Source organism: Novosphingobium sp. DS6-6 (assembly GCF_057784975.1).
In genome coordinates, this window is record NZ_JBYNTS010000008.1 from 57672 (window position 1) to 173014 (window position 115343).

Genomic DNA, 115343 nt, shown 5'->3' on the forward strand with positions numbered 1-115343 from the left:
AGCCGGTGAAACGGATCAACGTGGCTCATGCCGGGCAGGTTCTGAGGTATGTGCGGCTGATGGACGTGCCGCTTGGCCTGTTGCTGAACTTTTCTGGCGAAACGATGAAGGAAGGCATGCGACTGTTGATCAACGAGCATCCGCGTAATGCCGAGAATCTCAGCGCCGCTGCGCCTCTGCGCGAATCCTGATAACTGGAGCCAAGATGATGGAAAACCGCCTTTTTGACCTGACCGGCATGACCGCGCTCGTAACCGGTGCGGCCGGTGGCATTGGTTCGGCGATCAGCCATGCGCTGGCAAGGCAGGGCGCGCGGCTGGCGTTGTCGGGCACCAACCCGGCCAAGCTGCGCACGTTCCGCGAGGAGCTGAACGATACCTATGGCCACGATCATGTCGAAGTGACGTGCGACCTTTCCAATGCCGAGCAAGTGGAAAAGCTGATCCCCGCCGCGCTCGACACGCTGGGCAAGATCGACATCCTCGTCAACAACGCCGGCATCACGCGTGACAATCTGGCGATGCGGATGAAGGACGAGGAATGGGACGCGGTGATCCGCGTCAATCTGGAAGCCGCATTCCGCCTGATGCGCGCGGCGGCGAAGCCGATGATGAAAGCGCGCTTTGGCCGCATCGTCACGATCACCAGCGTGGTCGGCGCCACCGGCAATCCCGGTCAGGTGAACTATGCCGCCGCCAAGGCAGGCCTTGTCGGCATGTCGAAAAGCCTCGCCCAGGAACTGGCCAGCCGCAACGTGACTGTCAATTGCGTCGCGCCCGGCTTCATCCGCACGGCGATGACCGACGTGCTGCCCGATGCGCAGAAGGAGGCGCTCAACGGCCGGATCCCGATGGGCCGCATGGGCGAGGGGCAGGACATCGGCGCGGCCGTCGCCTACCTGGCCAGCAAGGAGGCCGGCTATGTCACCGGCCAGACGCTGCACGTGAACGGCGGCATGGCAATGTTCGCTTGATGCGCTGGCACAGGCCTGCCGTGAACGGGTTCGCTGTCACGGGGATCATCGTGCAGGCCCTGATGCTGGGGCTGTGCGTTGCGGCGCCCGCCGCGGCGCGCCCGCCCGAAGCGCTCGCCTGTGCGATCAAGGCCGCGCCCGAGGGGCTGGACCAGCGCGTTGCCGAGGCGATCCTGGCACCGGGGACGCTCGCCGCCAACGCCACCCAGGCCGATCTGCGGGCCATTACCGATACCTGCGCCATAGACCAGTTGCTGGGCAAACGGCAGCGCGATGCCTATTTCAGCTATACCTGGGGGCGCATGGGGCGCGATGCGCTCGACGGGCAGATGGCCGCTCTGGGCATCCGGGCCGGCTTGATCGACCAGGCGCTCGACATCGGCCCGGGCAACGCCAACAATCCCGCCGAAAAGGTGACGCAAGGCGATCTGCGCATTGTCGGCGAAGCGCTCGACAAGGCCGGGAAACCGCCGGCGAGCGTGACGGCGCAGGGCTGGCAACTCATCACCGGCTGGATCGTCGCGACCGCGCTGATGTTCGACGGGCAGCGCGATCTGGACTGAAACCGCTCTTTTTTGCCCTTTCCGGGTCATTTATGCACAGTTTCACGGGGGCGGGGCATGCCGAGCCTTGCCCAAGGGGCACTCCACGCTAAGAAAGGTGGTCCGAAACGCAGCGCTACGGGCCGTGATTCCATGGCCTTTCGGCGTGCAGCCAACCCGGACGGCGCCTGCCCGTCCAGTCCGGCGTGCTTCAGCGCTTGCCTGAAGCGGCCGGGTTACGAGACTGGGGATCGAGACGAGAATGAAGGCAACCATCGAACGCGCGACCCTTTTGCGCTGCCTCTCCCATGTCCAGTCGGTTGTCGAACGCCGCAACACCATTCCCATCCTGTCAAACGTCCTGATCGAGGCTTCGCCCGACGATTCGGTGCGCCTGATGGCGACCGACCTCGATCTGCAGATCGTGGAATCGATGCCCGCCGTCGCGGTGGAAGGGGCGGGCGCCATCACCGTGTCGGCGCACCTGCTGTTCGATATCGCGCGCAAGCTGCCCGATGGCGCGCAGGTCAGCCTCGAAACGGCGGATAACCGCATGATCGTGAAAGCCGGGCGCACCCGGTTCCAGTTGCCCACGCTGCCGCGCGACGATTTCCCGATGATCGTCGAAGGCGATCTGCCGACCAGCTTCGAAATTTCCGCGCGCGTCCTGGCCGAACTGATCGACCGGACGCGGTTTGCCATTTCGACCGAGGAAACCCGCTATTACCTCAACGGGATATTCTTTCACGTCGCCGAAGAGGTGCTGAAAGCCGCGGCCACCGACGGCCACCGCCTGGCACGCTATACTCTGCCGCGCCCCGAAGGCGCCGAAGGCATGCCCGACGTGATCGTGCCGCGCAAATGCGTGGCCGAGTTGCGCAAGCTGCTGGAAGAAGTGCTCGATACCAACGTGCTGCTCGATCTTTCGGCCAGCAAGGTGCGGTTCACCCTGGGTGGCGAACATGGCGTGGTGCTGACCAGCAAGCTGATCGACGGCACGTTCCCCGATTACAGCCGGGTCATTCCCACCGCCAACGACAAGCTGCTGAAACTCGATCCGCGCAGTTTCTATGAAGGTGTGGATCGCGTGGCGACGATCGCCACCGAAAAGACCCGCGCCGTGAAAATGGCTTTGGAAACCGATCGCGTCACCTTGTCGGTAACCAGCCCCGACAACGGCACCGCAGCCGAGGAACTGCCTGCCGACTATACCGCGCAAGGGTTCGAGATCGGCTTCAATGCCAATTATCTCAAGGATATACTAAGCCAGATCGATGGCGATACGGTGGAACTGCACCTGGCCGATGCCGGCGCGCCGACCTTGATCCGCAAGGACGACAAGGCCCCTGCGCTCTATGTGCTGATGCCGATGCGGGTCTGATCCCGCCTCTTGGGTACGGCGCGCCCGCGACGGCGGCCGGCGGGCATCTCCGCGCGATCCCCTACGCGTGCTTCAGGCGCTCTTGATCCCGCATGGCTATGGCCTTGTCAGCCTATCCGACGAGGAACAGCCATGGCCCTTACCCAGCATGACATCGACAGCAAGCTGTCTTTCTTCAACATCACCGGCGAAGACGTTGCGCGCTTCGGTTTCATTGCCGCGGCCATGGAACGCACGGCGCCGCCGGCGCTGGACCGGCTTTACGATCGCATCGCCACAACGCCCGAAACCGCGCGGTTCTTTCCCTCGCGTGAGGCCATGCGGCATGCGCGGGACAAGCAGATGGCGCATTGGAGCGCCATGTTCAGCCGCGCGCCAGGCCTGCCCTATGTCGAGCGGGCTCAGCGGATCGGTGAAATCCACGCCCGCATCGGGTTGGCCCCTGCCTGGTACATCGGCGCCTATGCCACCGTTCTGGAAGACGTGATCGTGAAGTTTCTCGGGCGTGGCCCGGGCGCGCTGTCAAAACGCCGCGCCCGGGCCGTCGCCACGCTGGTCAAGATGGCGCTCGTCGACATGGACGTGGCGCTGTCTGCCTATTTCGAAGCGGAAGAGCGCAAGCGCGAGGTCGTGGTGGAGCAGGTGGGCCACACCGTGCGGATGATGACCGATGGCGATTTCACCGTGGCCCTTTCCGGCCTGCCAGAGGCCTATGCCGCCCTGGAACATGACCTTGAAACCATGCGCAAAAACGTGAGCGGGGCGCTGGCTGCCGTTTCCGAAACGTCGCGCGCGGTCGATACGGGGGCGCGGGAAATCCGCGAGGCTTCCGACGATCTGGCGCGGCGGACCGAACAACAGGCCGCCTCTCTCGAAGAGGCTTCGGCCGCGATCACCACTCTGTCGGCCACGGTCGGCACGACGGCCGACGAAGCAGCCGGGCTCCATTCCTCCGTCCAGCAGGCGCACGGCGATGCGCGCCAGGGCGGCCTGGTGGTGGAAGAGGCCGTGCGGGCGATGAACGACATTCACCGTTCGGCTGCGGAAATCGGCAAGATCATCGCGGTTATCGATGGCATTGCATTCCAGACCAACCTTCTGGCGCTCAATGCCGGGGTCGAGGCTGCGCGGGCCGGCGATGCCGGGCGCGGGTTTGCCGTGGTGGCCAACGAAGTGCGCGCCCTGGCGCAGCGGTCGGCCGACGCGGCGCGGGATATCAAGACGTTGATCGGCGAAAGTTCGGTACAGGTGGAACGCGGCGTCACGCTGGTGGGTCAGACAGGCGAGACCTTCGAACGGATCGTCAGCCGCGTGGGCGCGATTGCCGACGTGGCCAGCAACATTGCCGAGGGGGCGCAGGAACAGGCTGCCAACATCCGCCAGATTCAGGCCACGGTCAACGCTCTGGACGTGATGACCCAGCAGAACGCGGCGATGGTGGAACAGGCCACGGCCGCCTCGCGCAGTCTTGCCGAAGAGGCCGACCGCATGGCCGATCTGGTACGCCATTTCCGGGTGGAAGGCGCGGTTCTGCCCCAGGCCGCGCTGCCGCGCCGCGCCGCTTGACGGGTTCTGGCCTTGACTGGTCCTGTCGCTGTCTCAGGTCTCGTCGAAGAAGGCCCGCAGCCGGGCGGCAAAGCTTTCGGGATCGGCCAGCATGAACAGATGCCCGCCGCCGTCGAACATTTCCAGCCTGCTGCCGGGGATGGCGGCGTGCAGGAACTGCGCGTTGGCAGGCGGTATCAGCTGGTCTTCGCTGTCGTGCATGATCAGCGTCGGCACCGAAAGCAGCGGCAGGAAGGGCGCGCTGCTCCAGCTCGAAAAGGCGCCAAGCTGATAGGCCCAGCCGACCGCGGATGGCGGCATCGCCGCGTTCAACGAAACCGCCTGGCGTCCGCCGCCGTTGTACAGCGAGGCGAGGTTGCGCTGCAGCGTGCGCGCCAGGGTGTATTCGCGCGGATCGGCCATGTTGCTGATCATCGAAGGGCTGCCGGGTACCATGGCCGCCCCGGCGGCCGTGGCGGCCAGGGCAAGGCGGCCGATCCTGGCGCGATGCTGGAACGCGAACTGCTGCGCCACCGCGCCGCCCCAGCTGATGCCCAGCACGTCGACCCGGCCCAGATGCAGGCGATCTAGCAACGACGCGAGCGTGAGGGCCATGCTGGGCACGGTGTAGGGGATGATCGGATCGGGCGATTTGCCGGTTCCGGGCATATCGAAACTGATGATCCGGCGGCAGGGCAGAGCGCGGGCCACCGGCTCCACCAGTTCCATGTTCATGCCGATCCCGTTGAGCAGGACCAGCGGCCGCGGTCCGCTTGCACGCACGTGCCACTGTCCCAGTCGCAGCCGCCGCCCGGCCACGCCAACCATGGAAAAATCAGCGCTCGAACTTGCCACGATCCCGTCGTCTCCTGCCGGTTGCAGCATGATCCTGCCCGCGAAACGCCCGTTTCTCGCACGGTCACGGCTGATCCGGCCCCCGGACCGCGCGTAGCAGTTTCGCAAGGGCGGTAAAAGTGGGCAGATTTTAAGGTGTCTGGGCCCGGTTGTTTAACGCTTTTTTCAAAGCCGTTAGGCCACATCGGTAACCATGGTAGACGTATCCGGGGCAGAGCAGTTGGAAACCGAAGCACGGGGGCAGGATCGCCGTGACTTTGCACGCACGCAACGGCGGCGCGAACGTGTTCCGTCGAGCCATGCGCCGCTGCGGCACCGCAACCGTCTGATCGCCCGCGAATGGCCGCAGATGGCCGCGCCGATGGCCGTGGGCCTTGCCGGCCTGGCGCTGCTCAACGGCGCGCTGCCTGATGGAACCGTACTCTCGCTGGGCATAACCTCGGTGGTTCTGGCGCTTCTCGGCGTTCTTGCCGTGCGTGTGGAAAACGCCGGGGTAACGGGCACGGCACCGCGCATGATGCTGATGACCCTGGCGGTGGGCATGCCGATGTTCCTGTTCGGAGCGGCGCTCGGCCACTGGGCCGACCTTGGCACCGTGCCCTGGTTGCAGGTGCTGGCGCTGATCGTCACGCTGTCGCTGCTGGCGACGATGTTCGAAAGCGGGCAACTGGCGGGCATCCTGGTGGCGCAGGTGGCGATCTGGGCCGGCCTCGCTTGCGCGGCGAGCCGTCTGGGCGGGCTGGTTACGCTGGGCATCGGCCTGGCCGTGGCGGTGGCCGCCTATTTCCGCCAGCGTGAGATCGAGGCGCGTGCCCGCGAGCAGATGGAGATCGAAACCCGCATCCAGACGCGCGCGCAGGAAATCCTCGCCGATTACGAGGAAACCGGGCAGGGCTGGTTCTGGGAGACCGACCGCCGCGGCCAGATCACCTATCTTTCGCGCCCGGTGGCCCAGGTTTTGGGGCGCAGCGTCGAAGAGCTGATCGGGCGCCCGTTTTCCGAGCTGTTCAACCTGTCGGATCAGGCCGGCGAGGGGGAACGCACGCTGTCGTTCCACCTTTCGGCACGCTCCAGCTTCACCGAGCTGGCGGTACGCGCCGCCACCGATCTGGAAGAGCGCTGGTGGCAGATAAACGGCCGTCCCACCTATGATACGTTCAACAATTTCCAGGGCTTTCGCGGATCGGGCACCGATCTGACGGAAAAGCGCCGCTCGGCCGAATATGCCTCGCGCCTCGCGCAGTTCGATTCGCTGACCGGCCTGTCGAATCGCCTGCGCATGTCGCAGACGCTCGAAAAGATCCTGGTGGCACCGCAGGTTCAGCACCGCTGCTGTGCGGTGTTCCTGCTCGATCTCGACCGGTTCAAGCAGGTCAACGATACGCTGGGCCATCCGGCAGGCGATGCGCTGCTCAAGCAGGTGGCGCAGCGGCTGGAAAGGGCGGTGGGCAATATCGGGCGCGTGGGCCGGCTGGGCGGCGACGAATTCCAGGTGATCATTCCCGGGATGATCGAGCGTGACCATCTGGCCTTTCTGGCAGGCCAGGTGATCGAGCAGCTTTCGGCTCCCTATGTCATCGATGGCAGCCGGGTGATGATCGGCGCATCGGTGGGGATCGCCATCGCGCCCGACGACGGGGTGACGAGCGAAGCGCTGATCCGCAACGCCGATCTGGCGCTTTATGCCGCCAAGGATGGCGGCCGCGGGCGGTTTCATTTCTATGCGGCCGATCTGCACAGCGATGCCGAAGCGCGGCGGGAACTGGAGGAAGACCTGCGCGATGCCGTGGCCAATGGCGGGATCGCGCTGTTCTACCAGCCTGTCGTGCAGACGGCGACGGAACGGATCACCGGGTTCGAGGCGCTGCTGCGCTGGCAGCATCCCAAGCACGGCTACATATCGCCCGCCAAGTTCATTCCGATTGCCGAAGAAGCGGGCCTGATCGCCGCGATCGGCGAATGGGCACTGCGCACCGCGTGCCAGGATCTGGCGCGCTGGCCGGCAGAGGTGCGCGTGGCCGTCAACGTCTCGGCATTGCAGTTCGCCAATCCGGCCTTGCCCACGATCATCACCTCGGCACTGGCTCATGCCGGCGTTGCGGCAGAGCGACTGGAGCTGGAAATCACCGAAAGCGTGTTCCTCAACAACGATGAGGGCACCGACCAGATGTTCAAGCAGCTCAAGGCCATGGGCGTGCGCCTGGCGCTCGACGATTTCGGCACCGGCTATTCCAGCCTCGGCTATCTGCGCTCCGCCCCGTTCGACAAGATCAAGATCGATCAGTCGTTCGTGCGTGGCGCCACCCAGCCCGGCAGCCGCAACGGGGCGATCATCGCCTCGATTGTCAGCCTGGCCGAAGCGCTGGGCATGGAAACCACGGCCGAAGGCGTCGAGACACTGGACGAGCTGGACCTGGTGCGCATGCTCGGGTGCAGCCACGTGCAGGGTTACATCTATGAAAAACCACTCTCGGCGCTCGATGCGGCGGCCCGCCTGTCCACCGGGCTTGTCGCCGTGGCCCAGGGGCCGCGATCGGCCCGTGCCAGCCGGCAATCGATGCTGCGCAAAGTGGTGCTGGAAAGTGCCGGGCACAGCTATAACGGCATGGTGCGCAACATCTCGCAGACCGGCGCCCTCATCGAGGGGCTATGGAACGTGCCGCCGGGCACCCATTTCCAGATCCAGCTGGCCGATGGCCATGCCGTGAGCGGCACCTGCCGCTGGAGCAGCGACGATCGCATGGGCATCGAATTCTCCGCACCGCTCAAGGCGGACGACAACGGCCGCATCGCTGTCGTCCCGATGCGGGCCGCCGTGCCCGTGCCGGCTTCCGAGCGCGCGGTGCCGCGCAAAGTGGGATGATCTGCCGCGCCTCGTGCCCCTGATGACAGCGGCGCGGGGGCCTGCTAACGGCGGCGCATGACCGACCTTGCGCTGATCCGTAATTTTTCCATCATTGCCCATATCGACCATGGCAAGTCCACGCTGGCCGACCGGCTGATCCAGTTTACCGGTGCCCTGTCAGAGCGCGAAATGACCGCCCAGGTGCTGGACAACATGGATATCGAACGCGAGCGTGGGATCACGATCAAGGCGCAGACCGTGCGCCTTGATTACAAGGGAAAGGACGGCCGGACCTATCAGCTCAACCTGATGGACACGCCGGGCCATGTCGATTTCGCCTATGAGGTCAGCCGCAGCCTGGCGGCCTGCGAAGGCGCGCTGCTGGTGGTCGACGCGGCGCAAGGGGTTGAGGCGCAGACCCTCGCCAACGTCTATCAGTCGATCGAGCACGATCACGAGATCGTGCCGGTGATCAACAAGATCGATCTGCCGGCCGCCGAACCGGAAAAGGTCAAGGCCGAAATCGAGGAAGTGATCGGCATCGATGCCAGCAACGCCGTGCTGGCCAGCGCCAAGGCGGGCATCGGCATCGAGGAAGTGCTCGATGCCGTGGTCGCGCGGATTCCGGCACCCGGCGGGGATCGCGAAGCGCCGCTCAAAGCGATGCTGGTGGATTCCTGGTACGACCCATACCTCGGCGTCGTCATTCTGGTGCGGGTGATCGACGGGGTGATCCGGAAAGGTCTGCAGGTCAAGTTCATGGCCGGCGGCACCGAACACCTGATCGATCGGGTTGGCTGCATGCGTCCCAAGATCGAGCAACTGACCGAACTGGGCCCCGGCGAGATCGGCTTCATCACCGCGCAGATCAAGGAAGTGGCCCAGGCCCGCGTCGGCGATACGATCACCACGGTCAAGGCCGGTGCGGCCGAACCGCTGGCCGGGTTCAAGGAAGTGCAGCCTGTCGTGTTCTGCGGCCTCTTCCCCACCGACGCCGCCGATTTCGAAAAGCTGCGCGATTCCATCGGCAAGCTGCGGTTGAACGATGCTTCGTTCAGTTTCGAAATGGAAACCAGCGCGGCGCTCGGCTTCGGCTTCCGCTGCGGGTTCCTGGGCCTGCTGCACCTGGAAATCATTCAGGAACGCCTGAGCCGCGAATACGATCTCGACCTTATCACCACCGCGCCCTCGGTCGTCTATCGCCTGACGATGACCGACGGTTCGCACATGGAACTGCACAATCCGGCCGACATGCCCGATGTCGTCAAGATCGACACCATGGAAGAACCGTGGATCAAGGCGACGATCTACACCCCGGACGAGTATCTCGGCTCCATTCTCAAGCTTTGCCAGGATCGGCGCGGCATCCAGACGGGGCTTACCTATGTCGGCGGGCGGGCACAGGTGAACTACGAACTGCCGCTTAACGAGGTGGTGTTCGATTTCTACGATCGGCTCAAGTCGATAAGCCGCGGCTATGCCAGTTTCGATTACGAACAGATCGGCCTGCGCGAGGGCGATCTGGTCAAGATGAACATCCTCGTGAACAACGAGCCGGTCGACGCGCTGAGCATGATCGTCCATCGCAGCCAGGCCGAGGCGCGGGGCCGGGGGCTGTGCGAGCGTCTGAAGGACCTGATCCCCCGCCACCTGTTCAAGATCCCCATCCAGGCGGCGATCGGTGCCAAAGTGATCGCGCGCGAAACCATTGCCGCCATGCGCAAGGACGTGACGGCCAAATGCTATGGCGGGGACGTCACGCGCAAAAAGAAACTTCTTGAAAAACAGAAGGAAGGCAAAAAGCGGATGCGTGAATACGGCAACGTGCAGATCCCGCAGGAAGCTTTCATCGCCGCACTGCGCATGGGCGAGGAGTAACTCTGCACGGGCAGGCCCTGTACCCAGGTGCAGGGAACCGAACCGCGCGCCGTCCGGTTGACGTTGCAAGCCATGTTCGCTGCAGCAGCACGACCGGAGGACTCTTGCCCCTTTTCCGCCTGTTCCGCTTCGCCTTGCTGGCGCTGCTGTTATGCGCGGCGCCCGCGGTCCACGCTCAGCTCAAACCCGCGGCGCCGTCCAGCCCGGCCGCACCGAGCGATCCCTATAGCCGGGAAACGCCACGCTCGTCCGTCGCCGGGCTGATCCAGGCCTTGGCCGAGCGCGATTACGAACGCACCGCGCATTTCATGTCGGTGCGGCTGGAAAATCCCCGGTTGGCCAACGGCGCGCAGGAACTGGCGCGGCGGCTGCAGGTGCTGCTCGACAAGGGTGGTTCGCTGCGCCCGTTCGGTGCGTTATCCAACGATGCGGTGGGCGATCTGAACGACGATCTGCCGTTCAACCGCGAGCAGGTCGGCACGGTGAACCTGGGCAATCAGAAAGTGCCCGTCCTGCTCGCCAGCAGCCAGCAGGGGCCGGTCGTGGTCTGGCGCGTCGCGCCCGAAACCCTGCAGATCCTTGCGCGGACCGACGTTCCGCGCGAAGAGGGTGTGATCGGCAACGGCCCGGATACGTGGATGATTGGCGGCGCCCCGGTCAACGACTGGATACTGCTGCTCGGCCTTGCCGCGGTCAGCTTTGCGTTGCTCCGCATCGTGGCCGCGGTGATTCTCATGGTCGTGCGCCGCATCGTGCCCGATTGCCAGGATAGCCCGGTTTACCGGTTCCTCACTGCCGCGCTCCCGCCGCTCAGCTTGTTCCTGTCGACCACTATCTTCTTCATGTGGGCCAATCACTTGCCGGTAGGTATCGTCGCCCGACAGACGCTGATGCGGTATGGCGGCACGCTGGCGCTGGTCTCGCTGGTGTGGTTCGCCCTGCGCCTGATCGATACCGTGGCCGAACTGACCACGCGGCGCCTGCGCCTGCACCAGCGGCGCCAGGTCATTTCGGTCGTCAATCTGCTGCGCCGGGCGGCCAAGGTGCTGCTGCTGGTCTTCACTGTCGTCGGCGTGCTCGATACCTTCGGCATCAATGTCACGACCGGCATCGCCGCGCTGGGCATCGGCGGCATCGCGCTGGCGCTGGGCGCGCAGAAGACAGTCGAAAACCTGGTGGGCAGTGTCACGGTCATTGCCGATCAGCCGGTGCAGGTGGGCGATTTCTGCAAAGTCGGCGATGTTTCGGGCACGGTGGAGGACGTGGGCATCCGTTCCACCCGCATCCGCACCAACGATCGCACGCTGGTGACCATTCCCAACGGCGATTTCGCCGCGCGGCAGATCGAAAACTTTGCGACGCGCGATCGCTTCCTGTTCAATCCCACCATCGGCCTCGCCTATGGCCTGCCCGCCGCCAAAGTGCGCGAGGCAGTCGATATCGTGACGCAGGTGCTGCTCGGCCACGACGGTGTGCTTGACGAGGGCGTGCGGGCCACGTTCACCAACTTTGCCGAAAATGCCCTGACGATCGATGTCTGGTCCTATCTTGCCGGGCCGGACTATGACAAGGCGATGCGAGCGCGGCAGGACGTGCTGCTGACGATCATGAAACGGTTCGAGGCGGCCGGCATCGAACTGGCGCAGCCGGCGCGGACCGTGCTGACGCTGGAAGGCCTTCCCGCAGCCGATGCTGCCCCGGCCCGGGCGTCATCGGCGGCGGCCGCTTCCTGACCGCAATGACCCAACCGGCACTGCTTACGTCCGCGTCGCGGCCAGTTCGTCCCGGATCTGCCGTTTCAGCACTTTCCCGCTGGCGTTGCGAGGCAGGTGATCGGCATAGCTGAATTCCCGGGGGATCTTGTACCCCGCCAGCATGGCGCGGCAGGCCTCTACCAGCGTGTCGCTCGCGGGCAGTTCGCCCGCTTGCGCGGGAACGATAACGGCGTGGAGCGCTTCGCCCCATTGCGGATCGGGGCGCCCGACGACGGCCGCCTCGCGTACGCCGGGTATCGCCGCCAGCACGTTTTCGATCTCGCGCGGGTAGACGTTGATGCCGCCGGTCACCACCATGTCCTTCAGCCGGTCGACGATGCGGATAAAGCCGTCGGCATCGGCCGCGCCGACATCGCCCACTGTAATCCAGCCGTCGATCACGGCTTCCCCGGTCGCTTCCGGCTGTCTCCAGTAACCGTTGAATGCCGTCGGGCCACGGCAGAACAGCTCCCCGGGCTCGTCGCAATCGGCAAGGCTGCCGTCGCTTCGGCGGATCTCGATGGCCATGTTGGCAAAGGGCAGGCCCACGCTGCCGGGTTTGCGCAGAATACTGTCGGGGCGCAGATTGGTAACGATGCCCGCTTCGGTGGAACCATAGGTTTCGTGCAGCAGCCCCTCGCCGAAGACCGCGACCGTCTGTTCTTTCATCGCCTGCGGCAAAGCCGCGGCATTGGAAATGATCGCCTTGAGCCGGTGCCCCGCGGCCCGGGCAAGATCGGCGGGAGGAAGATCGAACAGGCGGGCAAAATGCGTGGGCACGAGGAACACGCCGCCGATGTCGCCGCCGCCCAGCCTGGCAGCCAGTTCCCCGGCATCGCCGTTCAGCAATTCCGTGGTGCCGCCGAAGAACAGCGGTGCGATGGCAAAGGCAAAACCCGCACCATGGCACAGCGGGGTAATGGCCAGAAAGCGGTCACCCTGGCCGAAACAGCCATATTCGGCCTGCATGGCAAGAGCCGTGAGTGCGCGGGAGCGGTGCGACAGCAGCACCCCCTTGGGCCGGCCCGTGGTGCCCGAGGTATAGGCAAGGCCGAACGGATCGCCTTCGGCCGGGCCGTGCGCGCCGCCAGTCGCCCGGGCCGTGGCCAGCAGTTCCTCGTAATCCGGGCCGAGCCACAGGATCGGGCGGCCATCGGCCACTTCGGCAAGCGGGGCGCAATCAGGATGAAGGATCACCAGCCGCGGGTCGCAATCGGCGATGATCGCTTTCATTTCCGCCGGTGTGAGCCGCGGGTTGAGCGTGGCGGCAATGGCGCCCAGATCGCCCGCGCCGATGACGATTTCGACATAGGCGGGGCAATTGGGGGCAACGAGCGCGACACGATCGCCGGCGCCGATGCCGAACCTGGCCTGGAGAGCATTGGCAACCCGCGCGATACGCTCCACCAGCGTGCCATAGCAGACGATTTGGCCCTCGTGGACCAGAGCCGGCCGGTCCCGTCCGCGCGCGGCGGCGGCGCGGATGCCCCGACCCAGTGTAAGCGGCTGGACGGCGCCCGTCACCCGGTCACGCCCATGCGCGCGGCCATGCGCGGAAAGACGCGCAGGGCATTGCCGCGCATGACGCGGGCGTGGCTTTCGGCGCGCAGGCCGTGCGCCTCGACTTCGGCAACCGCGCGACGCGGATCGATCACCGGCCAATCCGTGCCGAACAGCACCTTTTCGCTGCCGTAGCTGTTCATGTAATGCACCAGCGACGCCGGCAGATGCTTGGGCGCATAGGCATCGATGCCGATGTAGACATGCTCGTGCTTCCACGCCATCGCGATCATCTCGTCCGCCCACGGCGTCCCGACATGAATGCCGATCAGGCGAAGCGTCGGGAAATCGATGGCGACCTGATCCAGCGTGATTGGCCGGGCAACCGAAGGCAGCCTGACATCCTTCTGATAGATCAGGTTCTGCCCCACCTGCATCATGATCGGAACGCCGAGTTCCTCGCATGTGGCATAGATGGGATACCAGCGGGCGGCATCGGGCGGCAGGCGGAACCAGTGCGGATAGCTGTGCGCGCCGACAAAGCCCAGATCGTCGATCGCGTGGCGCAAGTCGGCCAGTTGCGAGATGCCGCGCGTGGGGTCGACCCCGGCCAGCCCGGAAAAGCGGTCGGGATGCGCATCGCACCAGCGCGCCACCTGGGCATAGGGAATTTCGAAACTGCCGCGCATTGCCGGGTCCCCGGCGCGGACCGCGATCAGCAGGCTGTGCTCGATCCCCGCTTCGTCCATGATGCGCAGGTAATCGTCCATGCCCACGCCGCCGCGCATGTGTTCGGGCATGCGGACCTGCGCCATGAACGCCGCGTCGAAACCGGTCTGCCCATCCCGCACTTCGTCGGGCCCGAACAGATTGACGACGATGTCGATCGCGCCCGTCATGCCGGCATGTCGACGCAAGTGGGCAGGGGTCGCCGGTCGATCTGCAACCGCAGCACGTCGGGGCGGGCGTAATGGCCGGTGGTATCGAGCCACAGCTTCACGTCCTTGAGATCGTCGAGGTCGATCCGGGCCACCACGAGCTGCTCCTCTTCCCCGCTTACCGGGCCGGCGAGCAGCGCGGTGAACGGATGGACGATCGCCGTCCAGCCGCCGCCCGCCCACAGCATTTCCTGAGGCCCCATTTCACGCTCGAGGAACGCGAGCAGATCGGCGGTCACCGGGCTCGACGCGGAAACGACGAAGCATTGCCCGGTCAGGGCATGGTTGCGCATCATCGCTTCGATCTGCTGATTGGCGACCTGGTCGAACCCCGCCATCGTCGAAAGCGACGGCCACAGTGCGGCGTGGATCTGCACGCCGTCTTCGATCAGGGCCTGCCGGGCCAGGTTCATCGTATGCTCCCAGCAGGCAAGCGCGCCGATCCGGCCGATCCGGCTGTCGGCCACGATCAGCCCCGATCCGTCACCCTGGCCCCAGACATAGCGTTCGGCATAAGTCGGCTTGAGCTTGCGATGCACGCCCAGCAGCGCGCCGTCCCCATCAATCAGGATGCTGCTGTTGTAACAGGTGCGGCCACCCTTTTCGCGCTCGCTGGCGCCCATCACCACGATCACGCCATGGTCCTTGGCCGCTTCGCGCACAAGCGTGATTTCCGGCCCGTCGATCTCGACCGACTGATCCTGGTAACGGCGGGTCAGCCCGGCCTGCACCAGCGGGGGATAGAGGTTGATCCAATAGGGAAAGCCGGGAAGGAACACTTCGGGAAAGACGATCATGTCCACCCCTTCGCGGCCGGCACGGGCAATCCATTGCGCCGCCTTTTCGGCCGATGCCATGGCGTCCATGAATACGGGGGCGACGTGGGCGGCCGCGACGGCCACGGGATGGGGCACAGGCGTCTCCTTGACAGGCGCTCGAACGGAGCCTCGCCGGCCGTTGTATGACCAGGCCGTGAAAGTGCAAGGGGGGCGTCCCTTGGGGCAAGCACAGCGTTGCGGAATTTGTCTACGCCGCCTTAGCGCCCGATCATGCCGCCCAGGCGCCGGGCAATGATCGCTTCGGCATCGGCCACGATGCGGCTGACCAGTTCGGCCACGGTCGGCACGTCGTGGATCAGGCCCTGCACCAGGCCGGCCGACCAGATGCCGTGTTCGGGATCGCCCGACAGCAGGCCCTCGCGCCCGCGCGCGCCCTTGACCAGGTGGGCGATCGCTTCGAACGGCTTCCCTTCGCGCTCGATCCGCACCGCTTCCAGGGCCACGCTGTTGCGCGCCACGCGGGCGGTGTTGCGATAGCTGCGAAACAAGAGCGTGGTGGCCCGCTCGTCGTTGGCGACGATCGCCTGCTTGATCCCATCGTGGATCGGCGCTTCCTGGGTGGCGCAGAAGCGCGTGCCCATGTTGATCCCTTCGGCGCCCAGTGCCAGGGCGGCGGCCAGCCCGCGACCATCGCCGAACCCGCCGGACGCGATGACCGGTATGGTGATCTTGTCGACCGCGGCGGGGATCAGCACCAGGCCCGGCACGTCATCCTCGCCGGGGTGGCCGGCGCATTCGAAGCCGTCGATCGAAATCGCGTCCACCCCCATCCGCTGCGCCGAAAGCGCATGGCGCACGGCCGTGCATTTGTGGATCACTTTCGCCCCCGCCGCCTTGAACGCGGCAACATGGTCGTCAGGGCGATAGCCGGCGGTTTCCACCACGGTAATCCCGCTTTCGATGATCGCCTGGCGATATTCGGCATAAGGCGGCGGGGCAATGGCCGGCAGGATCGTCAGATTGACGCCGAACGGCTTGTCGGTCATCGTGCGGCAACGCGCGATTTCGCGCGTCAGCGCCTCGGGCGTGGGCTGGGTCAGCGCGGTCAGGAACCCCAGCGCCCCGGCATTGGCCACCGCGGCCACCAGTTCGGCGGTGCCAACCCATTGCATGCCGCCCTGCGCGATCGGGTGTTCGACGCCGAACATCTGCGTAAAGCGGGTCTTGATCATGTTGGCCGGCGATCCTCGTTGTCCCGCGCCGCTGTGCCAGCGCCAAGGCAGGTCTGCAAGGCATTAACCATACTGAATCCTTTGCAGAACGTGGTGTGCATCCGGTTTAGAAGGAATGCCGAGGGTTTCCGCATTGACCGCCGCCGTGGGCGCGATAAGTGGATAGCTGATGGGCGGAAATGAATTGCAACATGACCTGACGCTGCACGGCTTTCTTGCCGCACCGGCGCGGCAATACCCCCGGTCCTGCGCCATTTTCGTACCCGCCGGCGAGGGCCGGGATTTCAACCAGTCGATCACCTATGCCGATCTGGCCGCGCAAAGCGATGCCCTGGCGCGTGCGATCCTGGCCCGCCTGGCCGATAGAGACCGCGTTGCCGAACCGGTGGTGGCGCTGCATCTGCCGCGCACGTCCCCGCTGCTTTATCTTGCGCAACTGGCGGTGCTCAAGGCCGGCGCCGCCTTTACCTGCCTCGATGCCGCTTTTCCCGATGGCCGGATCGCCGACATCCTCGACGATGCCAGGCCCGCGCTGATCCTGGCCGACGACGCGGCAAAAGCACGCCTTGCCCGGCTTGCCGGCGGCCTTTGCCAGGTGGACGATCCCGCTGCCCTGCTCGCGGCCGCGCCGGCAGAGGCGATCGCGCTGCCCAGCGTGGCGCCCGGGTCGCTGGCTTATCTGATCTATACCTCGGGCACGACGGGCAAGCCCAAGGGGGTGATGATCGAACACCGCCAGATCGCCAATCTGGTAGCATCGGATCTTGCCGAATTCAGGCTGGGACCCGGAGATCGCGTCGTCCAGGGCTCTTCGGTTGCCTATGACAGTTCGATCGAGGAAATCTGGCTGGCGCTGGCGGCGGGTGCCACGCTTCTGGTGATGGACGACGCGGCGGCGCGAGCCGGTCCCGATGTCATCGCCTGGCTCGCCAACCATCGGGCCAGCGTGTTCTGCCCGCCGCCGACACTGCTGCGCAGCAGTGCTTGCACCGATCCCGCGCAGGCCTTGCCCGATCTCAGGCTGCTCTACGTCGGCGGCGAAGCGCTGCCGGCCGATATCGCGGCGCTCTGGGCGCAGGGACGGCGAATGGTCAACGGCTATGGCCCTACCGAATGCGCCGTCACCTGCCTGCGCGGCGATATCGTACCCGGTGGGCCGATCGTCATCGGCCGTCCGATCCCGGGCATGCGGGCCTTTGTGCTGGATGACGCGCTTGACGACATGCCCGACGGCCGGCAGGGGGAACTTTACATCGGCGGCGCGGGCGTGGGCCGTGGCTATCGCAACCGCCCCGATCTCACCGCCGAACGCTTCATCGACCATCCGCGCCACGGGCGTCTTTACCGCACGGGTGATCTTGTTCATCGCGACGATCGTGGCAACCTGTTCTACCACGGCCGCATCGATGCCCAGGTCAAGATCCGCGGCTATCGCTTGGAACTCGGCGAAATCGAAGCGCATCTCGCGGCGCTGCCCGGCGTGCGCGCCGCAGGCGCCGCGGTACAGCATCGGGACGGGGTGCCCGAGCTGGTGGCCTATGTCGTGCCCACCGATCCGGCCGTACCCCCGCTCGGCGAAACCCTGCGCAGCGCGCTGCGGCGCAGCTTGCCGCCCTACATGGTTCCCCGGCAGATCGGCCTGATCGCCGCCTTGCCCACGAGCGTAGGGGGCAAGCTCGATCGCAATGCGCTGCCGCTCATGCACTTGGCCGCCCGGCGCGACGATCAGCCGCTGGTCCGCCCCGAAACCGAGCTGGAAACGATGGTGGCCAATGCCGTGGCCGACGTGCTCAGGCGCCCGGGCGGGGTTTCGGTCACTGCCGACTTTTTCGAACAACTGGGTGGCGATTCTCTTGCGGCCGCGATGCTGGTCACGCTGCTGCGCGAGGATCGACGGACCGACTGGGTGACGGTGAGCGACGTGTATGAAGCGCGCACCGTGCGCCAGCTGGCAGCTCGCGCTCCTGAATCGACCGCCTCCAGCGCCGACGCGGCCATGCCGCTGGTGCGCCATGGCGTGGCGCGGCCGTTGCTGGCCAATTTCGTGCAAGTCGCCTGGCTGAGCCTCGCTATCGTGATGACCGGGTGGCTATCCTGGATCGCGGGCGTTCACGTGGCGCCCCGGGTGTTTGCCCAACTGGGCCTGCCCGCGCTGCTGCTGGTGGCGCCACTGATCGCCCTTGCCGGCTTCCTGGTCTACCTGCCGGTTTCGGTGGCGTTCGCGGTGGCCGTCAAGTGGCTGGTCATCGGCCGTTATCGCCCGCTGCGTGCCCCGGTGTGGAGCCCTTACTATCTGCGCCACTGGGTGGTGATGCAGGCGGTGCGGCTGATCCCCTGGCCGATCCTGGCTGGAACGGAACTGAACAATGCGGTGCTGCGCTTGTTGGGCGCGCGGATCGGGCGGCGCGTGCATGTCCACCGCAATGTCGATCTGCGCCGGGGCGGATGGGATCTGCTCGACCTTGGCGATGATGTCACGCTGGGTCAGGGCGCGCACCTGGGCCTCGTCGAACTCGATCGCGGCGATATCGTGGTGGCGCCGATCGCCCTGGCGGCCGGCGCCACGCTGATGGTCCGCGCCGGCGTCGAAGGGCCGGCGCGCATGGGGGTCGGCAGTGTCCTCACGGCATTGTCGGTGCTCAATGCCGGGGGCGAAGTGCCGGCCGGCGAAATCTGGGATGGCGTGCCGGCGCGGCGCCTCGGCCCGGCACCGGCCGTGCCCGCCGTCACGCGCAAGGCCCTGCGGCTCGGCCCCTGGCGGCACGGGGCACTGCTGCTGCTGGCGCACGGCCTGTTCACAACGCTGACGGCGCTGCCGGGCGAACTGCTGTTCCTGGGCCTGTGCGTGGTCGGTGACGTCGACGCCGCGGACATCTGGCACTGGGCCGTGGCGCCCAGCCTGAACGTGCGGGTGCTCGGCGCCGTGCTGGGCGCGACCGTGCTGGCCGTGCCGCTCAACGTGTTCTGGTCGGCCCTGCTGCTGCAGGCGCTGGGGCGGGTGCAGCCTGGCGTGATCGACCGCTGGAGCGTGGGCTACATCCGCGTGTGGATCAAGGCGGGGGCGGTGTTCGCGGCGGGCGAATGGCTGTCGGGCACGTTGATGTTCAGGCACTGGCTGCGTCTGGCGGGCATGAACGTGGGCGAAAAGTGCGAGATCAGCACCATTTTCGACGTCACGCCCGAACTGGTCGCCATCGGGGCGGAGACCTTCTTTGCCGACGGCATCTATCTGGGCGGGCCGGAATTGCGCCAGGGCACGGCGCGCGTGGGGCCGGTTCAGCTGGGGCGCAACACGTTCCTTGGCAACCATGCCGTGATCCCGCCGGGGCAGGTCCTGCCTGACGACATCCTGATCGGCATTGCCACCGTTGCCGATGCCGGCCTGATCGCGCGCGGGCAATCGCGTTTTGGCCATCCCAGTTTCGATCTGCCGCGCCGCCAGGTGGTGGACGCCGATCGCAGCGTCACGCACGACCCATCGCCGATCCGGCTGGTCAACCGCTGGTTCTGGGAACTGGCGCGCTTTGCCCTGCCGGTGGTGCCGCTGCTGCTCGGCGCGCTATGGTTCACCGCGATCGGCACGGCGGCGGCACGCGGCGCGGGGCCGGCGCTCATGGCCTGGATCGTGGTGCCCGGCGCCACGCTGGCGACCACGGTGGCGCTGTGCCTTGTGGTGCTGGGGCTCAAGTGGGGTCTGATCGGGCGGGTCGAGCCCGGCCAGCACGCCTTGTGGTCATGCTGGTGCAGCCGCTGGGATTTCGTCTACGTGGCCTGGGCGCGCTATGCCAGTGTCCTGCTTCAGCAGCTCGAAGGCACGTTCATCCTGATAGCCTACCTGCGGCTGATGGGCCTTAGGATCGGGCGGCGGGCGGTGCTGGGGCCGCTGTTCGCGCAGGTGGTCGATCCCGACATGATCGAGATCGGCGACGGGGCCACGGTCCACGCCAATTTCCAGGCCCACACGTTCGAGGATCGCGTTCTCAAGATTGACAAAGTGCGCATCGGCGCTGGGGCCACGGTTCACGCCGGGACCGTGCCGCTCTATGGCGCGGTGATCGATGCCGGCACCCGCGTTCTGGGCGGCAGCGTCATCATGAAGCACGAGCATCTGCGGCCCGGCCTTGCCTATCAGGGCGTGCCGGTGCGGGTGGCGGGATAGCGGCACGCGCGCGACGGCCGGCTCCGCGCCTCTATGCCGATGGCATACGTTTGCATCCCCGGTGGCGGGGGATAGCGCTTGACGGGGGGCAGGGCGCACCGCAAGGCAAGGAAATGCATCGTTTCCCGCGCGATCGGGCAACAAGACGAGCGTGAGGAGAGAAACCAGCATGGCCCTTGCCCCCGATCCCGTTGCAGGCGCCCGTTCCGGTCGTCCGGCCGAAGATGCTGCCGCAGACTCATATGTCGATGCCCCGCAACTGCAGGTCTTCGTCATCGCACTGTTCTTCATTTTCGGAGGGATCACGTCGCTCAACGATGTGATCATTCCCAAGCTCAAGGAACTGTTCACGCTCAGCTACACCCAGGCCATGCTGGTGCAGTTCTGCTTTTTCACTGCCTATGCCGTGATCGGCATTCCCGGCGCGCGCCTGGTCAAGCGGATCGGCTACATGCGCGGGGCGGTGGTTGGCCTTCTGACCATGATGGCCGGCTGCCTGCTGTTCATCCCCGCCTCGCAAAGCGCGACCTATTCGGTGTTCCTGCTGGCCCTGTTCGTGCTGGCAAGCGGGGTGGTGATGGTGCAGGTCGTGGCCAACCCCTTGATCACCCTGCTCGGCCCGGCGCGGACGGCGTCCAGCCGGTTGACTTTCGCTCAGGCGTTCAATTCGCTGGGCACCACGGTCTTTCCCTGGTTCGGCGCGGCCTTGATTCTGGGCGGCCTTGCCAAGGTTTCGGCCGCCGATCTTTCCGGCCCCGCGCTCGATGCCTATCGCACGGCGGAAAGCGCCGCGATCGTCAATGGCTATATCGGCCTGGCCGTGGCGCTGGTCCTGGTCGCGGCAGTGGTCTGGGTGTTCCGCAACCGCCTGCCCGCCGAAAAGCATGTCGAAAGCGCCAGCCTGGCGGGCCTCGATCTGCTCGGGCGCCCCCGCTTCGGCTTCGGCGCCCTGTGCATTTTCCTTTACGTGGGAGCAGAAGTCTCGATCGGTTCGCTGATCGTCAGTTATCTGCGCCAGGCGCACGTCATGGGTCTGGAAGAAGCGGCCGCCGGCAAGCTCATCAGCGTCTACTGGGGCGGGGCGATGATCGGCCGCTTCATCGGATCGGCCCTGCTGCGCCGGGTTTCGCCGGGCAAGGCCCTGGCATTCAACGCCGTTGCCGCGATCGCATTGATCGTTTTGTCGACGCAGGCCACCGGTGCCCTGTCGGGGTACAGCCTTCTGGCCGTGGGCCTGATGAACTCGATCATGTTCCCCACCATTTTCAGCCTGGCGTGCGAAAAGCTCGGCCCGCGCACGGCCGATGGATCGGGCATCATCAACGTGGCGATCTTCGGCGGGGCGGTGCTGCCGCTGCTGACCGGGCAGGTGGCCGATCTGACCGGCAGCCTGGCGCTCGCTATGGCTATTCCCGCCGTCTGTTACGCCGTCATCGCCGCCTACGGCTGGTACGCGCGCCGCCCGGCCTGACCGCGCTGCCGGTCGGCGGCCTGCATGCCAAAGGGTGCGGCCACGCGGCTGCATCCTCTTTTTTGCACAACCGATGCGACCAAAAAGGCATTTGTGCCGACACGCGCGCTGCGCCATGGTGCGCGCAAAGATCGACCCAACGACAAGCCAACCGCCTTATGCGGGAGCAGGAGCGCCCCTAGATGTCCCAGGCTTTTGCCTTGACCGAAGACCAACTCGCCATTCAGGACATGACCCGCCGGTTCACGGCCGAAGCGATCACTCCCCATGCCGCGCGCTGGGACGAAGAACACATTTTCCCGCGCGATGTCATCCACGCCACGGGGGAACTCGGCCTTGGCGGCATCTATGTGTCGGAAGCGAGCGGCGGTGTCGGGCTGGGGCGGCTGGAAGCGGCTCTGGTTTTCGAAGCGATGTCCTATGGCTGCCCCACCACGGCCGCGTTCCTCTCGATCCACAACATGGCCGCCTGGATGCTCGACAGCTTCGGCTCGGCCGAACTCAAGGCCCAGCATCTGCCGGCCATGCTGGCGATGGACAAGCTCGGCTCATACTGCCTGACCGAGCCGGGATCCGGCTCCGACGCGGCGGCTCTGGCCACCACGGCCCGGCGCGATGGCGATCACTATGTGCTTAATGGAACGAAGCAGTTCATTTCCGGCGGCGGCGTGAACGATATCTACCTGATCATGGTCCGCACCGGAGAAGCGGGGCCGCGCGGCATCACCTGCGTGCTGGTGGAAAAGGGCACGCCCGGCCTTTCGTTCGGCACGCCGGAACGCAAGCTGGGATGGAACGCGTCGCCCACCGCGCAAGTGATGCTCGATAACGTGCGCGTGCCGGTGACCAACCGCATCGGCGCGGAGGGCGAGGGCTTTCGCATCGCCATGGCCGGGCTCGACGGCGGGCGGCTTAACATCGGCGCCTGCTCGCTGGGCGGGGCGCAGCGCTGCCTTGATGAAGCCGTGGCCTATGTGAAGGAGCGGCGACAGTTCGGCCGTGCCATTGCCGAGTTCCAGAACACCCAGTTCGTCCTGGCCGACATGGCCACCGAACTGGAAGCGGCCCGCGCCTTGCTTTACCTGGCTGCGGCCAAAGTCACCGCCGGCGCGCCCGACAAAACCCGGTTTTCGGCCATGGCCAAGCGTTTCGCCACCGATACCGGGTCGGCCGTGGTCGACCGCGCGTTGCAGCTGTTCGGCGGTTACGGCTATCTGCGCGATTATCCCATCGAACGGTTCTGGCGCGACCTGCGCGTGCACCGCATTCTCGAAGGCACCAACGAAGTCATGCGCATGATCGTGGGGCGGGACCTGCTGCAATGACGCCTGAGGTGCCAGTAACGTCTGACGTAATTGTGCGCCGCGAGGGCTGCGCCGGCTTTCTTTCGCTCAACCGGCCGCGCGCGATCCATGCGCTGACCCTGCCGATGGTCAGGGCGATGACCGAGGCATTGCTGGCCTGGCAGGACGACCCGGCGATCACCGCGGTGATCATCGATCATGCCCCGGCGCCCGATGGCGATGCCAAGCTGTCGCGCGGGTTCTGTGCGGGCGGCGACATTGCCCTGTTGCGCGGGTCGGCCCTGGAGGATGGCGGCGCGGCCGGTCGCGATTTCTTTTTTCACGAGTATCGCCTGAATCACCTGCTGTTCACTTACGTGAAGCCGGTGGTGGCGTTCATGGACGGGATCACGATGGGCGGCGGCGTGGGCATTTCCCAGCCGGCGCGCTGGCGCGTGGCCACGGCCAAAACCCGTCTGGCCATGCCCGAAACGGGCATCGGCCTTTTTCCCGACGTTGGCGGCGGCTGGTATCTGTCGCGCCTCAAAGGGCGGCTTGGCCAATATCTGGCGCTTACCGGCGCGCGGCTAGACGGGGCGGAATGCCTGTGGGCAGGGCTGGCCACGCATTATCTGGACGAGGCCGGGCTTGCCGAGGCCAAGGCCCGCATCGTCGGCGGCGAGAGCGTGGGCAGCCTGCTCGATGCGCTGGCGGCAACGCCCGGCCCGGCACCGATCGCTGCCCATGCCGGCGATATCGCCCGCCATTTCGTCTACGACGCGCTGCCCTCGATCCTTGGCTCGCTGGCGCGCGATCCAGGCCCTTTCGCGCGAGAGACTCTGGCGACGCTGGCCACCCGCTGCCCGTTTTCCTGCGCCGTTTCGCTGCGCCAGTTGGCGCAAAGCCTGGCCCTGCCCGATTTTGCCGCCAACATGGCGATGGAATACCGCGTCGGCGGCCGCATGATCCTGCGCCCCGATTTCGCCGAAGGCGTGCGCGCGGTGATCATCGACAAGGACAATGCGCCGCGCTGGAACCCGGATACGCCAGAGGGCATGGCGCCCGACGCGCTCGACGCCATCTTTGCGCCCCTGCCGCAGCATGAGGAATGGACACCGCTATGAGCTATGACACGATCCTGGTCGAAACGCGTGGGGCCGTTACCCTGATCACGCTCAACCGGCCGCAGGCCCTCAATGCGCTGAGCAGCAAAGTGCTGGCCGATCTCGTAGCCGCTTTCAGCGCGTTCGAAGCCGATCCGGCACAGCGCTGCGCGGTACTGACCGGCAGCGGCGACAAGGCCTTTGCCGCGGGCGCCGACATCAAGGAAATGGCGGAAAAGCCCGCGGCCGCATTCTATGCCGAAGACTTTTTTGCCGGCTGGACGAGCAAGCTGGTGAAAGCCACGCGCAAGCCGTGGATTGCCGCCGTCAACGGCTTTGCCCTGGGCGGCGGGTGCGAACTGGCGATGATGGCCGATTTCATCATTGCCAGCGAGAACGCCAGGTTCGGCCAGCCGGAAATCAAGCTGGGCGTGGCGCCGGGCATGGGCGGATCGCAGCGCCTGACCCGTGCCGTGGGCAAGGCCAAGGCCATGGACATGTGCCTGACCGGGCGGATGATGGATGCGGCCGAAGCCGAACGCGGCGGCCTGGTCAGCCGCGTGGTGCCCCATGCCGATCTTCTTGCCGAAGCGCTGAAAGCGGCCGAGGCTATCGCCGCCATGCCGCCGCTGGCCGCGTTGATGAACAAGGAAATGGTCAACCTGGCATTCGAAACCACGCTGGACCAGGGCCTTCTCGCCGAACGCCGGATGTTCCAGGTGCTGACGGCCACGCAGGACAAGGCCGAAGGCATGGCGGCGTTCATCGAAAAGCGCCCCGGCGTCTGGCAGGGCCGCTGACACGCGCGGGGTGCGCTTAGCTTCCCTGTCACTCTGGGCATGACCCGGGGGTGACGAGGTAACGCTATTCGGCTTTGAAATCGATTACGCTATACCTACACGACGCCATTAACGGGAGAGGCTGCCATGGCGGCAATTGCATTCATCGGCCTGGGCAACATGGGCGGCGGCATGGCGGCGAACCTGGCCAGGGCCGGGCATGGCGTGCGTGCGTTCGATCTTTCCCCCACGGCGCTGACTGCGGCGGAAGAAGCCGGCTGCACGCCATGCGCCACCGTGGCCGAAGCGGTCGACGGCGCGCAGGCGGTGGTTACCATGCTGCCCAACGGCGGGATCGTCGCCGAAGTGATCGAGCGGCAGGTGATCGGCACGGCGCCGGCCGATGCCCTGCTGATCGATTGTTCGACTATCGATGTCGCCACTGCGCGGCGCCTGGCCGAGGTTGCCGGCGCCGCCGGGCATGCGATTGTCGACGCGCCGGTTTCAGGCGGCATCGCGGCGGCGCACGGCGGCACGCTGACGTTCATGGTCGGCGGAACGGCCGACGCCTTTGCCGCGGCCCGGCCGATCCTGGCGGCGATGGGCAAGGCGGTGATCCATGCCGGGGATGCCGGCGCGGGGCAGGCGGCCAAGATCTGCAACAACATGCTGCTGGGCGCCACGATGGTGGCCACCTGCGAAACCTTTCGCTTGGCCGAGCGCCTGGGGCTCGATCTGCAGACCTTCTACGACATCGCGTCCAAGGCTTCGGGCCAATCGTGGTCGATGACCAGCTATTGCCCGGTCCCCGGCGTCGGGCCGCAGACGCCGGCCGACAACGACTATCAAGGCGGGTTTGCCACGGCGCTGATGCTCAAGGACCTGCGCCTGGCAATGGGCGCAGCGCAGGAAGCCGGCGCGCCGGTGCCGATGGGGCATCTGGCGGAACGGCTTTACGCCGCCTTTGCCGCCGATGGCCACGCCGACCGGGATTTTTCGGCGATCATTAAGACGCTGTAACCGCTCGCCGCTTTGGATTCAGTTCAGCGGTACGGTGACTTTGGCCTGAGGCGCATCGCGCAGGCGCAGGTGCAGCGCGCCGTCGGCGGGGCGCGGCACTTTGAGGCTCGAGCCGGTGAAGCCGGGCTGGACGGTTACCGCGCGCGTGAAATCGGCATCGGCACCGATCGCATCGAGCAGGAAAAGATTGCGCCCGGTCAGCGTGCACGGCAACGAGCTGCCGCTGTCGCAGGCAAGGCCGGTGATGCGTGGCAGCCGCGCCAGCGTTGCCAGCGGCTGCCATGCGCCCAGTTGCCCGTCGGCCTTGACCAGGCGATAGCGCAAGGGACCGAAACTCGCCGGGGGCAGATCGGCCGCGCGCATGGTGGCCACCAGTACGGCCGGGTCGCTCGCCATCAGGCCGTTGGCACTGGTCAGGCGCAGGCCGGTCTGGCTGCTGGCCAGGGCCACTTCGATGGCATCGTCCTTGGCCAGCGTGGTGTTTGCCCCGGCACGCACGGAAAAGACCAGTTCGGCATCGTCGGGCAGAAGATCGTCTGCGGCAAGGCGCAAGGGCCGCGTGCCTTCGGGCGCGGGCGCGGTGTTGATCGTGCGGCTGACCAGATCGATGCGCGGCCGGGCCGGGCCGATGCGGATCGAGACGGCCTGCGTGCGGCCATCGTCCATCGTGATCTGCGCCTTGGCCGTGGTGCCCGCCTCGCCGGCGCGCGCGGTGCCGGAGGCGGCCAGGTGCAGGCGGTCGATCCGCCCCTCGCGCGTCAGGCCATCGGGGCGGAATTCGACATCGCCCAGCGTCAACGCCACCACCTGTTCCAGCCGTTGCCCGGTGATCGTCGCCTCGCTGTCCTGCGCGCGGATATCGACCGTATCGATCCGGCTGTTTTCGGCCCGTGCGCGCAGGCTTACCGTGGCCGGGGTGCCCAGGCCCTGCTGGCGCACGTCAAGATGCAACTCGCCCGTTTCGCTTTCGGCCAGGGGCACGGTGACCGCCAGATGCGTGGCATCGACAGCCCGCGCGGCAAGGGGGCGTGCCGTGGCGCTGTTGCCCACGCGCAGGCTCACGCTTTCGACGCAGCCGGGCGCTGTGCCTTCCAGTACCACCTCGTTGTCCCGCCCGGCCACCAGCGGGCCGCCGGCACCCCCGGCCCGGGCCCAGGCCCCGCCATCGGGGCGCTGCACCACATAGTCAGGCCCGTCGAACGCATCGAATCCCCAGCGCCCTTGCACGTGCATGGTCAGCGTCGCGCCGGGCGACAGGCTTTCAGCCGCCACGACATAGCCCCCCAGGTCCGCCCGCGGACGGAGCGGAAACGTCCGCGTCGAACCGTCGGGCGCGCTCACCTTGGCAACCATGTCGTGCGCATAGCCGGTGGCAAAGACCAGCGGCGCCCCTTCCACCGGCAGCACGAGGTTGCTGTCGCGCACGCAGATCGGGCCCTTGGCGGGGTTGCGCAATTGCGGGGGGCTGTCCGCGCCGATCGCCGGCATGGCCATGACCATCACCGACTTGGGCTTGGTGAACGAAGGCGCGGTGTCGAGCCTGAGCGAAGCGGTGTCGCCGCGCAGTTCGGACAACGTCGGCAGGTAGTTGAACTGCGGGTTGTTGAACGCGCCGAACACTTTGGCCAGATCGCGGATGACACTGATATAAGGGCTGTAGAGGCCGGCGCCGCCCTGCTGCGTGTTGCTGAACGACATCGCCAGCGACGTGGGAGCGCCGGTCAGCGTATCGGTAAGCGAATTGGTGTGGATGTCGCTCATCACCAGGGAGCCGCGGTTGTCCACCAGGCACGATGCCTGCTGCTCCGTCACTTTCGTCAGGCAATCCTGGTTGAGGCGGATCGAAAGGCTGCGCGCGAGCGTGGGCGCCATGCGGCGCAGGTCTTCGGGATGGGTGGCGTTGTCGCCGTCGATCCCCGCCACGAACGCCAGAAGACGCGCGTGATCGAGCGAGGCCTGGTTGAGATCCTGGCTGGCCCGCACGAATTCGCCCGGCCGGCCGCGCACCGCCTCGATCAGGGTGCCTTGCGCGCCGCCGGTTTCGGGCACGATCAGGATCACCATCTGCCGCGCGCCCTTGGGCACGACAAGGTTGAGCGAGCGGTCGGCGGGCTTGTCTTTCCAGGTGCGGGCAATGCCGATCCACGCGCGCGGGGGCGGGTTGGTGGCGCCGCGCAAAAAGGCCGAGACCACCATCAGGCGCGCGCCCTGATCGCCCGGCAACGCGGCCGAAATGCGCAGGGTGTCGCCCTCTGCCAGGCTGGGCACGCTGCCGAGCGGCAGATCCTGCCCGTTGCGCGTGACGATCACTTTGATATCCGGCCCGATCAGTTCGAACCGGGAATCGCCTGGACGAGGCGCCTGCGCCGGCGCGGACGAGGCCGAACCGGCCAGCACCAGCGCCACGGCGGTTCGACGCCAACGCCTGAACCGCGCCGAGGCGGGGCGGGCGGCAGGGAATCTGGCCAGCATCTTGGCGTTTTTGTCGGCTAAGCCTTGAAGGTCAAGGCGAAAACCGGATGCGGCGTCCGCCACTTCCAGCCGATCGCGTCGCTGCAGATGCGCGCGCTCGGGATCAGGAGCGAAGACGCGCTCCAGGGCTGGATGATCGATCAGCTTGGCGCTTACCTTGCCCGGCATGGGCGCCGCCTGATCGGCTGGGACGAGATTCTCGACGCCGGGCTGCCCGTTTCCGCCTCGGTCATGAGCTGGCGAGGCGAGGCCGGCGCGGTCAAGGCAGCCAACGCCGGGCACGATGTCGTGCTGAGCCCCGCGCCCGCGCTCTATTTCGACAATCTGCAATCCCGCCACACCGATACGCTGCCCGCGCGCCTTGCCGTCAGCCTGTCTGCCCAGGCACCCTATGGCACGATCCGGTACACGCTTGATGGCCAGGCGCCCGGTTTCCTGGCGGGACCAGGCCGGCGCCGCAACACCTGTGGATCGGTTTCGCCCGCGTTAACCTGCCCGCGCGCATAATGCCAAGGGTGACGACGTCGCCCAGGAGATGCCAGTGACCAAGCCAAGGCCCGACTTTGCTACCGCGCTCGATCGCCGTTCGCTGGTCAAGGGTGCGGCTACGCTGGCGACGGGCGCCGTGCTGGCCACCGACCAGGCCCGCGCGGCGGTGGCGGCGCAGGCGATCCCCTCCGTGGCAGCGCCGCCCGCGCCGGTTCCCTCCACCCCGGTTCCCGCCGCTGCCAACATTCCCATGCCCGGGCCGGCCATGCGGCCGCCCCGGGTGCAGCGGCGCTTTGTCAGCCCGGCTGTGGAGGCCGAGATCGCCCGCGTTTCGGCCGTGATCGCCGATCCCAAGCTGCGTGCGATGTTTGCGGCCTGCTATCCCAACACGCTGGATACCACGGTGGAACTGGGCCTGGTCGATGGCCGCGTCGATGCTTTCGTGATCACCGGAGACATTCCCTGCATGTGGCTGCGCGACAGCAGCGCACAGTTGTTGCCCTATGTCCATCTGGTGCGCAGGGATGCCCACCTCGCCACTCTGTTTCGCGGGGCGATCGCCCGGCAGGCGCGCTCGGTGCTGCTCGATCCCTATGCCAACGCGTTCATGCGCGATACGGCCGCAAAGACCAACCTGCCCTGGGCCCTGCAGGACCAGACGGAGATGAAGCCCGGGGTTGCCGAACGCAAGTGGGAGGTGGACTCGCTGTGCTGGACCATGCGCCTGGCGTTCCGTTATTGGCAGGCGAGCGGCGATGCCGCGCCATTCGATAGCGTCTGGCTTTCCGCCCAGCGCGCAATCGTGCGCACGTTCCGCGAACAACAGCGCAAGGACGGGCGCGGACCCTATGCTTTCCGGCGCAACAGCGACCGGCCCACCGAGATGCTGGCGCTCGATGGCTATGGCGCGCCAAGCCGGCCCGTGGGCCTGATCCACAGCGGTTTCCGCCCGTCGGACGATGCCTGCATCTTTCCGTTCCTGATCCCCGCCAATCACTTCGCGGTGGTCACCTTGCGCGAAATGGCTCTGGTAGCCGAAGGGGCGGCGGGCGATGCGGGCCTTGCCGCGGAGGCGCGCGCCCTGGCCGACGAGGTGGCCCAGGCGCTGGTCACCTGGGGCACGACGCGCCTGCCCGACGGGCGCCGCGTCTGGGCCTATGAAGTCGATGGCTATGGCAATGCCCTCTTCATGGACGATGCCAATGTGCCCTCGCTGCTGGGCCTTGCTTATACCGGCTGCGTCGCGCCCGACGATCCGCTGTGGCAGACGACCGCCGCCGCCTGCTGGTCGGATGCCAATCCCTATTTCTTCAAGGGATCGGCGTTGGAAGGCATTGGCGGGCCGCACGTGGGGCTGGGCCAGGTCTGGCCGATGAGCCTCATCGTCAGGGCGCTTTCCACCAGCGATCCCGCCGTGATCGCGCCTCTGCTGCGCCAGTTGCGCGATAGCGATGCAGGCACGGGCTTCATGCACGAGGCGGTCGACAGCAACAATCCGGCGCAGTTCACCCGAAGCTGGTTTGCCTGGGCCAACGGCCTGTTCGGCGAGATGATCGTGGGCCTCGCCGACCGGCTGCCGTCGGTCCTGGCCAACCCGCTCTGACGATCAGGCCACGGTCTCAGTCCAGCGTTTGCAGCCACAGCGCCCGCTCCGCGCCATCGGGATCGTTTTCCACCGTGCTGATACGGTCGAACACCAGGGTGGCGCGGGTGGCGGCATCGAACCGGGGCCACGCGGGTAGGGTGGGCGAGCTGGGCACCCCGCTTTTGACGAACGCGACGATGGCCAGATGCCAGGCATCGGCAATCGGCTGGTCTGCCGCGGAAAGACCGAACATCTGCGCCATCGAGGGCAGCGTGACGTGGTCAAACGTCAACGGCACGTCAAGCACGTGGGGGCTGTGCCCCTTGTAGGGTCCGCCCGGCGCGGGCCAGGCCAGGCGATAGCGCCACACGGGAACGCCGTGCCGGGCCTGCGCCTCGATCACCCGCAAGGTGGGAATGCCATATTCCTCGGCCGTGAGCAGGCGCCAGTGGCGCTGGGCATCGGTCAGTTCGGGAAAGGCGCGGGCATAGGCGCGGTTGAGCGCGGCCATGCGGGGCATGGTCTCGTTCGCCACGTTCTGCGACCACAGCGGCCGCGATGCCTGCGCCTCGCTCAGGAACAGGCGGCTTTCGTTGGCGTTCGACCCGGCCAGCAGCGGCACGCGCGGCGCAAGGCCTGCGGCGATGCGCGCAAGGGGCACCTGCGGGAGGAACGCGCCATCGATGGTGGGCCGGAACGGCAGGTTGCGCGGCCAGCCACGTCGTGCGGCCACTTGCGCTTCGACAAGGGCGGGGAAGGGGGAAACCAGCAATCGCTCCGCCCCGCCAAGCCGCGTGACGATGGCACTGGCAAAGGTCGCCGCCTCAGCCGGGGTGTGGACGGTCTGTGCGCCGCCGCTGAATACCATGGCACGGGCATAGAGGCCGTCGGCAGCCGGCAGGCCGATCAGCGCGCAGACATTGCGCGCGCCCGAGGATTCGCCCGCGATCGTCACGGCGCCCGGGTTGCCGCCGAACGCGGCGATATTGTCGCGGACCCAGCGCAGCCCCAGCAGCAGATCGCGCAGGCCGTTATTGCCACTCCCGGCATAGGCCCGGCCCAGCACATGGCCCAGCTCCATGAAGCCCAGCGCCCCCAGGCGATAGTTCAGCGTGACGCAGACGACCCCCCGCGCGGCGAAACGATTGCCGGCGATCACGTCCCAGCCGCTCCACCCCGTTTCGTTGCTGCCGCCGTGGATGAAGACCAGCACCGGATAACGGCCGGGCGCGGCCGGCGCCCAGACGTTGAGCTGCAGGCAGTCTTCGGCCTGGACGGCGGGCAGCGGGGTCATGCCTTCGGGCTGCGGCGCGGCGCGGGCTGGGCGCGTGGCATCCCATTCCCCGGACCAGGCCCGTGGCGGGCGCGGCTGGCCGAACCGCGCGGCTGTGCCATAGGGAATGCCGGTGAACACCCGCACGCCATCCGCCAGGCGCCCTCGCACCACGCCGTTGCGAGTGGCCACGCGCAGTCCGTCGCGCGCCGCCCAGGCGCGCGGCGCCATGGGGGACGCGCCCACCGATCCCAGCAAACCGCCCAAGGCCGTGCGCCGCGTGATCAGGGCCATCCTCCTTACGTTATCCTTCCGCTTGTCCGATTGGGGCTTTACCCGCCGGAATCGGAAACGTTCCATCACGGTGGAGCAGGCAAACCGGGCGAAAACGCTGCCGGACCGGCCCGCCTGCCGCGCCGCTTTCGGACGCCGTGTTGCCAGTCTGCATCAAATTTTGCCAAAGAATAGGTATGCACTTTAGGGCTGGTGCGTTCTTTATCTGTCGCTATGATGCGCGAGCAAACAAAAAGGATAAGCCCGGCGCGGCGGTGGGAGAGGACGCCGTAAAATTACCCGCGCCGGGCAAATTCCTGTGCTGCCATTGCAGCTTTTTTCCCATGAAATCCGGTGCTTTAGCGCAAGGTGGCAGCGTATCGTCCTTGCGGACTAACCGCAGCGAATCACCCCGTTCTTCTTTCAGGATGGCACCGCCGCCGCACGGTTGGCGATCAGGTTATCCACAACAGATGGATCGGCGAGTGTCGAAGTATCGCCCAGCGAACCCAGGTCGTTTTCGGCTATCTTGCGCAGGATGCGGCGCATGATCTTGCCCGAACGGGTCTTGGGCAGGCCAGGCGCGAACTGGATCACGTCGGGCGTGGCGATCGGGCCGATCTCGTGCCGCACCCAGGCGACCAGTTCGCGGCGCAGCGCTTCGTCCGGCTCGACTTCGGCATTGCAGGTGACATAGGCATAGATGCCCTGGCCCTTGATGGCGTGCGGCATGCCCACTACGGCCGCTTCCGCCACTTTGGCATGCGCCACCAGCGCGCTTTCGATTTCGGCCGTGCCCATGCGATGGCCCGAAACGTTGATCACGTCGTCGATGCGGCCGGTGATCCAGTAATAGCCGTCTTCGTCGCGCCGGCACCCATCGCCGGTGAAGTACCAGCCTTTGAAGGTGGTGAAATAGGTCTGGAAAAAGCGGTCGTGATCGCCCCAGACCGTGCGCATCTGCCCCGGCCAGCTATCGCCGATGACCAGGCAGCCATCGGCCGCCCCCTCCAGCAGTTTGCCCTCGGTATCGAGCAGGGCGGGTTTCACTCCGAACATCGGCGTGCTGGCCGATCCGGGCTTCAACGCGGTGGCGCCGGGCAGGGGGGTGATCATCGCGCCGCCGGTCTCCGTCTGCCACCACGTGTCGACGATCGGGCAGCGGCTTTCCCCCACGATCCGGTAATACCATTCCCAGGCTTCGGGATTGATCGGCTCTCCCACCGATCCCAGCAGGCGCAGCGATGCGCGGCTGGTCTTGCGCACCCATTCGTCGCCCTCGCGCATCAGCGCGCGCAGGGCCGTGGGCGCGCTATAGAAGATTTCCACGCCGAACTTGTCCACCACCTGCCAGAACCGGCTGGGATCGGGAAAATTGGGTACCCCTTCGAACATCACGGTGGTGGCGCCGTTGGCCAGCGGGCCATAGACGACATAGGAATGCCCGGTGACCCAGCCGATATCGGCCGCGCACCAATAGATCTGGCCCGGGCGATAATCGAACACGTACTCATGCGTCATCGCCACCCACACGGCATAGCCGCCGGTGGTGTGCAGCACGCCCTTGGGCTTTCCGGTGGAGCCGGAGGTGTAGAGGATGAACAGCGGATCTTCGGCGCCCATTTCCGCCGGCGGGCAATCGGCGCTTTGCGCGGCGACCGCTTGCGCCCAGGGCAGATCGCGCCCCTCGCGCATGGGCACCTCGGCCCCGGTGCGGGCCAGCACCAGCACCGTTTCCACCGCCGGGCAATCGGCCAGGGCCTCGTCCACGTTCTGCTTGAGCGGCACGCGCTTGCCCCCGCGCAGCCCCTCGTCGGCGGTCAGCACCACGCGGCTGTCGCAATCCTGGATGCGCCCGGCCAGGGCATCGGGCGAAAATCCGGCAAAAACGATCGAATGGATCGCGCCGATCCGCGCGCAGGCGAGCATGGCTACGGCCGCTTCGGGCACCATCGGCAGATAGATCGTCACGCGGTCACCGCGCGTCACGCCGCGCGCCTTGAGCAGGTTGGCAAGGCGGCATACATCGCCGTGCAGTTCGCGATAGGTGATCGCGCGCGAAGGCTCGGTAGGGCTGTCGGGTTCCCACAGGATGGCCACCACATCGCCGCGTTCGGCCAGATGGCGATCGAGGCAATTGGCCGAAAGGTTCAGCGTGCCGTCCTCGAACCAGCGGATGCCGAAATCGGCTTCGTGAAAGCTCGTGTTCTTTACTGTCGTGAACGGCTTTATCCAGTCGATCCGCCGCGCTTCCTCTGCCCAGAAAGCCTCCGGCTGTTCCACCGAGCGGCGGTACATGTTGTGATAGCGCGCCGCATCGATCAGCGCGTTCTGCGCCCACTCGGCAGGAACGGGATGGATGGCTTCGGCCATGCGGGAACCCTCTCGATATGTCTGTCGCGCCTTTCCGCGGCGCGGGGTGATGCCGTCACGCTAGCGGCTGAAAACGCGTTGTGCCAGTCGGATCTATGCCTCGATGCGGCGCCGGCGCGGGTGGCAAGGGGTGCCATCGCGGCGTTTATCCGTTAGGCAGGCTGCATGATCCGATCCGCCATGCTCTTCGCCGCGTTCTGCACCACGGCCACCCCGGCCCTTGCCGATACGCTCTATGTCAGGGCGGGGCGGCTGATCGATCCCGAAGCGGGCGCCGTGCAGAGCGCGCGCCTCATCCGCATCGAGAACGGCCGCGTTGCCGCGATCACGCCGAATGGCCCGACACCGGCCGGCGCGCGCGTGATCGATTGGGGCAGCTATACCGTGCTGCCCGGCCTGATCGACATGCACGTGCATCTGGCCGATCTGGACCAATCGGAAAACGTGGCCGAGCCGCTGCTGCATTCGGCGATGGAGATCGCCTTCGTCGGCGCGCGCCATGCCCGTGCCACGCTGATGGCCGGTTTCACCACGGTCCACAATTGCGGCAATTTCCGCGCCTATGCCGATGTGGAACTACGCAACGCGATCAACCGGGGTGACGTGATCGGCCCGCGCATCAGTGCCGTGGGCGCCTATGTCACCATCCCGGGCGGTGGCGGGGAAGTGACCGGCCTGGCGCCCGACGTGGCCGTGCCGTCCGATATGCGCGCCGGTGTGGTCATGGATGCCGCCGACACGACGCGCAAGGTCAATGCCCTGTTCCAGCACGGGGCGGATTCGATCAAGCTGATCGCCACCGGCGCCGTGCTGGCGCAGGGCACGGAACCTGGCCAGCAGGAGTTGAGCGAGGACCAGATGCGCGCCGCGGTTGCCGTGGCCAAGGCACGCGGATCGTGGGTGACGGCGCATGCCCATGGCGCCGCGGGAATCAAGTCTGCCATCAACGCCGGGGTCAAGGCCATCGAGCATGCCAGCCTGATCGACGATGAAGGCATCGCACTGGCCAAAGCGCGGGGCGTGTGGCTCGACATGGATATCTACGACGGCGACTACATCGCCGAACACGGCCGCGCGCACCAGTGGCCGGCCGACATGCTGCGCAAGAACGACGAAACCACCCAGGCCCAGCGCAACGGCTTTGCCAAGGCCATGAAAGCCGGGGTCAAACTGTCGTTCGGCACCGATGCCGGCGTCTATCCCCACGGGTTGAACGCGCGCCAGTTCAGATACATGGTCCGCTATGGCATGACGCCGATGCAGGCGATCCAGGCGGCCACCACCGTTGCTGCCGATCTTCTGGGATGGAGCAGGGACGTGGGGGCGCTTTCGCCCGGCCATTATGCCGACATGATCGCGGTGGCCGGCGATCCCCTTGCCGACATCGCTGTGCTGGAACGGGTGGACCATGTGATGAAGGGTGGAGATCTTGTGAAATAATCGGGCCGTGTCATGCAAACCCTTGGACAGAGGGGGTAATGCTGCCTAGCAGCCCCCGCAACTGCTGCTGTTCATGAAAGTGTCCAAGCCATGCGCGACGATTCCGACAAGCCCACCGGTCCCGCTCTCGATCGTCGCAGCCTGCTGGCCGGGCTGGCGGTGGCCGGCGCCGCGGTGGGCGCGCAGGCGGTGGCGGCGCCGGTCCGGCCCGTGGCAGAGAAAGCCAGGGTTGACGCAGCGTTGCGCGCCACGATCGACACCGTTGTGGTGATCTATGCCGAAAACCGCAGTTTTAACAATCTTTTCCCCGATTTTCCGGGCCTTGCCCAGCCGCTTTCGGCCGTGCCGGCAGAACGCACACGGCAGCGGGACCGTGACGGCCGGATGCTGGCAACGCTGCCGAAGATCTGGGATGGCCTGGTGCCCGATCGCCAGGTGGTGGAACATCAGGAATTCCTGATCGGCGAGGATGCCATCACCGGCCTGCCCAACGCCCCTTTTGCCCTCAAGACGCCGGACGGCGATCCTTTGCCCCATGGCGTCGTCACGCGTGACCTGATCCACAGTTTCTACAACAACCAGTGGCAGATCAACGGCGGCCGCAACGATGGCTTTGTGGCCTGGGGCGATAGCGGGGCCTTGGTTATGGGGCATTACGGCGATGCGCGGGCCAATCTGCGCCTGTGGCAGGTGGCGCGCGAATTCACTTTGTGCGACAATTTCTTCATGGGCGCGTTCGGCGGCTCGTTCCTCAATCACCAATACCTGATCGCGGCAACGCCGCCCCGTTATCCCGATGCCGACACAAGCCCTGCGAAAGACCGCGTGGTCAGGCTCGATCCGGCATTCACCGATCCGCCGCGCCCGCTGCTGAAACCGGGAACAGCGGCCAGCGCGATGGATGGGCCGGCGCGTTTCGTGGCGGATTCGCTGACCCCCGATCATCATGCGGTCAACACGATGCTGCCGCCCTATCTGCCCACCTATCAGGCCGATCCCGCGCGGCCGGGCATGGCACTGGTGACGGCGCAGACTCTGCCGCCGCAGACTCACCCCCATATCGGCGACCGGCTGGACACGGCAGGGGTGGACTGGGCCTGGTATGCCGGCGGCTGGGCCGAAGCGATGGCCGGACGCGCCAACAGCGCGGCGTTTCCTTCGCGCCCCAATTTCCAACCGCACCACCAGCCGTTCAACTATTTCGCCAACCTGGCGCCCGGCACGGCCGCGCGCGACCATCGCTTGCGCGACGCCGGCCTTGGCGAGACCGCGCGTACCAACCGCTTCCTGGCCGATGCCGCGGCGGGCAAGCTGCCACCGGTCACGTTCTACAAGCCGCAGGGTAATCTCAACATGCATGCCGGCTATTCCGATGTCGATGCCGGAGACCGGCATATCGCCGGCGTGATCGATGCGCTGCGCCAGGCACCGCAGTGGGACGGCATGCTGGTGATCGTTGCCTTCGACGAGAACGGCGGCTGGTGGGACCATGTCGCCCCGCCCAAGGGCGATCGCTGGGGGCCGGGCACGCGGGTGCCCGCGCTGATCGTTTCGCCCCATGCCCGGCGCGGCCATGTCGATCATACGATCTACGACACCGGATCGATCGCGCGCTTCCTGGTGCGCCGCTTTGGCCTGGAGCCCCTGCCGGGCCTGATCGAACGCGAAGAGGCGATGCTGGCCGCGGGCGGTCCCCCACCGGGAGACCTGACCGCGGCTTTGCTCGTTTAGCGCTTACTGGGTGTAGGCGGCCCGCAAAGCGACGATATCGGCTGCGCTGACGCCGGCTTCCTGCGCAAGGTAGGCCTCGACAGACCCATAGCGCGCGTCGATTTCGTCCAGAGCACTGGCGAGGAACGGGCGGCCGTCGGGATCGTGCAGCGGTTGCGGCCGCGCCAGCGCCGGATCGGCCTGGTATTTGGCAAACATCCTGGCCACCGGGTCGGTCGCTGTGGCCGGATCGATCCGGGGCATTTCCCACTCGGGCCGACGCAGGGCGGTGGAAAGGTCATAGTCCTTGAGAATGACCGCGCGCGGCGTGCCCAGCGCCGAAAGGATCAGCGCGGTCATGAACCCGGTGCGATCCTGGCCGGCCGAACAGTTGTATTCGATCGGCCCGGCCTGGGCCTTGAGCCGGTCGAACACCAGCCGCGCTTGGGGCGCGAACAGCGCGGGAAAGCGCCGGTAGAGCGCGCCGCCATTGCTGGGCATGGCGCCGTTGCCCGTTGCGGGAAGCAGCGCCGTCATCGAATAGGGAACGGCATCCTGCCGCACCTGGCCGGCGAGGCGCGAAGGCGCCATCCGGCGTTCCTCGTCAGAACGCAGATCGACCATGGACACGAGGCCCAGGCTGCGCACCTGCGCGAGATCGGCCTCGGACAGCAGCGGCGTGGCCCCGGAACGATAGATCAACCCCCATCTTACGGTCTTCCCGCCGGCTGCCGGATAACCGCCCAGATCGCGGAAATTCGATCCCTGCGCCAGGGGCAGCATGCGCTCGGCCACGGTGGTGACATGGCCATCGGCCCGATCGCGCAGCAGCACATAGGGGCGCGGCGCTGCGGCGGCGGGCAGCGTGGCCCGGCCATCGCGCACGCGCGCACGCACCAGTCGCGCGGCCTTGAGCGGGGCATCGGGCCGCCCGGCCAGATAGACGTCCACCGGCCCTCTGGCCTGCCAGTCGACAACGATCCTGTTGCCATCGACACGGCTGGCGATGGCATCCTGCACCCGCGCAAAGGCAGGGCTCGCGGATAGCGCCAGCGCCGCCATCGCCAGCCGGGCGCCCGAGGCAAAGGCCAGGGCGAAGAAAGGTGTCGCGGGCATCAGAACCGCACCTGTGCTTCCGCGCCCCAGGTGCGCGGTTCGTTGAAGAAGCCGTACGTGCCCACCAGCGGTGTCGCCGCTTTGTAGAACATGTACTGGTTGTTGAAGAGATTGCGGCTCCACACCGAAAGCTGCAGCGTCGCGCCCGATGTGCTCAGCGCGATATCGGCGAGGCTCACCCGGCCGTTGAACGTCACGTTGGCATCGCCCTTGGGCTGGGCAAGCGTAACGGCGCCGGTCGTGGTGTTGAAACCAGGATCGGTATAGCTGGCATAAAAACCGCTGTCATAGTTGGCATCGAGATGCACGCGCAGTTCCGCGGCCGCCAACGGCAACGCCAGGTCGATCGTCCCGCTTGCCGCGTGCTCTGGCGTATAGACCTGATAGATCGGGATGCGGGTGGTGATAATCACGCCATTTGCCTGCGGGAAGGGGTTGGACGTGCTCGGAATCTTGACGCTGGTATAGGCGTAGCTGGCCCCCAGCGTCAGTTGCGGGATCGGCTTTATCGTAAAGTCGGCCTCGAACCCGCGCAGCCGGCCCGTGCCCGGCGCATTGTGCGTTTCGGTGGTAGTGCGGGTGGTATTGAGCAGATTGCCCTGGGCATCGTATTGAAGATAGTTGGCGCTGAAATCTAGCTGGATGTTCTTGTAGGCACCGGCATAGGCCGCCACGTTAAGGCGCGCGCGATTCTGCCAGAATTCCGTCTTGGCGCCCACTTCGAACATCGACACGGTTTCGGGGTCGAACGATTCATAGGTGAGCGAGCGCGAATTGGCTCCGCCCGATTTATAGCCGGTGCTCCACTTGCCATAGAAATGCAGGTCCGGGCTGGCATCGATCGCCAGGTTGACCAGCGGATCGACACGCGACCAACTGGCATCGAGCAGGCGCGGGGCCACCACGCCGTTGACCGAAGGCGTTGCGCCGTTGACAATGAACAGCGTCCCTTCCTTCTTGTCGCGCGTCCAGCGCGCGCCCAGCGTCAGATGCAGGATTTCGCCAGCCAGCGCAGGGGTATAGGTGCCTTGGCCGAACACGCCCAGGCTGGTGGTCACGACGTGGCTGGCCCGGTCGATCCGCACGCTGCTGTAATCGTTGTAGGGAATGACCGTCGTGCTGGTTCCGGCGGCATCGGTAAAGCGCAGGGTGTTGAAGGCCTGGGCGTTGTCTTCCACCCGTTCCTGATACCACATCGCGCCGGCGACGAACTTTACCCGGGCATAATCGCCCAGCAGCTGGATTTCCTCGCTCGCCTGGTTCTGGCGGAACTGGGCCAGCGAATAGCGCGCGAAACTGGTGTTGGTGAAATTGCCCGTAGCGCTGACGGCGCCGGTCGTGGCCGAACCGTTGTCGTACTGCGACTGGGTCAACTCGCGGTAGGCGGCAATCGATCGTACCTGCAGATGCGGATCGAGATGCCATTCCAGCAGCAGGCGATGCCCATGGGTTCGACCCACGCTGGGTTCCTGCACCACGCCCACGGCCGCGGTCGATACGCGCCTGGGCTCGATCGGATAGGCCGCCGGCCGGCTCAACGAGCCAGCCGAAACCGTCTGCGCATAGAGCGGGCTGGAGGCATCGTAAGACGTGTCATATGCATAGTCGGCGCTGAAATCGGGTGAGGGCGTCCACAGCACTTCGCCGCGCAACCCGCGCTTGGTGTAGAAGTTGAAATCGGTCTGCCCGGGCATCGGGTTTTTCACCAGCCCGTCTCGATGCGTGATCACGCCGTCCACTTTCGCCGCCAGATTGCCCCATCTGGGCAGGTCGAGATGCACTTCGCTGCGATAGCTGCCATAGTTGCCGACGCCACCCAGAACGTTGGCGTGGAATTCGCCACTCGGCCGCTTGGTCACGATGTTGATCGCGCCGCCTTCGGTGTTGCGGCCGAACAGGGTCCCCTGCGGGCCTTTGAGCACTTCAATGCTCTCTATGTCGTAAAGCGCGGTGCCGAGACCTTGGGCACGGCCGAGATAGACGCCGTCGATATAGACGCCCACGCCCTGATCGCGCGCCGGCTGGTTGCTGTCGGACAGCACGCCAATGCCGCGAATGTTCATGATCAGCGCGGAATTGCGGGAATAGAAAGGCGCCACCCGCAAGCTGGGAATGCCGCCCGATTGCAGATCGAGCAGCGACTGCACGCGGCGATCGGCCAGTGCCTCGCCGCTCAGCACCGAAATCGCGATCGGCGTCTTCTGCAGGTCCGTCTTGCGCTTTTGCGCTGTCACCACGATCTGCTCGAGCGTGGCGGATTGTGCAGAGTCAGCCACGGGTTCTGTTGCCGCATCGGCAGCGCGGGCCAGGCCGGGCAGCACCGTGAATGGCAGGCTGGCGGCCGCCAGCAGCAGGGCTTGAGCGCGTGCGCCACGGCGCGCGGCGTTGTGGTGTGGCATGGAAGACGGTCCCTCACTTCGATGGCGTGGCCATTAGGGTGGGGGCATTTCATCGCGGTGACGCGATCGCGCCATGCGTCTTTCCACTGCAACATCGGGCAGAATTTTTTGCATTGTACAAGAATTAGGGAAGGGCGGATGCCAGTGCTTTCCGCTGCTGCGGTCGCTAACGGTCAGCGCATGTAGTGGATGCCACGCTGTTGCAACATTTCGCTGCTGGAGGAAGAGGGCGCAAGCTTGGTCGGAGCAGCATTCGCGTCAAGGAATGTGATCATTTCTTGACAATGTGCCGGTAGAGCCTTCAGCGCGCGCCAGTGCTGTTATGTAGCCGGAGTGGGTCCTGTTCGCCAAATTGCCGCCTTGCCCTATCGCACTATCGGTGACGGCCTTTCCGCGCCGACGGAAGTGCTTCTCGTCACGTCCCGCGGCACGGGGCGCTGGGTCATTCCCAAAGGGAATTTCGCCAAAAGCGAGGCCCCCCACGCCGCTGCCGCGCGGGAGGCTGCGGAGGAAGCCGGGGTAATCGGGGCGATCTGCCCGGCAGCGCTCGGTTCTTTCCATTATCGCAAGACACTGCGCTCGGGCGCGTCGATCATGGTCGACGTGCAGGTTTTCCCGCTCGCCGTGACCGAAGAACTGCCGCACTGGAGCGAAGGGGCGGAACGCACGCGCCAGTGGTTTTCGCTCGCCGCCGCCGCCGAAGCGGTTGACGAGCCCGATCTTCAAGCACTTATCCGCAGCTTCAGGGCCACCGAATTCCGGGCCCTTGCCTCCACCGCACCGCTGGCCCGCAGCCTGGGCCAAGTGAAAGAAAGACTGGGCATGTTTCACTGGTTTCAGAATCTGCTGCCACGCCAGGGCAATTTCTTCGAACTGTTCGAGGCCCACGGGCAGACGCTTATCGCCGGCAGCGGGGCCCTGGCGCGGCTGTTGCAGGGCGGGGCCGGCATGGCCGATCACGTGCGCGAGATCGTCGAGCGCGAACACGATGCCGATCTCATCACCCGCGATGTGCTGGTGACCGTGCGCCGCACGTTCCTGACGCCGTTTGATCGCGGCGCAATCACCTCGCTGATCAGCGCCATGGACGATTCGATCGACCAGATGCACCAGACTTCGCGCGCGATCTCGCTTTACAACGTGACCAGTTTCGAGCCGGAAATGAGCGACATGGCCGCGATCATCGTCGATTGCGCGCGGCTGATCGCCGAGGCGCTGCCACTGCTGCGCTCGATCAACGCCAACGCCGCCCGCCTGCACGAATTGACCGAGCGGCTCGTGCGGCTGGAACGCAATGCCGACGAAATCCACGACATCGGGCTGTCCAAGGCCTATCGCCTCTATAACGAAACCTCGCCGATGCGCTTTTTCGTGGAACGCGAGATATACAGCCACCTTGAGCGTGTGGTGGACCGGTTCGAGGATGTCGCCAACGAGATCGACGGCCTCGTCATCGACCACGCTTGAGGAACTGAGTCATGCACCATATGGCCGTGGCGCTCCCTCTGATCATCGCGTTGGTGATCATGGCCCTGGCGTTCGATTTCCTCAACGGGCTTCACGATGCGGCGAATTCGATTGCCACGGTCGTCTCCACCCGGCTGCTCAGCCCGGTCCAGGCCGTGCTGTTTGCCGCGTTCTTCAACTTTGCCGCCTATTTCACGTTCGGCCTGAAAGTGGCTGAAACGGTGGGCAAGGGCATTATCGACAAGGACGTCGTCACCCCGCAGGTGATCTTTGGCGCGCTGGTGGGCGCGATGACATGGAACGTGATCACCTGGTGGCGCGGCATTCCCTCGTCGTCGAGCCATGCGCTGATCGGCGGGCTGCTGGGCGCGGGCACGATGCACGCGGGCAGCGGCGCTATTGTGTGGAAGGGCGTGACTTCCACCACGTCGGCCATCGTGCTTTCGCCGGTGATCGGCCTTGTCGTCTCGATGCTTTTGATGCTTCTATCGTCCTGGCTGTTCGCCCGTGCTTCGGCGCGGACAGCAGAGGGCTCGTTCAAGAAACTGCACCTCCTTTCGGCCGCGGCCTATTCCATCGGCCATGGCGCCAACGATGCGCAGAAGACAATGGGGATCATCGCCGTGCTGCTCTATTCGCAAGGGCTGCTGGGCGGCACGTTCCACGTGCCCGGCTGGGTCGTGCTGTCGTGCTATGTCGCGATGGGGCTGGGCACGCTGTCGGGCGGGTGGAAAATCATCGAAACGATGGGCAGCCGCATCACCAAGCTGTCGCACCACCAGGGCTTCTGCGCCTCGGCCGGCGGATCGATCATGCTGTTCGCCGCCAGCAGCTTCGGCGTTCCGGTATCGACCACCCATACCATCACCGGCTGCGTGGTGGGCGTGGGCGCCGCCCGCCGCGCCTCCGCCGTGCGCTGGACCGTGGCGCAGCGCGTGGTTGTGGCCTGGCTGGTCACGATCCCTGCGTCTGCCGCCGTCGGAGCGCTGTTCTACGAGATCGCGCAGGTGTTTTGACGCGGGCGTTGGCACCGCATCAATAATATGTTTCTGCTCTCGCAACCCGCCTGACGTGCCTGACCTGCTGCGGGACTTTCATCCATCTCAGCGTGGCCGGTGCCCGGTGCAAGCCGGCGGCTTGGCGCTATGACTATGACGAGGTCCGACGGCGTGACATCGGCGGGCGGTCATATCGACATATTGCCAGATCACCCCTGTTTGACCACCGTGTCGATTGCCAGAAGCCGTTTCCACAGCGCTTCGAAATCGGCGAGGGGCAGGGCATTTGGGCCGTCCGAGAGTGCCTTGTCCGGATCGGGGTGCGTTTCCATGAACACGCCGGCCACGCCCGCGGCCACGGCGGCGCGGGCAAGCAGGGGGACGAACTCGCGCTGCCCGCCCGAGCGTTCGCCAAGGCCACCCGGCTGCTGGACCGAATGCGTGGCGTCGAACACCACGGGACAGCCGGTTTCGGCCATGATCGCCAGGCCGCGCATGTCGGATACCAAGGTGTTGTAACCGAACGCGGTGCCGCGCTCGCACAGCAGGAATGCATCAGGGTCGTGCCCGGCGGCCTGGGCGGCATTGCGCGCCTTGGCTACCACCTGGCGCATGTCGGCCGGGGCCATGAACTGGGCTTTCTTAATGTTCACGGGCTTGCCGCTGGCCGCCACGGCCGCGATGAAATCGGTCTGGCGTGCCAGGAACGCCGGGGTCTGCAGCACGTCGACCACCTCGGCCACGGCGGAGACCTGCCCGGCCTCGTGCACGTCGGTGATCACCGGCAAGCCGGTTTCCCGCCGCACCTTTTCGAGGATGCGAAGGCCTTGCTCCATTCCCAATCCCCGGAACGACCGGTCCGAACTGCGGTTGGCCTTGTCGAACGAGGCTTTGAAAACGAGCATCAGGCCCAGCCGCTGCGCCACCGCCGCCAAGGCTTCAGCGATGAAAAGCGTCGTTTTCTCGCTTTCGATCACGCAAGGTCCCGCGATCGCGAATAACGAGGATGTGGAGGAAATCTCACGCCCGCAAAGATACATAGTTATGGCTCACACATAGAAAAAGACGATGCAGGTTCGCCGTTCCGGATCATGATCGTCGAGGCCGAACGGACGGGACGCAGGGCCGACCCTTGGTGACGACCTAAAAATCGGGCAGGGCACTGTCAACCAAACGGCAAGTGCATGGCATCGTGTATATGAAGTGCGCCTGATCGGGCCTGTACCGATGGCGATCTGCGGCGTTGCGTCACAACGCAGGATCTTGACGACAACATCGGCCTGCACATGTTGCCCAATCCGCTGCGCGTGGCGCCCGACGTGCCTGCGACGGAGGCCCTGCGCATTCTCAACGACAATGCCGTTTCGGTGCTTTTCGTGGTGGAAGGCGAAACGCTGGTGGGGATCGTTCACATCCACGATATCGTCAGGGCCGGCGCCGCCTGATAGGCAGGGGCATGTCTTTGCCATCCCCGGCCCTGATCGTTGTTCCCGCGCGATTCGGGTCCACGCGCCTGCCGGGCAAGCCGCTATTGCCGATCGCCGGGCGCACTTTGTTGCAACGGGTTCACGCGGTGGCCCGTTCTGCCGCGGCACTTGCCGGCGACTGCGCGGTGGTGGTGGCGACCGACCACCCCCGCATTGCCGATCATGCCTGCAATCTCGGGGCAAGCGTGGCGATGACCGATCCTGCGCTCGATTCGGGATCGTCCCGCGCTTTTGCCGCCGCGATGATGCAGCCCGCGCGGCCTGACCTGGTCATCAATCTGCAGGGCGATGCCCCGTTCGTGCCGCCCGCGGTGGTGGCCGGCCTGATCGGCGCGCTGCGCGCGGGCGGGGCCGAGGTGGCAACGCCGGTCTATCCGCTCGATTGGGCCGGTGTCGACCGCCTGCGCCAACACAAGCAGACCGCGCCGTTCAGCGGCACGACCTGCCTCCGCGACGGCGAGGGCCGCGCGCTGTGGTTTTCGAAATCGATCCTGCCGGCCATGCGCGACGAAGCCGGCCTGCGCGCGGCCGGGCCGCTGTCGCCGGTGTGGCAGCACCTGGGTCTTTACGGCTATCGCCTGTCGGCGCTGGAATGGTTCGCGCACGCGCCGCCAAGCTTTTACGAAAAGCTGGAAGGGCTTGAGCAGTTGCGCTTTCTCGAAGCCGGCCGCACGATCGCCACCATTGCCGTCGATCCGCCGCTGCACGCTTTATCGGGCATAGACACGCCGGCAGACCTGGCCCTGGCCGAAGCGGCGATCGCCCGTCATGGCGATCCGTTTCCGCAATGAGCGTGCGGGCTGCGCAGTTCGTGATCGTTCGCCATGGCAATACTTTTGCGCCGGGTGAAGCGCCCCGCCGCATCGGCGCGCGCACCGATCTGCCCCTGACCGTGGAAGGCGTACGCCAGGCCGTGGCGTTGGGCCGCCATTTTGCCGAGCGTGACTGGCATTTCGCACAGGTGCTGGTCTCGCCCTTGCGGCGCACTTGCGAGACAGCCGCGGCGATCATCGCGCACCAGCCGCCGGGAGCCGGCCTGGTTCCCCTATCGCGCGACTGGCTGCGCGAGGTCGATCATGGGCCGGACGAAAACCAGCGTGAAGACCGTGTGCTGGCGCGCATCGGCGCGCCCGCGCTTGCCGCGTGGGAGGAACGCGGCGTTCCGCCCCCGGGCTGGATCGTCGATGCACAGGCCCGCCTCGCGGCCTGGCGTACGTTTTTTGCCGAGGCCGCCGGCGGGATGACCTTGCTGGTCACGAGCAACGGCGCGGCCCGTTTTGCCGTGCTTGCCGTGGCGCAAGCCACTGCCGGCAAGCCGCTGAAGCTGGCGACGGGCGCCTATGGCGTGATCGCCCGCGACGCGACGGGCACGCTGCGGGTCGATGCGTGGGGCATGCGTCCATGACCGCCGTTCCGCTGCTGCGGGCGCCGCCTTTTCCGTGGGCGGACGCCAGCGTGGCGCAGCCTTTGCAGCCGGACGACCAGCCTGGCGACGCGGTGTCGCCTGCCGTTTTCGCCGCGATTCGTGCCGCGCGGGTTGGCGGCTGCTTCTGGGCACCCCCTGCCGATGGCGATGGTCCGATTTCGGCCCTGCTGCGCCCGGCGCACTCTGCCGAGGTCGACGGCCTTGCAGGGGAAGACGATGGCGCCGGGCTGTGGCTGGTGCCCGGGATGTCGTCCGCGTGGCGCACGGCCTTGGCGGGGCGGGCCGTGCAGCCTGCCGCTATCGATCCCTGGTCGGTGCTTGATCGTGCCCGCCTGGTGGTGGCGCATGGCGACGACGAATGGGTGGTGCTGGCCCGCATCGCCGGCTGCGCCGTGCGCGTGCTGTCGCCCGGCCGGTTCGGCGCGCCCGGCGATACGGCCGAAGCGCTCGACGCCAAGGCAGCGCAGGCGCTGGGCCGGGCGCGCTATCGCAACCCCTTTACCGGCGAGCCCGCCAGCCTTGGCGAAACGATCGACCTTCTGACAATATGGCGCACGGTCCTGGCCGCCAACCGGGGAATCGCCGTTGCCAGCGGCATGGCCTGGTGGAAGCGGGCCGAAATCGCGCGCTTCCTGTGGCATCCCGAACGCCGTCTGCGCTTTGCCCGCCGGCCGCTGCGCGCACTGGCCCTGGCGCGGCGGTCGGGCGGCGCGCTGGCCGTGTGGCCCTCGCGCGTTTCGCCCGCGCTTATCGACGGCGCGCGCCGGGCCGGTGTGCCGCTGGTGCGGGTGGAAGACGGTTTCGTCCGCTCGGTCGGCCTGGGGGTCGATCTCGTGCCGCCGAGTTCGGTGGTCGTCGATGCGCAGGGCATTCATTTCGATCCGGCCGGGCCGAGCGATCTGGAAACCATCCTGGCCGAAACGGCGTTTTCGCCACGCGTGGTCGATCGGGCAAGGCGCCTGCGCGAAACCATCGTTGCCGCCGGGATCAGCAAGTATGCCGCCGATGCTGCCCCCCCTGATGCCGCGACGGCCGTGCCGGCGCGCGCGGCGCCCGGCCGCCGCCTTGTCCTGGTGCCCGGCCAGGTGGAAGACGACATGTCGGTGCGGGCAGGGGGGCATGGTCTCGCTTCCAATCTCGAACTGGTGCGCCGGGCTCGGCTGGCGGAGCCGGATGCCGAAATATGGTTCCGGCCGCATCCCGATGTGGATGCCGGCCATCGCCGCGGCGCGGTTGCCGATGCCGCAGTGCTCGCGCATGCCGACCGCGTGGTGCGCGGCGATGGCATGGCCCCGCTGCTCGATGCCGTGGATGCCGTCCACGTGCTGACTTCGCTCGCCGGGTTTGAGGCGCTGTTGCGCGAGCGTGCGGTAACGTGCCACGGCACGCCGTTCTATGCCGGCTGGGGGCTGACCCGCGATATGGCACCCGTGCCAGAGCGGCGCGGCCGCATGCTGTCTCTCGATGCGCTGGTGGCGGGCGTCCTGATCCTTTACCCGCGTTATCTCGATCCGGTCACCGGCCTGCCTTGCCCGCCCGAAGTTCTGGTGAGCCGCATGGCGGCAGCCCGCGCGGTGAACCGCCTGCGCTGGATCGGGCCGTTGCGGCGCGTGCAGGGCAGGATCATGGCGGCCCTGCGATGACCCGGATCGTTCTCGACGTTTCACGCCTGATTTCGTGCATTCACTATTCCATGCCATCGACCGGGTGCCGTCGCCCGGCTTGAACGGCGCCGGCTCGGACCCGAGTGAATAGGCGCGCTCTGCAACTTCCGCATAGGGAAAGCCTTGAAAAGGTGGGGCAACGCCTGTCGCAGGTGGCGTTTTCCATTCGTCGCGGGTTTAGCACGGCAAAGCGGCGGATCGTGCAAAAAAAAGGGCCGGTCTTGCGACCGGCCCGGAAAGTTTGGGAGAGGATGCCTGAAAGGCCCGCTCTCTTTGCGCTAGGCGTGACTGTCTTACAAATGCGAATAACGAAGACTAAGTTGCATTTCATGCAATCGTGCCGTTTGTTTCGGTTGGTGCGGCAGATTTTTTGATAGCGTCGGTTGGCTGGAACGCGCAAAGCGAAACCATGATCGAAAATGCGGCATGGCCTAGCCTACGCCAGTTGCGTTATCTGGTGGCATTGGCCGATTATGGCAATTTCACGCGGGGCGCCGCTGCGATGGGCGTATCGCAGCCTTCGTTCTCGCAACAGATTCACCTGCTGGAAAGCCTGCTGGGCGGGGCCGTGGCCGAACGGCGTGGACGGATGATCCTTACCGCGCTGGGACGCGAAGCGGTGGTTCTGGCCCGGCGCGTTCTGGCCGAGGCGGAAGGATTTGCCGATCTGGCGCGGCGTCACCGCGAGGGCGAACTGGCCGGCACCTTGCGGCTCGGCGTTTCGCCGACCCTGGGGCCTTACATATTGCCCCAGCTGGTCGCGCGCCTGCATGCCACGCACCCCACGTTCAAAGTCCACGTGCGCGAAGGCATGCCCGATACGCTGCTGGAACAGCTGGCCGACGGGCGCCACGATACGGTGCTGATGCAGCTTCCGGTCAGCGATACGCGCTTTCACGTGGAGCGGCTGTTTCGTGAACCGATGTTTCTGGCCATGGCTGCCGACGATCCGATGACGGCCGTCCGCCAGGTCCGGCCCGAACACCTGGCGGGGCGCGGCCTGCTGACCATGCAGCCCGAATACCGGCTGAGCCAGCAGGTTGCCGCCCTGGCCGAACGCTGCGGTGCCTATGTCCTGCGCGATTACGAGGGCACCAGTCTTGATGCAGTGCGGCAAATGGCCGGTATGGGGATGGGGCTTGCCCTTTTGCCGGAACTCTATGTCCGCCAGGAAATTGCCGAAGGCGGCGATGTGGTGGTGCGGCCCTTTGCCGGGGGACGTCCTTATCGCGAGATCGGCATGCTCTGGCGCATCGGTGCGGGCCGTTCCAGCGACCTCATGCTCCTGGCCGAGACGTTGCGAAGCATTGCCGGACGATAGAAAAAACCTTTTATGTTGATAGGAAGCTACCTATTGGCGCGACGGCGCACGGCCGCCACCTACGGACAGCATTTCCACGCCCAGCAAGGATAACCCGTTCATGGATGACAGCGACCAGCACGCTTCTCATCACGGCGATAGCGCCGATGCCCATGGGCATCGCCTGACCATGCGCGATCTGCGCCGGTGGACAAGCCTGGTGTTGTCGCCCGACAAGGGCTTTATCCGCCTGGCACTGGTCTATGGCGCGGCGATTTCGCTGCTTTCGCTGGCCACGCCGATCTCGGTGCAGTTGCTGATCAACTCGGTCGCCAACATTGCCCTGGCGGCGCCGCTGTTCACGCTGGCGCTCGTGCTGTTCGCGCTCCTGCTGCTGGCCGGAACGCTGATGGCGCTGCGCGTGGCGATCATGGCGCGGTTCGAACAGCGGTTCTTTGCCCGGCTGGTGGCCGAAATCACCACGCGGGCCATTCATGCCCAGAACCCGTTCTTCGTCGATGCGCGGCGCGGCGATCTGTTCAACCGCTTTTTCGACATGGGCAATGTGCAGAAATCGCTGACAAGCCTGGTCATCGGCGGGTTTACGATCGTGCTGCAAAGCCTGGTAGGGCTGGTGGTGACCAGTTTCTATCACCCCTTTTTCCTGGCGTTCAACGTGGTGCTGGTGACGAGCGTGCTGGTCATCTGGCGGGCCTGGCTGCTGCCTTCGCTCAACAGCGCTGTGGCCAAGAGCCATGCCAAGTACGGTGTCGCGCATTGGCTTGAGAGCCTGGGCGCATCCAACGGTTTCTACAAATCGGGCCGCCACATCAGCTTTGCCATCGACCGCAGCGAAGCGATGACCGCAAAGTATGTGGGCACGCATGAGCGCCATTTCCGCCACACTTTCAGCCAGACGGTCTGCCTGCTTATACTTTACGCCATGGCGAGCGCCGGGCTTTTGGCGATGGGTGGCTGGCTGATCCTGCAGGGCGAATTGTCGATCGGTCAGCTGGTGGCGGCCGAACTGATCCTCTCGGGCGTGTTCTACGGGATTGCGCAGCTCGGCGGCTATCTCGAAGTGTTCTATGAACTGAGCGCCGGGCTCGAAGAACTGTCGCTGTTCTGGGACGTGCCGCAGGAAGCGCCCCCCGCTCTCGACGCTCCGGCCCTGCCGCACGGGGCGATCCGTTTCCAGGGCGTGGTCTGGGGACAATACCGGCTTGATTTCGCGATCGAAAGCGGGGAGCAGGTGGGCGTGTTGACGGCGCCCGGGATGGAGCGCTGCATTGCCACCCTGCTCAAGCGCCTGGTCACGCCCGACCGCGGCATGGTGCGCGTGGGCGGCGCGGATCTCGGCAGTTTCGACATGGTGCGCCTGCGTGCCGACGTGATCGTGCTGGACCGGCCGACGATCGTGGAAATGACCGTGCGCGATTATCTGCGCCTCGCCGGGTCCGGCGGGGCCGATCGCCATGGCGGGGCAATGCTCGATGCCTTGGCGCTGGTGGGGCTGGAAGAGCGTATCGGCGCACTGCCGGCCGGCCTCGACACCATGCTGTCAAGCTCGGGCTGGCCGCTTTCGGTGGGCGATACGATGCTGCTCAAGCTGGCCGGTGCGATTCTGGCGTCGCCCCGGGTCCTCATGCTGTCCCCGCTGTACGATATGCTGGAGCCAGAGCGCCTGCGGCGCGTTCTCGATGCGCTGCGCCCGCATGGCACCACCGTCCTGCATTTCACCGGCCGGCCCGAAGGGCTGGCGTATGATGCCTGGCTGCATCTGGGCGAAACCGTGCAGACCCGCAGCGCCGTGGCGCCCGTCGCCGGACAGGAGGATTGAGCCGTGGCCAGCCATGCTGACGTGATGACGCGCTTTCCCACGCTTTCCCGCTTGCGGGCGCCCCGCACGGCGGTGGCCGTGGGCTGGATGATCGGCATTGCCATTCCCATTATCGTGCTGGGCCTGCTGCTGATTCCTTGGGTCCAGACCGCGCCGGGCACGGGGCAGGTCATCGCGCTCGATCCGGCAGACCGCGTGCAGCAGGTCACGGCCCTGGTGCCGGGCCGGGTGGAGCAATGGTACGTTACCGACGGGCAGAGCGTGAAAGCCGGCGATCCGATCGCTCGGGTGGTCGACAACGATCCCGGCCTGCTCGAACGTCTCGCCGCCGAGCGGGCGCAGGTGGTGGCGCAGATCGCCGCCAGCCAGCAGGCCATGGCCGTCGCCCGCATCGATGTGGGCCGCTCCGCCCAGTTGCTGGCCGATGGCCTCGCCGCGCGGCGGGATTTTGAAAATGCGCAGATCAAGCTTGCCGAACATGGCGCCAAGCTGGCCGAGGCGCGCGCCAAGCTCAGCCGCGTGGACATTGCCCGTACCCGCCAGTCCGCGCAGTTGGTGCGGGCGCCGCGTGACGGGCGGATCCAGTCGCTCAACACGGCCGCCGGCGCCACGCTGGTCAGTGCCGGTGACTGGCTTGCCACGATCGCGCCCGATCGCACGGTGCGCGTGGTCGAATTGATGGTCGACGGGCGTGACGTTTCGCTGGTGCGCGTGGGGCAACCGGTGCGGCTGCATTTCGAAGGCTGGCCGGCAATCCAGTTCAGCGGCTGGCCCTCGGTGGCCCAGGGCATGTTCGACGGGCGCGTGCGCAGCATCGATCCCTCGGCGCAGGCCAGCGGCCTGTTCCGCGTGCTGGTGGAACCCATGCCCGGAAAGCCGGCCTGGCCCGACGATCGCTTTACCCGGCTGGGATCGCGCGTGCGCGGCTGGATCCAGATGGAAACGGTTGCCGTCGGCTATGAACTCTGGCGCCAGCTCAACGATTTCCCGCTGGAATTCCAGCGCCCGGTGGAAACCGGCCCGCGCAAGGGGGCCGGCAAGGGCCTTGCCGACAAGGACAAGGAAAAGAAGGCCAACGACGACAAGGACGCCGGCAAGGACGGGGAGGAAGAAAAGTGATCCGTGCCCTGGTCGTCGCGCTGGCGCTGCTGGTTGGCCAGCGCGCCGTGGCGGCCGAACTTTCGCTTGATGCCGTGCTGCGGGCATCGGCCCGGCACCAGCCGCTCGTGCTGGAAGCCATGGCCCGTCAGCGTGCCGCCGATGCCCGCACCCTGGCCGCCCAGGGCCTGTTCGACATGGTGTTCGATGCCGATGTTCAGGCCAAGCCCCTGGGCTATTACGACAATGCCACCGCCGATGTCAGCGTGACGCAACCGCTGACCAACAATGGTGGACAGGTCTACGGCGGCTATCGCGTGTCGACCGGGCGCTTTGCCGATTACGATGGCGAGAAAGTGACCAACAGGCTGGGCGAAGTGCGCGCGGGGGCGATCTTTGCCCTGCTGCGCGGCAGGCTGGTGGACGAGCGGCGCACCCGCATGGCCCAGGCCCAGGCCGACGCCGATATTGCCGGTCTTGACCAGGTGCTGGTGGCGATCGGCGTGCAGCGGCGCGCGGCCGACGCCTATCAGCAATGGGTGGCGGCGGGCCTGCGCATGCGGACGTACCGCGATCTGCTGGCGCTGGCACGCGAGCGACAGGCCTCGATCGAGCGGCAGGTGCAACTAGGCGCGCGGCCGGCGATTCTGGCCGTGGAAAACCGCCAGAACATCGTGCGCCGCGAATCGCTGCTGGTTCGCGCGGAGCAGGATCTGGCGGTGGCCGCGCAGGCGCTGTCGATGTTCTGGCGCGATGATCTGGGCCAGCCCGTGGTCGCCACGGCCGACGATCTACCAACCGCTTTCCCGTCCGGCATAACCCCGCGCCTGACCGACGATGCCACTGTTCTGGCCACCCGGCCCGATCTCCAGATCCTGATGACCCGCGCCCAGCAGGTGCAACTGCGCAGCGCGCTGGCCACTAACGATCTGCTGCCAAAGCTCGATCTGAAGGTCGAGGCGTCGAAGGATATTGGCAGCGGCAGCTTTACGCGCACACCCGGCGTGGTGGCCTTCGGCTTGCGCTTTTCGGTGCCGTTGCAACAGCGCGCCGCGCGTGGACGCCTGGCCGAGGCGCAGGCCGATGCCGACGCGCTCGATCATCGCTTGCGCCTGACCGAACAGCAGATCACCGTCGATCTTGCCAATCTGCGCCTGCAGGTGACGGGGGCGGAACGCCTGGCTGCGCTGGCCGGTGACGAAGCCCAGCTGGCCCGCCGCATGGCCGAGGCCGAGCGCCGTCGGTTCGGCCTGGGCGCCAGCGACTTCCTGGTGGTCAACCTGCGTGAGGAAGCGGCGGCCGATGCGCAGATCCGCCAGATCGACGCGCAATTCCGCGACGCAGCGGCGCGCGCGGAACTCGCCGCGAGCCTGATGGACACGGGCAGCCTGGGCCTGGAATGAGCCGGCAACCGGCGGGCCATCGATGTGTCAGGACGTCAGGATGCGCACCGGCACGCCCTTGGCGGCCGGCGTTTCCGACTGTTGATCGTGATGCCAGAGCGGGATGAGCGGGTTCATTTCGGGATAGTAGGCGCCGATGCATCCGCGCGGCAGCAGGAACGGCGTAATGGTCAGCCCGTCAACCTGGCGGCGCACGCCATCGTCGGCATCTGTTGAAAGGGATACGACCTGCCCGTTCGCCAGTCCTGCGGCCGCGATGTCTTCGGGATTCATGAGTACCACGTCGCGCCTGCCTTCGATCCCGCGCAGCCGGTCCGAATAGCCATATATCGTGGTGTTGAACTGGTCGTTCGACCGTAGGGTCATCAAGCGGTACCGCCCTTCGGCGGGCGCAAATCCGACCGCGGTCATCGTCTCTGGCACAGTGAAGCCGGCCTTGCCGCTTTCGGTTTTCCACACCCGTTCGCGCGCGGCATTGCCACGGTAAAAGCCACCGGGCGTGAAGACGCGCGCGTTGAATTCAGGAAACTGCTCGGGATAGGTCTCCTCGATGCAATCGCGGATCGTCGCATAGTCGGCAGTCCAGGCATCCCACGTGACTTTGGGGTTCGGCGCCAGCGTTGCCTTGGCCATGCCGGCCACGATGGCCACTTCGCTCAACAGGTGCGGCGACGCCGGCCTGTTCCTGCCAAGCGAGCCGTGGATGCACGACAGCGAATCCTCCATGGTCACGGCCTGCACGCCGCTTTCCTGCCGGTCTTCCTCCGAACGTCCGAGGCAAGGGAGAAGATAGGCGATCTCGCCATTGACCAGATGGCTGCGATTCAGCCTGGTCGCGATCTGGACAGTCAGGCGCAGGTTCTGCCAGGCTGCTTCCATCGCGCCCTGCTCGGGGATAGCGCGCAGGAAATTTCCGCCCAGGCCGATAAAGGCCCTGACTTTGCCCGAAACGATCTGCCGGCACGCTTCGACCGTGTTCATGCCCTGTTCGCGCGGCGGCTCGAACCCGTATTGCCTGGCAAGCTTGTCGAGCGGGACAAGCTCGGGCTTTTCGGAAATGCCGACCGTGCGCTGGCCCTGCACGTTGGAATGGCCGCGCACGGGCGAAATGCCGGTGCCGTCGCGGCCGATATTGCCCTTTAGCAGCCACAGGTTGGTAAGCGCGGCAATATTTTCGAACCCGTGGACCTGCTGGGTAAGGCCCATGCCGTACATCGCGATCGCGCGCCTGGCCTCGATATAGATCTGCGCCGCCTGTGCCAGATCGGCCCGCGCCAAGCCGCTTTCGCGCTCGATCTCGTCCCAGCTCGTCGCCTCGACATGGGCTTTCAGCGCGTCGAAACCCTCGGTGTGCTGGCTGATGAAATCGACATCGAGAACATGCAACCTGCCCTTTGCCCATGCCTGCTTCTCGGCGGCGAGCACATGCTTGATCAGGCCGGTGATCGCGGCGATGTCGCCGCCCGTCTTCACCTGCAGATGGAGCGTCGCGATCTCCGTTTCCCTGGACGTGAGCATTTCGGCCGGGCTTTGCGGATTCTTGAAAACTTCCAGCCCCTTTTCGCGGATCGGGTTGAAACTGACGATTTTCACCCCGCGCCTGACCGCCTCCTGCAACGGGTGAAGCAGGCGCGGGCTGTTCGAGCCGGTATTCTGCCCGAATATGAAAATCGCGTCGCACAGGTGGAAATCCGAAAGCACGCAGGTTCCGACCGGTGAACCGATCAGCTTTTTGAGCGCCACCGACGTGGTCTCGTGGCACATGTTGGAGCTGTCGGGCAGATTGTTGTGCCCATACAGACGGGCAAAAAGCGCATAGAGATAGCTCGTTTCCAGGCTCGCCCGGCCTGATGTGTAGAATACCGCCGCGCCGGGATCGATAGATTTTAGTTCGGCCCCGATCGCGGCGAACGCTTCGCTCCAATCGCAGCGAACGTAGGTATCCGATGCCCGATCATAGCGCATGGGATGGGTCAGGCGGCCGAGCTGTTCGAGATCATGATCCTTCCACGTCCTGAGTTCGCGCAGCGTAAGCTTCCCCAGCACCTCGGGCGTGCAGCGCCGGCTGGTCAGTTCCCACAGCGTCGCCTTGGCGCCGTTCTCACAGAATTCGAACGCATGGGGGGCGGCCGGCTTGGTCCAGGCGCACGAGACACACATGAACCCTTTGACTTTGTTCTGGCGTCGCAGCGTGTCGAGCGCGGCGGGCGTGGGCTTCTCCCGCCAGCCTATTTCCGCCATGCCGCGCAGTGAGCCCCATCCGCCCGCGGCCCCGTCGTAATGAACGGTATCGTCGTCCTGCGCCGTGCCCGTCACCACAGGTATTCGCGATAGCGTTTGAAACAGCGCGCACCGCAGTTGAGGCGCATCAGGGCGCCTTCCGCAATGGCGATGGCGAGCGCGGGATTCTCCACGAGCGAGGGACGCAGTGCCTGGCGGTTCCAGTCCGCGCTGTGCTTGACGTCGAGCACGGCGTGGAGATCGAAGTAGCGGCGCTCGCTTTCGCTCAGGCCGATACGTCGCAGGCCCTGGGCCACCATGGCCGATCGGCCTGGCGCCGTCAGTTCGATGACCCCGAGCGCACCAACCGAATGCCAGGCGTAAAGCCGGTTGGTTGCCATCGCCGTCATCGCATTGGCCAGGGCAAGACTTTCCCAGACGGTCTTTTCGATCCGGGGATCGACGCCCAGCGTCCTGACCAGGCGATCGAGCATCGGGCCGTGCATGCCCCGGGCATTGCCGCGGCCCATCTCGTCCCAATAGTTGCGCGCCAGTTCGAGCTTGGCTGGAACCGGCAGTTTCACTTGCGTATAGGCCACCAGATCGTCGAAGCCGGCCTCGCCTGCAGCTTCCTGTTCGAAGAACCAGCACAGCTCCTCGCGCGTGGCCTGTTCGGCCAGCCAGGGAAACAACGGGTCGCCCTGACCAGGGCCCGTCGCTTTCAGATCTTCGAACCAGGCGATGAACCCGTCCGGGTCGCTGGGCACGCGCATGGCCTCATCGCGCACTTCGGCGCGCAGTTCCTCCAAGAACCCGATCTCGAGCCGGTGCATGCGGGTGTCACGGTCCTGCACCGCGCTCCAGTCGCTTGGCGGCAAGCCAGGGGCAAGCCGGTCGTGGTTCCAGTGGGCAAGCCCCTGCTGGAAACGGTCGTTGAGGAAGGGCGATGCGCCGGTCGAGGCGCGCATGTTGAATAGAGTAGCCATGTTCTGAAAACGAGAGTGACTATCAGGAGTTCCTGCGATCGCCTGCCCAAGAGTGAAGCACCGGTTGCATCGGCGGTCGCATCGGCAGCCCCGGCATGTCTCCCGACGCGCCAGCGGGCATACCAGCAGTGGCATTTTTGCGCCGAGGCGAAGCGCTTGCGGCTATCGTCGCGCTAGGCGGCGTGGAGTTCTGCCGGGGCTGCCGGCCAGTCGCCATCGGCCAGCGGCGGAAGCGTTTCGAACCAGTCGCGGGATTGCCGCAACCGCAGCCCGTTGCCGGCAAAGTAAAGCTCGGCCCGTTCCACTGCCCGCAGGACCTCGCCGATCCCGCCGACACTGCCGGATGCGACGACGACATAACTGATCCGGCCGTCTTCGCAGGCAAAGAGCGCTTCGACTGCCTTGCCGATCGCCTCGCCGTCTGCGGCAGCCACCGGCGCTCCGGCGATGCCGGTGGCGGTAAACAGCGTGGGATAGGGGGATCGACGGCTGGCCTCTGTGGCGGACTTGCCGCCATCTTCATAAGCACGCTGCTTGCCGAGCCAGCGCCAGATTCCCATCAGATTGACCAGCGTCAGAAAGCCGTTGGTAACCAGAAGGTTGGTCTGGCCGGAGGCAAATCCGACCATCGACCATGCGATCGAGCCCACCGTAAAGACAACAAAGCCCCAGCCGGTAACCCGCGCGCCGAGATTGGCGGCGGTCATCATCGCGGCGATCGTCGTGGCTATGGGGGCAATCCAGCCTGCAATGTCTTCCAAGCGGCAGCTCCATCGTCAGAAAGCGGAAACATCGTCAGAAAGCGGAAACCGGACAACGCATGGGCCTGGCTTTGGTGTCGCGGCAAGCGCGGCCTCTCGCCAGGTTGCGCCGGACCTCCTGTCGATGCCCTTCCGTTGTTGCGAGTCGTTCGCTTGGAACCGGTTTCGTGCCTCTGCCATTCTTCCGCCACAAGCACTGCCTGCAGTTTTCCCTCGTTTCCAAGGACCGTTCCGATGGCCGATGCAACCTTTACCGATGCGATCGCTCTTCTCAAAGCCGATCACCGCAAAGTCGAGGATCTGTTCGAACAGTTCGAGAATGCCAAATCGCCAAGCGCCAAGAAAAAGCTGGCGCAGCAGATTTGCCTCGAACTGAAAGTCCATACCTTGATCGAGGAAGAAATTTTCTATCCTGCCTTCCGTGGCAAGATCGAGGACGACACGCTTGACGAAGCCTATGTCGAACATGACGGTGCCAAGGTGCTGATCAACGATATCGAGGCTGGATCACCCGACGACGATTTCTTCGACGCCAAGGTGACGGTGCTGGCCGAGGAGATCAAGCATCACGTCAAGGAAGAAGAAGGGCGCGGCGACGGCATGTTCGGCCAGTGCCGCAAGGCCGATGTCGATCTCGTCGCGCTGCGCGACCTGATGCTGGTGCGCAAGCAGGAACTGCTGGCCCAGGCCAAGGCGGGCGCCTTGCCGCCCGCCAAGCCCACCGCCGTCAGGCTGCAGCCGGTCTGAAGCCGATCGAGGGCTGGCAGGGCAGGCATGTCCTGCCGGCCCTTTTCGTTCGCCAGTTCATGCGCATTTGCCGGTCGATGCCATAACGACCTCGCGACATCGGCCGCACGGAATTATTCGCCTGTCTTTTTGTGCGCAGATCTATCCACACAGGGGCCGCCCGCTGCCCACTTCCAGGTGCAGGTGATCGCGGTGTGCCGCGTTGTAATCGGGGCTCAACACCGTGTTGAAGCGTTTGCACGCGCTGGTATGCACGGCGCGCAGAAACGCGCGGATCTGCGGGTCTTCGTCCTGCCAGTCGTGCAGCACCGTCAGGCGACGGCCATTGGCAAGGACGAACCCGGATATGTCGATCGCATTGGCCGTGGCGTGGGCCGAGCGGCGCGCGGTGCCGGCCACGTTGCGGCAGTTGTAGCTGCCCATCGTTTCGATTTTCGCCAGCGGGCTGCCCAGAATCTGCTGCGCGGCACGATCCACGCCAAACCGTGCCCAGCCTTGCAGGGCATTGGCGAGGGGGCAGGTTACCGGCCCGGCGTTCGCCAGAGCAAGTTGCGCGGAGTCGCTGCGCAGGTAAGCCAGGCGCACGCTGCCCATCGTACTGCATCCCGCGCCGTAATATTGGTCGGGCACGGGCACATAGGCAATGGCATTCTGACGCAGCGAAAGCATGCAGGCCCGCGTGGCGGCGGCTGAGGGCGCCGACTGCACCACCGGGCGCGAACCCATCCGCGTCGTGCGGCGCGGGGCATCCTGCGTGCCGACACAGCCGGCCAGGACAACCGCCGGCAGCATGGCCCAGGCCAGAAGAGCGTGTTGTGCCATAGGATTAACGTCGCGCAGTCTTGGTTACTATGCGGTAAAATGAAAAGCGCGCAAACAGGGGCGTCAGCCCATTTTGCGACGAACCGCCGCGCGCCCATGCAATCATCGCGGATTGACAAGCCTGCCCCTGCCCTTATGAGCGGCGCCGGGCCACGCGGTCCCAACGCCGCGCGTGCTCTCTGTAAGGAGAGTCTACATGACTGTTGGTATTCCCGCCGCAAAGCCGGCGCGTCCTTTCTTTTCCTCGGGTCCGTGCGCCAAGCCGCCAGGATATTCCCTCGACAAGATCGCCACCGAATCACTCGGCCGCTCGCACCGTGCCAAGATCGGCAAGGCACGCCTGCAACTGGCGATCGACCTGATGCGCGAAGTGCTGCAACTGCCCGCCACGCACCGCATCGGCATCGTGCCCGGATCGGATACCGGCGCGTTCGAAATGGCGATGTGGACAATGCTCGGCGCTCGCGGTGTGACCACGCTGGCCTGGGAAAGCTTTGGCGAAGGCTGGGTTACCGACGCGGTCAAGCAACTCAAGCTTGAGCCGACAGTGCTGCGCGCCGATTACGGCCAGCTTCCCGACCTTGCGAAAGTCGATTTTGCCGATGACGTGCTGTTCACCTGGAACGGCACCACCAGCGGCGTGCGCGTGCCGGACGGCGAATGGATCCCCGACGATCGCCAGGGACTGACCTTTGCCGATGCCACCAGCGCGGTCTTTGCCTATGACATTCCTTGGGACAAGATCGACGTTGCCACGTTCTCGTGGCAGAAAGTGCTGGGCGGCGAAGGCGCGCACGGGGTGCTGATCCTCGGCCCGCGCGCGGTTGAGCGCCTCGAAACCTACACGCCGTCCTGGCCGCTGCCCAAGGTGTTCCGCCTCGTGTCCAAAGGCAAGCTGGCCGAAGGCGTGTTCAAGGGCGAAACTATCAACACGCCGTCGATGCTGGCGGTGGAAGACGCGATCTTCGCCCTGGAATGGGCCAGGTCGGTGGGCGGTCTCGAAGGCCTCAAGGCGCGCTGCGCGGCCAATGCCCATGCGCTCGACAAGATCGTGGCCGAGCGTCCATGGCTGGGCCATCTGGCGGTCGACAGCGGCATCCGCTCGCGCACGTCGGTCTGCCTTACCGTCGCAGGCGCCGATGCCGATTTCATCAAGGCATTCGCCGGCCTGCTGGAAAAGGAAGGCGCGGCCTATGACATCGCCGGCTATCGCGATGCCCCGGCGGGCCTGCGCATCTGGTGCGGCGCCACGGTCGATGCGGCCGACATCACGGCACTCGGTCCCTGGCTCGACTGGGCCTATGCCCGACTGACTGCCCCGGCCGACGCCTGATCTGCAACCCGTTACCCCGGACTTGATCCGGGGTCCCGCTTTTTCATCACGGTATCAAGCGTGCCCGAGAAGCGGGATGCCGGACCAGGTCCGGCATGACGGAGGAATGAATCGCCTGTTCCCATTCCTGCCGGACCGCCGGCGCGCGCTGCCGTTGCGCAGCGTTCCCAAGGAGCCAAGACCATGACCAAGCCCAAGGTTCTCATTTCCGACAAGATGGACCCCAACGCCGCCCGCATTTTCGAAGAGCGCGGCTGCGACGTGGATGTGATCACCGGCAAGACACCCGATGAATTGAAAGCGATCATCGGCCAGTACGATGGCCTGGCGATCCGTTCGTCCACCAAGGTGACGAAGGACATTCTCGAGGCCGCCACCAATCTAAAGGTCGTCGGCCGCGCCGGCATCGGGGTCGACAACGTGGATATTCCCGCGGCCTCGGCAAAGGGCGTCGTGGTGATGAACACTCCGTTCGGCAATTCCATCACCACGGCCGAACATGCCATCGCGCTGATGTTCGCATTGGCTCGCCAGCTACCCGAGGCAGACGCTTCCACCCAGGCCGGCAAGTGGGAAAAGAACCGCTTCATGGGCGTGGAAGTGACCGGCAAGACGCTGGGCCTGATCGGCGCGGGCAACATCGGCTCGATCGTCGCCAGCCGGGCGCTGGGCCTCAAGATGAAAGTCGTGGCGTTCGATCCGTTTCTCACGCCCGAACGCGCGGTGGAAATCGGCGTCGAAAAGGCCGATCTCGATACGCTGCTGGCCAAGGCGGACTTCATCACGCTGCACACTCCGCTGACCGATCAGACCCGCAACATCCTTTCGGCGGAAAACCTTGCCAAGACCAAGAAGGGCGTGCGCATCGTCAACTGCGCGCGCGGCGGCCTGATCGATGAAGCCGCGCTCAAGGACCTGCTCGATTCCGGCCATATCGCCGGCGCCGCGCTCGACGTGTTCGAAACCGAACCGGCCAAGGACAGCCCGCTGTTCGGCACGCCCAATTTCATCTGCACCCCGCACCTGGGCGCCTCGACCACCGAAGCGCAGGTCAACGTGGCCTTGCAGGTGGCCGAACAGATGGCCGATTATCTCGTTACCGGCGGCGTTACCAACGCGCTCAACATGCCCTCGCTCTCGGCCGAAGAGGCGCCCAAGCTCAAGCCCTACATGGCGCTGGCCGAAAAGCTGGGCACGCTGGTGGGCCAACTGGCGCACGACAATCTCGACAAGATCGCCATCGAGGTGGAAGGCGCCGCCGCCCAGCTCAACCAGAAGCCGATCACCGCGGCCGTGCTGACCGGGGTGATGAAGCAGTATTCGGCCACGGTGAACATGGTCAACGCGCCGTTCCTGGCCAAGGAGCGCGGGCTCGACGTGCGCGAAGTGCGTCACGATCGCGAAGGCGAATACCGCACGCTGGTGCGCGTGACCGTTTCCACCAGCCAGGGTGATCGCTCGGTTGCCGGCACCTTGTTCGGCAACGGCCAGCCGCGCCTCGTCGAAATCTTCGGCATCGGTATCGAGGCCGATCTCGATGGCGACATGCTCTATATCGTCAATACCGACGCACCCGGCTTCATCGGCTCGATCGGCACGCTTCTGGGCGAATCCGGCATCAATATCGGCACGTTCCACCTGGGCCGGCGCGAAGCCGGTGGCGAAGCGGTGCTGCTGCTTTCGATCGATAGCCCGGTGAACGAGGCCGTGCTCTCCGCCGCGCGCGATATCCAGGGCGTGCGCGTGATCAAGGCGCTCAAGTTCTGATCGGTTCGGGCCGGTCCTGAAAGGCGGCAAGGGCGGCGCTGCATGGCGCCGCCCTTGTTTTTTCACGATTTGCGCTTGAATTCCCGCATTGTCAGCGGGTTTTCCGGAATGCTGAATTTCACGGTTTCGCGATTTGCGCTGCATGCCGGGCCGTTGGCCGGGCGGTAGCTGGCCTGATAGCGTGCCGTTGCCAGCACGGACCGGGCCGCCTCATCGAACACGAACGGCGGATAGGCGGCCACGGAACGCAGGGATGCGGGACGGCCATCGGCCAGGATGTCGTACTCGGTCTGCACCCATCCTTCGAAACCCCAACGTGAGGCTTCGAGCGGAAACTGCACGCCGCTGTTGTTTACGCGCTGCAAGGCCGGCTTGGGGCCGATCAATGCGCATTGTTCCTCAGTCAGGCCCGTGGTTGCGAACAGACGCTGTGCCTCATCGAGAAGCCCTTGCTGGGCAGCATCGTTGGCCAGACGCAGCAGCGCGTATTGGCGCAAGGGGTGACCGGCCGGTAGCCGTTCATCATCGGCCACCTGGCGCAACATGGCATTGACGTTCGCGCGGTCTTCGCTGCGCGGCGCCAGGGGAATGCCCAGCAGCAGGGCGCTATTGCGCGCCAGCGGATCGCGGGCAATGGCCGCGTCCTGCGCCAAAGCGATCGTTGCCGGACGGCTTGATGCGTTGCTCTGGCTACGGCGTACTGCTTTCCTTGCGGCTGCCTGCTCGCGCTTTGCCGTCAAAATCACGAGGGCGCCATTGCGCACGCCGGGCGGCAAATCGCCCTCTTGGGCCAAAGCGAGGCCGCGATCGATCGAGGCGAGAACATCGTGGGTGGCCCGCAGGTCGACATCGGCCAGGCCCAGCCGCGCGGCAAGTTCCGCGGCCTTGTCCCCGCGTTGCCGGGCAGCGTCGGCCGCGGCCAGCCATGCCGGCCAGCCGGCATCATCTGGCAGGCGGGTCGACAAGGTGCCACGCCAGGCGGCCAGCGTATCCAGCAGCGGGGCCGACGGCGAAAGGCCTCCATTGCCCTTGCTGCAACGCAGTTCCACCCGCGCGGTCGCGCGAAAGAACGCGGGCAGCTTGGCGGCATCTTCCGGGCGCCACTGCCAATCGGCAACCGCGCGGGCAAAGGCGCTGGCCTTGGCATAGTTACCCGTCGCGTAGACCGGCTGGGCAGCGGTCACGTTGCCTTGGGTGTTGATCGCGAATTGCACCACGGCAACGTCATCGGGGGTAAGGCCGGTTTCCGTCCCGCACATCGGCAGGTCCATCCTCGCCGCCACGGCAAACGGCGATCCGGCCACATGGCCGGCTCCCGAATAGGCCATGTAGCGGCGGGCCTCCTCGGCCTGGTGATCGAGCAGGGCCGCCTGGGCCAGATCCTGGCGCAACGCCGAATCCTGGCCCGTGACGGTCGAACGTTGCAGTCCTCCGGTCAGGCGCAAGGCCGTCTGCAATTCTTCTCTGGCCTCCTTGATCTTGCCCTGATTCAACAAGGTGCGCCCGATCAGCACATGCCAGATGACCAGAAGATCGTTGTCCGGCTTTGGGTCGGCCAATGTCAGTTTGAGGCCCTCGTTCGCCGCTTCTATTGCCTGCCCATCCCCGTCGAAGGCGGTGATCATGGCCAGATTATGAAGGGCACGAAGGCGTTCGCTTCCGGTGGTGAGCGCAAGAGCCGCGCGGAAATGGGCAAGCGCGCTGTCACGATCCCAGCGTGCGGCGGCCTGCTGCCCCAGCAGAACCTCGCCATTGGCGATCACCGCGGGAACTTGCGCCGCATAACGGCCCAGATCGGCTAGGGCAGCGGCCAGCACCGGCTCGCCCTCTTCCTCGCGGTCGCTGTGGATAAGACAGGTGCCGCGCCGCGCGGCGACGACCAGCGCGGGCAGGCTTCCCGGTTTCATGCGGCTGTCTGCCGCCAGTGCTTCGAGCATGGGTAGCGCCTTGTCGCACTGGCCTGCTTCGACAGCGTCACCTGCGGCATCGAACCGCTGTTGCATTGTCGGCTGGGCCGGTCCCGGCGCCGCGGCGCTTGCCCGCTGCTGCGCCAGTACGGGGGTGCCGAGCGCAGTGGCCAGAAGAAGACCGGCTGTCCACGCCCGCATCGGCTATCTCCAGATTTACAATGGCGTCGCGGTTTAATATTAAATAGGCATGCGGGGGCTGTCCAACACGGCTGTTGGAACCCGTGTTTCGGTGTTGCCAACTGTCGTTGGCCTGCTGCTTTTGCTCGGATGCGCCCTAGGGCAAGCAGCGGCCGCACCGGCGGACGAGAGCGCCCCGCCACGCCGCATCGTGCTGCTCGGTGCCCACTGGTGCGCGCCCTGCATGGCGGAATATGACAACCTGCCCGCGCTGGTTCGCGCCGCCGCACCCGATCGGGTAGTCCTGGCTTGGCTCGACCGGCCAATTGCCGCGCCCGCAGGTCTGCAGGGCCGCGTCGAAACGATGCCGCCGGCCGCGGCAAGGCAACTGGCGCTGCGCCATCTTGACGGGGGTTTCGGGATTCCCATCGCCGTGCTGGTTCCGACTGGCGGATGCCCGCCGTGGCGCGGCCCGCTCCGGCCGCAGGATCTATCCCTGTGGAAGTCCGCCTGCCAGCAGGGCTCGCCTTGAAGCAAAACCTTTGCAAACGGAACCTTTGCGCCGCGCGATCCGTTGCCACGCCATGACCACCCCAGCCATGACCACCCCAGCCAGAACCGCCCGGGCCAAAGCCACCTTTGCATGGCCTGCGTTGCTTTTTCCGCTCTGGCAGCAGCAGATGATGCTGGGCGGCGAAGCGGCGCTGGTCATCGCGCGACGGCTGTGGTTGTTCGCGCTGCTGGATCCGCGCGCCGAGGCGGAGAGCCGGCGCATGGTCACCGAAAAGATCGCCGCCTTGGGCGAGGTCTGGCGGGACCTGGCGCTGGCCCCCTGGCGCGATCTGGGCCAGCAATCGCCGCCGCAATCGTCGCAGGCTGCGGCGCAGCGCGCCATGCGGATCTATCGGCGCAAAGTGCGCGCCAATCTGCGCCGCCTTTCACGCGCAAAACAAACGCCGCGCTGAAAAGAAAAAGGGGCAGCCCGAAGGCCGCCCCCTGATGTATATCGCCATCTTCGTGGCGCGTTGGGCCGTTACCAGTTCACGCCGAGGCGGGCATAGAGGAAGCGCCCGTTGAAGCCGAACGGCGAGAAGAACGGAAAGGCGACGCCCCCGTTGGTGGCCAGCAGATTGGCGGGCACCTTGTCGGGATAGATATCCAGCAGGTTGTTGGCGCCCACGCTGATCGTGGCCTTGTCCAGCAGCCGATAGCGCAGTTCCAGATCAGCAATGGCCCGCCGTCCGGTCTGGAAATCGCCCGATGGGGTGGCCGCCGGCTGGGTCACGTTGCCATAATAGGTCACGCGGGCCGTCGCCCCCAGCTTGCCACGCGACCAGTCCACCGTGCCGACGACCTTTTCGCCCGGATTGCCGTTGGTGATGGTCACGATGCGCTGGCGGGCGAACAGCACCGTGCTGCCGTTGCTCGTGGGAAAGCTGTCGACGCTGACGTCGTTGACGTTTCCGGCCACGGTCAGATCGAAGATGCCCATTTTGCCGGCATCGTGGCGGTAGTGCGCCACGGCGTCGATCCCCCTGGTGGTCGTGCGGATGCCGTTGATAAAGAACCGCGCCGCCGAGACGTCATACTGCGCGGCGTCCTGTGCCGACAGCGCAAGATTTTCCGAAAGGCCAAGGCCATCGCGAATGCGGATCAGGTATCCGTCCACCGTCAGGTCGAACCCGCCCAGGCGGACGACCGTACCGGCTGAAAAGTTGACCGACTTTTCCGGGCGCAGCGGCTGCCCGCCCAGCGACCGGCCGATCTGGCTGGTTGACGGGAACGTACCGGTTTCGACGATGTTGCTCCCCACCAGAACCGAGGAGGTCGAGGTGAAGTACTGCTGCTGCAGCGAGGGCGCGCGGAAGCCGGTCGAAACCGTGCCGCGCAGCGCGAACCACCTGGCGAGGTCGGCGCGGGCCGAGAACTTGCCGGTGGCGATGTCGCCGAAATCGGAATAGTGCTCGCCGCGCACGGCCGCGCCGATCGTCAAAACGCTGGGCAGTTTCGCTTCCAGATCGAGATAGGCGGCATTGCTGACCCGGTTCACCCGCAGCGCGTTGGTCGGCTGGAGGCCGGGAAAGCCCTGGGCCCCGCCGGCGAGGACCGACGGCGCACCCTCGACGCGGATGTATGACGCTTCTTCGCCGGCATTGATGCGATAGCCTTCGCGTCGGCCTTCCACGCCCCAGGCGACGTTCAGGCTGGTGCCGCCCAGTTGATAGGCGCGCGCCGCGTCGATGCCGCCCACCCACTGGTCATAGATCAGCGCCCCGCTGTAGAAATCGGTGGGTGAGGAAGCGCCCAGCGTCGCATTGATCGAATTGCGAGTGCGGAAATCGAGCCGGTTGCGGCCATAGGACAGCTTGATCGTGGCATCCCATTCGCCCCACTTGCCCTTGAGCCCGGTGGTGGCGGTCAGGTCTTTCGAACGGATGTTGATCTTCGGCAGGAAGCCGTCGGGATAGACCGAAGGGACGTTGTTCACATTCGTGGGCTGGCGGGCAAAGGCCGCGCTGGTGCTGTCGCGGAACTGGTATCCGCCGAACAGGAACGCGCTCCACCCGCTATCGCCGAGCGGCAACGAGGAATTGATATAGCCGGTGCCCTGCTGCACTTTGGGATCGCCGATGCGCGAGCGCACCACCGCCGGCGTTGCCCGGATGTCGAGGTCGGAGCGACCGGTGGACAGGCGATTGAGAAACTCGCCGGTCACTGTCAGGAAACCGCCATTGTTGCCAAGCTTCAGGCCCTGCCAGGCGCTGACTGTCAGCGTGTCGCCATCGGTGATGTGGCGCGCGGACCGGGCGCCGTTGAACTGCGTGTCATAAAGGCCATAGCTCACCAGCGCGCCGCCGCCGTGATCGGCCTCGCGCAGGCGCATGTTGACGACGCCGGCAATGGCATCGGAACCATATTGGGCCGAAGCCCCGTCGCGCAGCACTTCGACCGACGACAGAGCCAGGGTGGGAATGGTGTTGAGATCGACCGCGGCCGAGCCCCGGCCTACCGACCCGTTGACGTTGACCAGCGCCGAGGCATGCGCGCGCACCCCGTTGATCAGCACCAGGGTCTGATCCGGTGAAAGGCCGCGCAGCGTCGCTGGGCGGATCGAGTCCGTACCGTCGGTGCCCGAAGGCCGCGGAAAGTTGACGGAGGGCGCGACATTGGCGATCGCCTGGGCCAGTTCGGTCGTGCCCTGGCGGTTGAGCGCTTCGAACGGAAGAACGTCGACCGGCGAGACAGTATCGAGCTTGGTGCGGTTCTGGGCGCGGGTGCCGGTGACGACGATCTGGTTGTCAAGCTCCGGGCTGGCGGCCGCTTCGTCGGCCGCGCGCGCGGGCTGGATGGTGGCGAGCGGCAGCGCCAGAGTAGCGCCGGCCAGATAGGCAAAACGTTTGGTCGTGATCATGCGAGACCCCTCATTACGAACGGTTGCGCTGCAATTTCTGTTGGTTAGGGCACAGCAGCGTTGCCGGCGTCTAGAAACGGAAACGCGCGTTCGACAATTTGAAAATTCTCATGCCTCGGTAATTTCGGCACTCATGTTGCACCGTCGCAACGAAGCGGCGTGCGAGCGGTGTTTTCCGCTACCCGGCACGAACCAATGCCGCTAAAGGCGCGGGCCATGGACACCAGCGATCCCGATCTGCTTCCCGAAGGCCTTGAAGACCGGCTGCCGCGCGGCGCGGCGGCGGCCACGCGCGTGATGCGCACGATCCATGGCGTGATGGAAGGCCACGGCTATGACCGGGTCCTGCCGCCGATGATCGAATTCGAACGCTCGCTGGCCAGCCGCATGGCCGGGATCAGCTCGCGCCGCATGTTCCGTTTCGTCGATCCGCAATCGTTGCGGATGATGGCCCTGCGCGGCGATATCACGCCGCAGATCGGCCGGATCGCCGGCACGCGCCTGGCCGCAGCGCCGCGCCCGCTGCGGCTGTGTTATGCCGGGCAGGTCGTGACGATCAAGGGCGATGGGCTCGATCCGGCGCGGGAAAAGCTGCAGTGCGGCGCCGAACTGATCGGCGCGGACAATATCGCGGCGGCGGCCGAAGTGGTCGCCGTGGCGATCGAAGCGCTGCAGGCGGCCGGTGCCAGGGGCGTCAGCGTCGATTTCACGTTGCCCGATCTGGTCGATACCCTGGCGGAAAAGGCCCTGCCGCTCGATCCTGGCCGGATCGATGCGGTGCGCCGCGAACTCGATAGCAAGGACGCGGGCGGCCTGGTGGAGGCGGGGGGCGAGGCCTATGTCCCATTGCTCTATGCCACCGGCGATTTCGATACGGCGATCGAAAAGCTTGCCGCGATCGATGCGGGCGGCGCGCTGGCGGGGCGCATCGCCGCCCTTCGCGATATTGCCCTGCGGCTGGACGGGCGCGCGCGCCTCACGCTCGATCCGGTCGAACGGCACGGCTTTGAATACCAGTCCTGGTTCGGCTTCGTGCTCTATGCCGATGGCGTCCGCGGGGCGCTGGGCCGGGGCGGCACTTATCGCATTGCGGCGCCCGGCAGCGGGGCTATAGGCAGCAAGGGCGAAGTGGCGACCGGCTTTTCGCTCTATCCCGATGCGCTGATCGATCTTCTCGCCAGCCAGGAACCGCCTGCCGAAAAGCTGTTCCTGCCGCTGGGGCACGATCGCGGCGTGGCTGGCCGGCTGCGGGCCATCGGCTGGCGCACCGTTGCCGCGCTGAGCGAGGCCGACGATGCCGCGCAGCTTGGCTGCACGCACGTTCTGCGCGGGCAGGGGCCGGTCGCGCTGTAAGCCTTCACCGGCCGCCCGGGCATCTTCGGCGCCGCGGGCATGGGCTTGACTTTGCCCGCGCGGTGCCCCTAGGGCGCCTCCCGCACTCACCGGGCGCGTTTCGTGCGTCCTCCCGTCCCACCCGCTGCGCCGAGTCCTGTCGAAGGGCGCTGTTCGGGACCCACCTGGCAGGTGGAGGAGCATATCTGTGGCTAACGTAACCGTGATCGGCGCCCAGTGGGGCGATGAAGGCAAAGGCAAGATCGTCGATTGGCTGGCCAGCCGGGCCGACGCGGTCGTGCGCTTTCAGGGCGGTCACAACGCCGGCCACACCCTGGTGGTGGGTGAGCAGGTCTACAAGCTGTCGTTGCTGCCATCGGGCATCGTCACGGGCACGTTGTCGATCATCGGCAACGGCGTCGTGCTCGATCCCTGGGCGCTCAAGGCCGAGATCGAAAAGCTCACCGCGCAAGGCGTGGAAGTCAACGCCGATAACTTCGCCATTGCCGACAATTGCCCGCTGATCCTGCCGCTGCACCGCGATCTCGACGGCTTGCGCGAGGCGGCTGCCGGCACCGGCAAGATCGGCACTACCGGTCGCGGCATCGGCCCGGCCTATGAAGACAAGGTCGGCCGCCGCGCGATCCGCGTCTGCGATCTGGCCCATCTCGATGCGCTCGATGCGCAGCTCGACCGGCTCTGCGCCCACCACGATGCGCTGCGTGCCGGCTTTGGCCAGCCGCCCGTCGATCGGGCCGCCCTGCTGGCAGAACTAAAGGACATCGCGCCCTATGTGCTGCAGTTCGCGCAGCCGGTGTGGCGGCGGCTCAACGCCGTGCGCAAGGCCGGGGCGCGCATCCTGTTCGAAGGCGCGCAAGGCGTGCTGCTCGATGTCGATCACGGCACCTATCCTTTCGTCACCTCGTCCAACACCGTTTCGGGAACGGCGGCTTCGGGTTCGGGCCTTGGCCCTTCGGCCACCGGTTTCGTGCTGGGCATCGTCAAGGCCTATACCACGCGCGTGGGCTCCGGCCCGTTTCCGACCGAGCTGTCCGACGCGGTGGGGCAGCGCCTGGGCGAACGCGGCCACGAATTCGGCACGGTCACCGGGCGCAAGCGCCGCTGCGGCTGGTTCGATGCCGTGCTCACCCGCCAGTCCTGCGCCATTTCCGGGGTTACCGGCATCGCACTTACCAAGCTCGACGTGCTTGACGGGTTCGACAAAGTGAAGATCTGCATCGGCTATCGCCTGGGCGGCAAAGTCCTGGACTATTTTCCCAGCCATGCCGCCGACCAGGCCCATGTCGAGCCGATCTACGAGGAAATGGACGGCTGGCAGGGCACCACTGCCGGTGCCCGTTCGTGGGCTGATCTGCCGGCCCAGGCGATCAAGTATATCCAGCGCGTGCAGGAACTTATCGAAACGCCTGTGGCGCTCGTCAGCACGTCGCCCGAGCGGGAGGATACGATCCTGGTGCGTGATCCGTTTGTCGATTGATCGCTCGCCGCCCAGGCGGCGTGGCATGACAAGCTCCGAAATCGAGGCTTCGTGCCGCATCGGCGCAACCCGAACGGCCCAGCAGCGCGAGGCAAGCTCCTAAGCTTGCTCCAAAACCGAGGTATCTGCCGTTGACCTGATCCTGCTTTGTTCCACAAGTACCCGTATACGCGATTATACGGAGTGGGGACAATGGGGCAGACCGCGGCGCGTTTCGACGATAAATCAACCAGCCATGGGGGGTCTGCCAGCCAGGGAGAGGCGCGGGGCGGCAATCCCCTTGCCGTCTCCATTTTCGCTGACCGCGGCTATCTTCGCGCCGAAATGGCCGAAGATGCCCAGGCGGCCGGCCTGCATGTGGCGCAGACCAGCGATCTCGAGCGACTGATGGCGGACATGGCTGCCCTGGCGCTGGGCGATGTCGTGCTGGTGGATTGCCCGGTGATCGATGGCGGCGAACTGGTCGCGCTCGCCCGGCTCGACAATCGCGTCGCGCAGAGCGGCTCGCAGATGGTGGTATCCACCAGCATAGGCTCGCTCGACGATGTCTATGGCTGTCTCGACCGGTCGCAGGCGCAGATCCTTGTCACGCCCAGCCGGGCCGAACGGGTGATCGCCATGGGCCGCGTCCTCGCCCGTGCCGGCAACCGCGTGCGCGAACTGGGGGAGGAAGACCGCCTCACCCTGCTGCGCCTTACCGAACAGGTCACCACGATTGCCGCCCGGCTGGAACAGCTTTCCGCGGGCGGCGCTGTCGATGCGGACGCCGCCTCTGCCTTCCGCTTCAACGGCGAAGGGGAAGCCGGCCCTGCCAGGCTCGACGACAACACCGACCGCCTGGTGCGCGCCGCGCGCCCGCCGCTTCCCGATCCCCGCCTGGTACGCAAGATCATCCGCCAGCGCCAGCAGCGTGCCCGCTTCTTCGAAGGCGATCTGTTCGCCGATCCGGCGTGGGACATGCTGCTCGATCTTACCGCCGCCCGCGTCGAACACGTGCGGGTCTCGGTCACCTCGCTGTGCATCGCGTCGGGCGTGCCGCCCACCACCGCGCTGCGCTGGATCGGCCAGATGACCGACGCCGGCCTGCTCCAGCGCGTGGACGACGAAACAGACCGCCGCCGCGCCTTCATCACGCTCACCGACAAGGCGGCCGATGCCATGGCCCGCTACTTCGCCGAGCTCGGCTCGTCAGCCAGCGCGATGGTGTAGAAGCCAACGGGGGCTGCTTTTCGCAACGCGGGTGGGCCAGCGGCACGACGCCGTTGCAGGTCCGGCGATATCGTGCCGTACCCGGCGTCTTCCCAGCCGCTAGCGCATCAGCCCGGCTGCCCGAAGCGCGGTCCCGATCGCTTTGCCAACGCCACTGACAGCGGGTCGTTCGATCGGCCGACGCGCCGGCGGAAAGCCAGCACGTCCGGTCTTGTCCATCAGGGGCGATCCCGACAGCGGTGCCAGGTCTGGCCCCGCGGATCCCGCCTCGGCGGATCGAGCGGGAACAGCCTCGTTGTCGCTTGGGCACAAGCCCCAGAACCGGCAGATGTGCCCGGTGGAGGAAATGCTGGCTTCGAGCATGTAGGCGCCGCTTTTGCCGCAGCCATGCTCGCCTGACGTATCGAGCGGCGTCCCGTGGCCCATGCCGGTGATGCTGTATGCCTCGATCAACGCGCGGCCATCGGCGTCGCACCAGACGCGCCGGGGATAGCCGTCGACAACGTCGGTCCGCGTCGGCGCGAAATCGAGCCCATGCAGACCGCGCCACTGGGCTATGATGGCGTCGGCGTTGCTCGGGTTCACGGTCGCGTCACCGCTGCCATGCCAGATCGACAGCGTAGGCCATGGTCCGGAATGATCGGAAGCGCCGCGGACCAGCGCTTCAAGCGCGGCATCGTGCGGAACGCCGTGCCCGCGCATGCGATCGAACGCTTGCAGGATCGTGCGTGCGCAGCCGTAAGGCAGGCCGGCGATGATCGCGCCGCCCGCAAACATGTCTGGATAGGTGGCCAGCATCACCGAGGCCATCGCCCCGCCCGCAGAGAGACCCGTGACGAAGATGCGGGCCGGATCGATCGGGTGGGCACTGGCGACAGCGTCGATCATCTGACGGATCGAGAGCGCCTCGCCGGAATCATGGCGGCTGTCCTCCGAAGAGAACCAGTTGAAGCACAGGTTCGGATTGTTCTTCCGCTGCTGCTCGGGAAAGAGGAGGGCAAAGCCGTGCCGATCGGCCATCTCGGACCAGCCCGCCCCCATGTCATAGCCGGCCGCCGTCTGGGTGCAGCCATGCAGGACGACGACGAGAGCTGCTCCATCGCGGAGAGCGGGCGGCGCGTAGATATGGGCGCGCAACGCGCCAGGGTTCGAGCCGAAATCCTGAAGGCTTTCGAGGCGGCCGAGGGGCACTGCGCCTGGCGCGGCTGCGCCACGCAGCGCGGCGAGCCGTATTATGGTGTCGGAAAGCGTTGGCATCACAGGGACCTTGAATGGAGATAGCCTGCACAGGCGTGGTCATGACCATCTTGCTGCACTGCACAATAAATGGCGCTTCGGATTTTCAATGCAAGCCTCTCGCCGTGTCCATGCGGCCATGACGAAACGGGTAGGCGATGTATCGCCGTGTCGAATTCGGCGCGAAACCACCCCGGCGCAAGGACGGCGGGATGCCGTCATGACAGCCAGGCTGGCCGCAGGTGACCGCGCGCTGCGCGATCCGGCCTGCACCGCCAGGATTGCGGTCAGGGCGGTGGAGGTTTCGCATGTCGGACCGAAACTGTCGTCCCCGGGTAGCCACCCTCGATCTCGACAGCGGCATGCAACTGGCTGGCCAGAGCTTCGACGATGCTGGTACCGAGGCCCGGCTTTGCATCGGCGAGCGTCTCGGGCGTGCCGACGCCGTTGTCGCTGACCGACAAGGTCCATTCGGCCTCATGCCGATGATAGTCGACGAGTATCCTGCCACCGCGACCGCCGGGAAACGCATGCTTGAGCGCATTGATCACCAGTTCGGTGACGATCAGCCCGAGGCTGACCGAAATATCGGCATTCACGCTGGTGCCATCGGCGGTCACCGCGATCGAGACTTTGTCGTGATCGTGGATCATCGAGGCACCCAGGCTTTTGCACAACTGGGTCAGATATTCCCGCAATTCGACATCGCCCAGCCTCGATGCCGCGAGTTGCTGTTGCAAAGTGGCGATCGACATCACCCGATTGTGCGCGTCATGGAGATGTCCGCGCGCTTCGTCCGATTGCACCCGTCGCGCGCTCTGCATGAGCACGCTGGCGATGATCTGGAGACTGTTGGCGACGCGGTGCTGTAGCTCCTGGAGCAGGATCGTCTTTTCGCGAAGCAAGTCATCCTTGAGTTTCTGGCTGAGCCTGGCTTTCGTGACGTCGCAGATGGTGAGCAGCAGGCGGACTTGCTCCCGTTCGCCATAGTCGAGTTTCTGGGCACAGAGAACGAGGCGCCGCGGCGGCGTCCCGCTCTTGAGATCCATCTCGTAGGCTTCGATCCTGGCATGGCCCGAGAGAGTGGCGCCAAGCAGCGAGCGGAGCTGTGGCACGTTCCACTCGCCTGCGCCAAGCGCAAACACGGACTGTCCGTCGACATTCAGCGGATCGAGACCGAATGTGCGGTAAAACGATGTGCTGCCGGCAATGACGGTGAAGTCCCCGTCGAGAAGCAACGCGGGCGCGGCGGACGACGTCAGGATCGCCAGCGCCAGGCCCTGCGCAACATTCGGGTGGACGGACGGGTTCATGAGGAAAGCTCCTTTCTGGGAGACCGGAAAGCTTAAGGTGATGAAAGCTGTATCCGGGTAGTCACGAACCTGACTTTCCCTGAGGAGCATGGACTCGCAGGCGCACGATAGCACCATCGAGCAAAAGCCTGGCATCTATTCGACGCCGGGCCGCCGTGGCCGACTCCGGTTTACCCGGTAAGTCGATCCGGATCAGCCGGTGGCCGCCCGCTCGGCCCGGTAATAGTCAGTCACGCGCCGGCCATAGGCTTCGTCGAATAGCGGCGCCGAGTCCGGCCGGAAGCTGGGCGCGCCTTCCAGCAGGCGCTTGTCTATGGCGGCCACATATCCCCCTTCCGTTTCGCTGTAGAGAAATGCCGCCCAGGGAACGGGATGATAACTCTGCCCCAATCCGAGAAAGCCCCCCGTGGACAGGATGACGTAAGCGATCTGCCCGGTCTGCTCGTCGAGAATGAGCCTCGCGATCGTGCCCAGCTTGTCGCCGTCGCGGCCATGCACGGCCTTGCCGCGAAGGTCGTCGGCGGAAATCAGGACAACCGCACCGACGTGCGGGGCTGGTGCTTCTGCATTGGTGGCCATCGTCTGGGTCCTTTCGCTGGTAAGGGGGCGGGGCGGGTCATTGTGGCTTCCGGCCCACGGGATCGGCACTCCTTCAGCCAAGACCGTGCTTCAACGCGCGTGCCTGGTCGTGCCCGGCTTTCACCGACAGGAAGGCGTCGCGAATGGCATCCCGCGTTGCGGGCTGAAGGTCGGTGTCCTGCGATGCGATTTCGAATTTCGCCTTGATATGGTCCTCGCCGCGCTCGACTTCTTCGATGATCGCCTTGTCGCTTTTGCCGGCGAATGCCTGCTTGAGGTCCATGAAGCCGCGATGCGCTGCGCCCAGGAAACTTGAACTGTCCTCGGGCTCGCCACCGAACCTGCGCACTTCCGCCTGCAAGGAAGCGGCAACCTGTCCGCGATCATGCGCGAAACCGTTGAACATAGCCTCGAACCGCGTGCTCTTTGCATCCTCGGCGGCGTCCTCGAAGCCTTTCTGGCTATCGAGAGTCGTTGTGATCAGCCCGTTGAGAACCGAGATGTCGTGCTGGTCGTTCATGTCCATATCCTTGATTTGGGTAATGCCCGAGAGCCGGACGGAATGCCCCCCCGGCTCTTCGTGACGGTCAGTTTGCCGAGAGGGACGATGGCAGCAGCGCATCGCCCTGCTGAAGCTGTTGCTCGATCATCGGCACGCCGTTGCCGGCAACCTGCTTCAGCGACTGGTCGGCGCCGTCTTCGGCATAGCCCTTGTAGGCAGCCCAATTGGCCTGCTGGACCCGTGCGGATTGGGTGAGATAGAGATTGTCGAACGAACCGCGCGGCGTACTGCGTAGCATCTTGAGCATCGAGGCACGTTCGGCAGATAGGCGGGTCGCCGGCTTGGCGATCTTGCGCTGGTCGTTGTTCAACGAGGCCATCAACGTCTGCTGGGAGGTTTGCGCTTCCGAAATCATGCGGCGCGCATAATTCTTGACGTCGCCGCGCTGCGAGCGTGCGAGGCTGAGCCGGCTTGCCGCTATCTGAAACAGATTGGCATCGGATGCGGAAGCTGAGAACGCAGGGCCGTCTAGGCCGTGAATGGGTGCGACACCCACGTCCGTGCTGGAATAGCTGCCCGTCATGGCGGGCATGGTGGACTGAGCCGCAGCGACCGCAGGGGCGCCGAGCATTGCCGTCCCGAGCAGGACGGAAATCATTATACGCTTCATGTCATTGTTCCTCGCAGACACCGCTCCGCCGGGTAAGCCGGTTAAAAGGCGCGTCTGCTTTTGGGCTGAAAACGCACCGTCCAGGATGGAGAGGTATCGCTCTAAGCTATCAAACAACGAACGAAGTTATTGATCGTTGCGAGCATATCGCTTTATTTTTAAAAACATTGTCATCTGTTTCTTGTGAAATGATATTTGAAATTTATAATTTTAATATTTCTGGAACGAAAAAAGGTATCGAGGATTTATTATGATCCAGGCTCGACATGCCAATGTGGCGGGATCGTCTTCTGGATTTCTGAATCGCAGGAGAAAACGATCATGGGAATTATCATGTGGCTTGTCGTGGGCGGCATCATCGGCTGGCTCGCCAGCGTCATCATGCGCACGGATGGGCAGCAGGGCATCATACTCAATATCGTGGTCGGCATCATCGGTGCGTTCATCGGCGGCCTTATTTTTGCGCGGGGCGATATCAACGACGCGCCGCTGACGATCACGACGTTTCTGGTCTCGCTCGCGGGGGCGATCGTGTTGCTCGCAATCGTCAACCTGTTTCGTCGCGGGGCGATACGCTGAAATCGATACGCTGAAATCGTCGGCGCCGGGATCACCGTCGCCGATATCGTGGCCGATGTGACTGGGCCGACAATGCAGCGCAGCCGATAAGGCCACTCGAGCATGCTTACCATCAGGCATCGCACATCCTACCATTACCGGCAGCCGGTGCGGCCTGGCCCCCACCGGCTGATGCTGCGTCCGCGCGAAGGGCATGATGTCAAACTCGTGTCCTTCGCGCTCGACATCACGCCGGATGCCAGCATCTCCTGGGCTCGCGACGTGGCGGGCAATGCGGTTGCGACAGCCATCTTTGCAGCCATGACCGACAGCATTGTCATCGAAAGCCGGACGGTCCTCGCCATAGGCGCGATTCCCTGGCCGGTGTTCGATATCGCGGCATCCGCGGTCGACTATCCGTTTCGATACAGCGACGATGACTGGACTGACCTCGGCAGCCTGACTGTCCTGCAATATCCGGACGCGGACCATCGGCTGCACGACTGGGCACGAGGGTTTGTCGCCAGGAATCCGACCGATACGCTGGCTCTGCTCAAAGATCTGAGTGCCGGGGTTCCCAACTGGATCGCCTATCAGGCGCGAGAGGACGAAGGCACGCAGTCCCCCGTGGAAACGCTGGACCGCGGCTGGGGATCATGTCGCGATTTCGCCGTGTTGTTCGTCGAGGCGGCGCGAAGTCTCGGCTTCGGCGCACGGATCGTCTCGGGCTACCTCGACAACCGCGCGGAAAACCTCATCGGCCAGAATGCGGCCGGGTCTACGCACGCCTGGGCTGAGGCCTTCGTGCCCGGCGCCGGCTGGATCGCATTCGATCCGACCAACCGCAGCGTTGGTGGCTTCAATCTCGTCCCGGTGGCAGTTGGCCGCGACATGCATCAGGTCACTCCGGTCAGCGGAAGTTATGCCGGGCCTGCGAACATGCTGGACCATCTGCGCGTGGACGTCGAACTGGGCTGAGACCTCCTTGCAGTGGGAGGGCGGCGGCTCGTGATCTTGGCCCCCTGGGCATCGAAGCTTTTGAAAGGACGTCCAATGGAGCTTTCATCGACCTTTTGCCGGTTGCAGGAAAATGTGCAACGTGATCGCGCGACCCATGCGGTGCTGGAGAATATCCGCCGCGTGGCCGAAAAGGCGGCCACGGCTTGGGGCGCTGTGGCCCTTGCCGCCGAACAAAGCGAAGCTCGCCGCGAACAAGCGCGCATCATTGCCGATATCGAGGCTATCCGAAATCAGGCCGCCCCCGGCGAAGAGGACAGGCTGCTGAGCGAAAACCCCGATCGCGGGTTCCACAACCCCTGAGCCGGGCGATCGGGAGCCGGAGGCGGTCCACCGCTTCGCATGACGGGATCAACTGCCCCGGTTGCCACGACGGCGTGCCGACATGCCGATCCCAAATGCCGTCACGCGTCACGCCGCGGTAGGAAGAGGGTGAGATGATCGACCCTGCAAGTCCGGGCCTGCCGCACGAATTTGCCGACCGGATAACGAAACCTTTCATAAGGTTCCTCGGGGTCGAGGCCGCTGCCGGGGGCTTGCTGCTGGTTGCCACGGTCGTCGCGTTGATTGCCGCGAATACGGCCTTGTCCGAGCAGTTCCTGGCGTTCTGGGAAATGCGGATCGGCCTGCAACTCGGCCCGTTGGATTTTACCCGTTCGGCGCGCCACTGGATCAACGATGGATTGATGACTTTCTTCTTCTTCGTGGTGTCGCTGGAGATGAAGCGCGAGTTTGCCCTGGGCGAGTTGCGAGACCTGCGAACGGCTGCCCTTCCTTTCGCAGCCGCGCTGGGCGGCATGATAGTTCCGGCTTCGATCTATATTGCGATCCTTGCCGGAAAAGCCGGCACGCACGGTTGGGGAACGGTGATGGCCACCGATACGGCGTTCGTGATCGGGGGGCTGGCCCTCTTCGGTTCGCGCGTTCCCGACAGTCTGCGCCTTTTTCTTATAGCGCTGGCGATTTTCGATGACATCGGTGCGATCCTGGTCGTGGCGATCGGTTATGGAAACGCCTTGCATTTGGTGGCGATCGGTCTTGCACTTTCCGTTTTGGGCACGATCGCCGTCGCTGCTCGTCTCGGCATCAGAAGCATCCCCGTATATTTCCTCTTGGGAGCGGCATTCTGGCTGTGCCTCGATTCCTCCGGCATCCACGCGACAATTGCCGGTGTCATTCTCGGGCTCATGACCCCGACGCACATCTGGGTGGGCGCGCCCCGTCTGCGCGCCATCCTCGCCAACGTACTGAAACCGCGCGATCATGCGTGGAGTGGCGACACATCGGATCGCCGCGAGCTTGTGGAAGCGGGCCGGGCCATCAGCGAATCCCTGTCGCCGTTGGAGCGGTTGGAAATGATGCTGCACCCCTGGGTCGGGTTTGCAATCATGCCCCTCTTCGCGCTGGCCAACGCGGGTGTCGCGTTTTCGGCGTCACACGTCCAGCCTGTCTCCATCGCGATCTTTGTCGCGCTGGTCTTCGGCAAGCCGATCGGCGTCCTGCTCTTCAGCTGGCTGGCGCTGCGATCCGGCCTGGCAAGGCTCGGCGCGGGCTTGAACTGGTCTTTCCTCGCGGCCGGTGCGTTTCTAACCGGAATAGGCTTTACGATGTCCTTTTTCATTGCGAACCTCGCCTATCCTCCCCCCCTGCTGGTCGCGGCAAAGACGGGGATTCTTCTCGCCTCGCTCGTATCGGCCGTCGCGGGTCTGTCAGCCGTCCACTGGGTAACAGCGCGCAATCGAGAGCAACCCTCGTGACCGCCCACCGGTGAAGTCGGGCCAGGTGTAAGACTTGCGCATCGGCACCAAAACGGCCAGCGCGTCTTGCAAGGCAACCCACCATGGCGCCGCGGAAAGTGTCCATGCCGCCAAGCATCCCGCCGGGCCTGGGGGGCCGAACCGCAAAAACTGTCCAGAACACCCTTTACAAAAAACAAAACATGAGAGAGAACTCAGTTATGACAACGAAGGGCAGATAGCGTGGACACGGAATTTGCAGAGCCTCTGCTGAAGTTGGAGCCCGGCACGGAGATCGGCGTATCGAACTGGGTTCTGATCGAACAGGACCTCGTGACAAGGTTCGGCGATCTGACGCGCGATCCCGATCCGCTTCACATCGATCCGGAGTGGGCTTTGGCCAACGGTCCCTTCGGTGGGACGACAGCTTATGGGTTCCTGACCATATCGCTGCTGACACACATGTTTCGGACAGTCGTAGAGCACGATCTGCGCGAAACGGACTTCGGCCTGTTCCTGAACTACGGGTTTGACCGGCTCAGACTGGTTGCGCCGGTTCCGGTCGGCAAGCGCATCCGCGGCCGTTTCACGATGGGCGATCGTCGCGCCGACAAGGACGGGCGCTGGATAGTCCGGTTCCATTGCGAAGTCGAAATCGAGGGCGGCGATCGACCTGCTCTTGTCTGTGAATGGCTATCCGCCTGGGTTCCGCCAAGCACCTGACTTTTCAGGATAAGAGTAGCCTGACGCGCGGGCGGATTGAGGAGAGCTGTTGTGAAGATCGGTATGCACCGCTGGGTGGTGTTGCTGGCGCCTTTGCTGATGGGTGCAGCTCCGTCTCCCAGCCCTTCTGCGCAGCTTAAAGTTCTCGGTGACGAATATACCGCACATTCATTGGCTCGCGACCCATATTCAGCCATCCTTCTGGGGCGCACGCCAGGCCCATTGCCCAGCCTCGATCGCCGCAGCCTCGAAACTGAAGCGCGATACAACAAGTTATTGCTCGAGCGCCTCGAAAGGATCGACCGCGCGGCGCTGTCGACCGAAGACCAACTGACGCTCGGATCCTTGCAGTGGCTGGCCCGCAGTGCCCAATTGCTGCCGCGCGACTACGACTACACGTTCCTGGCGCCCTACACGCTTTCCGAGATGAGCGCGCTCGCGCCAGCGTTCCAGGGGCCGCTTGCGACCGCGGCTCAGCGTAATGCCTATCTGAAACTGCTCGACTCCGTCAGAACGCGGCTGGATGTGATGCGCACCCGCCTCGGTGACCAGCGCAAACGCGGCATACTCATGCCGAAAAAGCAGATACCGAGAGGTATCGCGGTTCTGAAATCGATCAAGGACGGCATCGCTACCTGGGGCTTCATCGACGCCAAGCGTCTGGCAAACTTGGCGCACGCAGAGCGGGCAACATTCCAGTCGCGAACAGCGATCCTGTCAAAGGCCGCGATGGCTTCCGTCGACCGGCTGATCACAGCGCTTGGGCCAGACTATGCCGCCGCCGCGCCGGACGCCATCGGCCTCGCTCAATATCCGGGAGGCCGCGAATACTATCGGGAACTCGTAAAGCGCACGACGACCGTCGATACCACGCCGGAAGCACTGCGCGTGCTTGGTCAGCGCCGTCTTGATGCCAACAACAAGGCGCTCGAAGCGCTTGCAATACAGCTCGGCGTGCCAGGCGGCCGGTCCGGCCTGCGGACATTCGCCAACGCCGACCCGCGCTTCATCCCGAAAACGCCGGGCGAGGTGGAGGCAAAATACAATTCGTGCATTGCCAGGATAACGCCGAAACTCGGCGCCCTCTTTCCCATACCCAAATCACCTTACGGTGTTCGTCGGCTCGATAGCGAGGCGGAAGCGGGCATGACGTTCGGTTTTTATGATGCCCCCACTCCAACCAAGCCGATCGGAGAGTATCGCTTCAATGGGTCTGATCTCTCCCACCGTTCGCTGATTTCCGCCTGCGCGATCATATTTCATGAACTCGTGCCGGGCCATCACCTGCAAATAGCGCTGCAACTGGAGAACACGGACCTGCCTGGTTTCCGACGCACCTCTAGCGCGTTTTTCGCTTTCAGCGAGGGCTGGGGTGAATATGCTTCCGGGACGGCCCGTGAAATGGGGGCACTGGACGATCCTGCGGATCTTGCGGGCCGGCTCATGCTCGATTCGATGGACTATGTTCGGCTCGTCGTGGATGTCGGCTTGAATTACGATGGCTGGAGTTACGAACAGGCAGCGAAGTTCATGCGCGACAATCTGTACTTTTCCGACAAGGAGATCGAGTCCGAGTTGCTGCGCTATGGCGCCGACCTGCCAGCGCAGGCCCTGGCTTACGGATCCGGGGTGACGACTATCCAGCGTTTCCGGGAAGAAGCGCAAGCTCGGCAGGGAAGTGCCTTCGATCTGGCTGCGTTTCACCGGGAAGTGGTCGGACACGGCGCCCTGCCATTGCAGGTGCTCGAAGCACGGCTGAGGCAGGCCTTCCCAGCCAAAGTGCAAGGTCGGTCATCCGGTTCATAAACCCGGCATGTGCTCGTCGCTGCGATCGTCGCTGCGACCGGGCAATGGCAGTTGCGTGCGACGTGCAAAAGCATGCACGCCCGCACTGACATCCTGAATGCTCGGATCGAGAGGCAAATCGGGTTGGCGTGACAATGCTTTGTGCACCAGCGCCAGAATCATCTTGACGAGAAATGAATATGAGAACACTCTCATTAAATGGGAGTGGACATATGCGATTGTGGCAGCCGTGATTTTCGGTGGCTCTCGCTGCATTGGCGAGCAGGTCCGCGAACGCGCTGCGATGTTGCGAGGCAACCAGAATTTGCTGCGCCAAGATCACCCCCTTGCTGTTCTTACTGATCGAGGTCTTCATGGTTAATAAGCCGTTTCGCGCTCATGTCGCTCTGGCCTTTGTCGCGTCGATCTGCGGACCATCCGCCGCCTATTCCAGAGAAGAGCCGAAGATCGAGGCGCGGCATAGCGACAGATCCTACTATCTCGAGATGCGCGATCACGTCAGAATCGCTCTGAACCTTTATTTTCCGAACGGTTTCAGCGAGGGGCAGAAGCGCAGCACGATCCTGATCCTGACGCGCTACGGCCGCGCCGGTGTCATGATCGGCAAATATGATCCAGCTCATTTTCTCAAGAATGGCTACGTTGTCGCTGTTGTCGATACGCGCGGGTCAACTGCCAGTTTCGGAGAAAGGAACGTCGACCTCGGCCCCGACGAAGTTCGCGATATCGACGAAATCACTGCGCATCTTTCCTCCAGGCCCTGGTCCGATGGAAAAATCATAGCGACCGGCTTTTCCTATGCGGCGGACACTGCTGACTGGACCACCAGTCGTCCAGCCCAGGCGCTGGTCGCGGCTATTCCGCGACAAGTTGACTTCGACGTCTATTCTCACCTGTTTTTTCCTGGCGGCGTAAGAAATGATCTTTTCATAAAGGGCTGGGGCGATCTTACGATACCCATGGACTATGGGCATCATCCAAACAACCCATCTCTAGACTGCTTTACCCGCCTCGAAGACTGCAAGAAGCTTTACCCGATACTCCAACCGGTTGACGACGATTCGTCGTTTCAGCAGCTGCGTGCCGCCCTGGCTGAAAAGCACCGTTGGACTTCGGACGACTATCTGCGCACCCAGTTCAGGGACGAGCCGGGCAAGAACGGATACTCGCTCTTCAGCCTGGGCTCCGCGTCGGCGATCGAACAAATTCGGCAGCAGCGCAAACCTGTGCAGTTCTGGGGCTCGTGGATGGACGCGGGAACCGCCGAATCCGCCATTGCGCGTTTCCGGTCCAGCCCGAATGTGCCGATCGAAGTCTGGATAACGTCGAACGACCACACCAGCGGCATCGGAGCGGATCCGCTGAGGTCGGAGTCCCGCGATCCGCTGCCCAGCCAACAGGCCCAATTCGGTATCATGCAGTCCTTCGCTTCGAAAGTGATGGCCGGCAAGCCGGTCGAGCGGGTGATCAACTATCACGTGATGGGGACGACGGAATTCCGCCGCGCGACCGAGTGGCCTCCTCGCGGCGCAGAGAAGCGCACACTGTATCTACGGTCTGACAATCGCCTGGATAAGGCTCCGGGGTCGGATCATGACATGACATACAGCGTGGACCCGACGGCAAGCACCGGCACTGCCAGCCGCTGGACGGCACAGGTCTACTCCCATGGGACCTTGGGTGCCCCGAATTATGGAGATCGACAGGGGGAAGACAGAAAGCTCATCATATTCGACGGCGAGCCGGCCAGCGTCGATACCGAAGTCGTCGGCACTCCCGTGATCACCCTGTTCATGAAGGCCGCAACCCAGGACCCGGTCGTGTTCGCCTACCTCGAAGATGTGGCGCCGGACGGCAGGGTGACCTATCTGACAGAAGGGTTGCTTCGCCTGATTCACCGCAAGATCGCGGATCCGAAAACCCTTCCATACGACCAAGGGCCCGCACCTCACAGCTTCTATCGGGCAGATGCCATGCAGGTCGTGCCGGGCGATCTTATGGAAGTCCGGTTCTCCTTGTTTCCCACCGCAGCCTTGCTGCGAAGGGGACATCGCATCCGCCTGGCGATAGCGGGCGCGGATGTTGGCGCTTTCCCCCTGTACTCGGAGGGTAAGCCCGAGGCCTTTTCCATCGTCCTGTCGCAACCGCATTCGAGCACGCTCGAGTTAAACGCGCGACCCTGGAAGGATGACAAGAACATTAGGGCCTCCATAAATTCTAATTAAATCTCGAATATATTGAATTTTATTTCAGATATATTTAAAATTGGGGATATTTGAGAAAAATTTACTCATGCAATATAAATTAAACAGGGGATTTTATAATGAGGAATAAAACAAAATTGCTTCTTGGAAGCATAACTGCAGCATATTTTACATCATGCTCTTCCATATCTTTGGCGCAAGTCAATTCACAGAGTGAAGTATTGAAGCCCGAGGTGGCTTCTGCGTCTCAGGCTGAAACTGACTTATCCAGGCAGGATATTGTTGTGACGGCGCGCAGGCGAGCCGAATCAATTCAGGATGTCCCGCTTTCCATCACTGCCGTTTCGGGAGAGAGCCTCGAAAAGACTGGCATCACGTCTCTGGCCGACTTTGCCGTTCAGGTCCCGAACCTGGCGCTTTCGCAGAACGGCTATCTTGCTGCAACGGGGCAGACCATAACCATTCGGGGTATCTACGGTCCGAATACGACCGGCGTGTATATCGATGACACGCCCCTGCCTCAAAGCCTGGATCCGCGCGTTCTCGATCTGCAGCGCGTCGAAGTGCTGAGAGGCCCGCAAGGCACGCTCTTCGGTGCCAGGTCTCAAGGTGGAACGGTCAGGTTCATTACCAACCAGCCGGATGCGACCGCTACGAAGGCAGTGCTTCACGCGGAAGGTTCGACCACCAAGCGGGGCGGGTTGAACGGAGCGGCAGATGCTGCCATCAATGTTCCCATCGTGGCAGATCGCGTCGCCATCCGCGTGAGTGCTTTCGTCGATTCCGAATCAGGCTTTTTCCGGCGGGTGCCGTCACCCGATGCTCCCGTTCAATTCAAGGCAAGGGACAATCTCGGCTCCCGTTTGCAGTATGGTGGTTCCGCATCCGTCACGTTTTCCATGCTCGATGGGGATTTGACGATCACGCCCCGTGCCCTTTATCAGTATACGAAGACGACAAATCACCAGTGGGCTGATGTGCGTGCGGATAACTATACGCAGGTCCGCTTGTTCGACATTGACGAACCTGGCTCTGACAAGGTTCAGTTGTACAGCCTGACCGGCAAATGGCGGACAGGCATCGGCGAGGTGATCGCGAACGTCTCCCGCTTTATCCGAGACCCGCGAGATACGGAAGACGATTCCGAACTTGCCGTCGTCCTGTTTGGGACCCCTGCGACTCCCTTCAGGTTCGAGACGCTCGCACCTGATCGTACGACCTCTGCGGAACTTCGGTTTGCGTCCGAGTTCGGCGGTCCCGTGGAGCTGACTGCGGGTGTCTTCTATCAGAACTCGAGAACCCGGAGCATACAGCCGCCGACCCCTTTGCTGCCTTACATCGACAACGTCTTTGACGCGGATCTCCTGAACCGTACCCGCGAATTCGCGGTGTTCGGCGAGCTGACATACAAAGTGACGGACAAGCTCCGGGCGATCATCGGCGGCCGATACTACGATAACCTGGTGCGCATTTCAGGCACGGAGGGCGGTCTCGTCGTAGGCCCGCGTATTTACCCCTCGGGCACCCAGAAGGAAGCTGCGGTCAACCCCCGCTTCGGTCTCCAGTACCTGTTGTCGGACAGGCACATGATCTTCGCCAATGCAGCTCGCGGGTTTCGCGTTGGCGGCGTCAACATCGTTCCCGCTGCATTCTGCGCCGCGGACCTGGCAAACTTGAACTTGAGAGCGGAAGACGTTCAGACCTATGCTTCCGACACCGTCTGGAGCTACGAAGTCGGCGGGAAGGCATCCTGGCTGGACCGAAAGCTTACGACCAACGTGACACTGTTCCAGGTAGACTGGTCCAACGTCCAGCAGCAGTCGGTTCTTTCGGGCTGTGGCTTTGGATTCCAGGTGAACAATGGCAAGGCAAGAAGCCGGGGCGCCGAACTGGAAGTTCGGGCAGCACTTGGCGATAACACGAACGTCTCCATGGGAGCGGGCTATACCGACGCGAAGATCACGAATGCCGGAAAACTCGCGATCATTCCTGCCGGAACACGGATCCAGCAGGTTCCGGACTGGACTGTAACCGCCGCTGTGGACCAGCGCTGGAAGCTTGGAGATTTGCCTGCTTTCGGGCGTGTCGAGGTGTCGCACGTCGGCTCTAGTTTGAGTGCTACCAACAGCATTGCCAACCCCCGCACTCGTGACGCCTATACGCTTGTGCGCGTAAGGAGCGGCCTGGAACTCGGTCCGGTGATCATCTCGGCCTTCGTTGACAATTTGACCAATGCGCGGGCAAATCTGTCCGACGTGCGACCTCAAGCTGCAGAATTGCCAGGTCGCCCGCGTATCGCGGTCAACCGGCCCCGGACGATCGGCCTGGATCTCAGGTACAATTTCGGAAGCTAGAGGGGGAGGGCAGGTCCTCGTTCTATCCTGTGGAGCGGGGGCCTGCCCGAGTCTTTGGAGGCCGGACAGGTTCGTTCAGAATGACGATCAGCAGGTGTTGCGGGACTCGACCGTTAACACACCCGTCGTGGCGACGCTCGTCTGCCTTGCGGCCTAAGCTGCAAGCTGCGGAACTTCATCATCGGATCGACGTCTCGCCACTGCGCTCGCGGGTCAGAGAGTCTCGTGACAGACCGCGAATGGGGCGCTACGCGCTTTGCGCCCTGGAGAAGGAATCGTGATGATCGACGCCGATGTCGCTCGCGCAAGCGAGGCGCCTCAATCCGCCAGCCTGCGCTTTATCGATCACCTTCAGACGCGCCTTGCGACGTCTCCACCCAAGCAGAAGGGCTTGCGCACGCGGGAGCGGCTTAAGATCGCTGCGGCCCGGCTTCTGGAGGATGCCGGCTATCATGCGCTGAAGGCCGGCGATATCACTGCGGCCGCCGGCGTGGCGGAAGGTTCGTTCTACATGTACTTTCGCGACAAGACCGATGCGACACGAACGGTTCTTGAAGAGTTCCTGACCATTTTCGTTCCGGTCATGATGAAGCCGGTGACAGCCTGCACACCATTCCAGGCCATTTGCGAGACCAACCGGCGCTGGATTTCCCTGGCCCGGTCGAATGCGGGCCTGTTTCGCTGCCTTCTTCAGTTCAGCGACGGCGATCCGGCATTCGCGTCGCTTGTGCAGAACAGCAATCGGCAGTGGTACGGCCGTGTGTTGAAAAGCCTGCCTGAGCGGACGCCCGGGACCGACCAGGCCGTCCTCCTCCTTGCCATCTATCTTCTCGGCGCCATGATGGACGATCTTCTGCGCAAGCTCGTGGTCTATCCCGATCACCAGTTCCGCAGCCTTCTCGACAGCATGGGCGCTTCGGACGAGGACGTCGCCGACGCTGCCAGCGTGCTGTGGATGCGCGTGCTGTACGGCGCCAGTCCCGCCTGCGAGCATCTGTCGACAACGGTTCGCGCCATTGCGACGATCATCGCCTGAGAGACTGCAAGCGTCGCTGCCCGCCGGATGAACGGCATGCTCCCCCGCGGTCGGGGCTTACCGGTGGTTCACGATTGCGCGGCCAGTTTGCGCAGCGCAACCTTGTCGATCTTGCCGATCGGCAGCAGCGGCAGCTCTTGCTGCACTTCGCATCGTTTGGGTACCTTGTAATTGGCAAGGCGATCCCGGCACCAGGCGATGAGTTCGCTCGAAGTCACTTCACACCCCGGCTTCGGAATGACGTAAGCGACGCCGATCTCCTGCCACAGCGGATCCGGCGCGGGGACAACGGCCGAGAGCGCTACGGCCGGATGCGCTTCGAGAACCGTTTCGATCTCGCGCGGATAGACGTTGTATCCGCCGGACTTGAACATTTCCTTCAGCCGCCCGACGATCCGGTAGCGTCCGTCCGGGCGCTTGACGGCAAGATCGCCGGTCTTGAAGAAGCCATCGGCGGTGAATGCCTCGCCCGTGGCTTCCGGCCGCTGCCAGTAACCCAGAAAGTTGTACTTCGACCTGACCTGGACCTCGCCGACCTCGCCCGCGGCCACGCTGCTTCCGTCGCTGCCCACCAGGCGCAGTTCGACCTCCGGGAAAACGCTTCCCACCGAATTGAGCAGCACGTCGCGATCGTCAGAAGGTGGCTCCGCAGTCATCGCGCTCGTCGTTTCGGTCATGCCATAGTTGGTTGCAAGCCGGGGGCAGATGCCTGCCAGCTTGGCCAGAACCTCGCTCGAAATCGCAGCCCCTTCCCATACGATGAGCTGAACCGCGGAGAAATCCCGCGCCGCGAAGCTCTCGTCGGCGATCTGAAGGGCGAAAACGCTCGGAACCGATGCGAGAAACGTCACGCGTTCGCGTTCGATCAGGTCCAGCGAATGCCGTGCATCGAACTGCTCCATGAAAATCATGGTGCCGCCCGCGACGAGGCAGGGGGTGGCTAGGTCAACGGTGCAGCCGACATGATTGATCGGCAGAAAATTAAGGCTCCGATAAGGCTCCACCTGCCACAGGAGGTTTTGCTGAATCGAAAAATCCACGATGCCTTCATGATGCAGCACCGCGCCCTTTGGTGCCCCGGTTGAACCGGACGTATAGACCAGCAGGCACGCCTGGCGGCCGCCGACGGCAGATCGCCGGTGTTCCAGTTCCTCACTGCTCACGGACTGGCCCTCGATCAGGGCATCTTCCAGCCGATCAAAGCCCTCGATCGTGTCATGCGTCTTGTCATAAGTCACCACCCGTTCGAGCGTGGGGCACGCAACCTTGAGCTGACCGATTTCTTCGGCATAGGATCGCCCGCCGATCTGCAACCGGGCCAGCAGAACTTTCGGCTGCGCGTCACGGACGACATATTCGAGCTCGGCCAGGCGGTATTTGGGATTGAGGCCCATCCAGATGGCGCCGATCGACGCGGCCGCGCAGTAGGCGATCATGTATTCGGGACAGGGCGTCTGCAAGGTTGCCACCCGGTCGCCGTCCTTCACGCCGATCGCGATCAGCCAGCGGGAAAGGGCATCCACGCGTGTGCTGAAATCGGCGTAAGTCAGGCGCTGATCGCCCAGCACCAGCGCTTCCGCATCAGGCGTCACGCGGCCGTAATGCGCAACGTAAGCGCCCAGGTTCGCGAACTTTGGCGGCATTGTCATTCATTTCCTGTTTGAGGGGCCTGTGGCGCAGGCGGGAGCAAGGCGGCGGCCGCAATGCACAGAATAATCGAGATCGCGCCCAGAAAGACGGCCATGGCGGGTCCGGCAACGCCCAACGATGCGAGAGCGGCCGCCGTAACGGTTGATCCACCGGCCAGGCCGACCTTCTCGGTCGCGGTCCAGACGCCGGTCAGCCCGGCTTCCTGCTGTGTGGCGGCCGCGCGAATGAAGTGCGCGACGAGGGTGAACGGCAGGACCTGCAGCGCGGCGAAGAATATCCCCGTTACGCCAAGCGATATCAGGATCGCCGGCCAGCTTGCGCCCAGGTACACGCAGATACCCAGACCGGCGACGGAGACGCCAAAACCCGCGAGCGCAACGACGAGCAATGCGTGCTCGCTCCAGCGATGGGCGAGGCGCGTCCACACGGGGACAGCCGCGATGGAAAACACGAGGAGCGTGGCCAAGGCAACGGCGATTTCGCTTTCAGGTCTGCCCAGGGTCCGGGTCACGATGTAGGGCAGGGCTGACAGCAGCGCGCCGCAAGCGACCAGTTGCGCAAGGAAACTCGCCACAAGACGCAGGAAGCTCATGTTCCGCAGCGCAGCGCGCAACGCCGGGGTACTGCCCTTGAGCCCCCCCGTGCTGCCGTGTCCCGGCTGGTCGCGGCCTTTCAGCATCGCGATGGGAAGCGACATCGCGACAAGGCATAACGCTCCGATCGCCAAGCACATGATGCGATAGCCTTCGCGGCCACCGCCGCCGATATCGACCAGGAAAGGCGCGCCTGCGGCCCCCGCCAGCACGCCTGCCATGACCGCGATCATCCGCCGGCCGATAAGCAGCGCGCGGAGGGGAGCGGTGGAACCCAGCTCAGCCGGCAACGCGATATAGGGTACTGCGTATAGCGAATAGAGCGTGGCAAGCCCGAGGTAGGAAACCGCCGTCCACAGCGCCGCGGGCCGCCAGCTCATTTCCGGCGGCGCAAACAGCGCGACGAAACTTATCAGCATGCCGATCAAGCCGGCGATCAGAAAGGGACGCCGCCGCCCCCAGGGGTGCCGGCTGCGATCCGACCACTGCCCGACCACAGGATCCCAGATGATAGTCCAGATCTTCGGCAGGAGAACGATGATGCCCGCGACGCCTGGCGGGATCCGCAGCGTTTCCGTGCAGAAGTACAACAGAAGTACCGACGGAATCGTCGAGTAAAGTCCGGTTCCAAAAGAGCCGGCGGCATAGAGGTAGATGTCTCTTTGCGACAGATCTTTCCGTACGGGTCGTACCATCATGCGCTCCCCCCAGCTCGCGTCGAAGCGCCTCGGGCGCGCCAATTCATGAGGATATTCTCATGTTTCTCCCTGCGTCAAGGCGAATGCGGCGGTTGCGGCGATCGGAAACGACAGGATTGGTCCTTGCCGACGCAAAGCAGCGCCCAGACGGTCGAAGCGGCAGCCTGCTGGGCATACGCGCTTCTCGTCCGGACAGCAGGCTTCCTCTCCTGCGCAGGCAACAGCGCATTGGAGGGCCGCAACGCAGTGCGTTGCCTCAAGGAGCCCTAAAGCGCCTTCGGACCGTTACAGCGGATTGTCCAGCTTGATCACTTCCTCGTTGCTCTTGCGCTGGGTCGTGTGCAGTTGGCGCGGCTGGGCGAAGCTGGCGAGTACGGGGGCGTCGCGGCCGTAAAGGTCCTTGAAGCTGCGCATCGTGCCGTTCACGTCGCGCGCCACGGTGAAATAGGTGAGATAGACCGGAAAAGGCTTGGTCATCGGCACTTTGGTATACTTGCCCGAGAGATTGTATTCCACGGCCGTGTCCTTGGGCAGGTCCGCCCCCAGGATCGCCATGGTCATCGCCAGTTCGGTGGCGCGTTCGGCGCGGATGCAGCCGTGCGAAAGGGCGCGGTTTTCCTGGGCGAACAGGCTGCGCTGCGGCGTGTCGTGAATATAGATGGCAAATTCGTTGGGCATGTCGAGCTTGACGCGGCCCAGCGAATTGTTGTCGCCAGGCTGCTGCACCACCTGGATCGTGCCGTCGGAAAGCTGCTTCACGGCATAGTTCAGGCGCTTGGCCTTGGCCGGGTGGGCCAAAAGGTCGGCGCCCAGCCCTTCGCCCTTGACGATCGATTGAGGCACTGTCCAGGTCGGGTTGAACACCACGTTTTCCACCATTTCGGCCAGTTGCGGCGTGGCCGTCTTGCCCGGCTTGCCAACGATGGCGCGATAAGTGGTGATGATCTGGTTGTTGACCGTGAGCCGCAGCATCTGCTCGGGCACGTTGATGATCAGGTATTGTAGGCCCAGATCGCGCGCCAGCCAGCGCCAGCGGTCCATGTTGGCGCGCACCAGGGCCAGCTTCTGCGGGTCCTTGGTGGTCTGCAGCAACTGGCGCAGCAGCGCGTAATCGGGATGGGTGGGCAAAAGGCTGCGCAGCGTGCCTTTCACATCGTGCGTTTCGGTGGCCTGGGCCAGCAGGGCCGAATTGGGGTGCAGATCCTGATCCGGGTCCACGGCAAACCATTGCACGCGTGCAGGCATCGGCGTGCGCCCGTCGCGCAGGTCTTCGGCCAGCCATACGAACAGCCGGCTCGCCAGCTGGTCCAGATCGTCGCTCTCGCCCCTGGCGATCGCGGCGGCCAGGGCGGCAGGCTGATAGTCGCGGGCGAACAGGCCCTCGCTGCCGATGCCGCGGATCGTCGAAAGCAGGTCCCTGGCATCCTGCAGGGTCCAGACCGCGACGGGTGGCGGGGCTTCCACCTCGGGCAGGGCGGGCGGGGGCGGGGGAACCGCAACGGCCGCGTCCGGCGAAGGGGGAACGGCCGGAACGGTGACCGGGGCAGGCGCAGAAGGGGCACGCGGCTTGGGCGCCTGGCGCTGCGCCTGGGCGGTAAGGTCCACCGGGCCATCCTGCATGCGGGCCAAGGCAGGGGTCGAAAGCGCGAGCGGGGCAAGCAGGGCAGCCAGGGCCAGCGACGGCGCCGCGGCGAAACGCACACGGTTGTAGCGCTGCGGCCTGAATTTGCTGGGGTTCATCGGCTTGAAATTTCCTGTTGCCATTCGATTGCGCGCGGCTGGTGCACGGTTCATCTCTGCCCCATGCCTGTGCGGCAATCAAGCAGCGAGGCTTTCGCCAAGCTGAATCGGGCTTGCGAACGCGCGCCTGGCAAGGAAACGGCATTGGCCGTCGATCGTTTCCGGACATTCGTGGCAAGAGCGGGGGTCGCGGCGGGGCAAGGGCGGCGGAACGGCCAATGCCAGCCCATTCCGCGCTCGCTATCGCGGCGGCCATGCCGGGAGGCCGCTATTCCTCGCCGATCCTCTTCGCTTTTGCCGGCCCTGCCGGTTTCGGCCTGATCGACGGAGCGCTGAAGTTGGCAGTGCATGTGTCGCGGGCGGCGGTGGTGAGCCGGGGCTTTCGCCGCGCCGGTAACAACAGGCCCCGCTGACCGCCGCCGCCCTGATCGTGTCGCGCAGCGCCGCGATCACGGGTCTTTTCTCGAGGGGCATAGGCCCGTTGTGACCGCGCGGGTTCGCGAATCGCCAAGACCCTCGCGGCGCGGATGGCATGCGGACGCGCCCCGGACGCAAGGCCAGCCGGGTTACAGGCCCGCGGGTACAGGCGTGCGGGGTTACAGGCCCGCGAGGTACAGGGCAACCCGAGCGCCTGCGCCCACGCAACGAACCGGCCCGGCACGGCAATGCACATGCTATTGCGTCGCAATAAGGCAAATCCGGCAAATTTACCCGTTTCCCGCCCTTGACGGGGCGGCCCGGACAGCGCATCGCGGCGCCGTTCACGAGAGGCCCACGTGGCTGTCGCTGCCCCGGACGCAGGCATTGCATCGGGAAAGGCACCGGCCTTCGCGTCTGCGGTCCTCGCAAACGGCAGGAGGATTTCGCTTAGCCATGACCCAGGTCGGACAGGACTCGCTCGGCACGCGCAGCACGCTCACCGTCGGCGGCAAGACGGTTGCCTACTACTCGCTCAGGAAAGCCGCCGAAAAGCTTGGCGACGTTTCGCGGCTGCCCTTCTCGATGAAGGTGCTGCTGGAAAACCTTCTGCGTTTCGAAGACGGGGGCTTCACCGTTTCCACCGACGACGTCAAGGCTCTGGTCGATTGGCAGAGCAACCCGTCGAGCAGCGCGGAAATCCAGTATCGGCCGGCGCGCGTGCTGCTGCAGGATTTCACCGGGGTGCCCTGCGTGGTCGATCTTGCCGCCATGCGCGATGCCATTGCCCGGCTGGGCGGCGATACCAGCAAGATCAACCCACTGGTGCCGGTCCACCTGGTGATCGACCACTCGGTGATGGTCGATGAATTCGGCCATCCCAAGGCGTTCGAACAGAACGTGGAAATCGAATACTATCGCAATGGCGAGCGCTACGATTTCCTCAAGTGGGGTTCCAAGTCGCTGTCGAACTTCCACGCCGTGCCGCCGGGCACCGGCATCTGCCACCAGGTCAATCTCGAACATATCGCCCAGGCGGTGTGGACCTCGCAGGATCAGAACGGCGAACTGGTCGCCTATCCCGACACCTGCGTCGGCACCGACAGCCACACCACCATGATCAACGGCCTGGGCGTGCTGGGCTGGGGCGTGGGCGGCATCGAAGCCGAAGCGGCCATGCTCGGCCAGCCGGTCTCCATGCTCATTCCCGAAGTGGTGGGCTTCCGTTTCACCGGCCAGCTCCAGGAAGGCGTGACGGCCACCGATCTCGTGCTCACCGCCACCAACATGCTGCGCAAGCACGGCGTGGTCGGCCGTTTCGTCGAATACTTCGGCCCGGGCCTTGCCGGCCTTACCCTGGCCGACCGGGCGACGCTTGCCAACATGGCGCCCGAATACGGCGCCACTTGCGGCTTTTTCGGCATCGATGAAAAGACACTCGACTATCTGCGCCTTACCGGTCGCGAGGAAGACCAGATCGCCCTGGTCGAAGCCTATGCCAAGGAGCAGGGCTTCTGGATCGATCCCGCGGTCGAGCCGGTCTTCACTTCCACCCTCGAACTCGATCTGTCCACCGTCGTGCCCTCGCTCGCCGGGCCGAAGCGTCCGCAGGACAAGGTCGTGCTTCCCGACGTGGACGACGTGTTCAACAGGGATCTGGGCGACGTCTACAAGAAGACCCAGTCGCGCGTGGCGGTCGACGGCAAGGATCACGACATCGGCGACGGCGACGTGGTGATCGCCGCGATCACCAGCTGCACCAACACCTCGAACCCGGGCGTGCTTATCGCCGCCGGTCTGGTCGCCAAGAAGGCCGACGAACTCGGCCTCAAGCCCAAGCCCTGGGTCAAGACCTCGCTGGCGCCGGGTTCGCAGGTGGTGACCGACTACCTGATCAAGGCCGGCCTGCAATCGCACCTCGACAACATCGGCTTCAATCTGGTCGGCTATGGCTGCACCACCTGTATCGGCAATTCCGGCCCGCTGGCCGAACCGATCAGCAAGGCGATCAACGAAAACGGGATCGTCGCGGCATCGGTGATTTCGGGCAACCGCAATTTCGAAGGCCGCGTCAGCCCCGATGTGCGTGCCAATTTCCTGGCTTCGCCGCCCCTCGTCGTCGCCTATGCGCTCAAGGGCACGGTGGTCGAAGATTTCACCACCACGCCGATCGGCACCAGCAAGGATGGCGCTGCCGTCTATCTGAAAGACATCTGGCCGACCAACGCCGAAGTCGCCTCGGTCATGGCCGGGGCAGTGGATCGCGCGATGTTCCAGGCCCGCTATGCCGATGTCTACAAGGGCGACGGGCATTGGCAGGCGATCAACGTCACCGGTTCGGAAACCTATTCGTGGCGCGCCGGTTCGACGTATGTGGCCAATCCGCCCTATTTCGATGGCATGACCATGACGCCGGCACCGCTGTCTGACATCGTCAGTGCCAAGCCGCTGCTGATCCTGGGCGATTCGATCACCACCGACCACATCTCGCCGGCCGGCTCGATCAAGGCCGATAGCCCTGCGGGCAAGTGGCTGCAGGACCACCAGGTCGCCAAGGCGGATTTCAACTCCTATGGCGCGCGCCGTGGCCACCACGAAGTGATGATGCGCGGCACCTTTGCCAACATCCGCATCAAGAACGAGATGGTTCCCGGCACCGAGGGCGGCTTTTCGCGCTATGGCGACGAAGTCGGCGCGGTCTATGACGTGGCACAGAAGCACAAGGCCGATGGCACGCCGATGGTGGTCATCGCCGGCAAGGAATACGGCACCGGCTCCTCGCGCGATTGGGCGGCCAAGGGCACAAACCTGCTCGGCGTGCGCGCGGTGATTGTTGAAAGCTTCGAGCGTATCCATCGCTCGAACCTGGTCGGCATGGGCGTGCTGCCGCTGCAGTTCGTCGATGGGCAGACCCGCCAGAGCCTGGGGCTGACCGGCGACGACGCTTTCACGATCGAAGGCGTCGCCGCTCTCCAGCCGCGCCAGACGGTGACAGTGAACGTGACGCGCGCCGACGGCAGCAGCTTCACGTTCCCAGCGCTTTGCCGCATCGATACTGCCAACGAACTGGAATACTTCCGCAACGGCGGCATCCTGCACTACGTGCTGCGCAAGCTGGCGGCCTGATCGCGGCGCTTGGCATTCGCTGACAGGAACAAGGGCGGCTCCCCATCGGGGCCGCCCTTTCCATGCCCGCCACCCTCGATTTGGTCCGGGGTCCCGCTCGATTTGCGCGTCATCCCTGGATGACGATGGCCATCGCCCCATGAAAAGAGGGGCGGCCTCCCCCCGAAGACCGCCCCTCCCTGGAGCCCGTCAGGACGGGCTTGGCCGTGGATGCTCAAGCCGTCCTGCGGCTCCGGCCCCAGCGCTGCCGCGCGATCAGGGCTGCGGCTGCCGTGCCGAACAGCAGGACCATCGAAGGTTCCGGCACGTCGGTGCCGCCGGTGGTCGTGCCGCCGCTGGTCGATGTCGTGCCGTTCGACGAGGACGATGTGCTGGACGACGTGGATGAACTGGTCGAACTCGACGTGGAAGACGACGTCGAGGACGAGGTGCTGCTGCTTGTCGAAGTGGACGTGCTGACATTGCCCGACGAAGTGGACGAACTGGTCGAGACGTTGCCCGAAGACGTACTCACGTTGCCCGAAGAGGTCGATACGTTCCCGCTGGAGGTGGAGACGTTGCCGCTGGACGTGGAGACGTTGCCGCTGGACGTGGAGACGTTTCCGCTGGACGTGGAGACATTGCCGCTGGAGGTGGACGTGGAGCCGCCCGAGGTTGACGTCGATCCCCCTGACGTCGAGCTGGATGTCGATCCGCCCGAAGTCGAGGTGGAGCCGCCCGAGGTGGATGTCGATCCGCCCGAGGTCGACGTGGAGCCCGTGCTGGTTGAAGATACCACCACGCTGCCGCCGCCCCCGCCGCCGCCGAAGAACCCACCGAAGAAGCCCCCGCCAAAGCCGCCCACCGGGCCGCCGCCGATCACCACCGGCACGCCGCCACCGCCGCCGCCCTGCTGCTGCGGGGGAAGGGGGGCCATATAGGGCACAGGGGCCATCGCATATTGCTGCGCGGGGGCGCAGGCCTGGGTGGTCACGGTCGTGATGACCTTGCGCTGGCGGTGCACGACGCGCTGGGGTGCGCGGCGAACCACGCGGCGCGGCTTGGCCTGCTTGGTCTTGATCGGCTTGACGTGATGGATTTCGCCAGAACCGGGCGCTTCGGAAACGTGCACCGCCCCACCGCCCAGCACTGCGCCGCCCGCTGCGCAGGCCGCCAGTTTCGCCAATGCCATCCGAACCGACATGATCGTTTGCTTTCGCTGAATACCCGGAATGCCTGACAGCAACCGTTTAACAGGCCGTTGCCGGGTTTCCCTGTGCCGCAACAACGCAGATCATGGCCGCAGCGTCTATCGCGTTAACCACAAATTCAGCCTTTACGCACGCCGGTTTTGTCGCATTTTGGAAACAGGTGTTAACTATGTCCCAATCTGGAACCTTTGGCCGCGTCAGTGTTGCCGTTTCCGACAGGCCCTTGAAGCTCAATCGGCGTCGAACAGGCCGGGCAGGGCATCGGGGGGCGGCCCGGGCATCTGCGCGCTGGGCGGGGTGATTCCCAGATGCTGCCAGGCCCGGTCGTTCAGGCAGCGTCCCCGCGCGGTGCGCGCCACCAGGCCCAACTGGATCAGATAGGGCTCGATCACTTCCTCGATCGTGTCACGCGGCTCCGAAAGGCCGGCCGCAAGCGTTTCCACGCCCACGGGGCCACCTTTATAGATGTCGGCGATCATCGTCAGATAGCGGCGATCCTGAAGGTCCAGCCCCAGGGCGTCCACTTCCAGGCGCGTCAGTGCTTGATCGGCAAGAGCGCGGGTGATCGTGCCGTCGCCGATGACCTGGGCGAAATCGCGCACCCGGCGCAGCAGGCGCCCGGCCACGCGCGGGGTGCCCCGCGCGCGCCTGGCGATCTCGCGCGCGCCATCGCCGTCGATGCTCACGCCCATCAGGCAGGCGCCGCGGGTTACCACGCGTTCCAGTTCGGCCACCGTATAGAACTGCAGCCGCACGGGGATGCCGAATCGATCGCGCAGCGGCGTCTGCAGCAGGCCCTGGCGCGTGGTCGCGCCGATCAGCGTGAACGGCGGCAGATCGATCCGCACCGATCGCGCTGATGGCCCTTCGCCGATGATCAGGTCGAGCGCGCGGTCTTCCATCGCCGGATAGAGCACTTCCTCGACCACCGGGTTGAGGCGATGAATCTCATCGATGAACAGCACATCGCCCGATTCCAGATTGGTGAGCAGGGCGGCCAGATCGCCCGATTTGGCAATCACCGGGCCTGACGTGGCCCGGAAATTGACTCCCAGTTCGCGGGCGATGATCTGCGCCAGCGTGGTCTTGCCCAGGCCCGGGGGTCCAAAGAACAGCACGTGATCCATCGCCTCGCGGCGCTGCCTGGCGCTGGCGATGAACACTTTCAGGTTTTCGCGCGCGGCTTCCTGCCCCACGAATTCGGCCAGCGTCTTGGGCCGCAGCGCGGCGTCGGGATCCTCCGCCTGGGCCTTGGCGGAAAGCAGGGGATTATCGGTCATGGTCTCGGTCCGCAATGCGGGGCGCAAGACTGCCGGCTCGATCCAAGGTCCGGCGTGCCGCCTGGCTGTGCCGCGCGCGCATCACCCGGTCGCCCGCTTGAGCGCTACGCGCACCAGATCGTTCAACGCCGCTTCCTCGCCCAGTTCCTTGATCGCAAAGGCCACCGCGCTCGATGCCACGGCCGGCTTGAAACCCAGGTTCTGCAAAGCGGAAATGGCATCGGCGCTGGCCGATCCGGCGGGCAGGGCGATGCCGGCCTCGGCCGCAATGCCGAGCCCGCCGGACAGACCGGCCAATCCGCCGGCCTTGTCTTTCAATTCGTTGACGATGCGGCTCGCCAGCTTGGGCCCCACGCCGTTGGCGCGGGCCACCATCGCCGCATCGCCGCCGGCGCAGGCGCGCTGCAATTCCTCGACGGTCAGTGCCGAAAGGATCGCCAGCGCCACTTTCGAGCCGACCCCCTGCACGGCGGTAAGCAGGCGGAACCACGCGCGCTCGCCCGCGCTGGCAAAGCCGATCAGGCGCTGGTCGGTTTCGCTCACCTGCATTTCGGTGTGCACCACGATCCGGTCGCCACGCACGCCCAGGTGCGTCAACGTCTTGGCCGAGCAATGCACCAGGTAACCCACGCCGTTCACGTCGATGATCGCCCAGTCCGGGCCAGTCTCGTCAAGCATGCCGGTCAATTTGGCGATCATGGTTTGTTCCCTATGGCAGGGAACCCGGCGCGGTGCAACCGGGGTTGAGGAACCGGCGGCGTCGGTTGCTCAGCGATGGCTGCCAAGCATGTTGGCATGGGTGATCGCCACGGCCAGCGCATCGGCCGCGTCTTCGCCGGCGAGCGTTACCCCGGGCAACAGGATTTTCAGCATGTGCTGGATCTGCTGCTTTTCCGCGCCGCCGGTGCCGACCAGCGCCTTCTTGATCACCTTGGTGGGATATTCGGCCACCGGCATGCCCGATCGTGCCAGGCTGAGCATGGCCACGCCGCGCGCCTGGCCCAGCTTGAGCGTCGATTGCGGGTTCACGTTGACGAAGACTTCCTCCACCGCGCCGCTATCGGGCCGGTGCCGCAGGATCACGTCGGTCAGGGCCGCATCGAGTTCCACCAGCCGCTGCGCCATCGTGGCCTTGGCATCGGTGCGGATCTGGCCATTGGCGACATGGCTCAGCCGGCTGCCCGCCTTGGCCACCACGCCCCAGCCGGTGCAGGTAAGCCCGGGATCGATGCCCAGGATGATCATCGCGCCAAGGTCCTCCACCGCCCAGCGGGGGGGAGCTCACCCCCACCACCCCGCGCTGCGCGCGCGGTCCCCGTCCCCCTCTGCGAGAGGGAGGATCGCAAGGCCCTCTCACCCGTCACCCCGGACATGATCCGGGGTCCCGCTGCTCCGTGCCCGCTGTCACCGGCGGAAGCGGCAAGAAAGACCGGTCACCCCAGCTTTTCCATCACATCGTCGGGGATCTCGTAATTGCCCCAGACGGTCTGCACATCGTCATCGTCGTCCAGCACGTCGATCAGCTTGAGCAGCGTCGCCGCATCGTCGGCCGATACCGTGGTCTTGAGGCTGGGCTTCCACGCCAGCCTGACCGCCGCGGCTTCGCCCAGCACCTTTTCCATCTCGCGCGAAACAGGGTGCAGGTTGTCGATCGCGGTCCAGATCTGGTGCGCGTCCTCGTCGGACTCCACGTCGTCCGCGCCGGCTTCGATCGCGGCTTCCAGCACCTTTTCCTCGTCGCCCGCGCCGGCCGGGTATTCGATCAGGCCCAGCCGTTCGAAGCCATGGCTGACCGCGCCCGAAGCGCCCAGGTTGCCGCCGTTCTTGGCAAAGGCGGTGCGCACGTTGGTGGCCGTGCGATTGCGGTTGTCGGTCAGCGCTTCCACGATCAGCGCCACGCCGCCCGGGCCATAGCCTTCATAGCGCACTTCTTCGTAGTTCTCGCCATCGCCCTTGCTGGCCTTGTCGATCGCGCGCTGGATATTGTCCTTGGGCATCGATTGCGCCTTGGCGGCGTTGATCGCGGCGCGCAGGCGGGGGTTCATGTCCGGATCGGGCATGCCCATCTTGGCGGCCACGGTGATTTCGCGCGAAAGCTTGGAAAACATCGCCGAGCGCTTTTTGTCCTGCGCGCCCTTGCGATGCATGATGTTCTTGAATTTGGAATGGCCTGCCATGGGTCTGCTTCTTGCGGCTGATGGTTGGAACGCGAACGTTGGCCACGGCCCCTAGACCAAGCGATGCAAAACGGCAATCGGCATGGAAATGGGCAGGAATCGGTTCGCGGCGGCACACGTGGCGTTAACCGCCGCGGCGATAGGCTGAAAGCATGTCGTTCCCGCTGCTTTCAACCGCGCATGCTTTTCTTGCCTTCCTGCGCCGCCCCCGCTGGACGCGTCCCCTGGGCCTTGCCCGTGCCGAAGGCCGCGCGCTGTGGCGCGGGGCCACCGGGCTTTACGTTGCCGGGCTGGTCGTGCTGGTCCTGGCGCTGTCCGTGTGGCAGCGGGCCATGGGCCTGCCGTCGGCCGAAGCTTTTGGTCGATGGCCGCCGGCCTTGCTGCTGCCGGCGGTGACGGTGCTTGCGCCGGTGGCCGAAGAAAGCGTCTTTCGCGGCTGGCTTTCGGGCCGCCCGCGCGCGCTGGTGCTCCTGGCCGGTCTTGCGCTCGCGCTTGCCGCGCTTTGGGCGATGCGCGACGGTGCAGCCCATCGCTTGGCATGGGGCGCGCTTCTCCTTGCGCTCGTCGGTACGGGCGCCGGTTGGCTCGTGTTGCGTCGCCGGGAAACGCCCGCCTGGTTCAAGGCTGCGTTTCCGGTACTGTTCCTGATCCAGGCGGTGGTCTTCGCGCTGCTCCATCTCGGCAACTATCCGCGCATCACGCCGTCGCTGCTGCCCATGGTGCTGCCGCAACTGTGGGCCGGGCTGGTTTTCGGGTTCGTCCGCGTGCGCATCGGCCTGCCCGCGGCCATGCTGACGCATGCCATCGGCAACGCGGTGGCGGTGACGGCGGCGTTCCTGCTCTAGGCCGCCTAGCAGTTCCTGCTCGGGCTCAATCGATGCCGAGCGCGTTCTTGTAGACGTCGAGGATCGCTTCCATCTCGCGGCGATCGTCGGGCTTCATTTTTCGCAGGCGCACGATCTGGCGCATGATCTTGGCGTCATAGCCGGCGGCCTTGGCCTCGCTGTAGACGTCCTTGATATCGTCACCGATCCCTTTCTTTTCCTCTTCCAGGCGTTCGATGCGCTCGATCAAAAGGCGCAGGCGATCATCGGCGGCGTCGGCCATGGGATATGCTCCGAATCTGGTAGTGGCGAATCTGGTCGTGAATGGCCATGCGGCCCCCCCCCGGCGCGCGCAGATAGCGGCCCGAGCGCCGGCTGGCAAAGCCGTGCCTGTGGAAAGATCGCGCTACAACGGGGGGTCAATCCCGGGGCGCCGGGTTCTTGTTCATGCTTTCCGCCATGCGGGCCAGTTGTTCCGGCGTGGCCGGCGGCTGATAGCGTGCTTTCCATTCGTCGGCGGGCAGACCATGAATCGCGGTGCGCGCGGCGGTCTTGTCCAGCGGGGCGCCCGCTTCAACGATCCAGTCGGCCAGGCAATTGCGGCAGAAACCCGCAAGGCCCATCAGATCGATGTTCTGGGCGTCGTGGCGATGGCGCAAATGGCGCACCAGGCGGCGAAACGCGGCGGCGGCCACCGCATCGTCCAGTCGGTCCAGCGGATCGGTGGCGGCATCGTGCATCCCGGCTTGGGGAGAATTCGTATCCATAGTCATCATCCCTTGGGTTTTCAGCCCGCATAGGCCATAGCCCCGGCCGATAGGAAGAGGAGTTGTCGTATCCATGGCCAAGCCCGACAAGCGCGAACGCAAGGTCAAGATCCTCGCCACCGTGGGGCCGGCCAGCCGCTCGCCAGACATGCTGGAGAAACTGTTCCGCGCCGGGGCCGATGCGTTTCGCGTAAACATGAGCCATGGCGAACACGCGATCCACGCCGAAACCATTGCCAGCATCCGCGCGCTCGAAGCGCGGGTGCAGCGCCCGATCACGGTCCTGTGCGATCTCCAGGGTCCCAAGCTGCGCGTGGGCACGTTCAAGGATGGCCGCGCGGTGATCCGCCATTCCGGCCACTTCACGCTCGATCGCGATCCCGCGCCGGGCGACGAGACTCGTGTGTGCCTGCCGCATCCCGAACTGTTCGGCATTCTCAGAAAGGGCCAGCGCCTGCTGATCGATGACGGCAAGCTGCGCCTGCGGGTGATTCGGGCCGATGCCGATGCGATCTTCTGTTCGGCCGAGGTGGGCGGGGTCATTTCCGATCGCAAGGGCGTCAACGTGCCCGATGCGGTGGTGCCGGTGCCCGCGTTGACCGACAAGGACCGGCGCGATCTGGCCTTTGCCGTGGAACACGGTGCCGACTGGATCGCCCTCTCTTTCGTGCAGCGCCCCGAAGACGTGGCCGAAGCGCGGCGCCTGATGGGCGGCTATGGCGCACTCATGGCCAAGATCGAAAAGCCTGCTGCCGTCTCGCGCCTCGAAGAGATTCTCGAACTGTCCGACGGCATCATGGTGGCTCGCGGCGATCTGGGCGTCGAGCTCAATCCCGAAGAAGTTCCCCCGCTGCAAAAGCGCATCGTGGAAAGCGCGCGCCGCCAGGGCAAGCCGGTGGTCGTCGCCACGCAGATGCTGGAATCGATGATCGAGACGCCCACCCCCACGCGCGCCGAAGTGTCGGACGTGGCCAATGCCGTCTACGATGGTGCCGATGCGGTGATGCTTTCGGCCGAAACCGCCGCGGGCGCCTGGCCGGAAGAAGCGGTCAGCATCATGAACCGCATTGCCGTCCAGGTCGAAAGCGATCCCGGCTTTGCCGCGCGCGTCCATTTCATCGAGACTCTGCCCGATCCCACCACGGCCGATGCCCTGGCCGAAGCCTGCGCCTCGATCGCGCAGACATTGCCGATCGCCGGGATCATCGTGTTCACCGGATCGGGCTCCACCGCGCGCCGGGTCGCGCGCGAGCGGCCGGGCGTGCCCATGCTGGTGCTCACTCCCAGCCAGCGCACCGCGCGCAAGGTGGGGCTGCTGTGGGGCGCCCATGCCGTCGCCACCAAGGACATCGGCAGTTTCGAGGAAATGATCGCCAAGGGCAAGCGCATGGCGCTGCGCCACGATTTCGGCACGGCCGGGTCAAAGCTGGTCGCGCTGGCGGGGGTGCCGTTCGGCACGCCGGGCGCCACAAACCTGCTGCACGTGGTCACGCTGACCGGCGATGAGCTCAAGCAGCACAAGGACGCCTGACCGGCAGCGTCGCGCCACGGGAACGCGGCGTCAGCCGCGCGCGCCGAACAATGCCGATCCCACCCGCACATGAGTCGCGCCTAGCATGATCGCGGTTTCGAAATCCTCGCTCATGCCCATCGAACGGCCGGCAAGGCCGTGATCGCCGGCCATCCGGTCGAGCAGGGCAAAGAACGGTGCGGCTTCGATCCCGGCCGGCGGCACGCACATCAGGCCGATCACCGGCAGCGCGGCAATGCGCGCCTGATCCAGCAGGGCGGGCAGATCGGCAATGGCGCAGCCGCCTTTCTGCGCTTCGGCGCCGATGTTCACCTGCACGAACAGCGGCACGCGGCGGCCGGTCCTGTCCATGGCCCGTGCCAGGGCGGTTGCCAGCGAGGGGCGATCGAGCGAATGGATGCAATCGAACAGGGCCACCGCATCGTCGGCCTTGTTGGATTGCAACTGGCCCATAAGGTGCAGTTCCAGCCCTTCGTGCTCCGCGCGCAGCGGTGCCCACTTGGCCTGGGCTTCCTGCACGCGGTTTTCGCCGAACACCTTCTGCCCCGCCGCGATCAACGGGCGGATCGCCTCGGCCGGGTGAGTCTTGGAAACCGCCACCAGCGTCACCTCTTCGGGGGCGCGGCGGGCCAGGCGCGCGGCCTGGGCGATGCGGCCGCGAATGGCGTCTAGCGCGGGATGCTCTGGTCCAGTCATGGCGCGGTGCTATAGCGCGATCATGGCAAAGCGCTACCCCGTGCCGCGGCTGGTTCTGCTCAGCGATGCGCGCAACGATGCCGTGCTGGCGCGCGCGCTGCGGCGCCTGCCGGCGGGCAGCGCGCTTGTCTTCCGGCATTATCATCTGACAGCCGACGAACGCCGCCGCCGCTGGGCCGCGCTGCGCCGCCCGGCCCGGGCGCGCGGCGTGGCCCTGATCGCGGCCGGCGCGCCGTGCGGGCGGGGCGGGCAGGGGCGCTATGGCCCGCCGGGCGCGCTGGGCCGGGAAAGCGGCCTGCGCCTGGCGACGGCCCATTCCCTGCGCGAAATCGGCCAGGCGGCGCGCGCGCGGGCCGATGCCGTGCTGCTCTCCCCGGTGCTGCCCACGCGCAGCCATCCCGGCGCCCCCGTCCTTGGCATGGTGCGGTTCCTGCTGCTGGCAGCGCACAGCCCCGTGCCGGTCCTGGCGCTGGGCGGCATGACGCAGGCCGCGGAGCGGCGCCTGCCCCGCCGGGGTGCGGTGCACGGCTGGGCGGCGATCGACGGTCTTTCCTGAATCCCCCCGAATTTACGGGGCTTTCGCCGCGGATTCTTGACCGGCCGGGCACTTGGCGCGATGATGGGGGCAGAAGGAACACACCACATCATGGCTTCGCGGGCACTCACTCCCAATCGTCCTCCCACGCGTCCCGGGGCCGGCGCGCGCCGGGGCAATCCCAACTGGCGCGCCGTCCTGCGGCGCAGCTTTCGCCGCAGTTTCGAACTGATCGGCGGGGCAGGCCTGTTCGGTGCCACGCTGTTCCTGGCCCTTGCGCTCGTCAGCTATACCCAGACCGATCCTTCGGGCAGCACGGCCTCGGGCAGCCCGGTGGAAAACTGGATGGGCTGGCCCGGCGCCTGGGCGGCAGAGCGGGTGCTGGTGCTGTTCGGCGTGCCCGGCGGCCTTGCCGTGCCGCTGCTGTTCGTCTTTGCCCGCCGCCTGTGGGATGCGGCCGGCGATCTGATCGACGTGGACGAGGATGAGGAACCGCCGCTGCCCGAGCCTGCCTGGTGGCGCCTGGCGCTCGGCCTGGTCTTGGCCATGGCGCTGTCGGGGACGGCGCTTGCGCTGGCTTTTACCGGGCCTGGAGGGAGCCTGCCGGCTGGCTTTGGCGGGTTGACCGGCCTGCTGGGCGCGGCGGGCGTGCATGCCCTTGCCGGCCTGGCACCGGTGGCGCAGGGGTGGATCACTCTCGCCCTCGCGCTGGTGGCGCTGGGGGGCGGCTTGTTCCTGACCGGCCGCGTCTTCGCGCTCGACTGGCGACAACTCCTGTCGTTTCCCGCCGTGCTGCGCCGGAACCGCAAGGCGGTCGATACGCCCTCGGCGCGCCAGCGTCGTGCGCCCAGGGCCATGGATGCCGTCGCCGATGCCCTGCGCGCGGGCGAGGAAGACGATGACGACGAGGCCGACAACGGCTTGGCCCCGCTCGACCGGCGCGATCCCGTCATCCCCGCCGATGCTGCCGCGCCGCGCCGCCCCACCGAGATCAGCGATCCGCAGCGCATGCCCGCGCCCGTGCCCAAGACGCCGGCCCGCCAGATCGATCTGTTCGACAAGTACGCGCTGCCCTCGATCGACATTCTCGAGGAAGTGCCCGCCAGCGCCCAGCCCAGGATCGACAAGCTGGCTCTCGAACGCAACGCGCGCCTACTCGAAAACGTGCTCGACGATTTCAACGTCAAGGGGGAAATCACCGCCGTGCGCACCGGGCCGGTGGTGACGATGTACGAGCTGGAACCCGCCCCGGGCATCAAGGCCAGCCGCGTGATCGGCCTTGCTGACGACATTGCCCGCAACATGAGCGCGGTGTCCGCGCGCGTCTCGGCCATTCCCGGCCGCACGGTGATGGGCATCGAACTGCCCAACCAGATCCGCGACATGGTCTCGTTCCGCGAGCTGGTCGCCTGCGACAAGTTCGTCAACGCTAAGGGCCTCTTGCCGATCATCCTGGGCAAGGACATCGCCGGCGAACCGATCGTGGCCGATCTGGCCACCATGCCCCATCTGCTGGTCGCGGGCACCACCGGCTCGGGCAAGTCGGTCGGGCTCAACTGCATCCTGCTGTCGCTGCTCTACCGGCTCACCCCGGCGCAGTGCCGCATGATCCTGGTCGATCCCAAAGTGCTCGAGCTCAAGTCCTACGACGATATTCCCCATCTGCTCTCGCCGGTGGTGACGGAGCCGGCCAAGGCCGTCCGCGCGCTGAAATGGGCGGTGGAGGAAATGGAGCGGCGCTATCGCCAGATGTCGTCGATCGGTGTGCGCAACCTTTCGGGCTTCAACGAAAAGGTGCGCGCGGCGCAGGCGCGGGGCAAACCGCTGGGCCGCCGCATCCAGGTGGGGTTCGATCCCGAAACGGGTGAGGAACTGTTCGAGGAACAGCAACTGGAATACCAGGTCCTGCCCCAGATCGTGGTGATCGTCGACGAGCTTGCCGACCTGATGGTGACGGTGGGCAAGGAAGTGGAAGTGCTGATCCAGCGGCTTTCGCAAAAGAGCCGTGCCGCCGGCATCCACCTCATCATGGCGACGCAGCGGCCCTCGGTCGACGTGATCACCGGCGTGATCAAGGCCAACCTGCCCACGCGCATTTCCTTTGCCGTGACCAGCCGCATCGACAGCCGCACGATCCTGGGCGAACAGGGCGCCGAACAGCTGCTGGGCAAGGGCGACATGCTGTTCAAGCCCAATACCGATCCGATCAAGCGCGTGCACGGCCCCTTCGTCAGCGACGAGGAAGTGGAGCGCGTGGCGGATCACTGGCGCGGGCAGGGCAAGCCGGAATACGTCGATTCCGTCACCGAGGAACCGGAAGAAGGCTCGTTCGGCTTCGACGAGCTCGATACCTCCGACAATCCCGAGGATCGCAAGTATCGTCAGGTCTGCCAGCTCGTGTTCGAAAGCCAGAAAGCCTCGGCCAGCTGGATCCAGCGGCAGATGGGCGTCGGTTACAACACCGCCTCGAAGTGGATCGAGCGCATGGAGCAGGACGGTCTCGTCGGCCCGGCCAACCACGTCGGCCGCCGCGAGATCTATCGCGACAAGGACGGCAATCCGCTCTGACGAGCCGCCAGGGGCCAGCGGCGATCACGCCGCACCCTCGCTCCAACACGGCGACGGGTTACGCCGCGCCCTGGCTCCAGAACGGCGCCGCCACGTCGGCGGGAATGCGCATCAGGCGGCCGCTGGCCTTGTCCAGAAAGGCCCAGGTGGTGCGCGCGCGGACGATGACCCTGCCAGCCGTGGTGGCGAAATCGACGCACCGATCGAACCGCGCGCCGTGCGGCGGATCGGGAATGAACGTCGTTGCCGTCACGCTTTCCCCGGCGCTCACATTGCCGCGATAGTCGATCTCGTGCCGGGTGACGACCCAGATATAGGCGGCCTGGTGGGCGGGCGGGGCCACCGCTTCCCAATGGCGCGTGGCGATCTGCTCCATCCACTGCACCCAGACGGCGTTGTTGACGTGGCCCAGTTCGTCGATGTGTTCGGGCAGGGCCGTGAACGTCAGCGAAAAAGGGGCCGCAGTCATGGTCAGGCGCCCAGAAGATGCAGCATCACGCGCCGCCGATGGGCGGCACGACGGTGTTCGCACAGATAGATGCCCTGCCAGGTGCCCAGCGCCAGCCGTCCGCCGATCAGCGGAATCGACAGCGAAACCCCGGTAAGAATGCTTTTGAGATGCGCGGGCATGTCGTCCGGCCCTTCATCGTCGTGGGCATAGCCGGCGTTTTCGGGTGCCAGGCGATCGAGCCAACGCAGCACGTCGCCGCGTACCGCCGGCGCAGCGTTCTCCTGAATGCACAGCGAGGCGGAGGTATGGCGGCAGAACAGCATGAGCAGCCCCGTTTCCATGGCCTCCCCAGCCACCCAGGCGCTCACCTGGGCGGTTATCTCGTGCAGGCCCGCTCCGGGCGTGTGCACGACGATTTCGGTGCCGGCCTGGCGCAATGGAGGTGCCATGATCGCCTGCTGATGACGCCGCAATGCCTGTCGCACAACCGTGCCTGCCCCGTCGCGCGCCAGAGCGCCCCCGGCGCGCGACGGTTGCCCGGCCCGTGGCCGATCTTCAGTCGGCCCAGTAAAGCCGGGCGGGATTGTCGATCAGCAGTTTGCGCTGCAGTTCCGCGGTCGGGGCGATGCGCGGGATCATGTCGACCAGGTGGCCATCGTCGGGAATGGCATCCTGCATGTTCGGATGCGGCCAGTCCGTGCCCCACAGCGCGCGGTCGGGATAGGCCGCCACCAGCGGCGCGACCGCCGCGGCAAAGGCATTCCACGGATCGCCCGCCGGGTCCAGCCGGTCGGGACAGGTGGCTTTGAACCAGATGTCCGGCCGGGAATCGAGCAAGGCGCGGAAGGCCTGCATGTCCGGGCCGTCGGGTCCCTGGGTCACGTCGGGGCGCCCCATATGGTCGATCACCAGCGGCACGGGGATCGCGGCCATGAACGGGCGCAGGTCTTCCAGGATATCCGCCTCGAAATAGATCACCACGTGCCAGCCGGGCGGCAGGCGCCGGGCCACGTCGAGGAACCTGTCCTTGGGCGCATCGTCCACCAGGCGTTTCAGGAAATTGAAGCGGATGCCGCGCATGCCGCCCTCGTGCAGCCGCGCCAGTTCTCCCTCGGAAATTGCCGGATCGACCACGGCCACGCCGCGCGCTTTTCCGTTCGACCTGGCAATGGCATCGAGCGTGGCGGCATTGTCCGTGCCGTGGCAGCTTGCCTGCACGATCACGTTGCGATCGAAGCCCAGATGATCGCGCAGCGCGAACAGCATGTCCGGCCCGGCATCCTCGGGCAGGTACTTGGCTTTGGCGCTGAACGGAAACTGCGCCATCGGCCCGAATACGTGGCAATGCGCGTCGATCGCTCCGGCAGGCGGGACATAGCGCGGCTTCGACGGGTCGCCGTGCCAGGAAACGATGCGATCGGTCATGTCATGTCATCCTGATATGATGTAATCAAAGTTCACTGCCCGGCCGCGGTGACGGTTTCGGGGTTTTCGTGCCTATCCGAACACCACCCCGTCCATCAGCTTTCGCGCCGTGCGCAGCAGGGCAGCGCTTTTCACGGCGCCGCTCTCGTCCGTCTCCAGCACGCAGCTCATTTCGCCGGTGGGATGCTCGACAGACAGCGTCTTGCGGCTGCCCCCGCCCACTTTCGCCACCTCGGCCGCCGGCGATCCCTGCAGCAGGCAGGCGGTCGCGACCGAAACGGCGCCCAGCACGCCGATCGTCGCATGGGCGCGGTGGGGAATGAAACTGCGCACGGTCACCGCGCCGCCGTTGCGCGGCGGGGCCACCAGCATCATCTTGGGAACCGATTTTTCGGTCACGTCGCCCAGGTTCATCAACGGTCCGGCTTCCAGCCGGATCGCTTCGATCCGCGCTTTCAGCTCTGCCGCATTGTCCAGCCAGTCGCGGTCTTCATAGCCGGTCACGCCTGCATCTTCGGCTTTCATCACCACGCATGGCATGCCGTTGTCGATCAAGGTCACGGGCACGCCCCGGATCACGTCGACCAAGTTGCCTGTGGGCAGCAGCGCGCCGCAGCTCGATCCGGCGGTGTCGCGGAATTCCAGCGGCACCGGGGCATGGGTGCCCGGCACGCCGTCGATCGCGGTATCGCCGGCATAGCTTGCCGCGCCGCCCGGCGTTTGTACCGTGGCCACGGCCACCTGGCCGGTGTTTTCCATATGGATGGTCACGCGGGTTTCATCGCCGGTTGCCGTCACCAGCCCACGCTCGATCGCAAAGGGGCCAACGCCGGCCAGGATATTGCCGCAGTTCTGCGCATCGGTAACGATGGCCTGATCCACGAAAACCTGCAGGAACAGGTAATCGACATCGACACCCTCGCGCGTCGATGGGCTGACGACGGCCACTTTGCTGGTCAACGGATCGGCGCCGCCCATGCCGTCGATCTGGCGCGGATCGGGCGAGCCCATGACGGCCAGCAGAAAGGCATCGCGCGCCGCCCTGTCGGCCGGCAGATCGCCTTTCAGGAAATAGCCGCCTTTCGAGGTGCCGCCGCGCATCCACATGCATGGAGCGGAAAGTCCGGTGGTCATGGCCATGCTCCTCCTATCCCCCCCTCGTCGTCGCAGAGGACGGGCTTATCGATGCGCCGCTTCAAACGTACCGCAGCCCTTCCTTCGCGAGCCGCTCGCGCATCTTGTACATGTCGAGCCCCAGCACGCCGGCAGCAAGCTTTTCCCGCTTTTCGCCTTCGTTGGCCTCGCGTGCCTGGGCGGCGGCCAGCACCTCGGCCGCTTTCGCCCGCGGCACCACCACCACGCCATCGTCGTCGGCCACGATCACGTCACCGGGATTGACTGCGCAATTGGCGCAGACCACCGGTACGTTGACACTGCCCAGCGTGTTCTTGACTGTCCCTTGCGCACAGATCGCCTTGGACCAGACGGGGAATTGCATCTCGGTCAGATCGCGCACGTCGCGCACGCCGGCATCGATCACCAGCCCGCGGCAGCCACGCGCTTGGGCAGAGGTGGCCAGCAGATCGCCGAAATAGCCATCCTCGCAGGGTGAGGTCGGCGCCAGCAGCAGGATGTCGCCGTCCTGCAATTGCTCGATCGCCACATGGACCATCCAGTTGTCGCCGGGCGGGGCGCTGATCGTCACGGCCGATCCGGCGACGCGCGCGCCGCGATAGATCGGGCGCATGTAGCTTGCCAGAAGGCCGGTACGCCCCTGCGCTTCGTGCACCGTGGCGACGCCGCAGGCGGCGAGCCCGTCGATGACGGCGCTGTCGGCCCGTTCGATGTTCTGCACGACGATACCCGACATGGCGCATGTCTCCCTTGCTGGTTGGCCGCTTCGGCCTGACGCGCAGCATTTGGAACCGGGGCCGGGCGGCGCCAAATGCAATGTTTGGCATGTGCCATAAGGAAATGCTAAGTCTGTGCCGATGGCTCGCCCCGATCCCGTGCTCAATATCCGTCATTTCGCCGCGCTTGCCGCCACCGTGCGTCATGGCAGCCTCACCCGCGCGGCCCGCGCCGTGAATCTGACCCAACCCGCGCTGACCCAGGCTATCGCCCGGCTCGAGGCAGACCTGGGCTGCGGGCTGTTCGAACGCGGTGCCGGGGGAATGACCGCGACGGAACCGGCCCGCCTGCTGGCGCCGCGCGCCGAAGCGGCGATCGAACACATCGGCTCACCCCGGGTCACCGGCACGCAGTTGCGCGCTTTTCTGGCTCTGGCGCGCGCCGGTTCCTATGCCGGCGCGGCGCAGGATACAGGGCTCTCGGCCGCCTCGCTGCATCGCGCCGTGGCCGATCTGGGCGTGGCTCTGGGCCAGCGCCTGATCGACCGGCGTGGGCGCACCGTGCTGCTCACCCCGGCCGGGGCACGGCGCGCGCGCGGTTTCGGCCTGGCCATGGCCGAATTGCGCAGCGGCCTGGCCGAAGTGGCGGCCTGGCAGGGCAAGGCCGCCGGCCGCGTGGTGATCGGCGCCATGCCTCTGTCGCGCGCGCGCTGGCTGCCTGAAACGCTGCTGCGCTTCATCGCCACGCACCCCGGGGTCGATGTGGCGGTGGTGGAGGGCAGCCATGCCGAACTGGCCGGCCCGCTGCGCGATGGCGAGATCGATTTCATGCTCGGCGCGGTGCGCGATGCCGGCGCGCTCGACGATCTGGTGCAGGAACCTGTGTTCGAGGATCGCCCCGCGCTGGTCATGCGCGCCGCGCATCCGCTGGCCGATCCCGCCGTGCCGCTCGATCCGGCGGCCCTGCTTGCCTATCCCTGGATCCTGCCCGGCCATGGCACCCCGCTCCGCCATTACTGGGAAGCGATGATGCGCAGTGCGACGGGCCAGGCTCCACCGCACGTGGGCATCGAATGCGGCTCGGTGCTCACTGTCCGCCAGTTGCTGGTGGGGTCTGACGCGCTTGCGCTGCTCAGCCGCGCGCAGCTGGCGGTCGAGCTCGACAGCGGCCTTTTGGCCACGCGGCCAACCCCCGTGCCGGTGTGCCGCACGATCGGCATCATCCACCGCGCCGGTTGGCGTCCTACCGCGCCGCAAGCCGCGTTCGTGGCCCTGCTGCGCGATGTGGCCACCAAAGGCTTCGCATAAATTTATGCCTTGCGCGCTCTTTGCATTTGTATGCCGTGCCGGCCCGCCGCAACAGGTGCCGCATGGAGAGCACGCTTGCCCTGATCGGCTTCGGTGAGGCCGGATCGACTTTTGCCAAGGCAGCCGGATGGGAATCGGCCGCCCAGGCTTTCGATATTGATCCCGCGCGCCGCGTGGCGATGGAAGAGGCCGGGATCGTCGCGGCCGCCACGGCTGACAGCGCGCTTGCCGGGGCGGGGCTTGTGCTCTGCCTGGTAACGGCCGACGCGGCGCTTGCCGTGGCGCAGGACTATGCCGGCCTGCTCGTCCCCGATGCGCTGTTCTGCGACATGAATTCGGTGGCGCCCGAGACCAAGCGCGCCGCCGCCCGGGCGGTGGAGGCCGCCGGCGCACGCTATGTCGATGTCGCGGTGCTTGCCCCGGTCAACCCCGCGCGGCTCAACGTGCCGCTGCTGGTTTCCGGCCCGGCCGCGACCGAGGCTGCCGGGGCCTTGCGCGCCGCCGGCTTCACCAATGTGCGCCCGGTTGGGGAAGAGGTGGGCCGCGCCAGCGCGATCAAGATGATCCGCTCGGTCATGGTCAAGGGGATCGAGGCGCTGACCGCCGAAATGATGCTGGCCGCGACCAGGGCGGGCGTTGTGGAGGAAGTGCTGTCCTCGCTCGATGCCAGCGACAGGGCCGAAAGCTGGTTCGCCCGTGCGGCCTACAATATCGAGCGCATGGTGACCCATGGCGCGCGCCGCGCCGCCGAGATGGAAGAATCGGCGAAAACTCTCGCGGCGCTGGGCGTCGAACCGCTGATGACCCGCGGCACCGTGGCCCGGCAGCGCCAGCAGGCGGGCCATGCGATCGCGTTCGATACCCACTTCAAGGAACCGGCCGAATGACTATGATCATCGATTGCCACGGCCATTACACCGTGCTGCCCAAGGCCCACGAGACGTGGCGCGAGGCGCAGAAGGCGGCGTTCAAGGCGGGCGAGGCGACCCCGCCCTATCCGGCCATATCCGACGACGAGATTCGCGAGACGATAGAGGCCAACCAGCTGCGCTTGCTCAAGGAACGCGGCGCGGACATGACGATCTTCTCCCCCCGCGCCAGCGCCATGGCCCCGCACGTGGGGGATCAGCGCGTGGCCGTGCCCTGGGCCCGGGCGTGCAACGATCTGATTGCGCGCGTCGTATCGCTCTATCCTGAAACCTTCGCCGGCGTGTGCATGCTGCCGCAATCGCCCGAGGCGGACATGACGAGCTCGATCGCCGAGCTTGAGCGCTGCGTCACGCAGCTGGGCTTCATCGGCTGCAATCTCAATCCCGATCCCGGCGGCGGCCACTTCCGGCATCCGCCGCTGACCGACCCGTTCTGGTTCCCCTTCTACGAAAAGATGGTGGAACTCGACGTGCCGGCGATGATCCACGTTTCGGGCAGCTGCAACCCGGCGATGCATGCCACCGGCGCCTATTACATCGCCGCCGATTCCATCGCGTTCATGCAATTGCTGGAAGGCGATCTGTTCGGCCGCTTTCCCACCCTGCGCTTCATCATTCCCCATGGCGGCGGCGCGGTGCCCTATCACTGGGGGCGTTATCGCGGCCTGGCCGACATGCTGAAAAAGCCCGCGCTCGACGGGCATCTGATGAACAACGTGTTCTTCGATACCTGCGTCTATCATCAGCCGGGGATCAATCTTCTGGCCGAAGTCATCGAAACCAAGAACATTCTGTTCGGTTCGGAAATGGTCGGTGCGGTGCGCGGCATCGATCCCACCACCGGCCACCATTTCGACGATACCAAGCGCTATATCGATGCGCTGCCTATCACCGCCGAGCAGCGCCGTGCGATTTTCGAAGGCAATGCCCGCCGCGTTTTCCCGCGTCTCGACGCCATGCTCAGGGAGAGAGGACTGTGACCGGCACCCGGCCCACGCCGAATGGCAAGCCGCTGGATATCCATGCCTATCTGGCCGAGTTTGAGGATATTCCCGGCACCCGCGTCTATACCGCCGCTCGTGCGCGCAAAGGCTATCATATCAACCAGTTCGCGATGAGCCTGATGAAGGCGGAGAACCGCGAACGCTTCAAGGCCGACGAGCGCGCCTATCTTGACGAATGGCCGCTTGGCGAAGAGGCCAAGCAGGCGCTGCTGGCCCGCGATTACAACGCCCTGCTCGATCTGGGCGGCAATATCTATTTCCTGTCCAAGCTGTTTTCCACCGATGGCCTGCCTTTTGCCGAGGCCGTTTCGACGATGACCGGAATGACCTGGCCGGAATACCGGCAGATGATGCTCGATGGCGGGCGCCGGCCCGAAGGCAACCGCTCGATCAAGGGAGGGTATTGAGCCATGGCGCGGATCACCGCAGGCGTCGGCTCCAGCCACGTGCCGCTGCTGGGCGTGGCAGTGGACCAGGGCAAGACCGGCGACGATTATTTCGGTCCGATCTTTGCCGGTTACGAATGGACCCGGCAGTGGGAAAAGGAGCAGCAGCCCGATGTGGTGATCCTGGTCTACAACGATCACGCATCGGCTTTCGACATGAAGATCGTGCCGACGTTCGCGATCGGCTGCGGCGAGCGCTACAAGCCCGCCGACGAGGGCTGGGGGCCGCGCCCGGTGCCCGACGTGGAAGGCCACCCCGATCTGGCCTGGCATATCGCGCAAAGCCTGATCCTCGACGAGTTCGACATGACCATCATCAACGAGATGGATGTCGACCACGGGTTGACCGTTCCGCTGTCGATGATGTTCGGCCAGCCCGC

The 115343-nt window shown here is 65.4% G+C and carries 97 protein-coding genes (2 of these 97 cut by a window edge); 58 read left to right on the forward strand and 39 right to left on the reverse strand.

From position 1 onward, the window contains the following. The 5 genes from AC3EDY_RS11155 to AC3EDY_RS11175 all read left to right on the forward strand — a co-directional run. Window positions 1-191 carry the 3' portion of a GxxExxY protein gene (locus AC3EDY_RS11155; RefSeq protein ID WP_488572569.1) on the forward strand. Its footprint begins 76 nt before the window's first position, so 191 of the gene's 267 nt are visible here — the last part of the coding sequence; the start codon falls outside the window, past its left edge; it ends in the stop codon at window positions 189-191. Between the two features lie 17 nt (window positions 192-208). Further along, entirely contained in the window at window positions 209-973 is a 765-nt protein-coding gene (fabG, locus tag AC3EDY_RS11160; RefSeq protein WP_488572674.1) for a 3-oxoacyl-[acyl-carrier-protein] reductase, read from the forward strand. Between the two features lie 20 nt (window positions 974-993). Continuing rightward, on the forward strand, window positions 994-1536 hold the full coding sequence (locus AC3EDY_RS11165; protein WP_488572570.1) for a hypothetical protein: 543 nt from the start codon (window positions 994-996) through the stop codon (window positions 1534-1536). Window positions 1537-1777: 241 nt separating this feature from the next. After that, the gene (gene dnaN, locus AC3EDY_RS11170) at window positions 1778-2896 is read left to right on the forward strand and encodes a DNA polymerase III subunit beta (RefSeq protein WP_488572571.1); all 1119 of its coding nucleotides are present in this window, start codon (window positions 1778-1780) and stop codon (window positions 2894-2896) included. 132 nt (window positions 2897-3028) lie between these two features. Next, window positions 3029-4462: a methyl-accepting chemotaxis protein gene (locus AC3EDY_RS11175; RefSeq protein WP_488572572.1), complete on the forward strand. Its 1434-nt coding sequence runs from the start codon at window positions 3029-3031 to the stop codon at window positions 4460-4462. 33 nt (window positions 4463-4495) lie between these two features. Here the strand turns inward: AC3EDY_RS11175 and AC3EDY_RS11180 are convergent, their stop codons facing one another. Then, on the reverse strand, window positions 4496-5326 hold the full coding sequence (locus AC3EDY_RS11180; protein ID WP_488572573.1) for an alpha/beta fold hydrolase: 831 nt from the start codon (window positions 5324-5326) through the stop codon (window positions 4496-4498). A 163-nt stretch (window positions 5327-5489) separates the two neighbouring features. Between AC3EDY_RS11180 and AC3EDY_RS11185 the strand changes: the two genes are divergently transcribed. The 3 genes from AC3EDY_RS11185 to AC3EDY_RS11195 all read left to right on the forward strand — a co-directional run bounded on the left by AC3EDY_RS11185 (window position 5490) and on the right by AC3EDY_RS11195 (window position 11752). Continuing rightward, the gene (locus AC3EDY_RS11185; RefSeq protein ID WP_488572574.1) at window positions 5490-8159 is read left to right on the forward strand and encodes an EAL domain-containing protein; all 2670 of its coding nucleotides are present in this window, start codon (window positions 5490-5492) and stop codon (window positions 8157-8159) included. 57 nt (window positions 8160-8216) lie between these two features. Further along, the gene (lepA, locus tag AC3EDY_RS11190; RefSeq protein WP_488572575.1) at window positions 8217-10019 is read left to right on the forward strand and encodes a translation elongation factor 4; all 1803 of its coding nucleotides are present in this window, start codon (window positions 8217-8219) and stop codon (window positions 10017-10019) included. 104 nt (window positions 10020-10123) lie between these two features. Continuing rightward, window positions 10124-11752 (forward strand): mechanosensitive ion channel family protein, encoded by a 1629-nt coding sequence (locus AC3EDY_RS11195; protein WP_488572576.1) that lies wholly within the window; start codon window positions 10124-10126, stop codon window positions 11750-11752. A 24-nt stretch (window positions 11753-11776) separates the two neighbouring features. Here AC3EDY_RS11195 and AC3EDY_RS11200 read toward each other — a convergent pair whose 3' ends face one another. The 4 genes from AC3EDY_RS11200 to AC3EDY_RS11215 all read right to left on the reverse strand — a co-directional run bounded on the left by AC3EDY_RS11200 (window position 11777) and on the right by AC3EDY_RS11215 (window position 16222). After that, window positions 11777-13297, reverse strand: coding sequence for a class I adenylate-forming enzyme family protein (locus AC3EDY_RS11200; RefSeq protein ID WP_488572577.1), 1521 nt, complete (start codon window positions 13295-13297; stop codon window positions 11777-11779). Continuing rightward, window positions 13294-14172 carry an amidohydrolase family protein gene (locus AC3EDY_RS11205; protein WP_488572578.1) on the reverse strand — a complete coding sequence of 293 codons (879 nt, stop codon included), beginning with the start codon at window positions 14170-14172 and terminating at the stop codon, window positions 13294-13296. Before AC3EDY_RS11205 ends, AC3EDY_RS11200 begins: the two co-directional genes overlap by 4 nt. Beyond that, a complete protein-coding gene (locus AC3EDY_RS11210; RefSeq protein WP_488572579.1) occupies window positions 14169-15125 on the reverse strand; it encodes a carbon-nitrogen hydrolase family protein in 957 nt (318 codons plus the stop codon). Before AC3EDY_RS11210 ends, AC3EDY_RS11205 begins: the two co-directional genes overlap by 4 nt. A 122-nt stretch (window positions 15126-15247) precedes the next feature. Then, window positions 15248-16222: an NAD(P)H-dependent flavin oxidoreductase gene (locus AC3EDY_RS11215; protein WP_488572580.1), complete on the reverse strand. Its 975-nt coding sequence runs from the start codon at window positions 16220-16222 to the stop codon at window positions 15248-15250. Window positions 16223-16391: 169 nt separating this feature from the next. Between AC3EDY_RS11215 and AC3EDY_RS11220 the strand changes: the two genes are divergently transcribed. The 6 genes from AC3EDY_RS11220 (at window position 16392) to mmsB (ending at window position 26037) form a co-directional block, all read left to right on the forward strand. Further along, window positions 16392-20381, forward strand: coding sequence for a non-ribosomal peptide synthetase (locus AC3EDY_RS11220; RefSeq protein WP_488572581.1), 3990 nt, complete (start codon window positions 16392-16394; stop codon window positions 20379-20381). Window positions 20382-20550: 169 nt separating this feature from the next. Continuing rightward, a complete protein-coding gene (locus AC3EDY_RS11225; protein ID WP_488572582.1) occupies window positions 20551-21852 on the forward strand; it encodes a sugar MFS transporter in 1302 nt (433 codons plus the stop codon). 182 nt (window positions 21853-22034) lie between these two features. Then, window positions 22035-23177 carry an acyl-CoA dehydrogenase family protein gene (locus tag AC3EDY_RS11230; protein WP_488572583.1) on the forward strand — a complete coding sequence of 381 codons (1143 nt, stop codon included), beginning with the start codon at window positions 22035-22037 and terminating at the stop codon, window positions 23175-23177. Continuing rightward, the gene (locus AC3EDY_RS11235) at window positions 23174-24259 is read left to right on the forward strand and encodes an enoyl-CoA hydratase/isomerase family protein (protein ID WP_488572584.1); all 1086 of its coding nucleotides are present in this window, start codon (window positions 23174-23176) and stop codon (window positions 24257-24259) included. The genes AC3EDY_RS11230 and AC3EDY_RS11235 overlap by 4 nt, the downstream gene beginning before the upstream one ends. Further along, a complete protein-coding gene (locus AC3EDY_RS11240; RefSeq protein ID WP_488572675.1) occupies window positions 24256-25038 on the forward strand; it encodes an enoyl-CoA hydratase-related protein in 783 nt (260 codons plus the stop codon). The genes AC3EDY_RS11235 and AC3EDY_RS11240 overlap by 4 nt, the downstream gene beginning before the upstream one ends. Before the next feature lie 126 nt (window positions 25039-25164). Then, a complete protein-coding gene (mmsB, locus tag AC3EDY_RS11245) occupies window positions 25165-26037 on the forward strand; it encodes a 3-hydroxyisobutyrate dehydrogenase (protein WP_488572585.1) in 873 nt (290 codons plus the stop codon). A gap of 18 nt (window positions 26038-26055) precedes the next feature. Here the strand turns inward: mmsB and AC3EDY_RS11250 are convergent, their stop codons facing one another. Continuing rightward, window positions 26056-28509: a hypothetical protein gene (locus AC3EDY_RS11250; protein WP_488572586.1), complete on the reverse strand. Its 2454-nt coding sequence runs from the start codon at window positions 28507-28509 to the stop codon at window positions 26056-26058. Between the two features lie 24 nt (window positions 28510-28533). On the opposite strand from AC3EDY_RS11250, the gene AC3EDY_RS11255 reads away from it, so the two are divergent. Next, on the forward strand, window positions 28534-29016 hold the full coding sequence (locus tag AC3EDY_RS11255; protein ID WP_488572587.1) for a family 20 glycosylhydrolase: 483 nt from the start codon (window positions 28534-28536) through the stop codon (window positions 29014-29016). Between the two features lie 232 nt (window positions 29017-29248). Next, on the forward strand, window positions 29249-30601 hold the full coding sequence (locus AC3EDY_RS11260; protein ID WP_488572676.1) for a glycoside hydrolase family 125 protein: 1353 nt from the start codon (window positions 29249-29251) through the stop codon (window positions 30599-30601). 16 nt (window positions 30602-30617) lie between these two features. Here the strand turns inward: AC3EDY_RS11260 and AC3EDY_RS11265 are convergent, their stop codons facing one another. Together AC3EDY_RS11265 and acs are read right to left on the reverse strand one after the other, a co-directional pair. Then, on the reverse strand, window positions 30618-32150 hold the full coding sequence (locus AC3EDY_RS11265; protein WP_488572588.1) for a carboxylesterase/lipase family protein: 1533 nt from the start codon (window positions 32148-32150) through the stop codon (window positions 30618-30620). A 402-nt stretch (window positions 32151-32552) separates the two neighbouring features. Further along, window positions 32553-34502 (reverse strand): acetate--CoA ligase, encoded by a 1950-nt coding sequence (acs, locus tag AC3EDY_RS11270; protein WP_488572589.1) that lies wholly within the window; start codon window positions 34500-34502, stop codon window positions 32553-32555. 165 nt (window positions 34503-34667) lie between these two features. On the opposite strand from acs, the gene AC3EDY_RS11275 reads away from it, so the two are divergent. Together AC3EDY_RS11275 and acpA are read left to right on the forward strand one after the other, a co-directional pair. Beyond that, on the forward strand, window positions 34668-35942 hold the full coding sequence (locus AC3EDY_RS11275) for a Xaa-Pro dipeptidase (RefSeq protein WP_488572590.1): 1275 nt from the start codon (window positions 34668-34670) through the stop codon (window positions 35940-35942). A 90-nt stretch (window positions 35943-36032) separates the two neighbouring features. Further along, complete coding sequence (gene acpA / locus AC3EDY_RS11280; RefSeq protein WP_488572591.1) at window positions 36033-37673, forward strand: acid phosphatase; 1641 nt, start codon at window positions 36033-36035, stop codon at window positions 37671-37673. A 3-nt stretch (window positions 37674-37676) separates the two neighbouring features. Here acpA and AC3EDY_RS11285 read toward each other — a convergent pair whose 3' ends face one another. Both AC3EDY_RS11285 and AC3EDY_RS11290 read right to left on the reverse strand, forming a co-directional pair. After that, complete coding sequence (locus tag AC3EDY_RS11285) at window positions 37677-38768, reverse strand: tyrosine-protein phosphatase (RefSeq protein ID WP_488572592.1); 1092 nt, start codon at window positions 38766-38768, stop codon at window positions 37677-37679. Continuing rightward, window positions 38768-41167, reverse strand: a complete 2400-nt coding sequence (locus tag AC3EDY_RS11290; RefSeq protein ID WP_488572593.1) for a TonB-dependent receptor — start codon at window positions 41165-41167, stop codon at window positions 38768-38770. Before AC3EDY_RS11290 ends, AC3EDY_RS11285 begins: the two co-directional genes overlap by 1 nt. Before the next feature lie 360 nt (window positions 41168-41527). On the opposite strand from AC3EDY_RS11290, the gene AC3EDY_RS11295 reads away from it, so the two are divergent. Then, on the forward strand, window positions 41528-42634 hold the full coding sequence (locus AC3EDY_RS11295; protein ID WP_488572594.1) for a DUF47 family protein: 1107 nt from the start codon (window positions 41528-41530) through the stop codon (window positions 42632-42634). An 11-nt stretch (window positions 42635-42645) separates the two neighbouring features. Beyond that, window positions 42646-43650, forward strand: coding sequence for an inorganic phosphate transporter (locus tag AC3EDY_RS11300; RefSeq protein ID WP_488572595.1), 1005 nt, complete (start codon window positions 42646-42648; stop codon window positions 43648-43650). A gap of 191 nt (window positions 43651-43841) precedes the next feature. Here AC3EDY_RS11300 and kdsA read toward each other — a convergent pair whose 3' ends face one another. Next, complete coding sequence (gene kdsA, locus AC3EDY_RS11305) at window positions 43842-44672, reverse strand: 3-deoxy-8-phosphooctulonate synthase (RefSeq protein WP_488572596.1); 831 nt, start codon at window positions 44670-44672, stop codon at window positions 43842-43844. Between the two features lie 246 nt (window positions 44673-44918). Between kdsA and AC3EDY_RS11310 the strand changes: the two genes are divergently transcribed. The 8 genes from AC3EDY_RS11310 (at window position 44919) to AC3EDY_RS11345 (ending at window position 53850) form a co-directional block, all read left to right on the forward strand. Then, window positions 44919-45077, forward strand: coding sequence for a CBS domain-containing protein (locus AC3EDY_RS11310; RefSeq protein WP_488572597.1), 159 nt, complete (start codon window positions 44919-44921; stop codon window positions 45075-45077). Between the two features lie 11 nt (window positions 45078-45088). Further along, window positions 45089-45910: a 3-deoxy-manno-octulosonate cytidylyltransferase gene (locus AC3EDY_RS11315; protein ID WP_488572598.1), complete on the forward strand. Its 822-nt coding sequence runs from the start codon at window positions 45089-45091 to the stop codon at window positions 45908-45910. Beyond that, window positions 45907-46524: a histidine phosphatase family protein gene (locus AC3EDY_RS11320; RefSeq protein WP_488572599.1), complete on the forward strand. Its 618-nt coding sequence runs from the start codon at window positions 45907-45909 to the stop codon at window positions 46522-46524. Before AC3EDY_RS11315 ends, AC3EDY_RS11320 begins: the two co-directional genes overlap by 4 nt. Beyond that, the gene (locus AC3EDY_RS11325; RefSeq protein ID WP_488572600.1) at window positions 46521-48188 is read left to right on the forward strand and encodes a capsular polysaccharide export protein, LipB/KpsS family; all 1668 of its coding nucleotides are present in this window, start codon (window positions 46521-46523) and stop codon (window positions 48186-48188) included. The genes AC3EDY_RS11320 and AC3EDY_RS11325 overlap by 4 nt, the downstream gene beginning before the upstream one ends. 430 nt (window positions 48189-48618) lie before the next feature. Further along, entirely contained in the window at window positions 48619-49530 is a 912-nt protein-coding gene (locus tag AC3EDY_RS11330; RefSeq protein ID WP_488572601.1) for a LysR substrate-binding domain-containing protein, read from the forward strand. A gap of 100 nt (window positions 49531-49630) precedes the next feature. Then, entirely contained in the window at window positions 49631-51349 is a 1719-nt protein-coding gene (locus tag AC3EDY_RS11335; protein WP_488572602.1) for an ABC transporter transmembrane domain-containing protein, read from the forward strand. A gap of 24 nt (window positions 51350-51373) precedes the next feature. Then, window positions 51374-52468 (forward strand): efflux RND transporter periplasmic adaptor subunit, encoded by a 1095-nt coding sequence (locus AC3EDY_RS11340; protein ID WP_488572677.1) that lies wholly within the window; start codon window positions 51374-51376, stop codon window positions 52466-52468. After that, window positions 52465-53850 carry a TolC family protein gene (locus AC3EDY_RS11345; RefSeq protein ID WP_488572603.1) on the forward strand — a complete coding sequence of 462 codons (1386 nt, stop codon included), beginning with the start codon at window positions 52465-52467 and terminating at the stop codon, window positions 53848-53850. Before AC3EDY_RS11340 ends, AC3EDY_RS11345 begins: the two co-directional genes overlap by 4 nt. 27 nt (window positions 53851-53877) lie before the next feature. Here AC3EDY_RS11345 and AC3EDY_RS11350 read toward each other — a convergent pair whose 3' ends face one another. From AC3EDY_RS11350 to AC3EDY_RS11360, 3 genes are all read right to left on the reverse strand, one after another. After that, complete coding sequence (locus AC3EDY_RS11350; RefSeq protein ID WP_488572604.1) at window positions 53878-56166, reverse strand: FdhF/YdeP family oxidoreductase; 2289 nt, start codon at window positions 56164-56166, stop codon at window positions 53878-53880. Beyond that, window positions 56163-57056, reverse strand: a complete 894-nt coding sequence (locus AC3EDY_RS11355; RefSeq protein ID WP_488572605.1) for an iron-containing redox enzyme family protein — start codon at window positions 57054-57056, stop codon at window positions 56163-56165. The genes AC3EDY_RS11350 and AC3EDY_RS11355 overlap by 4 nt, the downstream gene beginning before the upstream one ends. Window positions 57057-57229: 173 nt before the next feature. Next, a complete protein-coding gene (locus tag AC3EDY_RS11360; protein ID WP_488572678.1) occupies window positions 57230-57766 on the reverse strand; it encodes a PRC-barrel domain-containing protein in 537 nt (178 codons plus the stop codon). Between the two features lie 285 nt (window positions 57767-58051). Here AC3EDY_RS11360 and AC3EDY_RS11365 point away from each other — a divergent pair, with 285 nt between their 5' ends. Then, on the forward strand, window positions 58052-58564 hold the full coding sequence (locus tag AC3EDY_RS11365; protein ID WP_488572606.1) for a hemerythrin domain-containing protein: 513 nt from the start codon (window positions 58052-58054) through the stop codon (window positions 58562-58564). Window positions 58565-58705: 141 nt separating this feature from the next. Here AC3EDY_RS11365 and AC3EDY_RS11370 read toward each other — a convergent pair whose 3' ends face one another. Beyond that, window positions 58706-59386 (reverse strand): extensin family protein, encoded by a 681-nt coding sequence (locus AC3EDY_RS11370; RefSeq protein WP_488572607.1) that lies wholly within the window; start codon window positions 59384-59386, stop codon window positions 58706-58708. 196 nt (window positions 59387-59582) lie between these two features. Here AC3EDY_RS11370 and AC3EDY_RS11375 point away from each other — a divergent pair, with 196 nt between their 5' ends. Together AC3EDY_RS11375 and serA are read left to right on the forward strand one after the other, a co-directional pair. Further along, a complete protein-coding gene (locus AC3EDY_RS11375; protein ID WP_488572608.1) occupies window positions 59583-60719 on the forward strand; it encodes a phosphoserine transaminase in 1137 nt (378 codons plus the stop codon). 183 nt (window positions 60720-60902) lie between these two features. Beyond that, window positions 60903-62486 (forward strand): phosphoglycerate dehydrogenase, encoded by a 1584-nt coding sequence (gene serA, locus AC3EDY_RS11380; protein WP_488572609.1) that lies wholly within the window; start codon window positions 60903-60905, stop codon window positions 62484-62486. A 62-nt stretch (window positions 62487-62548) separates the two neighbouring features. On the opposite strand, the gene AC3EDY_RS11385 is transcribed toward serA, so the two are convergent. Beyond that, complete coding sequence (locus AC3EDY_RS11385; protein ID WP_488572610.1) at window positions 62549-64594, reverse strand: energy transducer TonB; 2046 nt, start codon at window positions 64592-64594, stop codon at window positions 62549-62551. A gap of 49 nt (window positions 64595-64643) precedes the next feature. Here AC3EDY_RS11385 and AC3EDY_RS11390 point away from each other — a divergent pair, with 49 nt between their 5' ends. Together AC3EDY_RS11390 and AC3EDY_RS11395 are read left to right on the forward strand one after the other, a co-directional pair. Continuing rightward, window positions 64644-65105, forward strand: coding sequence for a hypothetical protein (locus AC3EDY_RS11390; protein ID WP_488572611.1), 462 nt, complete (start codon window positions 64644-64646; stop codon window positions 65103-65105). A gap of 25 nt (window positions 65106-65130) precedes the next feature. Continuing rightward, window positions 65131-65538, forward strand: a complete 408-nt coding sequence (locus AC3EDY_RS11395) for a hypothetical protein (RefSeq protein ID WP_488572612.1) — start codon at window positions 65131-65133, stop codon at window positions 65536-65538. 68 nt (window positions 65539-65606) lie between these two features. On the opposite strand, the gene AC3EDY_RS11400 is transcribed toward AC3EDY_RS11395, so the two are convergent. Next, window positions 65607-67985: a TonB-dependent receptor plug domain-containing protein gene (locus AC3EDY_RS11400; RefSeq protein WP_488572613.1), complete on the reverse strand. Its 2379-nt coding sequence runs from the start codon at window positions 67983-67985 to the stop codon at window positions 65607-65609. 216 nt (window positions 67986-68201) lie between these two features. On the opposite strand from AC3EDY_RS11400, the gene AC3EDY_RS11405 reads away from it, so the two are divergent. The 3 genes from AC3EDY_RS11405 (at window position 68202) to AC3EDY_RS11415 (ending at window position 72024) form a co-directional block, all read left to right on the forward strand. Next, a complete protein-coding gene (locus AC3EDY_RS11405) occupies window positions 68202-69338 on the forward strand; it encodes an ATP phosphoribosyltransferase regulatory subunit (protein WP_488572614.1) in 1137 nt (378 codons plus the stop codon). 187 nt (window positions 69339-69525) lie between these two features. After that, window positions 69526-70815 (forward strand): adenylosuccinate synthase, encoded by a 1290-nt coding sequence (locus AC3EDY_RS11410; RefSeq protein WP_488572615.1) that lies wholly within the window; start codon window positions 69526-69528, stop codon window positions 70813-70815. A gap of 192 nt (window positions 70816-71007) precedes the next feature. Next, a complete protein-coding gene (locus AC3EDY_RS11415) occupies window positions 71008-72024 on the forward strand; it encodes a winged helix DNA-binding protein (protein ID WP_488572616.1) in 1017 nt (338 codons plus the stop codon). Window positions 72025-72123: 99 nt separating this feature from the next. Here the strand turns inward: AC3EDY_RS11415 and AC3EDY_RS11420 are convergent, their stop codons facing one another. The 5 genes from AC3EDY_RS11420 to AC3EDY_RS11440 form a co-directional block, all read right to left on the reverse strand. After that, window positions 72124-73281, reverse strand: a complete 1158-nt coding sequence (locus tag AC3EDY_RS11420; protein ID WP_488572617.1) for an extracellular catalytic domain type 1 short-chain-length polyhydroxyalkanoate depolymerase — start codon at window positions 73279-73281, stop codon at window positions 72124-72126. A gap of 266 nt (window positions 73282-73547) precedes the next feature. After that, a complete protein-coding gene (locus AC3EDY_RS11425; protein ID WP_488572618.1) occupies window positions 73548-74573 on the reverse strand; it encodes a sensor histidine kinase in 1026 nt (341 codons plus the stop codon). Between the two features lie 192 nt (window positions 74574-74765). Further along, entirely contained in the window at window positions 74766-75152 is a 387-nt protein-coding gene (locus AC3EDY_RS11430; protein WP_488572619.1) for a PRC-barrel domain-containing protein, read from the reverse strand. Window positions 75153-75225: 73 nt separating this feature from the next. Further along, window positions 75226-75672, reverse strand: coding sequence for a ferritin-like domain-containing protein (locus AC3EDY_RS11435; RefSeq protein WP_488572620.1), 447 nt, complete (start codon window positions 75670-75672; stop codon window positions 75226-75228). A gap of 67 nt (window positions 75673-75739) precedes the next feature. Beyond that, a complete protein-coding gene (locus AC3EDY_RS11440; protein ID WP_488572621.1) occupies window positions 75740-76312 on the reverse strand; it encodes a DUF4142 domain-containing protein in 573 nt (190 codons plus the stop codon). Window positions 76313-76645: 333 nt separating this feature from the next. Between AC3EDY_RS11440 and AC3EDY_RS11445 the strand changes: the two genes are divergently transcribed. The 6 genes from AC3EDY_RS11445 to AC3EDY_RS11470 all read left to right on the forward strand — a co-directional run bounded on the left by AC3EDY_RS11445 (window position 76646) and on the right by AC3EDY_RS11470 (window position 82164). Then, window positions 76646-76903, forward strand: coding sequence for a GlsB/YeaQ/YmgE family stress response membrane protein (locus AC3EDY_RS11445; protein ID WP_488572622.1), 258 nt, complete (start codon window positions 76646-76648; stop codon window positions 76901-76903). Window positions 76904-77005: 102 nt separating this feature from the next. Beyond that, the gene (locus tag AC3EDY_RS11450) at window positions 77006-77860 is read left to right on the forward strand and encodes a transglutaminase family protein (protein ID WP_488572623.1); all 855 of its coding nucleotides are present in this window, start codon (window positions 77006-77008) and stop codon (window positions 77858-77860) included. Window positions 77861-77896: 36 nt separating this feature from the next. Then, the gene (locus AC3EDY_RS11455; RefSeq protein ID WP_488572624.1) at window positions 77897-78202 is read left to right on the forward strand and encodes a hypothetical protein; all 306 of its coding nucleotides are present in this window, start codon (window positions 77897-77899) and stop codon (window positions 78200-78202) included. Window positions 78203-78336: 134 nt separating this feature from the next. After that, complete coding sequence (gene nhaA / locus AC3EDY_RS11460; RefSeq protein ID WP_488572625.1) at window positions 78337-79656, forward strand: Na+/H+ antiporter NhaA; 1320 nt, start codon at window positions 78337-78339, stop codon at window positions 79654-79656. Between the two features lie 222 nt (window positions 79657-79878). Beyond that, window positions 79879-80358 carry a MaoC family dehydratase gene (locus AC3EDY_RS11465; RefSeq protein ID WP_488572626.1) on the forward strand — a complete coding sequence of 160 codons (480 nt, stop codon included), beginning with the start codon at window positions 79879-79881 and terminating at the stop codon, window positions 80356-80358. A 51-nt stretch (window positions 80359-80409) separates the two neighbouring features. Continuing rightward, on the forward strand, window positions 80410-82164 hold the full coding sequence (locus tag AC3EDY_RS11470; protein ID WP_488572627.1) for a DUF885 domain-containing protein: 1755 nt from the start codon (window positions 80410-80412) through the stop codon (window positions 82162-82164). Here AC3EDY_RS11470 and AC3EDY_RS11475 read toward each other — a convergent pair. Further along, window positions 82159-82326: a hypothetical protein gene (locus AC3EDY_RS11475; protein WP_488572628.1), complete on the reverse strand. Its 168-nt coding sequence runs from the start codon at window positions 82324-82326 to the stop codon at window positions 82159-82161. The genes AC3EDY_RS11470 and AC3EDY_RS11475 overlap by 6 nt on opposite strands. A gap of 164 nt (window positions 82327-82490) precedes the next feature. Here AC3EDY_RS11475 and AC3EDY_RS11480 point away from each other — a divergent pair, with 164 nt between their 5' ends. From AC3EDY_RS11480 to AC3EDY_RS11490, 3 genes are all read left to right on the forward strand, one after another. Next, a complete protein-coding gene (locus tag AC3EDY_RS11480; RefSeq protein ID WP_488572629.1) occupies window positions 82491-84389 on the forward strand; it encodes a CocE/NonD family hydrolase in 1899 nt (632 codons plus the stop codon). A 200-nt stretch (window positions 84390-84589) separates the two neighbouring features. Next, window positions 84590-86722 (forward strand): TonB-dependent receptor, encoded by a 2133-nt coding sequence (locus tag AC3EDY_RS11485; RefSeq protein WP_488572630.1) that lies wholly within the window; start codon window positions 84590-84592, stop codon window positions 86720-86722. A gap of 280 nt (window positions 86723-87002) precedes the next feature. Beyond that, window positions 87003-87758, forward strand: coding sequence for a TetR/AcrR family transcriptional regulator (locus AC3EDY_RS11490; protein ID WP_488572631.1), 756 nt, complete (start codon window positions 87003-87005; stop codon window positions 87756-87758). 68 nt (window positions 87759-87826) lie between these two features. Here the strand turns inward: AC3EDY_RS11490 and AC3EDY_RS11495 are convergent, their stop codons facing one another. The 3 genes from AC3EDY_RS11495 to AC3EDY_RS11505 form a co-directional block, all read right to left on the reverse strand. After that, window positions 87827-89407 carry a class I adenylate-forming enzyme family protein gene (locus AC3EDY_RS11495; protein WP_488572632.1) on the reverse strand — a complete coding sequence of 527 codons (1581 nt, stop codon included), beginning with the start codon at window positions 89405-89407 and terminating at the stop codon, window positions 87827-87829. Beyond that, window positions 89404-90699, reverse strand: coding sequence for an MFS transporter (locus AC3EDY_RS11500; protein ID WP_488572633.1), 1296 nt, complete (start codon window positions 90697-90699; stop codon window positions 89404-89406). Before AC3EDY_RS11500 ends, AC3EDY_RS11495 begins: the two co-directional genes overlap by 4 nt. Before the next feature lie 285 nt (window positions 90700-90984). Continuing rightward, window positions 90985-92439, reverse strand: coding sequence for a L,D-transpeptidase family protein (locus AC3EDY_RS11505; protein WP_488572634.1), 1455 nt, complete (start codon window positions 92437-92439; stop codon window positions 90985-90987). 218 nt (window positions 92440-92657) lie between these two features. On the opposite strand from AC3EDY_RS11505, the gene AC3EDY_RS11510 reads away from it, so the two are divergent. Both AC3EDY_RS11510 and acnA read left to right on the forward strand, forming a co-directional pair. Next, a complete protein-coding gene (locus AC3EDY_RS11510) occupies window positions 92658-92852 on the forward strand; it encodes a hypothetical protein (protein WP_488572635.1) in 195 nt (64 codons plus the stop codon). Between the two features lie 460 nt (window positions 92853-93312). Then, a complete protein-coding gene (gene acnA / locus AC3EDY_RS11515) occupies window positions 93313-95982 on the forward strand; it encodes an aconitate hydratase AcnA (protein WP_488572636.1) in 2670 nt (889 codons plus the stop codon). Between the two features lie 214 nt (window positions 95983-96196). Here the strand turns inward: acnA and AC3EDY_RS11520 are convergent, their stop codons facing one another. Further along, window positions 96197-96274, reverse strand: coding sequence for a hypothetical protein (locus tag AC3EDY_RS11520; protein WP_488572679.1), 78 nt, complete (start codon window positions 96272-96274; stop codon window positions 96197-96199). On the opposite strand from AC3EDY_RS11520, the gene AC3EDY_RS11525 reads away from it, so the two are divergent. Together AC3EDY_RS11525 and AC3EDY_RS11530 are read left to right on the forward strand one after the other, a co-directional pair. Continuing rightward, window positions 96255-96902 (forward strand): hypothetical protein, encoded by a 648-nt coding sequence (locus AC3EDY_RS11525; protein ID WP_488572637.1) that lies wholly within the window; start codon window positions 96255-96257, stop codon window positions 96900-96902. The two genes, AC3EDY_RS11520 and AC3EDY_RS11525, sit on opposite strands and share 20 nt — an antisense overlap. 77 nt (window positions 96903-96979) lie before the next feature. Beyond that, the gene (locus tag AC3EDY_RS11530) at window positions 96980-97201 is read left to right on the forward strand and encodes a hypothetical protein (protein ID WP_488572638.1); all 222 of its coding nucleotides are present in this window, start codon (window positions 96980-96982) and stop codon (window positions 97199-97201) included. A 201-nt stretch (window positions 97202-97402) separates the two neighbouring features. Here AC3EDY_RS11530 and ruvB read toward each other — a convergent pair whose 3' ends face one another. From ruvB to AC3EDY_RS11550, 4 genes are all read right to left on the reverse strand, one after another. Continuing rightward, a complete protein-coding gene (gene ruvB / locus AC3EDY_RS11535; RefSeq protein ID WP_488572639.1) occupies window positions 97403-98452 on the reverse strand; it encodes a Holliday junction branch migration DNA helicase RuvB in 1050 nt (349 codons plus the stop codon). Window positions 98453-98533: 81 nt separating this feature from the next. Further along, window positions 98534-99151 (reverse strand): Holliday junction branch migration protein RuvA, encoded by a 618-nt coding sequence (ruvA, locus tag AC3EDY_RS11540; protein ID WP_488572640.1) that lies wholly within the window; start codon window positions 99149-99151, stop codon window positions 98534-98536. A 69-nt stretch (window positions 99152-99220) separates the two neighbouring features. Further along, window positions 99221-99697, reverse strand: a complete 477-nt coding sequence (gene ruvC, locus AC3EDY_RS11545) for a crossover junction endodeoxyribonuclease RuvC (protein WP_488572641.1) — start codon at window positions 99695-99697, stop codon at window positions 99221-99223. Between the two features lie 188 nt (window positions 99698-99885). Further along, window positions 99886-100629, reverse strand: coding sequence for a YebC/PmpR family DNA-binding transcriptional regulator (locus AC3EDY_RS11550; protein WP_488572642.1), 744 nt, complete (start codon window positions 100627-100629; stop codon window positions 99886-99888). Between the two features lie 152 nt (window positions 100630-100781). Between AC3EDY_RS11550 and AC3EDY_RS11555 the strand changes: the two genes are divergently transcribed. Continuing rightward, entirely contained in the window at window positions 100782-101474 is a 693-nt protein-coding gene (locus tag AC3EDY_RS11555) for a CPBP family glutamic-type intramembrane protease (protein WP_488572643.1), read from the forward strand. A gap of 25 nt (window positions 101475-101499) precedes the next feature. On the opposite strand, the gene AC3EDY_RS11560 is transcribed toward AC3EDY_RS11555, so the two are convergent. Continuing rightward, window positions 101500-101736 carry a DUF2312 domain-containing protein gene (locus AC3EDY_RS11560; protein WP_333838536.1) on the reverse strand — a complete coding sequence of 79 codons (237 nt, stop codon included), beginning with the start codon at window positions 101734-101736 and terminating at the stop codon, window positions 101500-101502. 136 nt (window positions 101737-101872) lie between these two features. Continuing rightward, on the reverse strand, window positions 101873-102220 hold the full coding sequence (locus AC3EDY_RS11565; RefSeq protein ID WP_488572644.1) for a DUF1244 domain-containing protein: 348 nt from the start codon (window positions 102218-102220) through the stop codon (window positions 101873-101875). A 73-nt stretch (window positions 102221-102293) separates the two neighbouring features. On the opposite strand from AC3EDY_RS11565, the gene pyk reads away from it, so the two are divergent. Beyond that, entirely contained in the window at window positions 102294-103751 is a 1458-nt protein-coding gene (pyk, locus tag AC3EDY_RS11570; protein ID WP_488572645.1) for a pyruvate kinase, read from the forward strand. Window positions 103752-103781: 30 nt separating this feature from the next. Here pyk and AC3EDY_RS11575 read toward each other — a convergent pair whose 3' ends face one another. Further along, window positions 103782-104447, reverse strand: a complete 666-nt coding sequence (locus AC3EDY_RS11575; protein ID WP_488572646.1) for a YggS family pyridoxal phosphate-dependent enzyme — start codon at window positions 104445-104447, stop codon at window positions 103782-103784. A 22-nt stretch (window positions 104448-104469) separates the two neighbouring features. Here AC3EDY_RS11575 and AC3EDY_RS11580 point away from each other — a divergent pair, with 22 nt between their 5' ends. Both AC3EDY_RS11580 and AC3EDY_RS11585 read left to right on the forward strand, forming a co-directional pair. Then, window positions 104470-105003: a thiamine phosphate synthase gene (locus AC3EDY_RS11580; protein ID WP_488572647.1), complete on the forward strand. Its 534-nt coding sequence runs from the start codon at window positions 104470-104472 to the stop codon at window positions 105001-105003. A gap of 90 nt (window positions 105004-105093) precedes the next feature. Next, window positions 105094-107550 (forward strand): FtsK/SpoIIIE family DNA translocase, encoded by a 2457-nt coding sequence (locus AC3EDY_RS11585; protein WP_488572648.1) that lies wholly within the window; start codon window positions 105094-105096, stop codon window positions 107548-107550. Window positions 107551-107608: 58 nt separating this feature from the next. On the opposite strand, the gene AC3EDY_RS11590 is transcribed toward AC3EDY_RS11585, so the two are convergent. The 5 genes from AC3EDY_RS11590 to ligK all read right to left on the reverse strand — a co-directional run bounded on the left by AC3EDY_RS11590 (window position 107609) and on the right by ligK (window position 111296). Then, complete coding sequence (locus tag AC3EDY_RS11590) at window positions 107609-108019, reverse strand: acyl-CoA thioesterase (RefSeq protein WP_488572649.1); 411 nt, start codon at window positions 108017-108019, stop codon at window positions 107609-107611. 2 nt (window positions 108020-108021) lie between these two features. Beyond that, window positions 108022-108438 carry a secondary thiamine-phosphate synthase enzyme YjbQ gene (locus AC3EDY_RS11595; protein ID WP_488572680.1) on the reverse strand — a complete coding sequence of 139 codons (417 nt, stop codon included), beginning with the start codon at window positions 108436-108438 and terminating at the stop codon, window positions 108022-108024. Window positions 108439-108556: 118 nt separating this feature from the next. Beyond that, window positions 108557-109426, reverse strand: coding sequence for an amidohydrolase family protein (locus AC3EDY_RS11600; RefSeq protein ID WP_488572650.1), 870 nt, complete (start codon window positions 109424-109426; stop codon window positions 108557-108559). A gap of 72 nt (window positions 109427-109498) precedes the next feature. After that, the gene (locus AC3EDY_RS11605) at window positions 109499-110560 is read right to left on the reverse strand and encodes a 4-oxalomesaconate tautomerase (protein ID WP_488572651.1); all 1062 of its coding nucleotides are present in this window, start codon (window positions 110558-110560) and stop codon (window positions 109499-109501) included. A 61-nt stretch (window positions 110561-110621) separates the two neighbouring features. Further along, the gene (gene ligK, locus AC3EDY_RS11610) at window positions 110622-111296 is read right to left on the reverse strand and encodes a 4-carboxy-4-hydroxy-2-oxoadipate aldolase/oxaloacetate decarboxylase (RefSeq protein ID WP_488572652.1); all 675 of its coding nucleotides are present in this window, start codon (window positions 111294-111296) and stop codon (window positions 110622-110624) included. Window positions 111297-111417: 121 nt separating this feature from the next. Between ligK and ligR the strand changes: the two genes are divergently transcribed. The 5 genes from ligR to AC3EDY_RS11635 all read left to right on the forward strand — a co-directional run. After that, on the forward strand, window positions 111418-112584 hold the full coding sequence (gene ligR, locus AC3EDY_RS11615) for an aromatic metabolism transcription factor LigR (RefSeq protein WP_488572681.1): 1167 nt from the start codon (window positions 111418-111420) through the stop codon (window positions 112582-112584). 62 nt (window positions 112585-112646) lie between these two features. Next, window positions 112647-113471 (forward strand): NAD(P)-dependent oxidoreductase, encoded by an 825-nt coding sequence (locus tag AC3EDY_RS11620; protein ID WP_488572653.1) that lies wholly within the window; start codon window positions 112647-112649, stop codon window positions 113469-113471. Continuing rightward, on the forward strand, window positions 113468-114493 hold the full coding sequence (locus AC3EDY_RS11625) for an amidohydrolase family protein (RefSeq protein ID WP_488572654.1): 1026 nt from the start codon (window positions 113468-113470) through the stop codon (window positions 114491-114493). Before AC3EDY_RS11620 ends, AC3EDY_RS11625 begins: the two co-directional genes overlap by 4 nt. Then, entirely contained in the window at window positions 114490-114924 is a 435-nt protein-coding gene (gene ligA, locus AC3EDY_RS11630) for a protocatechuate 4,5-dioxygenase subunit alpha (RefSeq protein WP_488572655.1), read from the forward strand. Before AC3EDY_RS11625 ends, ligA begins: the two co-directional genes overlap by 4 nt. Window positions 114925-114927: 3 nt before the next feature. Then, window positions 114928-115343: the start of a class III extradiol dioxygenase subunit beta gene (locus AC3EDY_RS11635; RefSeq protein ID WP_488572656.1), read on the forward strand. Its footprint extends 442 nt past the window's final position; the window shows 416 of its 858 coding nt (coding positions 1-416); the start codon lies at window positions 114928-114930; its stop codon lies off the right edge, out of view.

Bases quoted from the DNA above. Each gene is read 5' to 3' on its own strand.
- AC3EDY_RS11555 (WP_488572643.1), top strand. From the start codon at position 100,782: ATGTCGTTCCCGCTGCTTTCAACCGCGCATGCTTTTCTTGCCTTCCTG.
- AC3EDY_RS11230 (WP_488572583.1), top strand. From the start codon at position 22,035: ATGTCCCAGGCTTTTGCCTTGACCGAAGACCAACTCGCCATTCAGGAC.
- AC3EDY_RS11435 (WP_488572620.1), bottom strand. From the start codon at position 75,672: ATGAACGACCAGCACGACATCTCGGTTCTCAACGGGCTGATCACAACG.
- AC3EDY_RS11175 (WP_488572572.1), top strand. From the start codon at position 3,029: ATGGCCCTTACCCAGCATGACATCGACAGCAAGCTGTCTTTCTTCAAC.
- AC3EDY_RS11325 (WP_488572600.1), top strand. From the start codon at position 46,521: ATGACCGCCGTTCCGCTGCTGCGGGCGCCGCCTTTTCCGTGGGCGGAC.
- AC3EDY_RS11300 (WP_488572595.1), top strand. From the start codon at position 42,646: ATGCACCATATGGCCGTGGCGCTCCCTCTGATCATCGCGTTGGTGATC.
- AC3EDY_RS11265 (WP_488572588.1), bottom strand. From the start codon at position 32,150: ATGGCCCTGATCACGCGGCGCACGGCCTTGGGCGGTTTGCTGGGATCG.
- AC3EDY_RS11220 (WP_488572581.1), top strand. From the start codon at position 16,392: ATGGGCGGAAATGAATTGCAACATGACCTGACGCTGCACGGCTTTCTT.
- AC3EDY_RS11275 (WP_488572590.1), top strand. From the start codon at position 34,668: ATGATCCGATCCGCCATGCTCTTCGCCGCGTTCTGCACCACGGCCACC.
- AC3EDY_RS11215 (WP_488572580.1), bottom strand. From the start codon at position 16,222: ATGATCAAGACCCGCTTTACGCAGATGTTCGGCGTCGAACACCCGATC.
- AC3EDY_RS11185 (WP_488572574.1), top strand. From the start codon at position 5,490: ATGGTAGACGTATCCGGGGCAGAGCAGTTGGAAACCGAAGCACGGGGG.
- AC3EDY_RS11335 (WP_488572602.1), top strand. From the start codon at position 49,631: ATGGATGACAGCGACCAGCACGCTTCTCATCACGGCGATAGCGCCGAT.
- AC3EDY_RS11600 (WP_488572650.1), bottom strand. From the start codon at position 109,426: ATGACCGATCGCATCGTTTCCTGGCACGGCGACCCGTCGAAGCCGCGC.
- AC3EDY_RS11355 (WP_488572605.1), bottom strand. From the start codon at position 57,056: ATGGCTACTCTATTCAACATGCGCGCCTCGACCGGCGCATCGCCCTTC.
- AC3EDY_RS11425 (WP_488572618.1), bottom strand. From the start codon at position 74,573: ATGAACCCGTCCGTCCACCCGAATGTTGCGCAGGGCCTGGCGCTGGCG.
- AC3EDY_RS11420 (WP_488572617.1), bottom strand. From the start codon at position 73,281: ATGCCAACGCTTTCCGACACCATAATACGGCTCGCCGCGCTGCGTGGC.
- AC3EDY_RS11505 (WP_488572634.1), bottom strand. From the start codon at position 92,439: ATGAACCCCAGCAAATTCAGGCCGCAGCGCTACAACCGTGTGCGTTTC.
- AC3EDY_RS11430 (WP_488572619.1), bottom strand. From the start codon at position 75,152: ATGGCCACCAATGCAGAAGCACCAGCCCCGCACGTCGGTGCGGTTGTC.
- AC3EDY_RS11510 (WP_488572635.1), top strand. From the start codon at position 92,658: ATGCCAGCCCATTCCGCGCTCGCTATCGCGGCGGCCATGCCGGGAGGC.
- AC3EDY_RS11235 (WP_488572584.1), top strand. From the start codon at position 23,174: ATGACGCCTGAGGTGCCAGTAACGTCTGACGTAATTGTGCGCCGCGAG.
- AC3EDY_RS11415 (WP_488572616.1), top strand. From the start codon at position 71,008: ATGGGGCAGACCGCGGCGCGTTTCGACGATAAATCAACCAGCCATGGG.
- AC3EDY_RS11365 (WP_488572606.1), top strand. From the start codon at position 58,052: ATGGCCGATGCAACCTTTACCGATGCGATCGCTCTTCTCAAAGCCGAT.
- acpA (WP_488572591.1), top strand. From the start codon at position 36,033: ATGCGCGACGATTCCGACAAGCCCACCGGTCCCGCTCTCGATCGTCGC.
- AC3EDY_RS11240 (WP_488572675.1), top strand. From the start codon at position 24,256: ATGAGCTATGACACGATCCTGGTCGAAACGCGTGGGGCCGTTACCCTG.
- AC3EDY_RS11320 (WP_488572599.1), top strand. From the start codon at position 45,907: ATGAGCGTGCGGGCTGCGCAGTTCGTGATCGTTCGCCATGGCAATACT.
- AC3EDY_RS11450 (WP_488572623.1), top strand. From the start codon at position 77,006: ATGCTTACCATCAGGCATCGCACATCCTACCATTACCGGCAGCCGGTG.
- ligR (WP_488572681.1), top strand. From the start codon at position 111,418: ATGGCTCGCCCCGATCCCGTGCTCAATATCCGTCATTTCGCCGCGCTT.
- AC3EDY_RS11590 (WP_488572649.1), bottom strand. From the start codon at position 108,019: ATGACTGCGGCCCCTTTTTCGCTGACGTTCACGGCCCTGCCCGAACAC.
- acnA (WP_488572636.1), top strand. From the start codon at position 93,313: ATGACCCAGGTCGGACAGGACTCGCTCGGCACGCGCAGCACGCTCACC.
- AC3EDY_RS11475 (WP_488572628.1), bottom strand. From the start codon at position 82,326: ATGATTCTGGCGCTGGTGCACAAAGCATTGTCACGCCAACCCGATTTG.
- AC3EDY_RS11405 (WP_488572614.1), top strand. From the start codon at position 68,202: ATGGACACCAGCGATCCCGATCTGCTTCCCGAAGGCCTTGAAGACCGG.
- AC3EDY_RS11340 (WP_488572677.1), top strand. From the start codon at position 51,374: ATGACGCGCTTTCCCACGCTTTCCCGCTTGCGGGCGCCCCGCACGGCG.
- ruvC (WP_488572641.1), bottom strand. From the start codon at position 99,697: ATGATCATCCTGGGCATCGATCCCGGGCTTACCTGCACCGGCTGGGGC.
- AC3EDY_RS11225 (WP_488572582.1), top strand. From the start codon at position 20,551: ATGGCCCTTGCCCCCGATCCCGTTGCAGGCGCCCGTTCCGGTCGTCCG.
- dnaN (WP_488572571.1), top strand. From the start codon at position 1,778: ATGAAGGCAACCATCGAACGCGCGACCCTTTTGCGCTGCCTCTCCCAT.
- AC3EDY_RS11375 (WP_488572608.1), top strand. From the start codon at position 59,583: ATGACTGTTGGTATTCCCGCCGCAAAGCCGGCGCGTCCTTTCTTTTCC.
- AC3EDY_RS11260 (WP_488572676.1), top strand. From the start codon at position 29,249: ATGCCCGGGCCGGCCATGCGGCCGCCCCGGGTGCAGCGGCGCTTTGTC.
- AC3EDY_RS11360 (WP_488572678.1), bottom strand. From the start codon at position 57,766: ATGATGACCGCCGCCAATCTCGGCGCGCGGGTTACCGGCTGGGGCTTT.
- AC3EDY_RS11445 (WP_488572622.1), top strand. From the start codon at position 76,646: ATGGGAATTATCATGTGGCTTGTCGTGGGCGGCATCATCGGCTGGCTC.
- kdsA (WP_488572596.1), bottom strand. From the start codon at position 44,672: ATGTATCTTTGCGGGCGTGAGATTTCCTCCACATCCTCGTTATTCGCG.
- nhaA (WP_488572625.1), top strand. From the start codon at position 78,337: ATGATCGACCCTGCAAGTCCGGGCCTGCCGCACGAATTTGCCGACCGG.
- fabG (WP_488572674.1), top strand. From the start codon at position 209: ATGGAAAACCGCCTTTTTGACCTGACCGGCATGACCGCGCTCGTAACC.
- AC3EDY_RS11490 (WP_488572631.1), top strand. From the start codon at position 87,003: ATGATCGACGCCGATGTCGCTCGCGCAAGCGAGGCGCCTCAATCCGCC.
- AC3EDY_RS11400 (WP_488572613.1), bottom strand. From the start codon at position 67,985: ATGATCACGACCAAACGTTTTGCCTATCTGGCCGGCGCTACTCTGGCG.
- AC3EDY_RS11385 (WP_488572610.1), bottom strand. From the start codon at position 64,594: ATGCGGGCGTGGACAGCCGGTCTTCTTCTGGCCACTGCGCTCGGCACC.
- AC3EDY_RS11560 (WP_333838536.1), bottom strand. From the start codon at position 101,736: ATGGCCGACGCCGCCGATGATCGCCTGCGCCTTTTGATCGAGCGCATC.
- acs (WP_488572589.1), bottom strand. From the start codon at position 34,502: ATGGCCGAAGCCATCCATCCCGTTCCTGCCGAGTGGGCGCAGAACGCG.
- AC3EDY_RS11580 (WP_488572647.1), top strand. From the start codon at position 104,470: ATGGCAAAGCGCTACCCCGTGCCGCGGCTGGTTCTGCTCAGCGATGCG.
- AC3EDY_RS11315 (WP_488572598.1), top strand. From the start codon at position 45,089: ATGTCTTTGCCATCCCCGGCCCTGATCGTTGTTCCCGCGCGATTCGGG.
- AC3EDY_RS11370 (WP_488572607.1), bottom strand. From the start codon at position 59,386: ATGGCACAACACGCTCTTCTGGCCTGGGCCATGCTGCCGGCGGTTGTC.
- AC3EDY_RS11550 (WP_488572642.1), bottom strand. From the start codon at position 100,629: ATGGCAGGCCATTCCAAATTCAAGAACATCATGCATCGCAAGGGCGCG.
- ruvA (WP_488572640.1), bottom strand. From the start codon at position 99,151: ATGATCGCCAAATTGACCGGCATGCTTGACGAGACTGGCCCGGACTGG.
- ligK (WP_488572652.1), bottom strand. From the start codon at position 111,296: ATGTCGGGTATCGTCGTGCAGAACATCGAACGGGCCGACAGCGCCGTC.
- AC3EDY_RS11440 (WP_488572621.1), bottom strand. From the start codon at position 76,312: ATGATTTCCGTCCTGCTCGGGACGGCAATGCTCGGCGCCCCTGCGGTC.
- AC3EDY_RS11495 (WP_488572632.1), bottom strand. From the start codon at position 89,407: ATGACAATGCCGCCAAAGTTCGCGAACCTGGGCGCTTACGTTGCGCAT.
- serA (WP_488572609.1), top strand. From the start codon at position 60,903: ATGACCAAGCCCAAGGTTCTCATTTCCGACAAGATGGACCCCAACGCC.
- AC3EDY_RS11290 (WP_488572593.1), bottom strand. From the start codon at position 41,167: ATGCCACACCACAACGCCGCGCGCCGTGGCGCACGCGCTCAAGCCCTG.
- AC3EDY_RS11285 (WP_488572592.1), bottom strand. From the start codon at position 38,768: ATGCCCGCGACACCTTTCTTCGCCCTGGCCTTTGCCTCGGGCGCCCGG.
- mmsB (WP_488572585.1), top strand. From the start codon at position 25,165: ATGGCGGCAATTGCATTCATCGGCCTGGGCAACATGGGCGGCGGCATG.
- AC3EDY_RS11390 (WP_488572611.1), top strand. From the start codon at position 64,644: ATGCGGGGGCTGTCCAACACGGCTGTTGGAACCCGTGTTTCGGTGTTG.
- AC3EDY_RS11250 (WP_488572586.1), bottom strand. From the start codon at position 28,509: ATGCTGGCCAGATTCCCTGCCGCCCGCCCCGCCTCGGCGCGGTTCAGG.
- AC3EDY_RS11575 (WP_488572646.1), bottom strand. From the start codon at position 104,447: ATGACTGGACCAGAGCATCCCGCGCTAGACGCCATTCGCGGCCGCATC.
- AC3EDY_RS11310 (WP_488572597.1), top strand. From the start codon at position 44,919: ATGTTGCCCAATCCGCTGCGCGTGGCGCCCGACGTGCCTGCGACGGAG.
- AC3EDY_RS11565 (WP_488572644.1), bottom strand. From the start codon at position 102,220: ATGGATACGAATTCTCCCCAAGCCGGGATGCACGATGCCGCCACCGAT.
- pyk (WP_488572645.1), top strand. From the start codon at position 102,294: ATGGCCAAGCCCGACAAGCGCGAACGCAAGGTCAAGATCCTCGCCACC.
- AC3EDY_RS11620 (WP_488572653.1), top strand. From the start codon at position 112,647: ATGGAGAGCACGCTTGCCCTGATCGGCTTCGGTGAGGCCGGATCGACT.
- AC3EDY_RS11330 (WP_488572601.1), top strand. From the start codon at position 48,619: ATGATCGAAAATGCGGCATGGCCTAGCCTACGCCAGTTGCGTTATCTG.
- AC3EDY_RS11605 (WP_488572651.1), bottom strand. From the start codon at position 110,560: ATGACCACCGGACTTTCCGCTCCATGCATGTGGATGCGCGGCGGCACC.
- AC3EDY_RS11625 (WP_488572654.1), top strand. From the start codon at position 113,468: ATGACTATGATCATCGATTGCCACGGCCATTACACCGTGCTGCCCAAG.
- AC3EDY_RS11500 (WP_488572633.1), bottom strand. From the start codon at position 90,699: ATGATGGTACGACCCGTACGGAAAGATCTGTCGCAAAGAGACATCTAC.
- lepA (WP_488572575.1), top strand. From the start codon at position 8,217: ATGACCGACCTTGCGCTGATCCGTAATTTTTCCATCATTGCCCATATC.
- AC3EDY_RS11205 (WP_488572578.1), bottom strand. From the start codon at position 14,172: ATGACGGGCGCGATCGACATCGTCGTCAATCTGTTCGGGCCCGACGAA.
- ruvB (WP_488572639.1), bottom strand. From the start codon at position 98,452: ATGACCGATAATCCCCTGCTTTCCGCCAAGGCCCAGGCGGAGGATCCC.
- AC3EDY_RS11585 (WP_488572648.1), top strand. From the start codon at position 105,094: ATGGCTTCGCGGGCACTCACTCCCAATCGTCCTCCCACGCGTCCCGGG.
- AC3EDY_RS11520 (WP_488572679.1), bottom strand. From the start codon at position 96,274: ATGGTCCTGCTGTTCGGCACGGCAGCCGCAGCCCTGATCGCGCGGCAG.
- AC3EDY_RS11180 (WP_488572573.1), bottom strand. From the start codon at position 5,326: ATGCTGCAACCGGCAGGAGACGACGGGATCGTGGCAAGTTCGAGCGCT.